The organism is Spirosoma arcticum, from assembly GCF_054779955.1.
The window spans coordinates 1-102,167 of the sequence record NZ_BAAGXG010000019.1; the positions used below are offsets into that span (position 1 = coordinate 1).

The window sequence follows — 102,167 nt, forward strand, 5'->3', positions numbered from 1 at the left end:
AAGGTAATCAGCTCGGCTTCAACAAGATCAATATGCTTTTCTTTGCGGCTCATGCCGCTAAAATAGTTGATCTATTCTAAATTTGCCTAATTACTTAATAGCCTGGTAATTTTTAACCAGGTCTTTAATAAGGTATTTCACTTTTACGCCATTCCGCCGAAAGAGAGCAACGTCCTCGTCGGACACTTCACCCGTGAACACCTTCTTGTCTTCGTAACTGAAATGGTCCACTTCCAAACCGTTATTGAACAGGTGTTCGAGTCGTTCCGGGCTAATCTCAACCCTAACGCGGTGGAAACGGCCCGTCTGAGCCTGACAGACCGATAAGGCCACCAATGCCGTCCATAGTAAGACAAACGCGTATAGTTTTTTCATGGCACAAATAGAATTTATACGTTAGTGAGTAACAATTTATGAAACGAATTAGTTTTTTAGTTAACTTAAATGTAATCTAGTCAATTTTATTTTTTAAAAGATAACTATAAGTTAATTAAATGTAGCCAATACTTAAGATCTGCATAACAGGAAGTAGACGATCTCGTCAGCGTATCGTTTGCTCCAGCGTGTCATTGCGCTGGTAATAGCCATGTTTGCTTGGGCGAAACCTGGTCAGATGGTGCATTTCGCTCATTCTTGCCGTCAAAATTTTGTACCTTTGCACCATAATCTGAAGCAAAAAAATACACCATGATATCGGTACAAAACGTCTCTCTTCGCTACGGAAAGCGGGTGCTGTTTGATGACGTCACCATAAAATTCACGTCCGGCAACTGTTACGGCGTCATTGGCGCTAACGGAGCCGGTAAGTCCACGTTTTTGAAAATTCTGTCGGGGGAAATTGAGCCGCAAACCGGCACCGTTACCATGACCCCCGGCGAACGGATGTCGGCACTAAGTCAGAATCAGTTTGCCTTTGATGAGTTTCCGGTATTGCAGACGGTGATTATGGGCAACAAACGCCTGTATGACATCATGCAGGAGAAAGACATCCTCTACGCTAAGACTGACTTCACCGATGCCGACGGCGAAAAAGCGGCCGAACTCGAATCAGAGTTCGCCGAAATGAACGGCTGGGATGCCGAGTCTGACGCGGCCAGTCTGCTCAGTGGACTGGGCATAAAAGAAGACCTGCACTATGCGATGATGTCAGACGTGAACGGCTCCGAGAAAGTGCGCATCCTGCTTGCTCAGGCACTGTTTGGCAGTCCCGACGTGCTGCTGCTCGATGAGCCGACCAACAACCTTGACGTGGAGTCGGTGCTGTGGCTCGAAAACTTCTTAGCCAATTTCAACAACACCGTCATCGTCGTATCGCACGACCGGCACTTTCTGGACCAGGTATGCTCCCAGATCGTGGACGTTGATTTCAGTAAGGTGAAGCTCTTTGCCGGTAACTATTCGTTCTGGTACGAGTCGAGCCAATTAGCATCGCGTCAGCGGCAGGACCAGAATAAAAAGACGGAGGATAAGCGCAAGGAACTCGAAGAATTTATTCGGCGATTCTCGGCCAATGCGTCTAAATCGAAGCAGGCCACGAGCCGTGCCAAGCTGCTCGAAAAGCTAACCATCGATGATATTCAGCCGTCGTCGCGGAAATATCCGTACGTGAATTTCAAACCTGAGCGCGAACCCGGCGACCAGATTCTGACGGTCGAAAACCTGACCTATACCGCCGAAGACGGTACGAAGTTGTTCGAGAATCTGTCGTTCACCGTCAACAAGCAGGACAAGATATTCCTGTTCAGCCGCGACGGACTGGCTATTTCGGCCCTGCTGGACATTCTGGCTGGAGAGCGCAAAGCGGATTCTGGTACGTTCCGGTGGGGTATTACAATTACGATGTCGTACTTCCCGAACGACACCGAAAAAGATAAGTTTTTTCAGACCGATCTGAACTTGGTCGACTGGCTGCGGCAGTATTCGGTCGAGAAAGACGAGAGCTTTATCCGGGGTTTTCTGGGCCGGATGCTATTTTCGGGCGAGGAGTCGCTCAAGAAAGCAACCGTGCTGAGCGGGGGCGAAAAAGTGCGGTGTATGCTCTCGAAAATGATGCTGTCGGGCGCCAACTGCCTGCTTTTGGATGAGCCGACCAACCACCTCGATCTTGAATCCATCGAATCGCTGAACAACGGCCTGATCGACGTGAAAGCGCCGGTGCTGTTCACCTCCCACGATCACCAGTTTGTGCAGACGGTCGCCAACCGCATCATCGAAATCACTCCGGCAGGCATCCTCGACAAGCTTATGACCTACGACGAATTTCTTTCCGACGCCCGCGTGAAGTCGCAGCGCGAGGAGTTGTACGGAGCGTTGGCATAGTTGCGGATAAACCCCTTATGCAGTTTATGCGATGCGGCAAGCCGATTAGTGAATTTGTCGACCGGTTTGGCTCCAATTGACAGATTGGTGTTTATGTCCGTGAGGGGACGGTTGCGGTTGGTAATTGGATCATGAACTCGGTTCCCTGACCTTCCCGACTTTCCACTGTCAGGCTGCCGCCATGCCTTCTACAAGTTAGCTACTTCTGTCCAGGGGAGTAAGCTCATTCGGTCATTGACCAACTCGTTCGTATTGCCGCCGTGTACGAGCAGACATTGGCTGTTCGGTTGAAGTTTTTGCCAATACTTTAATCCACGAAACGAACCGGGATTGACGGTAGTGCCGGATTTCAGTTCGATAGCTACGGGTTCTGATTCCCGGTCAATTATCAAATCAACTTCATTACCAGCACTATCTCTAAAGTAATACAGACCTTCGTTCAGGCCAGCGTTACTCGTATTCTTTCTTATTTCTGATATAATCCAATTCTCGAAGATGGCCCCGTACGCAGCATGGTTTTGCAAACCCGTTTCACTTTTAATGCCCAACAGGTAGCATAATAAGCCGGTATCATAAAAATAAAGCTTGGGGCTTTTTATCAGTCGCTTATTCATGTTGTTGTACCAGGGTTGCAACTGAAAGGCGATATAGCTATTTTCCAACAAGCCAAGCCAGGCTAAAATAGTCTTGGTATCCACGCCCGTTTTCTGGGCCAGATCATCTCGATTCATGATTTGGCCCGCATAATTGGCGCACAAAAAAATGAATCGATTAAAGGTAGCGAGGTTGGTAATATTTCGTAATAGCCGGACATCCCGTTGCACATACGTTTGCACGTAGCTGTTCATCCAGGTGGTAGCGTTAAGTTTTTCGTGCCATATTTCGGGATATCCCCCCGTCAGGATATGGGTGTTTATGTGGTTACTGGCCAGCTTTGCCTGAAGTAATTCGGCATAGCTCAGTGGCAAGAGTGATAAATAACCAGCCCGGCCAGCCAGCGACTGCGAAACCTGTTCCTGCAACAAAAAATTATTGGACCCGGTCAGAATGAACTGACCCCGTTGCGAATTCGTATCCAGTATTTCCTGTAAATAGCGAAAAACGTGCGGTGTTCGCTGCACTTCATCAAACACAGCCCCATTGGTATACTGCGCTAAAAATGATTGAGGGTTTTGTTCGGCTTCATACTGTACCGACGGATTCTCAAAGTTTACGTAGGGTTTATGCGCAAATAACTTTTTACTCAACGTCGTTTTTCCGCTTTGGCGAGGGCCTGTAATGCACAATGCCCTAAATTTAGTAAGTGCCCGTTGGGCTTCTGGCCAGATTAATCGGTCTATCATACATAATCCATTTTTCACAAATCTATGTAATTATGGATATTGATTCCATTTTTACAAATTTATGTAAAAATGGAATTGCCGGGTATGAATAAACAGAACCTATTTTCCTGTTGTGGTCACGAACAGGGTAGTCTCACCACAAAAGCCGTTCCCTCACCCGCCTGACTTTCCACCGTCAGGCTTCCCCCATGCCCTTTGGTGACAATGTCATAGCTCAATGACAGGCCCAATCCCGTGCCTTCGCCGGTGGGCTTGGTAGTGAAGAAAGGCTGGAAGATTTTGGCCTTTACCGCGTCAGGAATGCCCGTTCCGTTGTCGCTCACCCGGATTTCGGTTCGCCCATTGACTTGAGCGCTGGTAACCGTTACGGTAGGCCGGTAGTCAAGCGGGGCTGTTTTCTGCTTTTGCTGGACGGCGTAAAAGGCGTTATTATAGAGATTCAGCAGCACCCGCCCAATCTCCTGAGGAACCATATCGACGGGGCTTAAGTCTGCCTGAAATTCCGTTACTAATTCAGCATTAAAGTCTTTGTCTTTCGCCCGCAACCCCTGATAAGCAATTTTTAGATACTCATCGGCGAGGGCGTTGAGATTGGTGGGCTGCTTTTCGCCCATGCCGGTGCGGGAGTGTTCGAGCATACCCCTGACGATAGCCGAAGCCCGCCCGCCGTGATGGGTGATCTTTTGGAGATTTTGGGTGAGGTCATCGGCAATGGCTTTGGCCTGGTCGGTGTCGCCCCGGTCCAGTTCTTCTTTCAACTCACTGACCAACTCGGTGCTGACTTCCGAGAAGTTGTTGACGAAGTTGAGCGGGTTCTGAATCTCGTGGGCGATGCCAGCCGTTAGTTCGCCCAGGCTGGCCATCTTCTCTTTCTGGACGAGTTGGGTTTGGGTAGCACGTAGTTCGATCAGGGACTGCTCTAATTGAGCGCTTTTTTGATTGATCTCTTCTTTCTGCCGTTGCAGGATGGTGTTGGCTTTCTGTTTCTGGAAATACCCATACATAATGAAGCCCAGCAGAGCCACCAGCAAACCGACACCGCCCAGCAGATAGGTTCGTTGTTGTTTTTGCTTTTGGAGTTGGATAGCTGAAAGTTGCTGCTCATAGCGGAGGACCGTTTCTTTTTTGTCGAAATCGTACTGAAGCGTGGCAACGGCAATTTGGTTGGTGTTTTGCTGGTTGATGACCAGATCTTTGGTTTTGATGAAGTCTTGATAACTCGCCAAAGCGGCCTGTGGATCGCCCAGCGCGTCCTGAATCTGACTCCGGGTTTGATAGGCTCGATACAGATAGGGTAAATCGCCCCGTTCTTTGGCCAGAACGACGGCACTGTCGGCATAGGCGCTGGCTTTTTTTAACGTATTAGCTTTATCACTCCTTAATAGGGTAGTTAAGAAAGTGGCGTTGCTGTCCGTGGCGATTTTCAAATACAGCTTACTGAGGTTGTTATAACTTCTTACTAATATGATTTTATTTCTGCTTGCTTTACTCAGCTTCAGCCCGTTTTGCAGATAGGCGAGGGCTTTGGGATAATCGGCCAGATTGAGATAACTCTGCCCCACGTTATCGAAGTTTAATTCCTTTTCTGCACCTCGGAACCCCATGGCGTCATTTAGTTTCAGCGATTTTAGCCGATAATCCAGCGCTTTGGCATACTCACCTTGTTGATTGTATACGCCACCAATATTATTCAGCCAAATCACCACTCCGCCTTTATTGCCTAATTCCTCAGCACCTTTCAGTGCTTTTTCATAATTGGCTAAGGCCTGGGAATAATTGGCCAGGTTAACGTAAACTAAACCCACATTGCCTGTTATCCTAGCAATCAGGCTTTTGTCTTTTATTTTTTCGGCTATTTTCAAGCCACTCAAGTAGGCCGTCAGGGCCTGGGGATAATCGGATTTCATGATATATTGGTTTCCCAAACTAGTATAGGATTTTGCCATGCCTTTTTTCCAGGCCAATCGTCGGGCCAGTGCCAAAGCCTGACTGGCATAGCTGATACCTTCATTGGGGTTAATGTAGGAATCGTAATTAGTTATCAGATTCAGTAGATTGACCCGGTTGGTATCGGGCTTGGCCCGGGGTAATTCGACCAGTAGCGAATCCAACTGGGCTTCCCATGCTTTGGGTTGGGCGAAGGCAGGGCCATACGCCAGGGAAAGGAGAAGACTAATCAGGATAAGTCGGAGCATGGTGGGGAGGTCAGGAGGAGAACATGAGCAATGTAGTACAATAAAGTCGGGTTAGGCCTACATAAGGGCTGGTGCCGTTGTGAGCGGCCAGAAACCGGATCGTTCCACTGGTTTAGGTAGCGGGGTGGGTTTCTGTCGGTCAATTAGTCTGTAAACTTTTCCCAGCATGACTACGTTGAATTCACGTAAAGTGTCAGTAACGTTACTGACACTTTGTTGGCACTCCGTATGACGAACGTTCGTAAAAATCAACCGGTTGAGCCGGTCAATAGCCAGCCACCGATGCTGTCTGCTGATACAACGGTTCGTGTACTGCCGGAGCGAACAAGTCCCTTCGAACTTATCACACGCTCCCGCTTAGGCATAGGCTATGGGCAGGTGCGACAGGTAGCCACCTTACTGGAACTGACCATCCGTGAACTATCCGTACTGCTGTCGATGAACGAGCGAACAATGGCCCGGCGGTTAGTGAGTGGTTCCCTGAACAAGGTAGAGTCCGAACGGCTGTTGCTGCTGGAGGCCTTAGCTGCCCATGGCCTGCGGGTGTTTGAAGACCAGGGCAAGTTTAATCGCTGGTTGCGCCGACCCTTGGAGATACTGGACGGCCAGTCGCCTTTACAACTGCTGGATACGGCCACCGGCTTTCAGGTTGTTGATCAGGTTTTGGGCCGCATTGAATACGGGGTCTACAGTTAAGCATGGCCCTGGTTTATCGCATTCAAAAAAGACAGTTTGTCGATTCGGTGTTGACGGGTGAGGGTGCCCGACTCAATGGCGGACGCTGGAATCCGCCCGGAACGCCCCTAATCTACACCTCGACTACGCCTGAACTGGCCCTGCTGGAAACGCTGGTCCATCTGGACGGAACGCCAATCCGGGATTTGCCGCCTTTCGTTCGCATCAGCTTAGAACTGCCCGACGTTATTGAGGAGATCCCGCTATCCGCTTTGCCAACGGGCTAGGACCAACTCAAGTATCCCGATACCTTACCATTCTTTTTGTTGTCCAGGCTGACACCAACCTATCCCGCGCTGGCTTTCCTGATTCCGTCGGTGATCCTGAAAAACTCGCCCTCTCGCAATGTTCTTATCAATCCGTTGCATCCGCTTATCAGCCAGGTAAAAGTCGTAGCCGTAATCCCTCACGAGTTTGATGAACGTTTGCGCAGGTAGCTGGAACATTGTATCATGGTGAGAATTTCCTTCGGTGCGAATTTGTCGCTCAATTCGGGCAATAGTCGGCGGACGGTGGGTTATCTTTACTGATTGACTCACCGACTGATTCACTCACTGACTGTCGGACTGATACCGAATGACGTTTCTTCAACAAGCAGCCCAACGAATTTTCGATACCCACGGCCCCAGTCTGAGCGAGGTTTGGGTGATTCTGCCCACGCGCCGGGCCGTTTCTGTATTTTTAGACGAATTGGCCGCGCTCTCCGACCGGCCCTTTCTGGCTCCCCACGCATTAGCTGTCGATGACTTTATCACGCAGTCGGCGGGGGTGCAGTTGATCGACTCGGTCAGCCTGCTGTTTGAACTCTACGAGGTGTTCCGGGAGATTGACCCATTAGTCGAGTTTGAGCAGTTCATCGGCTGGGCGTCGGTGCTGCTGGCCGACTTCGACCGCATCGACCAGTACCGCGTCAACACCCACGAACTGTTTACCTACCTCACGGCCGCTAAAGCCCTCGAACGCTGGCAGGTCGACAGGCCCGCGTCGGCGAAGCCCATCGTGGAAACGCCCGGCACGTCGCGCTACTTCAAACTATTCGAGAACCTGCACACGGCCTACCACGCGCTGCATCAACGCCTGACCGCTCAGGGATTGGCCTACCGGGGTATGGCCTACCGAATGCTGGCCGATAACGTGGAGTCGCTGATTCGGGATAGCATGGCCTACGAACGGGTGTATTTTGTGGGGTTCAACGCCCTCAGCGCGGCCGAGGAGCACATTATCCGGGTGTTGGTCGATGCGCAGAAAGCCGAACTGATCTGGGATGCTGATCCGTATTACCTCGACGACAAACGGCAGGAAGCGGGCGATTTTCTGCGTCGCTACCGCGATAACGGGTGGCTCCTTTCGAAAGACAACAAACAGCATATCCGGCAGGAGAATAACCTGCTCGGCACCGAAAAAAACATCCGCGTCATCGGCGTTCCTAATGCCAGTATGCAGGCGAAAGTAGCGGGGAAACTATATCAGGAGTGGCAGGCAGGGAACGGAAAAAGGACAGTGGAGAATGGTGCTGACCGCTCCCATTCCTCTCCAAAAACCGCCATCGTGCTGGCCGATGAGACGCTGCTGGTACCGGTGCTGTACGCGCTGGACGAAAACGTGACGGATCTGAACGTGACGATGGGCCTGTCGCTACGGTCGTCGCTGCTGTTCACGCTGGTCGATACGCTGTTCGAGATGCAGCGGACGGTGCACGAGTTCCGAACGAAAGATGGCCGTGATTTGCGCATTCCGAAGTTCCACCACCGCCACGTCGTCAAACTGCTTAATCACCCATTCGTGAAGCAGTATGAGCGCATTCACGGTTGCCAGTCGCTCGGCGAAATTAACGAAAAGGGTGACTTTGTGCCGCCTGAACCCCTGTTTCAGTGGATTGCAAAGACTATTGTGAAGAACCAGCGGGTGTACCTGACCGAAAAGGATCTGCACGAACTGGGACAGAACGATCCGCTGATTCGGGTGCTGTTTGCCCGCTGGCCCAACGAGGAACCAATGAAGGCCATCCGCACCCTCTACGCCCTCATCGACCTGCTGCGCGACGTTTATCGCGACAGTCAGGACGCCATCGAAACCGAATACCTATACCTGTTTTTTTCGCTGCTCCGCCAACTTGAAACAACCCTAAACCGGCAGGTCGATGCCGAAGGCAAGGCTGCGGTGACGGTGCGGAGTTTCCGGCAGTTTCTCTACGAGCTGATCCGGCAGACAAGCATTCCGTTCACGAGCGAAGGGCGGAGTCAGTTGCAGGTGATGGGGATGCTCGAAACACGGGCGCTGGACTTCGACCGGGTCATTATTCTGTCGGTTAATGAGGGAATTTTGCCGCAGTCGCGCAATCTCAACTCGCTGATTCCGTTCGATATAGCGTCTGACCCGAATATAAAGTTGCCTACCTATCGCGAGCAGGAGTCGGTGATGGCGTATCACTTCTACCGGCTGCTCCAGCGGGCGGGTGAAATTGTGCTGCTCTACACCACCTCGACCGACGCCTACGGCAATAGCAAAGGCGAACGAAGCCGCTTCATCCGGCAGATCGAACACGAATTAGTGCCGCGCTCAAAAGGCCTGATCCGTATCAGTCACCCGACGGTGCGCTTCGGTCAGGCGGGCACCGAAAAGATCGCGAACCTCACCGACCTCAGTGTTCCTAAAACGGAAGCGATCCGGGCCGACCTTATTAAACTACTCACCACCAGAGGGTTGTATCCGTCTTACCTGAACCAGTTTGTCAGTTGTTCCATGCGGTTTTATTTCAGCCGACTCGTGAATATCGCTGAGGAAGAGGATATCGAAGAAAAAATGGGCGCGGCCGACTTCGGAAACTGGATGCACTTGGTGCTGGAGCGCTTGGATAAGGAATACCGTCTGAAGAATTTGCCGGTTGACGAAGCTCTGATTGTGCGGCTGCTCGAAGACGAATTTGCCAACACCATGCGGGGCCGCGTTATTGAGTCGGGCATCAACCTGCTCCTCTACGACCTGGCTAAAAAGCTGATGCTCGATTTTCAGCGTCAGCAGAGTGACCTGACGGGCCTGACCGTCATTGGTACCGAGCAAACCTTAGACACGTACATCGACGTACCACTCAATGGGCACTTACCAAACCAACCCACGTTGCGGGTGCGCATCGCCGGAAAAATCGACCGGATTGAGCAGTACGGCGGGCAGATCAGGATTGTGGATTACAAAACCGGCAGTGTTAAATTAGATAGCAAAACACCTAAAGACTTAGCCGACAAACTGCTGAACGATGGCGCAGCGGACAAAATGCGGCAATTGTGGCTGTACCGTTACCTGACCCTCAAGAATATCCGCGACTATGGTGGGTTGCCCCTGAATCGGGATATTGCTGACATTTATCCCGCTGGAAACATGCCCGTAGAAGCCGGGTTTTATTCATTCCGCGACATACCCGGTGGTTTCAAGACGAATCCGGTCCGCTTCGGCGAGGCCGATACTCCCGAACAGTACATTCAGCACTCGGAAGACCTGCTCCGCCAGCTTGTTCAGCGCCTGTTCGACCCCAGCGAGCCGTTCCGCAAAACCGACCAGATCGAAACCTGCCAGTACTGCGATTTTAAAGGCATTTGTGGGCGGTAGGTGAAGGAAACACAAAAAAAGGCTGATCGTAGTGCGACCAGCCTTTCCGGTATTGAATACAACCTGAATTGAAAAAAGTAATGTTTGATACCCCTCCGTTGGAGGAGGTAAGTGGCTCAAAATTGGTAAATAAAAAGATTTAATACAATAATTCGAGTAAATATTGTAAGCTGTAGTTTGATGCGGTATGCCGAACTACCGGAATTTTGGCTTAGTAATCAACTGATTGGACGAAAAAAGACCACTGTTCAGTGGTCTTTAGACTTTTGATCTGGTTGTTAGTTTTGGCGAGATCAACCTTAAACAACAGCAACTTACCCGTGATGCGTTGGTATCAGGTTGAGGCTACATGGAATAATACGCCTGCGGAAGAAGTTTATCCGGCACGGTCTGGAACTCAGTCATTGTCTTGAGGTTGATCTCAATTGTGCGGGCAATGGTTGTCATGGGCGTATCGGTCGGCTTGTTTTCGAACGGGTCCTGCAACTGAATGGCGCTCTTCTCGATCAGCAGGAAAGCCGCCGAAATCAGTGTCACAAGCGGCACATCTAAGTAATACAGATCCGCGTCGAAGCAGAACGGCAGAATGGCCGCAAAGAGATAAATGAACATCTGCATGTTGAAGGTGTAGGTACGCGGGAAAATGGTGTTTTTGATGCGCTCACAGCGGCCCATCGAATCGGTCAGGCTGGTCAGAGTTGTGCTGAGCTGCACCATCTGAAAGTCGGTTAGCCGTCCCTGATCGTAGAGCCGACGGATGGCTAATCCGTGACCCAGTAGCAGGGCATTGGGTTTATTGTCGAACCGCAGCACCTGCCGGGCATCGGTCGGGGACAGAAACTCGTACAGCCGTCCGCTCACGTCGGCCCCCCGCAGGACGTCGCCCAGTACGAAGCACCACGCGCAGTGCCGCTGCACAAACTCGTGAATAATTTCCTGACGCTCCGGCCCGTCGGATAGAAACATCTGAAGCTGACGGATAAAACTGCGGCTGTCGTTAACAATGCCCCCCCACGCAATCCGGGCTTCCCACCAGCGCTCGTAAGACTGATTGGTGCGGAAGGCGAGCAGGAGCGAAATGCAGGTGCCGAGCAGCGAGGGAATAGCAATGGGAATGGTCAGAAACCATAAACCAAAGACCAGCTTGATAATGACGACGATGTTGGCAAAGATGAAAACAAGTAGGACTTCCCGGCGGATTTCGCGGAAAAGAAACGAAAACGGAATTGGTTTTTCTAATAGCATAGTCAGGTCGAAATGGTCCAGAAAGTCCGCGTGGGCGTACTGCCCGCTAATGCGGTTGATGCTGGTCAGATCAGTAAATAAATGGAACTGAAGAGATGATTGAGTAAGATCGGACGAACGAGAGTGGTCGTTTATTCAGTTCGACAACTCATAATCAATGTGCGTACCGACGGTGGCATTACGCCATGTGACGCGGGGGAGGGGCAACGATTTCCACGACGGGCGTGGGAACGTGGGTGGTCTGAAACGGCAGGAGTTTCGTGACTACCAAGGAGTGAGCGGGTGTCGAAAAGGGCGCAAATACAAATGACAGTGTAGCAATGTACTCTTCTTCGAACTCAGTCAATGACGAATTATCGTCCGGTTCGTCGTGTTCGGGCACCGCGTCGGTCATGCCCAGGCATTCTTCCAGCACTAATTCACTCAGGCTTTCCATATCATTCACGGATAGGTCTTCGCGCTGTTCGCCCTGTAGCGCACGCCTTGCATACCCGTCGGGCGCGTCAACGCTCATGTTAATGACGTGTAAGGCCATCAACAGGCAAAATAGCCGGTGCAATACGGTATGGTGCGCTTGTTTAGCCATAAACCCTGTGAACGAGTCAGCGTGTACAACTCAGATTGACGGTGTGCTGTTCCAACTTAGCCGTACAAGAGCCGAATTAGTGGCTTTGGTCTACTTTTTTGTCAATATAATGCCAATGGCCCACGTCTGAACGGGGCCGCCCGTGCGGGCGTGGGCTGATACAGGATGCACACCTTGGCATCAATTTAATAATGCCTGCCTTTAGTGATTCATTGCTATCGGTTACGCTTTGTATCAGCTCACGCCTTTGGCCGTGGGCCACCGATTCATTTCAGCACAAAATTGTACGTTAGCGACAAAATCGGAGCCGCAAAGATCTGGAGTTTGTAGCCCTGCGTTTGCCCGTCTTCGGTGCGGAAGAACACGGAGTAAGCATTTTTGCGGCCGTAGAGATTGTAGACCGTGAAGACCCAGTTGCCCTGCCAGTGCCGGGCACGCATAGTCGGGTTATAAATATTCCACGAAAAATCGAGCCGGTGGTAGTCGGGCAGGCGGGCCTGGTTGCGGTCGTTGTAGTACGGAAATGGCTGGCCCTGGCTGATTACGTAGCCTTCGGGTGCGGTGTAGGGCCGCCCGGTGCTGTAGGCCAGCGTGAACCCGAACGTGTTGTGCTTATCGGCGACGATGCTGATCGACGCGTTGACGCTGTGCGGACGGTCGTAGTTGGCGCGGTACCAGTCGCCCCCGTTGATGCGCTCCCGAATGCCAACGCCGTCGCTGACCTGGTTGAACGTGCGGGCGTAGGTGTAATTGAGCCACCCGGTCAGTTCGCCTTTTTTCTTAGCCAGCATCGTCTCCACGCCGTAGGCCTGGCTGCGGCCCTGCAACAACTGCGTTTCGGGGTAGGCCTGGAGCAGAAAATTAGCCCCCGGTTTGTAGTCAATCACGTTTTGCGTCGCCCGGTAGTACGCTTCGACGGACAATTCGTAGCTGTTCTGCTTTATATTCTGAAAATACCCGACCGATACCAACTGACTAATCTGGGGTTTTATATTCGCATCCGACGTTTTCCAGCGGGCGGTGGGCAGGGGCGTGGTGGTGTTCGTGACGACCTGCAAATACTGCCGCATCAGGTTATAGCCCACTTTTACCGACGAATTCGGACTTAACGCGTAGCGGATGCCGAGCCGGGGTTCAAACCCGCCGTAGGTGTTTGCCACCCGCCCCGGTCCGTAGCGCACGGAGTCGACGACGGAGAAGTCGTCCACCGCTTCGCCGGATGCATACCGGCGCACCAACGACGGCCCCAGCGATAAAAACCGCGAGTAGCGCAGCCCCGCCGAGATGGCCAGATTAGGACTAACCGCAAACTCGTCGTCGGCGTGGAGCGACGCTTCGAGCGCGTTTTCGGTGGGTGTCGTTATGGTGTTTACGCTGGGGCTGGTGCCGGGTAGCAGCGTCCCCGGCTCCACGCGGTAGTGCGTGGCATCGACGCCGAACTCGATTTTGTGGTTGGTCAACTGGTAGTTCAGGTTCGATTTGGCCTGCCGCTGTACGATGCCCGACCGCAGGATGACCTTGTTATCCGAGTTGAGTTCGGGCGACAGAATCCGGGGGACGTAGCGGGCGTAAATAACCGTCGTTTGCAGGTTCAGGCGGGGCGTCAGCACACTCAGCCAGCGGGCCATGCCGTTGATTGTTTTGTGGTCGTACTGGGTAGCCGTGCCGTTGACATTGGGCAGGTTGCCGAGTAGTTCAGTCTGGAAAAAGTCGTAGCTGCCGTAGCCCGTCGCCGTCAGGGTGTTGCGGTCGTTGATCCGCCAGAACGCTTTTATGACGCCATCGCCAAATTTGGCCTTTATATTGTCTAAGCGCTTCGAGGCCAGCGGCAGCAGAAAATCGTTAAACGCCCCGCGCCCGGCCACCAACACCCCCAGTTTTCCCTTCACAATTGGAATTTCGGCCATGAGCCGGTTCGATACCAAGCTCACCCCGCCCGTCAGTTTGAACTGGTCGAGGCCGGGATTTTTGAGCGACACGTCCAGTACCGACGCTACCCGGCCCCCAAACCGGGCTGGTACGTTGCCTTTGTAGAGATCCACGCCGTTCATGGCATCGGGCGGAAATACCGAAAACAGCCCGAACATGTGCGTCGGGTTGAAGATGGGCGTGTCGTCTAACAGAATCAGCGTCTGGTCGGTGGTGCCACCCCGGATGTTAACCCCGTTGGCCGCTTCGCCCACGCTCGTTACGCCCGGCAGCATCTGCAATCCCCGCAGCAAATCGACCTCGCCCAAGGCGGCCGGGAGCCGCTGCAGCGTTGAGACGTTGATCTGGCTGACGCCCAGCAGCGGTTGGCGCACCGTGCGGTCGAAGCCCTTGCTGGTCACGACGACCTCTTCCAACTGGCTCGATACGGTCACCATCAGCCCATCGACAATGGTTTCGTTCTCCACCAGATCCACGTTCTGCCGAAACGGAACGTAACCCACACTGCGAAATACGACGACGTGATTCCCGATGGGCAACCGAATGGAATAGCGTCCGTTAGCGTCGGTGGTGGTGCCAGTGAGGGATCTGCGGAAGTCGACCACGACGGATATACCGGCCAGCGGCTGATTACTGACCGAGTCGCGCACGGTGCCCTTCAGCGTCACGATTACCTGGGCGTGGGCAACGGTGGTCAGGACAAATAAAGAAAATAGTAGTACAAATCGGGTCATTGGAATAGTAGGAATGAGTCAAGCTATAAACGGTTTGTTTCAATTCACTGATTCCAGCCCGGTGGTGTTACGTCGGTGCGGGTTCGACTGGGTATGCACAACGCCGACGGGATGCCGGTCCGGGTGCCGTCAGGGTTGAAAGCTAAGCTGGGAATGCGTCGGTTCAGGGCGTAAAAAAGTCCCTGAAACGAGCCGGTTGTCACGTTCTGGCGGGTGAGTTTGTACGGTTGAGCCGCTACCGACGCGGCCGAGAAGTAGCCCACCACCTTCTCGCGGTCGTCCGTCAGGTTACGCACGTTGCCCGCCAGGGGGGCCGGGGGCGTGTCGGCCAGCGTTCCGGTGTTCTGGGTCTGATCGGCAAACAGCTTGTAGTACCGATAGGCGTTGGGCGACAGCGACAGTTGCTCGATCACCAACGACGCCGGATCGCGCTGGTAGATGGGAATGCTGGCTACCTTCCGGCCCACCTGCAACTGCCCGTTGGCGTACAGATCAGCGAACGTGTTGACGGCGGTGCTGTAAAATATATCCCAGCACACGCCCCGGCAGGGGTAATCGAATACGGTGAACCGGTCCAGCGTCGAGTCCCGGACGCAACCGAGCACATTGATCGGCCCGCTCCCGACGGGGCCAATGTCCACAACTTTGTAACGGCCCTGTTCGCAGGTGGCGCACCACGACTGAGATTCGTAGAGTCGCCAGCGCCACAGGTAAAAATTGGTCTGCCCGGCGGGGTCCTGAAAATCGACGTAGACATCGTTGGTGGGCACGGGACGGCTGTCGGCGGTGGTCCTGATGCCCTGCGCGTTAAACTGATCATAAACTTTCGAAATGGGCGGCACCGACGCCATCGTTTCCACGGACGATTCGTACGGTACGCCTTCTTCGGTGCGAAAACGGAGTTGGTAGGTGTTGCCCACCCGCCCCTGGAAATCGGCGGGAAACTGGTACAGACCGGGTTGCACTTCGCTCAGGCGCAGGGTCGTCGTAGCGTTGACGGTGACCGTGACGGCAGCTCGCTGAATGGGCGTACTGGTGGTGCTGTCGCGGCTGGAACGCGACCGGCTAATACCGATGGTTTGCAGTCCGGGCAGGTCTGTCACGACGCCATCGATCACGAGCAGGTTGGTATTGGGGGTAAAGGTGGGGTCGTAGGTGTTCACGCAGGCGTACAGGACCACCAGCAGACCAATGACGGCGAGAGACGTTCGTTTACGGGTAATATATCTGTTCATATTCTTACTGACCGGCTCCGCTGATGGCCGGATACCGTCCTGCTACCCGGTTCGGCTGGGCCAGCGCGGGGCTGGAGACAATGATACCATCTGTTTTGAATACCCAGCGCTGAATTCCGGTGTGGGCGTCGAGTGCGTAGAAATTAAAGTCGTTGCTCCCGACGTACACTGTTCCGCCCGTCACGAGGGGGGTGGAATAAATGTCATAGTTCGTGCTGAACGCCCAGCGCCGGGCACCCGTGCCCTCATCGAAGGCATAGAGCGAGTGGTCGCGGCTGGCGATGTAGACAAGCCCGTTGGCCACCACCGGACTTGAATAAATGCCCCCATTCGTTTTCGCGGCCCACCGCCGGGTACCCGTCGTGGCGTCAAGCGCGTACAGATTACCATCGTAGCTGCCGATATACACCCGTCCATTGGCGACTACCGGGCTGGAGTCGATCAGGCTGCCGGTTTTGAAGGACCAGCGCCGTTTGCCGGTTAGCGCGTCGACGGCGTAAAGCTGATTGTCCTGACTGCCAACGTACACGATTCCGTCGGCCACCACCGGGCTGGACAGGATGTAATTATTCGTTTTAAATACCCATCGGAGTAAACCCGTAGCGGAATCAACGGCGTACAAATTAGTGTCCTGACCGCCGATATACACCAGTCCATTGGCTACGGTCGGGCTGGAATACAAGCCGAAGTCAGCCCCAAACCGCCAGCGCAGATCACCCGTAACGGCGTCAATGGCGTAGAGTTTACCGTCCTGACAGCCCACGTACACAAGGCCATCGACGACCACCGGGCTGGAATACACGAACGCCCCGGTGAGGAACTCCCACTTCTTCAGGCCCGTCGTCGCATCGATTGCGTACACATTAAAGTCGTTGCTGCCCACGTAAACCACGCCGTTGGCGACCACCGGGCTGGACTGAATCGACGTGTCGGCCCGGAACGCCCACCGCTGAACGCCCGTCGTCGTGTCAATGGCGTACAGGTAATTGTCGAAACTACCCACGTACACCACGGGCAGCGACACCGTGATGGAAGCAGGTGTGGTGACCGTCGCCGAAACGGGGGGCGTGATGGGCGCGGGCGCAGGATCAGATTGCCGACAACCGGTCAGAATGCCGCCCAACAGAAATAGCCAGACGACAGCGACCCAACGCCTGCCAACACGACGGTTGATGGGTACAGTGCCGGAACGGTTCGTTGTCATGATTAAGTCAGTTTTTAAAGCGCCACGACAATCTGGTAAACGTACGTACCCACGGACGGTCGGCCGCTGCCGCTTCAGTCCGTGACCGGCAGCATCTACTATCACGGACTGAAGCGGCAGCGGCCGACCGTCCGTGGGTACGTACGTTTACCGAAATCCCTTCGGCGCGATGGGTGTGCGGTTGCGGCTTTGCACACAAATTGCCGACGGGACGCCCTGCCCGTAAATCGACAGCGTTACCGGGATTGGTCCCGTTACGCGGGGCGGCTCCACGTTCGGCATTCTGCCGGTCTGGTAAAAGAACAGGCCATCGAGCAGACCGCCCTGCGTGTTCCGGCGGTCGAGGTAGTACCGGTTTTCGGAGACGGACGATGCTGAGAAATAACCCACCACATTCTCCCGGTCGTTGGCCACGTTCCGCACATTGCCCGCCGTGGGTGCGGGTGGGCTGTCGGCGAGCGTTCCCGTATTTTGCGTCTGGTCGGCAAACAACCGGTAGTACCGATACGCATCCACCGACAGCGACAACTGCTGCATGACCACGAGTGTCGGGTTAGTCTGCCGGAGCGGAATCTTGGCCACTGGCCGCGCTACCTGTGGACGCCCGTTGGCGAACTGGTCGGCGAAGATGTTGACGTCGGTGCTGTAGAAAATATCCCAGCAATACTGGAAACAGGTGTACTCGAAGCGCTCGAACGTGCCCAGTTTGTTGTCGGGGACGCAGCCGCCCGCCAGTTCATTGCCCAGGTCGGTGAGGTAGTAGCGCCCCTGCCGACACGAGGCACACCAGGTTTGGGGTTCGTACTGCGTCCAGCGCCACAGGTAAAAGTTACGCTCACCGGCGGGGTCCTGAAAATCGACGTAAATGTCGTTGGAGGGGATGTAGCCATCTTTTGTGACCTTCTCGATGCTGCGCTGGTTAAACTGATCGTAAATTTTCTGAATCGGCGGAACACTCGCCATCGGCTCCGTTGTCGACTCGTACCGGGTTCCGTCGGCGGTCGTGAACCGCAGTTGGTAGCGGTCGCCCACCCGTCCCCGGAAGTTATCCGGCAATTGGTAGCTGCCCGGCTCTTTCAAGTTCTCGCGTAGGGCAGTGGCTCCTCCATTCACCAGCACCTCGACGGTTGCTTTGGTAAGGGGCGTACTGACGGTACTGTCTCGGTTGGAGCGGGACCGGCTGATGCGGATAATCTGCGTTTCGGGCAGATCAGTGATAATACCGTCTACCACGAGCAGGTCGGTGTTAGGATTGAGCTTCGGATCGAACTCGTTCACGCAGGCGCTCAGGCTGAGTAATAGGCCGAACAGGAAGACGAAACGGTTAATTTGGTAAAGATAATTGGCCATAGGAAGCCGAATTTTAGTGTGTAGGTGTTTGAGTGTTTAGGTATGTACGTGTTCACACTGGCTAACAAACACTAAAACACCTAAATACCCATTTTATTCTTCCTGCACGGCCATCGGCACAAAATGCTTCTGGTTGAGCGGCAGGTTGGCGGCTGTCCACTCCACATCGCGGATGAACGCCGATGCCCGCACGGGGCAGTTGGCGACGCGGCAGTAGTGGCAGCATTCCTTCATGCAGGGATCGGTATGCACGAAAATTTCAACCTCACCCTGGAAACCGGCCTTCAGCGTATCCTCAAAATGATGCACCTCGTCGTGCACCTGGCTCAATTCCCAGTAGTAAGGCAGCGTTAAGTGGCAGTCGATGTGCAGGTCGGACCCGTACTTCTGCACGCGCAGGTTATGCACGTCGATCCAGTTGCGGTCTTTGTGAACGTTAAGCAGTGTCACTACGCGGTCGAGGGTGGGCGCGTCGGTTTCGTCCATGAGCCGGGCCACCGACTGCCGCGTGATCTGAGAACCGTTGTAGATGATGACCACCGCCAGCACCAGCGATAACGCGCTGTCGATCCAGCGCTGACCCGTCAGCACGACCAGGCCTACTCCCACCATCACGATGACGCTGCTGAAGGTATCGGTGAGCAGGTGCCGTCCGTCGGCGGTGAGGGCGAGCGAATCGGTCTGTTGGCCCGACCGGATGAGCCGCCAGCCCACAAAGCCGTTGGCTGCGGCCGTGACGCCGATCAGCACGAGACCCCAGTCGAGATTGTCGAGTTGTTTCGGGACAAAAAAGCTCAGAATGGCCTGCCAGATGATGACCAATCCCGCCGACAGGATCATGGCACCCTCAAAACCTGACGATAGAAATTCGATCTTACCGTGGCCGTAGGGGTGGTTCTGATCGGGGGGGAGTCCGGCTAAGTAGATGCTGTAGAAGGCAAATCCGCTGGCAATGACGTTGACGATGGACTCGATGGCATCGGTCAGGATGGCCGTTGATGCCGTCAGAAAATAAGCCGTAAATTTAACTACCAGCAGGACAATGCTCAAGCCGAGCGAGATGCCTATCCAGCGATATTTAACCTGTTGCGGTGTAGTCATGGAGTGAAAAAGGCAGAAACCCGGCATCGGCTGTCCGGGTTTCTGCTTTCAAAGTTAGCCATTCGTAGCGTAAAAGTCCGTAGTTTTGGCTGTATGAACGCGACGGAAAACCCCTGGCAAACGCTCAACTCAGCGGTCAGGTATGAGAATCCCTGGCTGACTATCCGCCATGAAGAGGTCGTGACGCCCGCCGGAACACCCGGCATCTATGGTGTCGTTAGCTTTAAGAACAAAGCCGTTGGCGTCATCCCGCTCGACGCTGCCGGGAACACCTACCTCGTGGGTCAGTACCGTTATCCGCTCGATGAGTATTCGTGGGAGATTCCCGAAGGCGGCTCCCCCCTCGGCACCGACCCGCTGGAATCGGCCAAGCGCGAACTCAAAGAGGAGACCGGGCTGGAAGCGGAACAATGGACCAAAATCGCCCGCATTCACACGTCCAACTCAGCCACCGACGAAGAAGGGTTCCTGTACATTGCCGAAGGGCTGGTGCAGGGCGATCACGAACCCGAAGAAACTGAAGACCTGCGCATCTGGAAGCTACCCCTCGCCGAAGCCGTTGACATGGTCATGGCCAGCCGCATCACCGACGCCCTCAGCGTCAGCGGATTGCTGATGGTGGCCCGGCTTAAAGGAGTTTGATATCGGTTTGTAGTTTGTAGTTGGCTGACGCATTCAGATTATGCCTCAGCCAACTACAAACCACAAACTACAAACCACAAACCAACCCCGTGTTCCTCCCCCTCCTGTACGGTTTCTTGATTGGTATCGCGTTGTGTCTGACGTTCGGAACGGTGTTCTTTGCACTGATTCAGAACAGCGTCGACAACGGGTTTCGGTCGGGCATGAAAATCGTGTTCGGGGTAGTTGGCGGTGATCTGTTGTTTGTTCTGGCCGCGCTGCTCGGTACGTCGTTCATTCCGAAAGTGCAGGGATTCGAGCACCTGATGGCTATTGTGGGTGTCCTGTTTCTGACGGCGATGGGACTGGTCAACATCCTGAAAGGAACGCCCCGGTTAGCGTATCCCAAAACCCGGTTCGGCAACGCCGTTTACTACGTCTCGACGGGCTTTTTTCTGAACGCGCTGAACCCCATCAATTTCATTTCGTGGGTAACCATCGTGGCCTACATCCGGTCGCATCTGCACTACACGATGGTCCAGCAATACGGATTCATGGGGGCCAGTCTGCTGGGTGTTCTCGCGACCGAACTGGCGCTGGCTTACTACGCCAACCGGCTCAAACGGCTCTTTACGACCCGCGTGGTCACAATTTTCAACCGCGCAACGGGGGTTGTATTTCTGGCCGTAGCCGCTCAGATCGCCTACACGCGTCTGTACGAACCCATCTCAACGATGATGGAAAACTGGTAGAATTCCTTACTAAATAGGGGAAATCTCCTCTTTTTTGCTGCTGCTCAAAAGTCGTATTTGCCGCCAGTGTTTCTCCCGCTTTAAAAAGACAGGGTGAGGACCGATAACGTCAAACTGCCCATGAGCGCGATAGCTGACCCAATCGAACGAGACGACAACGAAGTCCGCCAACTGCTGGCCGGGATGCTTGAGGTGGGCGACAAATACGTAGCCCAATTAGGTACTGCCCCGACCGTGTCCGACATTTTTGACGAGGAAGGTCACCAGTACGTCAATCTAGTGCAGGAGGGTGGGGGTATGCTCGGCATTGCTCTGCTGGGCTACACCTACGTACTGGAGCGAGTGGGTATCCGGTTTCTAAAACTGGCGGGTACCAGTGCCGGGGCCATCAACGCCATGCTGATGGCGACCGTGCGCCCAACCAAAGCGGGCACCAGTCAGCCGGATACTACCGTATTGAAATCGCCCATCATCATGTACTACTTAGCCCGCCGGAAGCTATTTTCCTTCGTCGATGGCGACCCGCTGGCGAAGTGGCTGATGAAGACGGCCCTTGATTACGAATCCTACGTAACCTGCCTGTTCAACTCGGTTCTGTTCGGACTGGGTGTCAGCCTGAGCATGATTCTGTTCAGCAGCCTGTTGTGGTGGGATGCTACCGGCGTGACCATTGTGGGCGTACTCATTGGCCTGGTAACAGCATTCATACTGGCCCTGGTCCTTTTTGGGCGGGGATTAGTGAGCGACGGGGTCGTTACCGACTACTTGAAAAGCGCCTTCTTTCGCCGACTATTCGGCTTCGTTGTGGGCGTGCTCATCCTCGCATTTCTGGTCGTTCGGTTCGCTACAATGCCCTGGCTTCAGCTTGTCATCGGGTTGGGACCAATTGCCTTTTGCACGGGCTGGGCTTTCTGGCTGGCCCGGCAATCGTACAAAAAGCAGTACCTGCGGTTTATTCAGATTACGGTGGGCATGATTTTAGCCGTTGTGCTGCTGAGTGGTTTGCTAAACAGTTGGCACGGGGTGTGGTCTTTCGCGTGGCCACCGCTCCGCTTCGATCCGTCCAGCAAGCCTTTTCCGTACAAATACCTGTCCATTGCCGGTATCTCGCTGCTGCTCTATCTGTTCTTGCTGATCGGCAGTGTCCTCCTGTTTCTGCTGGCGAAGTTTACGGGCAGTAATTTTGGTATAAATCCGGGTAGCAAATTTCGCGACTGGCTGGTCGACCTCATGGAATTCGGCGACGTTCGGTTTGACGTTCCCTCAACCGATGGCAAGGCAACCCAAACGCTGACCCATTCTCACAATGGAATCAGGACGTTGAGCGATTTAGAAACCAAGTTGAGTCTCATTCCCCCGCTCAATTATAAACCGGACAAGACGTGCTTTGAGTTGATTCCTGAACTTGAGCTAACCGACACGAACGAACTGGCGGGGTTGTACTATAATCCCACCAATGCTGATCCCGGAGAGCCACCGCTGGCACTCATTACCACCGAGATTGCCACCGAGAATATGATTATGTTCCCCAAGATGTGGGAACTGTTTTACGAGAATTCGGCCCGGACGGACGCCGACGAACTGCGGCCCGCCGATTTTGTGCGGGCGTCGATGTCGATTCCCGTCTTCTTCGAGGCTTTTCGGGTGAATCCCATTCCCAAGCAGTCAACCCGGCAAACGGAATGGGACCGATACCTGCGCTTCGACAAGAAAAACGTCACCGACAGCATCACAGAAGCTGTTTTTGTGGATGGTGGGTCGATCTCCAATTTTCCCATCAACGTGTTTAATCCGGCCAAAGCCAGCGTTCCCCGCCTGCCCACGTTTGGTGCCCGGCTCCAGGGCCGGGCACCGGAGGGTTCGCGCGGGGTGAAAAAACTGGCCGACATCGCCGGGTCGATCATCAGTACGATGCGGGCGCACTTCGATAAGGATTTCCTCATTACCCACCCGCAGTATGAACTATCGTTAGCCGAGATTGACGTACAGGGGTTCAACTGGCTGGATTTTGATATGGAACGAGAAAACCAGATCCGGCTTTTTGAACAGGGCGCTAAAGCAGCCGTTGAGTTCCTGCGAGATTTTGACTGGAACCTGTACAAGGCCAAGCAGGTCGCTCTGAACTTAGGCGTAGCCCCCGACAAGGTACGCGTCGCCGACTCGGTGGATAGCGTAGCTCAACTGATTCGGGCGGTAAAAGCCAAGCGTGGGTTGTATGACGTTCAGCCGCAGCCGTAATCCATACACGTGCCTGCCCATGTGTAACTCTCCGTTTCTTTGGCCAATGATTTTTGCCGTACTAACGCTGTTGGTGTCGGTAGTGATGGTTCGTTACAAGCCGACCGTTCAACCCCCAATTCCGGCGAAGCAGCCGATGCTGGACTTTCAGTTTGCCACGTCTGCCGATGCTGTCAACGCCTTGTTCATTGATCCACGAACGGGCAAACCCGTAACGGCCTACGTAGATAAGATGCGCTCATTGAACCAGATCGACTTCCTTTACATCGCCCTCTACACCGCCTTTAGTTTCTCCTTTGCCCAGCAGGCTAACCAGGCCTATCCGTCTGTCTGGGGGCAGATTGCCCTGTTTGTCGCGTTCGTACCCGGCGTTTTCGACGTGCTGGAAAATATCCAGTTGTTGAGCATCCTGAAAAGCGTAGAACAGGGCCCGAATACCAATTACGAACCGGCGTTGACCCGTCTTGCCCGCTTCACCTGGATCAAATGGATAACCATCGGCTGGTTGCCGATTCTCTTACTCCCCTTCTTGTGGCACCAAGGCCTGCCGTCGAAGTTGCTGGGATTGCTGGCGATTGTCGTCGCCACGGCGGGCGTGGTCGCCCTGCTGAATCGTCGGCGAGTACCGGTGCCCGCTGCCTACGTAACGTTGGTATTCGCTGTATCGGCTCTGCTGAGCGTATACGCAATCGTCCGGTGCCTTGTTCTGTATGCCAACCCTCTAACAGCGTGGCTTTAATCACCGCGTCCGATGGTGAGGTGCCCGCTAACGCAACGCTTGTCATCAGCGTATCGCTCAGCGCCATAAATCCTCCGTGATCTCGTCCCAGGAAATATCAAATTTATCGCTGGTGAGGTCGAGGAAATCGAAACGGGTGGATCGGAATAAGACCGCAGCACAGAGCGGGGTCAACAGGGAAATCAGGAACATTTTCATGATAGTTCGTTACTGCGATGGTCCGCCAATGCGATGGTCCGCCAGTGCGGTCGATGGGGGAGTACAGCGTTACGTTGATTTAGTCGAGACGAAACGTAACGAGGAGTTCAACCAAGTGAGAAACCGCCATCCCCGCCCGGTGGGCCGGATACCAGCGGGGCATCAGTGCCACGGCCCGAAGAGCCGCCTGGTCCAGCAGCGGCCCGTGTGATCGCACGACCCGAACCTCGTTCAGTTGACCGTTGGGGAGCACCCGAAACAGCACCCGTACCGCCCCTTCGATCTGGGTCTCCCGAGCCGACAGCGGATAAAGGTCGAGGTCGCTTAGGTAGGTTTCCAGGGCCTGCTTACCTCCGGGAAAAAAGGGCAGGTTGGTAAGGGGCGCAAACTCGTCGGATTGTTGAGCAGATGGCCCCGGCGCCTGAGTATTGGGGGCTATCACGGGCGGCTTGCCGGTAGCTGTCGATGGCGAGCCTGGTAGCTGAGCAAAAACCAGTGTACTCAGTACCGTTAAATAAGCGGTGGTTAATGTAATTCGTTTCAACGCGTGAAGGTGTTAGTTTTAACTTGTGTATGAGATTATTACCGATGCAAAATTCCCGATCTCTCCCGTCAAAAAAATCACCGAAATCCGTGATTTGCCGTCACTGAATTCAGTGATTTTTGGGTTAAACAGGTATTGACACGTACCGACGGAGGGGATTATGACCGTTCACTGTAGCGTATGAGATCGTTTCAAAAAGTAGGGTTGTTGCTCGGCTGGCTGGGCTTGCCCGTCTCGTTGCAGGCTCAGCATTACGATACGCCCCCGTTTAATTTCGACCGAAGTACGGACCAGGTGTATGTGGATAGCCTGTTGCGGGCCACCCGTACCCGCTTGCTGGGTCTCGACCAGCTACGCCCAACGCCGACCGTCGATACGGCTCGTATGGAGTACCTGCATTTTATGGCGTATGTCCACTACAGCGGCATGGCCCACCGCGACAGTGCGCTGCTGGTGGCTAACCACCTCATCCGCATGGCGGAGCGCAAAAAGAACGTCAAGTACCAGATTAAAGGGTTACTGCTGACCGAACGTTACTACCGCTCCCTCCGGACGAACTACCCACAGGCGATCAACCTGAATTACCGGTTGTTGTCGCTGATCGAAACGTCCCCTCAGGTCTACGCCATGTACTACTGGCGGATTTACCGGAACCTCGGTAACGTCAGTATGTCGATTGGCGAGTATGGCGACGCCGTGGCGTATTTGCAGCAGAGTATCGCCTGGTTTGACAAAGACAAAAAAATCGATCCTGTTCATCTCGCCAGTCTCCACCAGTATCTGGCCACTGCCTATAAACAGCAACCGCAATTGGACAAAGCCGAAACGCACTTCCTGCTCGCGTGGAAACTCCTCAACCAGAGCAAGGCGTCAATCTCGAACAAAGCCTACCTAACCAACGACATCGGGCGGTTGTACAACAGGCAGCAAAAACCGGCTCAGGCCGTTCCCTATCTTAGCCAGTCGGTGGCCTACTGGGCGCAGCTCAACGCGCCCATGCCCCAGGCCGTCGCGCTGGCCGATCTGGCCGAGTCGTACCTCGGTCTGGGGCGGTACGCCGAGGCCATTAACACCGCCACGCAGGCATTGGGCCAGAATCAGCAGCTACCTACGCCCATGCTGACCGCTTATTCCGTGCTGATCAACGCCTACGAGCATCAGCAGGACTGGAAAAGCGCGTTCGCGTACCAACGGCTTTACAACGCTAAAAAGCAGGAGCAGCAACGGGCTGTCAATCAGACCGAAAGCCTGCGCAGCAAAGCGAAATTTGACCGAAAACGGATCGAAACCGCCTACCAGCAGGAGCGACTGTTGCAGAATCAGCGGTATCAGACACTGGCTAAACAGGCTGAAATTGATCGGCTTAGCAGCACCTATAGGAACAACGAATTATTCCGAATGGCGCAGACGAACGACCTGAAGCACCAACTCGAAACGCAGCAACTGAGAACCGTGGCAACCCAGAAACAGGCTCGCCAGCAGGCGACCATCAAGCAATTGAAGATCGACCAGTTGCGGCTGGGACTGTCGGCGCAGAAACGCCTGCGCAATCAGTTGTTCATCGGGATGGCTATCATCAGCTTGCTGGGTTTGCTGCTGTTGTATTACAGTCTGAGGCTCCGGCGAACCAATGTGGCGTTACGGAACAAAAACCGGGAGATCGAAATGGCGCTGCTGAAAGGGCAGACCATTGAGCGTAAACGCGTTGCCGTCGAACTTCACGACCGGGTAAGCAGCCTGCTCGGAGCCACCAAAATGACCTTCCAGACCATCGACGCGGCCATTCTGTCGCCCCGCAACAAGGAACTTTACGAAAGTAGTCTTGATCTGCTCGACGATGCGGCAACGCAGGTTCGGCAACTGTCGCATAACCTGATTCCCGACCAATTATTCCAACAGGATCTGCTGGTATCGCTCAAAGGCTTGGTCAAAAAGCTGAATCTAACGGGCAGCACACTGTTCTCACTGATTAGTGAACCCACAGGCAAACTCCCGCTGACGCCCGAAGTCAAGTTCACGCTGTACGTCATCTGCTTAGAACTCTGCACGAACATTCTTCGTCATGCCCAGGCGCAGCACGTTCACATCCGGCTGATTCGGCACGGCAACGATCTGGCCCTGCAGGTAAGTGACGACGGCATCGGTATCCATCACTGGACGGAAGCGGGAATGGGGTTGCACAACATTCGGGAGCGGGCCGAAACGATTGGTGCCCGGTTTCGGCTGGAATCGGGCGAAGAGAACGGGACAAAAGCCAGTATCCTGCTACCCTTTATTGCTTGGTAAGCCCCCGGTTAAGCCAGTATTTCATCAGACCCAGCGCGGTGGTCACGCCCAATTTCTGGTAAATCCGTTTGCGGTGCGTCTCCACGGTATTGAACGAAATGAACAGCCGCCCGGCAATCTGAGTGCTGGACAGCTCATCCAGAATCAGGCGGGCAACTTGGGCTTCCCGTTCCGTCAACGGATTGTCGGCGGGCGAACCGGCCGTTTCGTCTTCCAGCATAAAAATCCGGCTATCCATATACCGGCGACCAGCGGCAACGGCCAGAATTGCGTCGAAGAGTTCGGCTTTGTCGGCGGTTTTGGTCACGTAGCCATCGGCCCCGGCCTGCATGACTTGCCGAATCAACGCGGGATCGACAGACCCCGACAGGACCAGAACGCGCAGGTTCGGATACGCGGCTTTTAGCGTTGGAATCAGTTCTGTTCCGTTCCCGGTGGGCATCAGCAGGTCGGTAACCAGCACGTCGACCGCCCCGTGGTTCGATTGAGCCTGATTCAGAATGGGCAGTAGCGACTGGCTGTCATGGGCCATACCCGCCACCCGGAAACGGTCGGATGTTGCGAGTAGGTTCGCAACGCTTTCGAGCACTACCCGGTGGTCATCCAGCAGGGCAATGGTATACGTCGTCATTGAGGAAGGAACAGGACCAAATTCTGAACAATAGTCGGGTATTTATCGGAAACGACAATTGATGGTTGAGTAAGCGGCATTGCAGTGGTGACGGCGGCTGGTAGGGCAGCCGGAGAAGCTGCGCCAGGCGAACTGGTGTGCGCTGGGGAGTCAAACCTGTTTAGGATTTGATTCCCCAGCGCTTCGGTCAGCCCCAGCTAAAGGCACGTTTTTGTCCTCCCGACCGGACCGGTCGGGAGGACAAAAACGTACTGTGTTACGACCAAACGCTACGCGACTACTTCTCGCCCATCAACCCAGTATTTACGGACCGTTGCCTTCCCCCTGCTCCCGAATCGCCTGCTTAATGAAGGCAAGACTACGCTGCGAACGCAGCAAGTCTGGATGGGTTGGCGGCAGTATACGCTCCCAGATGGAAACCGCTTTCTGCATATACGCAAGCGCCTTTGCTAAATCCCCAACGTAATAATAGGTAATGGCGATGTTGGCGTAAGAAGTGGCCAGGTCAGGATGGGTTGGGGCCAGGGTCTGCTCACGGATGTGCAACGATTTCAGGTCATAGGCTAACTCCTTATCGTGATCACCTAACGCTCCGTAGGTTGCCCCGATGTTGGCGTAAGACATGGCCAGGTCGGGATGGGTTGGGGCCAGAGTCTGTTCGCGGATGTGCAACGATTTTAGATTATATTCTAAGGCCTTTTGGTTATTGCCCAACGCTCCATAGGTAACGGCAATATTGGCATAAGACTTGGCTAGATAAGGATGGGTTGGGGCCAGGGTCTGCTCAAAGGCGCTCAGTACTTTCTGGTTATACTCTAAAGCTTTTTGGTTATCGCCCAACGCTCCATAAGTAACAGCGATATTGCTGTAAGACACGGCCAGATCAGAATGGGTTGGGGCCAGGGTCTGTTCGCGGATGTGCAGCGCTTTCAGATTATATTCTAAGGCTTTTTGGTTATCGCCCAACGCTCCGTAAGTAACAGCGATATTGCTGTAAGACACGGCCAGGTCAGAATGGGTTGGAGCTAGGGTTTGCTCGTGGATGCTCAGGGCTTTCAGGTTGTACTCCAGGGCTTTCTGGTTATCGCCCAACGCCCTATAACTACTGGCGATGTTGTTGTACAAGGTTGTTAACGGACCATTCTGGTCTTCTTGGAAAGTCTTAATCAACTCGTCACCATAAACAAGGTAAGGCTGCGTATCGAGCGGGTTCGACGTTAGCCGGTCGTAAAACAGTTTAGCAGTTCCTTCAAGTAAAACCGCGCAGTTTTCCAGCATGGGCTGCAACCGTTCGCGCACGACCCACTGCACCAGTCCGTGCATGGAGAAATAAGCCCCATCGAGTTGGTCTAACCAGGCCGTATGCGCGAGTTGCCGCAGGTTGGTGCTCAGCGTTTTCCGGTCGGCCTTAGATTCTATTCCCAACAGCGCGGTGACGTGATCAACGGGAATGTCAATTGCGGGCAGCACGGCAAAGTAACGCAGGGGTTGTTTTAGGTCGTCGGCTAAGGGATCGGTGTTGAACAGATCTTTCAAAATCAGGTAAATGGTTTGGGCCTGTTCGTCAATGTCATCGGGGAAATTGAGTTCCTCATCGTCGAACTGCCGTTTCGCCACCATGTCTTTTGCCTCGCCTAAGGACAAGTGAACGTTTCGGCTGATCTGGGTGGCTACAACCTCAATGAGTTTGGCATGATAAAACGCCTTTTCCAGGATGTCGTTAACCAGTTCTGTTTCGGCATCCCGCACCGGTCGTCCCAGCGAGCGTTCGAACAGGGTGCGGGCTTCCCCCGGCGCGAGCGAGCCAAGCTCCATAAGCTGACCTGTCTGCACAAACTCCGCCAAACGAACCCGGCCCGTAATTAGCACGGTGGCGTCCAAGCTTTCCAGCGCGGCTTTCCGCTTTCGCAGGTCGGCGGCAGCGTCCGCGTCCCGGATGTTGTCCAACACCAGCAGCAGGTTCGGGGTGGTCCGCAACGCATTGAGCAGCGCGTCAAACTTCTCGTCGGTTGTGTGGTCCGGGTTAGGCGTGAAGTCCACCGCGTCTGAGTTGCTCAACTCCCGCAGCATACTGTCGGCAATGGAACCGGCAATTTCTACGTAGGCGAGGTGGGTGTAGGCATCGCGGGAGCGGTCGAGGTAAGCTTTGGCGAGGGTCGTTTTGCCGATGCCACCCATGCCCCGCAGCAGCAACATCTTTTGCCGGGCTAAGCGCGTGTCGATGTCGGCCAGTTCGGTCACCCGCCCAATCAGCCGGGCGGAGTCGTAGCGGGCAAAGCGGTTAAGGTATTTGGCGCGTGCCGGGGATTGGGGTTGTAGTTGGCCAAGTACGTCCAGAATTTGAGCGTTACCCGCTTCAACCGTTACCTGCACCCGGTCTATTTTGCCCTCCATGCGAACCAGCACCACCAGCATTTCATCGAGCCGGGTCATCAGCTCGGCAAACTGCTCCACAAACGGCTCCATCGCCCGACCAAGCCGTTCGGTCTGCTGGTCCAGCAGCTTGTCGGACCACTCCACATCCGGGATGCTCGTTTTCAGTTCCAACATCAGAGCTTTCATTTCCAGCAACAGGTTGGTCTCGGTGATGGTACTCAGGCGGCTGTTGGCTTTCAACTCCTCCGCGAAGAAGGCGCATACCAGTTCATACCAATCGACACGCTGGTTCTGGTCCGGTAGCCCGGTCAGGATGGCGGCTTTCAGATCGTCCTCCACGCGCAAACCAGCGGCTGATAGTTCGTTGAGTATATCCGTACGCAGTTGCTGAGTCAGTTCAACCACCCGCTCACCGGCGGTTTCGCCACGCGGCTGGAGCAACAATTCATACTGAGCCGTTGCTGCATTGGCTGGCAGGTCAAATTTGACGTTGGGTAGTTGGTCCAGTTGCTTTTTGAGGTATCTGACAACCCGTGCGATGTCTACGGTCGGGAAGATGAGCAAGCGTTGAACCACATTGGATTCGCGGGCGATGAGTCGTTGGCAAATGACGAGCGTCGCTTTCAGATAAGCACCCCGTACCGCCCGCTGAATATCGTGATTCGTGGGTTCGCTGGGGTTTCTTAATTGATTTTGAACGATATCGTAGGTCTTGCACAGGTAATGATCGCCCCGATTGCCCAGCCAGCCGCCGATGACGCTGGCGACTAAAGTTGGTGGCGCAAAGGCGGCCACAACCGCAGCGGTAATCGTAACAGGGTCCATAGAAATAAAATACGTGTGGTGTGAAGGACAGCCCGAAACTAACGATTTTTCGACGCAATGCACCGGGATACTGCCGATTTAAACGGATGCACAAACGCCTTTTGCTTATACTGACAAGATCGCTACTGGGCAGCATTACATTCCCTGAGCTGTGCGCAGCGCGACGAGACCAGCAGCTATCTTCGGGAGATTCTTATATTGTACATAAATCATAGAAATTAAAGGAGATTATTTGTAATAATTTGTATAGAGTAGAATTTTATTTGGTGTAATTCTTCTTTCGTAAAATTTCATCGACTATACTTGGTTACTAATCTGATTTCTGTCAATTTGATCATGGACAGGTCTAACCCAAAACGGAATGAAAATACGACTACTCTTGCTCTTTGTGTTTTTGCCCGGTTTATTGGTCGCTCAACAGCGGGTTGTCCGGGGTAAAGTTGGTGAGGCCAGCGGTAAAGATGCCCTGCCGGGTACAACGATCACCATCAAAGGCAGTACGGTGGGAACCGTCACCGACGCGCAGGGGACTTACCAGCTAAATGTACCCGGTCCGGCCGCCGTGCTGGTTTTCTCCTCGGTAGGTTTTCAATCCAAAGAGATTGCCGTCGGTGCGCAGTCGACAATCGACATCATGCTGGTGGCCGATACCAAACAACTCAGCGAAGTGGTGGTGACGGCGGCCGGGATTAAGCGCGACAAGAACGCACTGGGTTACTCCGTCAGCACACTGGATGCGAATCAGCTCGCCCAAAAGTCGGAACCCGATCCCCTCCGTGCCCTGACGGGTAAGGTGGCCGGGGTGAACATTCAGGGATCGGGGGGAGCCGCCGGTGGTGCTACTAACATTACCATCCGGGGCAACTCGTCGCTGGGCAACAACAACCAGCCCCTGTTCGTGGTGGATGGGGTGCCCTTCGACAACTCCAGTTTCGGGAGCACCGACGGAGCCGTGGGCGGGGCAACCATCACCAACCGCGCCTTCGACCTCGACCCCAACAACATCCTGACCATGACGGTGCTGAAAGGGGCGGCAGCGGCTGCGCTCTACGGTTCGCGGGCGGCCAACGGAGCCATCATCGTGACCACTAAGGCGGGCAAACGGCAGAGCCGCAAGGGACTGGAAATTACCTACAACACGGGTTACTCGACCGAAACCGTGGCGGGTTTGCCTGACTACCAGACCCGCTACGGTCAGGGTACCAACTTCGACTACCGGAGCGGGGTATTCGGCTCGTGGGGGCCACCGTACGCGGGCATCACCAGCCTGATTCCAACCCGGACCACCATCCCTCACCCGCTAACGACCAACAACCGCTACCCGTCGTCGGTGTTTCCGCAGTTTTACGAAGCCAACGGCACCACGCCCGTTCAGATTCCTTATCAGTCCCACTCGCAGGACAACGCCCGTAATTTCTTCCGGACGGGCAGCGTATTCGAGAACGCTGTTTCGGTGTCGAGTGGCAGCGAAAAAGGGGCCTTCACGGCGGGTTTGTCGCGCACCGGCAATCAGGGCGTCGTTCCGGAAAACCAGATCACCCGAACCGCCATTAACATTGGCGGCAACGCGCAGTTGGACAATAAATTCTACCTCGGTGGCAGTCTGAACTACGTCAATACCAACCAGGTATCGCCTCAATTGACGGCGGCTAACGGGGCAGGCAGTTCCATCATGGACATTCTGATGTTCGTGCCGACGAGCTTCGACCTAACGGGTTTCCCTTATACGAACCCCCTCAACGGCAACAATGTCTACGACCGGGTCGGCACCGACAATCCGTACTGGTCGGTGGCCAACAGCCCTACCACCAGCAAAGTGGACCGCTACTACGGCAACCTGGTGCTGGGCTTCGACCCGCTGCCGTGGCTCAACGTGCAGAACACCGTTGGGTTCAATGCCTACACCGACCGGCGCACGGTGGTGAACGGCAAAGGCGGGGACTACTTCCCGAACGGCAACATCACCAACGACAATATCTACCGGCAGGAACTGGACAATACGCTGCTGCTGACGGCAACCAAACCCCTCAGCGACGACATTGGACTGAAGGTGATTGTGGGAAATAACGTCAACCAACGGCTTACGGAACGGGCGGTGGTGTTCGGCGACGGAATCATCTTCCGGGGTATCAACTCGCTCAACAACACGAGCGTAACCATTCCGCGGGTGCTGCCCAACAACCGTAATAATTTCAAGCAGCGGTTTTTTGCCCTGTTTACCGACATCTCGCTGGACTACCGGAATTTTGCCTTCCTGAACCTGGTAGCCCGCAACGACGTCTCATCAACCCTGCCTGCCAGCAACCGGAGTTACCTCTACGGGGGAGGCAGCGCGTCGCTTATTTTCACCGAAGCGTTCCGGCTGCCCAAGCGCATTCTCTCGTTCGGTAAACTTCGGGCGGGCTACACCCGCGTCGGGAACGAAGCTACGGCCTACCAGACGCAGACGGTCTACATCGCCAACCCGGTGCTGGGCGCGGGAACGGGCACGGGGGGCATTGCCTCGCCGTTTGCCGGGCAAAGCACCCTGACTGAATCCGACCTGCTGGCCAACGCAACGCTGAAACCCGAGTTCATTAACGAGCTTGAATTGGGGACTGAACTCCAGTTTTTCAACAACCGGATCGGGCTGGATATTACGTACTACAACAAGATCAGCACGTCGCAGATCTTCACCGTCAACGCCGTGCCGTCGTCGGGCTATACTCAAAAAGTAATCAACCTGGGTAAATCGTCCAACGAGGGCGTTGAAGTTGGGTTGAACGCGACACCCGTTAAACGGGCCAACGGGTTCACCTGGAACCTGTCGGCGGCTTTTACGCTCAACCGTAACATTGTCCGCGATATTGGTTCGCTCAAGGAACTGCCCTACGGCGGGTTTTCCGACCTCGGCAGCGTCCACATTGCCGGGCAGCCCTACGGTCAACTTCGCGGGTCGACCTACGCCAAAGACGACGAAGGCAACATTCTGGTCAATCCCAACACGGGCAAGCCCATCCTGAGCGGCAAAACGGGACCCATCGGCAATCCCAACCCGGATTTCATTCTGGGCGTCACCAACACGCTGAGCTACGGCGGTCTCACGCTCAGCGCCCTCTTCGACTGGAAACAGGGTGGGGACATGTATTCCTTTACGGCGTATGAACTGCTGAGCCGGGGCGCGACTAAAGACACCGACGAGCGGGAAGCCATCTTAGTAGGACCGGGGGTGCTCGGCGACGTGAACACGCTGAAACCCCTGCTGGATGGTGAGGGTAAGAAAATTCCAAACAACATCGGAATTGGCGTAGCTGACTACTACTTCACGGGTGGTTTTGGGCCGGGTGGGGCAGATGAGGTGAACGTTTTTGACGCGACTGTTTTTCGGCTCCGCGAGGTGTCGCTGGGGTATCAGCTGCCAAAACGCTGGCTGGACAAAACGCCCTTCGGCTCCGCGTTTCTGTCGGTGAGTGGCCGCAACCTGTGGTACATCGCGCCCAACTTCCCAAAGTACCTCAACTTCGACCCGGAGGTTAGTTCACTGGGCGCGGGCAACTCGCAGGGCTTCGACTTCATCGGCATTCCAACCACGCGCCGGATGGGAGTTAATCTCCGGTTTAGTTTTTAAAAATGATGGTACCGCACCGGCGGACCGGCGGATTTTTATGATTTTCAAGAGCGATCATGATTTCTTGGCGAGTCTTGATAAACACCCCGTTTTTCAACAGGAACACGGCAATCGACAATACGTCATTCTACCCGAGATCACAGCAATCATACGGATAAGCGTTGTGTTCGTCAACCCATTAATTATGAAAATCAACTCTCTACTCAAAACCGCTTCCTGGCTGAGTCTGCTATTCGTGGCGGGTTCCTGCAATAAATTTGTCGACATCAACACTGACCCCAATAACCCCACTACGCCGGTGCTCGAACTCCTGCTGCCCGCTACGCAGGTGTCGATGACGGGTAGCTTGCGCGACGTGAATCAGGGGGCATCCATTCTGATGCAGCACCTGTACACGAGCGGCACCAGCCGTAATTTTCAGGACGGGACAACCTACCAGCAGTCGTGGAATGGGTTGTACACCCAGATGCTCAACGACGTGGAGATCCTCATTCGCGAAGGCACCCGCCAGCAGCGATGGGATTACGTGGCCATTGCCAAGCTGGAGAAAGCGTATATCTACAGCCTGATGGTGGACCTCTGGGGCGACATTCCGTACACCGATGCCTCGCAGGGACTCACCGTTTCCGACCCGACGTTCGAGAGCGGAGCCGCCGTTTACGATAAACTCTTTGCGCTGATCGACGAAGCGCTGGCCGATGCCAACAAAGGTACGTTTGCCATTCTGCCCAACACGGCCGACGTTATTTACAAGGGCGATAAGAACGCCTGGATTCGGATGGGTAATTCGCTGAAGCTGAAGTTGTTCAACCAGATTCGACTCGTGCAGCCCGATAAAGCCAAAGCCGGTATTGCTGCGCTGCTCGCGGCCAATACCCCCCTGATTACCACCAACGCTCAGGATTTCTCGTTCCGCTTCGGCACGACCGAAACCCCCGCCAACCGGCACCCGTGGCACCGGGCCGAATACCAGGCCGGTAAAAGCTACTACATGAGTCAGAACTTCATTGAGCGATTGTTCGGTACGGACGACCCCCGGATGCGGTACTACTTTTTCCGGCAAACATCAAACTACACCGTTGGTTTCACGCCCACCGGCAACGGCTACTTCGGGCGGTACACGGGCGATGCCACCGCGTCGCCCAACGACAACGCCCTCAAAGCGACCGTGGGCGTGTATCCGGCCGGTGGTTTGTACGACAGCAGTCCTATCAATAATCTGACGGCCGCACAGGTTTTCATCACCAACACGGGCGCGACGGGTGCGCCCAAAGTCGTGACCAACACCGACGGCAGTGGGGCGGGGGTGTTTCCGTTCATCACCAACGCGATGGTCAAGTTCATTCTGGCCGAGGCCGCCCTGACGATGGGCACGACCGGGGACGCCCGCCAGTTGCTTCAGGAAGGCATCACGGCCAGTCTGGGCAGCATCAGCACCATTGCGACGTCGGGGGGGAATTCGGCTCCGGTGCTGCCCGCTGCCACCATCACCGCCTTCGTTGCCAACCGGACAGCGCAGTATGACGCGGCTGATGCCGCCGGTAAACTGAGCGCCGTGATGACCCAGAAATACGTCGCGGGCTACGGTAACGGCATCGAATCCTACACCGATTATCGCCGGACCGGACTACCCGTGTTGCCCGCGCCCATTGCCCCGCTGAACACGTTTCCGCTGCGGCTGTCCTATTCGGTAACCGAACTGTCCACCAACGTCAACGTATCCGGCAAGGCCGATCAGCTGCAAACCGCCCAGCAAACGACGCCCGTTTTCTGGGATAAATAAACGACCACTCCTGATCCATTACGCATCATGAAAATACGCATTACAAAAACCATCATTGTCTACTGCTCCCTGCTGGGAATTCTCGCGCTGGATGCCTGCAAAACCGAGGATTACGTCTGGGAAAACTGGGCATACACGGCCGTACCTCTTGTGGCGGTCAACACGGCCAAATCGGTTTTGCCGACGACGGCCACCGCCAATACGTCGTTTTTCGCGCTGAACGATGCCGATTTAGCCAATCAGGTATTCGAGTACACCCTGACGTGGGAAGGTTTCGACAAGGCCGAAGTCAATTCGATAGAGGTGTACTTGGGCTTTACTAAGGCGGCTGCAACGGGTAACCCCGCTTACCCAATCATTCTGTCCCAGCCGGGCGGAATTTATCCCAGCGTGACGCAGTTTCCGTTGCCGAGTCGGGTCGGTACCGCCGACAAACTGTACGAAACCGTGACGCAGTTTCCCAAAACGTTCACCGTGACGGCGGGTCAGTTGGCCGCATTCACGGGGACTAACCTGAGCAGCGTCGTTCAGAATGATTATTTTCTGTTTAAGTTTATCCTCAACCTGAAGGACGGACGCCGGATTGCGGGCTTTCAGGAGAACGTTTGTGACGAAGCACGGGGCGAAGTCGGCGATTGCCGGGTTGGTGTCCGCTTCCGCCGACGGTAGTTAGTGCCAACGATTATTTTTACCAGTAAACTGACCCCTGTTTATCATGATTCATTTTGTTCGATTATCAACGTTTTTACTGCTGTTTAGCGGCTTTGTGACCGGAGCGCGGGCGCAGTCGGGCGCGGCCATCCCGTCGCCCAAAGAACATTTTGGGTTCAACATCGGCGACGATTATCAACTCGCCACCTATACCCAGACCGAAGCGTATTTCAAAAAGATTGCGGCTGCCTCCGACCGGGTGAAGCTGGTGGACATCGGCCTGACGGAAGAAGGACGCCACCAGTACATGCTGATCGTGTCGTCGCCGGAGAACCTGAAAAAACTGGACCGCTACAAGGACATCTCGCGGCAACTCGCCCGCGCCGAAGGACTCAACGACGAGCAGGCCCGCGCCCTGGCGCAGGAAGGCAAAGCCGTGGTCTGGATCGACGGGGGTCTGCACGCTACGGAGACCGTGGGGACGCACCAGTTGATTGAAACGATCTGGCAGTTGGTCAGCCGCAAAGACCCCGAAACCATGCGCATCCTGGATCAGGACGTGATTCTGCTCACCCACGCCAACCCCGACGGGCAGGAGATTGTGACCAACTGGTACATGCGCAACCCCAAACCCGACAAGCGGTCGCTGGATAACCTGCCCGTGTTGTACCAGAAGTACATTGGCCACGACAACAACCGCGACTTCTTCATCATGAACATGAAGGAAACCCAGAATATCGGCCGTCAGTTGTTCGTCGAGTGGATTCCGCAGATCATGTACAACCACCACCAGCGCGGTCCGGCCGGGTCGGTGCTGGCCGGACCGCCCTACCGTGACCCGTTTAATTACGTATTCGATCCGCTGATGGTGACGGGCATCGACGCCCTCGGAGCCGCGATGATCAATCGGCTCAATGCCGAAAATAAACCGGGTTATACGCGGCTCGGCGGCTCGGTTTTCTCGACCTGGTACAACGGCGGGCTGCGCACCACCACCCACTTCCACAACATGATTGGGTTGCTGACCGAAATTGTGGGCGGGCCGACCCCCGAAGACATTCCCCTGGTGCCGAGCCGGTTAATTCCCAACGGCAACACGCCGTTCCCGGTTACGCCCCAGAAATGGCACTTCAAACAATCCATCGACTACTCGCTGTCGCTGAACTACGCCGTGCTGGGTTATGCCGCCCGCTACCGCGACGAGATGCTGTTCAACATTTACCGGATGGGCAAAAACTCCATCGAGCGGGGCAGCAAAGATACCTGGGCACTATCGCCCAAGCGGATTGAGGCCATCAACGAAGCGTTCAAAAACGACCCCAAAAAGCCGACGTCTACGTCGGCAACCTCGGCCTCATCCACTTCGGCCAGCGCGGCCCTAGCGCAGTACGGAATGTTGCCGAGGGGCGGGGGAATGCCGGTCAAGTACTATGACACGATCATGAAAGCGCCGGTCCTACGCGACCCGCGCGGGTTCATCATCCCAGCCGGGCAGCCCGATTTCGCCACGGCCGTTAAGTTCGTCAACGCGTTGATTCGCACGGGTATCCAGATTCAGCAGGCCACCGCCGACTTCACCGTTGCCGGTAAGAAATACCCCGAAGGATCATACATTGTGAAGACTGATCAGTCGTTTCGGCCCCACCTGCTGGACATGTTCGAGCCGCAGGATCACCCCAATGATTTTCAGTATCCGGGTGGCCCCCCCGTCCGTCCCTACGACGCGGCTGGCTGGACCCTCGCTTACCTGATGAACGTCAACTTCGACCGGGTGCTGGACGCCTTCGACGGTCCGTTTAAGAAACTGCCGTACGGCGAGCTTCAGTCGCCGGAGGGGCGCATCGCCGGAACAGCAGGCGCGGGCTATCTGCTCAGCGCAAAAGCAAACAACTCATTCATTGCTGTCAATGACCTGCTGGCGTCGGGTGTTGAGGTGTACCGCTTGCCCAACGGGTTAGGAGGTAAGTCATCGGTTGAGGCCGGAGCTTTTTTTGTACCCGCTTCCGCCAAGGCAAAGTCGCTGCTCGATAAGTCGGTCAAAGACCTCGGCCTGGAGGTGACGGGTCTCGCCAAACGGCCCACTACGTCGCTGGTGAAGGTCTCACCGATGCGCATTGCCCTTTGGGACACGTATGGCGGGTCGATGCCGTCGGGTTGGGTGCGCTGGGTGATGGAGCAGTATCATTTTCCGATGAAGGTTATTTACCCATCCGACATCGACGCCGGTGATTTGCGCAAGAAATACGACGTTGTCATCTTCGTGACCCGCGCCATTCCGCCCGTGAGTGGTCAGGACACCGACCCATTCCGCGCCCTCGAACGGGAGCCGAAGGAAGAAGAAACGCCCGCCGAGTACCGCCCGCGCTTAACCAAGATCACCGCTGCCAAGTCGATTCCGCAGTTAAAGGCGTACCTGGAAGCGGGGGGGACGGTCGTCACGATTGGTTCCAGTACCAATTTGGCTTATCACCTGAAGCTCCCCGTGAAAAACGCCCTCACCGAAATGACAAGCAGTGGGCAGGACAAGCCGCTGCCGGGCGAGAAGTACTACATTCCGGGGAGCGTGCTGCGGGTTGGTTTGGATTCGACGCAATCCGCCACCTGGGGTATGCCGGGTCAAACCGACGTTTATTTCGACAACAGTCCAGTGTTCAAGGTGGCTCCCGACGCCATTACCAAAGGGACTGTAGTGCCGCTGGCCTGGTTCGACAGCAGCAAACCGTTGCGCAGCGGCTGGGCCTGGGGGCAGTCGTATTTGCAGGATGGCGTAGCCGCGTTCATGGCGCCGGTTGGGTCCGGCAAGCTGTACGCATTCGGACCGGAAATCACGTTCCGGGCGCAGGCGCAGGGTACCTTTAAGCTCTTGCTCAATCAGTTGTACATGAATGGCTCCGGCAGCCAGCCGACCAGCGTTCAGCTTGGGGAGTGACCCGTGTAATAACCAGGAATCCGAATCGGGCGGTAGGGTAGGGAACTACGCTGCCGCTCGATTCGGCGTTTGTATCAGGCCCAACAGGCGTACGAAGCGCGGTCAGAACACCACCCGGTAGCTCAGCACCGGAATAAGTCCGGTGGAATAGTAGGTTTTGACAGTGCCGCTGGCGGGGTCGAAATAGCGGTTGTAGACGTTCTGGCGGTTCACGGCGTTTTGCACGTCGAGGGACAGCGTACGGGTCGAGCGGGGGCGGTTTTTCTTCCAGCTAAGCCGAACGTCGGGCCGGAAATATGCCGGAAGCTGCTCCGTAAACGACTGACGGTCTACGTAAACCGTCTCGCTTAATCGTTCTGATTCGGCTATGTTGATGGGCGTGGTTCGGTAGCCGCCGTAGTAGCTGAGTTTCAGGTTCAGGCTAAACACGTTCGAGCCGCTGCCCCATTCCTTGCCCACCAGCAGACTCTGCGCGTGACGCCCATTCCAGCGGGTGCTGCGCCAAATTCCGTCCGACGCCCGGTACTCCGAATTGTACAGCGACGACGACAGCAGGAAGTACAGCCCGTTGTGCAGAAACTGCTCCAGCGTCAGTTCAAGCCCGTAATTTCGGCCGCGACCCGTGTTGGTCAATAGCTGATCGGTGAAGCCGTCGAACCGGTTGATGATGGCGAAATCGCGCTGACGGGCACTGACCGGAATGTTGAACAGCCACTGATAGTACGTTTCGACCTTCAGCCGAAGGTGATCCGTCAGCCGTCGGTCGTAGGCGAGTACGTAGTGGTGCGACCGGGTGAATCCCAGATTTCGATTGGATGCTAAGCTGTTATCTGCACCAGCCGAATCAGCGGGCATCACAAAATACGTTGCCGGGTTTTGGATCTGACTGTGCAGTCCGTAGCCAACACTCACCGACTGGTTGAGCGCAAACGCCCACTGCACCGAACCGCGCGGTTCCAGGGCCGACGTGCCGTTGAGCAGCAGGCGCAGGTAATGCAGCCCCGCGTTGATGGTCAGCTTCTCCGACAGCCGGTAATTCCACTGTCCGAAGGCCTGCATGGTGCTGGTCTGGTCATTTACCCGAACGCGGGTGAGTATCCGATTCTGTTCCGGCTCCCACGATTTTTGGGCAAGGTCATAAATAAGCTGCGTGCCAATCAGTCCGGTGCGAATCGTATGCTGCGCGTTGATTTTGTACGTTAAGGTCGAGGATAGAATACGCTTCTGCGTCGTGTAGGCTTCATTTGCCCGTTCCGAAGCGGAGTAGTCATCGGCAGGTTGGAGTACCGTGCTACGGTAGCGATTTCCGTAGCCCGACGCGAGTAACACTGTCTTTAGTAGCATCCGGCGACCAACCGGCAGGGTATGGGTCAGCCCGGCCGCGCCCGTGTTGGCCCGGAAATTTTCGCTGTAGCGGTCGTAGTCGTATACCCATTTGGTCGAGTCGGCTGGGGCGCTGACTTTGCTACTGCTCAGGCCACCGAAGCCAAAAACCGTAAACGCTCCGGCCCGTCGCGTTGGCAGGTACACGTTGAATGAAAGGTCCTGAAACACATTTACGCCCGTGCCGACGTTAAGCCCCAGTTTCGAGAGCAGACCAAGCGTTGAGTAGCGGTAGTTAACCAGAAACGAGCCCTCGTACCCCTTCGCAATCGGTCCTTCGGCGGCTACGTCTAAGCCCAGTACACCCGCCTGCACGGTGTATTCGCGTTTGGCGTTGTTGCCCCGGCGCAGTCTCAAATCGAACACGCCCGACAGCGCGTTACCGTATTCCGCCGGAAATGCCCCCGTCAGAAAATCGGAGTTGGCCAGCAGTTGCGCACTTAAAATAGAGATGCCGCCCCCGGCCGTACCCAGGTCCGAAAAGTGGTTGGGGTTGGGAATTTCGACGCCTTCCATGCGCCACAGCAGTCCATTGGGCGCGTTGCCCCGGATCACGATGCTGTTGCCCCCGTCGTCGGCCCCGACGACCCCGGCGTACGCGGTGGCCATGCGGGCCGGGTCATTAACGGCAGCGGCAAACTTCTGGGTTTCTTCGACCGAGAACGTCCGGGCCGACACAGCCGCCATTTCATTGATAGGTTTGTCTTTTTCAACGGTTGGCTTCACCGTCACTTCAGACAATTGACCAACGGCTTCTTCAAGCGCGATGGTCAGCACCAGTTCCTTACCCGCATCGACTATGATGTTTTGCAGCGTAACGGGTTTGTAGCCCACTACGCTGATTTGCAGCGTCTGGCGACCCACGGGCACCTGCAACAGCCGAAACTGGCCGCTGACGTCGGTGCTCGTGCCTTTGAGCGGAGTGGCACCGAGGACCACGACGGTGGCACCGGGCAGGGGTGTTTGCAGGCTTTGGTCCACCACGGTGCCCCGGATGGTTTGCGTTAAGGATTGCGCGTGGAGCGAAAGCGAGATCAGGCAGGAACCGGTCAGCAGGAGCCGCTGGAAGAACGAGGACATGGGGATGGATGCGTTAGTTCAGCTTCCTGACAACTATGCATCGAACATCCCCTATGCCGGTCGATTATAATTCGTTGTTCAGGCCCTCGCTGTATACACCGGCTGACGCAGCCACAACAGCACGCCCAGTAGCACCAGCAGGACAATGGCTGGTATTCCACCGGCCAGCCCACCGGGAATTTTAGTGGCGTGCATGAACACGGCGCCAATCATAATGATGATAAGGCCCATCGCGGCTAAGCGCGTGAAGCGCGGTATCAACAAGCCAATACCGCCCAGTACCTCGGCCCCGCCGACGACGTAAGCCAGTACACTGGGTAGCCCCATACTACCAAACATGCCTATTGTGGCCGGTAAGTCGCGGAGTTTGTTGAAACCGGATGCAATGAAGGCAAGGCCAAGCAGCACTTGCAGAACCCAGGCGATGATGTTGCGGGTGGAAGCAGACATAGGTGAACACGTTAGAGGTGAGAAAAGAATTTACTGACCAGGTGAGTTGATTAGCCTCAAGCAACGAGCAAATATATAATTCTTAAGGTAAGTTTTCACACCATAAATTCGGCTGTAGTGGACGAACAAAATTAGATGCAAAGGCTTTGTACTTTAGTTCGTTGGTGCAAGTTGAGTGCTTTATTGATCACCGTTAAACTGGACTGACGAAACAGGCAGATACACCGAAAAAACAGCTCCGGCACCGGGCTGACTACGGGCGGTGATGAATCCATTGTGCTGCTCAACAATTTGTTTGCACAGGGCTAAACCGATGCCCGTACCCTCGTACTGGCTACGACCATGCAGGCGTTCAAACAGTTGAAAGATGCGTTCCCGGTGCTGCTCGTCAAAGCCAATGCCGTTATCGACGATGCTTATTTCCCAAAAAAGGGTTTCATCCGATTCCAATGAAGGGGCTAATTCCGGTGGCATTGCCCGGGGGCTGGTCTGGTTTACCGTCACCTCAACAACCGGCCTGGTGCCACTCGCCTGAAATTTAAGCGCATTACCGAGCAAATTCTGGAACAGTTGCCGAAGCTGGGACGCTGCGCCAGTAACGGTGGGCAGCGAGTCCACCCGGATAATGGCTTGCTTTTCCTGAATGGTAAGTTCCAAATCACTGAGTACCTCGCTAACTACGTCGCCCAGGTTGACCAGAGTGGGCGTTGCTGTTTGCGTAGTCAGCCGGGAATAGCCAAGAATATCGCGGATCAAACCCGACATCCGCTCGACGGCCCGTTGCATCCGTCCCAACAAATCAACCCCATCTCTACCTAATTCCTGACTGTATTGCTCAGCCAGCAACTGGCTGAATGCGAAAACTTTACGCAGGGGTTCCTGCAAGTCGTGACTGGCTACTGACGCAAAATGCTGGAGTCTGTCATTCGAGTGTTTCAATCGGGTATTCGCCTGATCCAATTGCCGCGTCCGCTCGACCACCAGTTGCTCCAGCGTTTCAGACTTCCGCCTTTGGTCATCAATATCAGTGCATGTTCCAATCCACTTTATGATCTGTCCACTGCTGTTTTTAATGGGGCAGGCACGACCTAAAAACCACCGATACTCACCCGGCTTTTTGCGATCGACAAACCGGTATTCAATTTCGTACTCTTCCCCCGTCTGCACCGAATTATACCAGGCATCCAAACACAACTGAGCGTCATCTGGGTGAAGAATGGGTAGCCAGCTTTGATCGCCATACCCCTCCTCGAAGCCCGTATAGTCATACCATTGTTTGTTGTAGTAATCTAAATAGCCATCGGGTCGGGCTGTCCAGACGAGTTGGGGTATGAAATCGGCCAGTTGATGAAAACGCACATCGCTTTCTGCATCTGAATCAAGTGGTTGTTGGGGTGTCATAGGGCAAAAGTAGCGGCTTTCTACGTATTTATGCGCTCGGCAGGTAAGCTACCCCCCAAGGATTGGGCCATGTGATTTTGTCAAAAACCGCGTAGGGGTAAACCGGCCGATAGGTGTCATGGCGCTAATACCCGTATGTTCCGCAAAAATGATAGTTTTGCCTCATTCCATCATCCATCCACCCCGCGCAGTGCAACCAACGGAGCAGGACGCTATTGAGGCCATTCGGCAGGGCGACGAACGGGCCTATGAGATCATATTCCGGCAGCATTATGCGCCGTTGTGCCGCTACGCCCGCCAGTTTCTGACCGATGCCGATGAGGCCGAGGAAGAAGTACAGGCGATGTTCCTGGCGCTGTGGGAAAGGCGCGACGGCCTGTTTATTACCACCTCGCTGAAGGGGTATTTATTCCGGGCCGTGCACAACCGCTGTCTGAACCGGATCAAGCATTTTGCCGTGCGCGACGAGTACCAGCAACACGCGCGCTACGTAGCCGAAACGACCGCCGAGTCGCCGATGCAGAGGCTGCTGGGCGATGAACTGTCCGACCGGCTGCGCATGGCCATCCAGAAGTTGCCTGAACAGTGCCGACTGGCGTTTACGCTAAGCCGGTTTGAGGAATTGAGGTACGGAGAAATCGCCGATCAACTGGGCATTTCACCAAAAACGGTCGAGAACCAGATTGGGAAAGCCCTGCGCATCCTGCGTACTGAACTGAGTGATTATTTGCCCCTGCTACTTGTAATAAATAATGTACAATGGCTAATGGATAATGCGCAATGGCTTAACAGTCTGACTCCGTATCTACTCTTGGTTATCATTATGCATTATTCATTATGCATTGTTCATTAATAAAGATATGGCCGACCAACTACCGATAGATGATGCTTTGCTGGGTAAATTCCTGGCGGGCGAAACCGACCCCGGCGAGTCGGCGCGGGTGACGCAGTGGCTGGCTAATCAGCGGTCTGCCCCCGACCCGACTGATTTTGACCGGTTCGAGCGCATCTGGCAAGCCGCCACCCCGCCCGACGCATCGCCCGTTGACACGGATGCGGCCTGGAAAACCGTTCGGCAGAAGATGCACACCCCCGACATGCGCCCCGCGTCCGGACCGGAGCCGGTTATCAAGCCGTTGCCCGTTCGGCAGCACCAAAAACAGCCGAATTGGCGGATACGGGGCCGTGGGTCACTTCTGCCGGTTGCCGCAGTCCTGACGCTGTTTTTGGGTCTGAGCTGGCTGATGCATTGGTATGATGAGCAAAAAACGCCTGCTGATCAATCCCGACAATTTTTGACCATAATCACGACCGATAAACCACTCAATAAAACCCTGCCCGATGGCACCAAAATTCTACTCAACCGACGGTCAGCCCTGCACTACCCAGCCCAGTTTGCCGCTAACCAGCGCGACGTTACGCTAAACGGCGAAGCTTTTTTTGATGTTGTCCCCGATGCCACGCGGCCGTTTCGCATCCGGGCACGCCAAGCTACGGTGCAGGTGCTGGGTACGTCGTTTACGATGCGGGCCTACAATGCCAGCGTCAGCGTGGCCGTCCGGACGGGTAAGGTCCGGTTTGCCAGTGGTCGTAGCGCCGTGATGCTCACCCAAAATCAGCAGGGCGTTTATGTGCCGTCGGCCGACAGCATTCGCCGGTCTCTGCAACTCAATCCGAATGTGTTTGCTTACAAAACCAGGCAGTTGGTTTTTGAGGGGACGCCGTTGCGCGATGTGGTGCAGACGCTCAATGAGCTGTATGAGGCCGACGTGCGGCTCGAAAACGCCCAGCTTGGTAACTGTCGCCTAACTACCCGCTTCGACAATGCTCCGCTGGAGGCTGTCCTTGCCGTCACGGCCGAAACACTGGGTTTGCGCGTCCGGCGCGAGGGCCAGCGGGTGATTCTGGACGGAACCGGATGCCGGTAGGATAGGGGTAACCGTCCAGTCGGCTGTCCTGCTCTAAAAAACACCAGCCCATGATTCCCATTCGCTACGCCTTTTTTCTGCTGTGCCTGCTCCTGACGTCCCGCCTGCTGGGACAGTCTACCCCACCACTCGACCGGCTAATTTCGATTGATATTCGCAACCAGCGGGTCGAAGAAGCGCTGCGTCAGATCAGCCGCGAGGGGCGGTTTGAGTTTTCGTATAACCCAGGTCGCGTCGACCGGAGTGCCCTGGTCAACGTCCGGCTGAGCAATGTTCCCGTCCGTCAGGTACTGAACCAGATATTTGCTACCCGTATGACCTACAAATCGCGCGGTAACCACGTCATCCTGCTCCCCGCTGACCCGCCCGATCCGGCTCCCAAAAACTTTCAGTTAGACGGTTATATTCTGGATGAACTGACCGGGCAGCGCATTGCGCAGGCCAGTATTTTCGAGAAAACAACGCTGGCTTCTACCGTTAGTAACCCGTTCGGGTATTACCGCATTCGCCTGCCTACCAACCTGTCTGCTATCCGGCTGGACGTGCGCAAACAGGCATACGTGGGTGAAACAGTCACCATTCGGGCCAAAACCACGCACTCGGTCAGCATCCGCCTGATGCCCCTGCCCCAAAACACTCCCGTGCAGGCGCTGTCGATTCGGATGAGCGCCGATACGACCCGGCCGACGGTACCCCTGCCACTCGCCACCGTGCCGGTTGAGCCGGTTCAGGTGCTGACAGCCGCCATCGACTCAACCCCGCCGGGACTGGTAGCGTCCGTACTGGAGCGGGGGCGGATGGGTATGACGCGGCTGTTCGTCTCGGCGCAGCAGGCCATTCACGACGTCAACCTGAGCCGCGATACGCTCTATCGCGACTGGCAGGTGTCGTTTTTGCCTTACATTGGCACCAATCTCCGGTTGAGCGGGCGCATCATTAACCGTATCTCCGTCAACGCCTTAGTGGGCTATTCGTTCGGCGTTCGCGCCGTTGAGGTGGGTGGCCTGCTGAACCTCGTTCAGGCCGACGTGCGGGGCGTGCAGGCAGCGGGTCTGGGGAACGTGGTTGGTCGTGAGGTCGATGGCGTGCAGGTGGCTGGCCTGTTCAATATTGACGGGGGCGCGGTGCGGGGCGTTCAGGCGGGCGGCCTGTTCAACCTGAATCAGCAGCAGGCACAGGGCATCCAAATCGGAGGCCTGTTCAATTTCACAAGGGGCGAATTAACTCGTGGGGTTCAAGTGGGTGGTCTGATGAACATCGCCGGGCAATCCGTAAACGGCCTTCAATTGGCGGGTCTGGTCAACTACACCCACCGCGACGTGCGGGGCTGGCAGATTGCCGGAATCGTCAACCGGGCCCGGCGCATCACGGGTGGCCATCAGATTGGATTAATCAACATCGCCGACTCGTCGGGTACGGTGCCGATTGGGTTGCTTAGCCACGTGCAAAAGGGTGGATTCCGGCGGTTTGAACTGTCGGTCAACGAGGTCAATCTACTCAACGTAACCTATCGCACGGGCGTCCGGCGGCTGTATAATATCGTCACGGTCGGCAGCAGTTTCGGGAGGATGGACAGCCCCCAACTGAGCGCTGGATACGGTCTGGGTACGGCATTTGGTCGGTCGCAGCGGACGCTGATTTCGGTTGAAGCGACGGCACATCACCTGTTCTACTTTGACCGGACTGACAGTGCGTTTGGTATAAATGACACCGGCTGGAACCAACAGATTCGGCTGAGTGCGCTGGTGGAAACCAAACTTACCCCACGGGTATCCCTCGCATTTGGGCCATCGGCTAACTGGTATTTCAGCACCGACGGCACCACCCGGCCGCGCACCCAACCCGCCGTTTCGCTCTTCGCCGACCGCGTGACGGATTTCGGCAACACCCGCCACTGGGGTTGGATCGGGTTCCAGGCCGGGCTGCGGTTTGGCAATTCGTAACGCTGACGCTGTTTAGAATTTTTATGTCAAAATTATTTCTCTCTTCGTAGGGGTAATGAACTGATTGACTGTCTGAAAAGCGATAAATCACAAAAATCAAAACCATGAAACGCACCTCACTGTACCACTTCAGTTGTATTGCCCTGCTCATACTGTCACTGAGCGCTTGTATCCGGGAAGACGTTGGCCCCTATCAGGGCGATAAACAAACCTACGCGCTGACCGGCTTCAACCGGCTCGATATGGGTAGCGCCTTTGACATTACTGTACAAGCCGGGCCTGCTTTCGGCATTGTGGCCGAAGGAGACCGGCGGAATCTGGATGATTTGGACGTATATATCCGCAACAGTACGCTATTCGCCAAATACCGGACGAATCGCAATCGGCAGCACCAAACTTCGTTTTCGATCACGATGCCAACGGTGCGGGGTGTTGCCTTTTCGGGAGCCAGCCAATCCAGCATTACCGGCTTCATCAACTTAAGCGAATTGAGTATCGAACTGTCGGGAGCTTCCAAAAGTGAACTTAGTGGGGATGCCGCCCGAACGACGGTAGACTTGTCGGGTGCATCGACGCTGCAACTGAACGGGCGGGGAACGGCACTCTCGGCGGAATTGTCCGGCGCGTCGACGCTGCAAGCTTTTCCATACCCCGTTGGTGAAGCTGCGGTTAATGCATCGGGAGCCAGCAAAGCCACTGTCAGCGTGAGCAATGCGCTGGTGGCCGATGCCAGCGGAGCCAGTACTATCCGCTACCGGGGTGCGCCCACCGTGCGGCAGCGTACGAGCGGAGCCAGCACGGTGCAGAGTGAGTAGGACCCTCACCGCTACCCCTCACCGGAACGCCGGACCGCCCCGGCCCCTCTCCCCATGGGAGAGGGGCCGGGGCGGTCCGGCGTTCCGGTGAGGGGCTACACTGCCGCTAAAAACGCATCCCACTCGGCAATTAATCCTTTCTTCAGCACCCTGGGGAACTTGTGCTGCCCGCCCATCTTGCCTTTCGATGCCATCCACTTGTAGAAGGTGGCGGTGGGAAGCACCGTTACGGTGATCTCTTTAAGCGCGTGTTTCCGTTCAACGGCGTAGTCGTCGTTGAGTTCAACGAGCCGGGCGTCAAGGCGGTTGCGGAGGTCAGTGGCATCCACTGCATCGTCGGTGCCGACGTACCAGTGGTGGGCAAACAGGGTGTCGTGGGTTATCCCGGCAACGGTGAACTCCCGGATGGAAATACTCAGCTCGTCCGATACCATCTCGACCGCTTTGTTCATATTGTCGACCGACAGGTGTTCGCCACACAAACTCAGGAAGTGCTTTGTTCGGCCCGTGATGACGATTTCGGAACGGCTTTTAGAGATAAACCGGATCGTATCGCCAATGAGGTAGCGCCACGCGCCGGAGCAGGTTGACAGGAGCAGGGCGTATTCTTTACCTTCCTCCACGTCGTCGATCATCAGCGTCTGCGGCTTCTCGACTAAGTCGCCATCGGGCGAGAAATTCTGTTCGTTGAAGGGGATAAACTCGAAAAAAAGGCCGTTGTTGAGCACTAACTGCATTCCCTCGGCGTCGGGGTGGGTCTGGTAAGCAATGAATCCCTCCGAGGCCAAATACGTTTCGATGTAGGTGATGGGGTGGGCGAGGAGCTTTTCGAAACCAGCCCGGTACGGCTCGAACGACACGCCCCCGTGGCAGAATACCATCAGGTTGGGCCAGATGTCGTGAATGGTTTTGACCTTGTAATGGGCAATAATCTTCTCCATCAGCAACTGAATCCAAGCCGGAACCCCCACCACGTAGCCAATGTCCCAATTAGCGGCCTGCTCGGTAATTTCGGCCAGCTTTACCGACCAGTCGCGTTCCTGCGCAATGTCTTTGCCGGGTTTGTAAAATCGCTCGAACCAGACCGGAATGCGGCTGGCCGTGATACCGCTGAGGTCACCTTCGTAGTGACCCTGGCGCAGGTTCAGGTCGGTGCTGCCGCCCAACATCAGGCAACCTTTTTCGTAGAGTTGCGGGGGCAGGCTCTGGTATCGGCCGAGCGTCAGAATTTGCCGGACACCCGTCCGCTGAATGGCCTTCGACATGGACTTGGTGACTGGAATGTACTTGGAGGCTGCTTCTGACGTACCCGAACTAAGCGCGAAGTACTTCACCCGCCCCGGCCAGGCGATGTCGCGCTCACCCGCCAGTGACCGTTTCCACCAGCCTTCAAACATTTTATTATAATCGTGGATGGGGACGTATTGAGTAAACTTTTCGTAGAACTCCCGGTCCGTTCCAAACTCGGCCGCGCTGAGCAATTCCTCAAACTGGTAGGTCTTCCCAAATTCGGTGAACCGGGCTTTGCCCACGAGTTTACGAAACGCTTTGCGCTGCTGCCGCCCTGGATTGATTTTGCGTAGCCGAACAACATTCGTCAGTCGGATACCGCTTTTGAGCATACTGCCTAATAGGGCCATTTTCTAATGATGAATTATGAATCGGGGCCGCCCGTGCGGATGAATGATGAACGGGTGCAAAAGCCATCGTTCATCATTAATAATTATAGGTTCCAAGCTCTCAGCGCGTCCATTGCGCTGTATGCCGTCAGGTCATACTGGCAGGGGACAACCGAGGTGTAATTTTGCGATAGGGCGTACTCGTCGGTGTCTTCGGCGTGGGTGTCGAAGTTAACGAATTCGCCTGCCAACCAGAAATAGCGCCGACCATTGGGGTCGCGCCGTTCCTCGAACACTTCCTGCCATTTGGCGTTGGCCTGCCGACAGATGCGGATGCCTTTGAGCGGCTCAGCAGCGCGGGCCGGGAAGTTGACGTTCAGGGCCGTGCCGCGTTCCATACCCCGCTCCAGCACCGTCCGGGCAAGGGTCAGAATATGCTCGTGGGCGTGTGAAAAATCGGGTTGACGCGTGAAATCGCCAAGCGAGAAGCCAATGGCCGGGATGCCTTCGATGGCGGCTTCAATGGCCGCCGACATGGTACCCGAATACAGGACGCTGATGGAGGTATTGCCGCCGTGGTTTATGCCGCTGACGACAAGGTCCGGGGCGCGGTCTTTCAGCACGTGGTGCTTGGCTAACTTAACGCAGTCGGCGGGGGTGCCGGAGCATTCGTAGGATGGCACGTCGCCAAAAATCTCGGATGGATACAGCCGCAGCGGGTCGGCGATGGTAATCGCGTGCCCCATACCCGACTGCGGGCTGTTGGGGGCCACCACGACCACTGAGCCGAGTTGTTGCATGAGTTCGACAAGGGTTCGGATGCCGGGGGCAGTGATGCCGTCGTCGTTAGTTACTAAAATCAGGGGCTTTTTGTCGGCCATGAAAAATCAGTTAGTCGTCAATCGCGCTGTATCGACTGTTTTCGGTAAAATTACGCAAATGCGCCCGAAGGTGTTCCGGAAACTTCGCTCAGCATCGTGAATGCTCAGTTGCCCGACTGGAACAACTGTACCGATGGCTACCTGCCTGGCTTTACAGTCTGGATTGATGAATAAAAGAATGGCATCACTTTTTGAGACCCCCAAATTCGGGGATTGATTACCGCCTGTGCATCACCGTACTTTACCGGAACAATCTAATAAGTCCTTACTCTGATGCGTGTACTTCTCTACGAGGACAATACCGCCATTCGCGACGCCCTCTCGATGCTCCTCGATGGTATGCCTGGCATTGATTTGGCTGGGGCATTCCCCAATCCCCTCAATTGGGACCGGCAGGTTGGCGATATCAGCCCGGATGTTATCATGATGGATATTGAGATGCCTGGTCTCGATGGCATTCAGGCGACGCAGGCCATCCACGCTAAGTACCCGCTCATCAACATCGTGATGCTGACGGTATTTGAAGAGGAAGACAAAATATTCCGGGCTTTATGCGCCGGGGCCGTTGGTTATATCCTGAAAAACTCGACTCCCACCCGCTTGATCGAAGCCGTGCAGGACGCTCATGCCGGGGGCGCTCCGCTCTCGCCCAGCATTGCCCGCAAGGCGGTGCGTTTCTTCGGGCAGGTGATGCCCAACCGCTTTACCCCCTCCGATGCCGATCCGCTGACCCAACGCGAACAGGAAACACTAAAATATTTGGTCGAGGGCCTGAGCTACAAAATGATTGCCGACCGCATGGGCGGGATCAGCTACGAGACGGTTCGCTCCTTCATGAAAAGTATTTACCGCAAACTCCACGTGGCGTCGATGACCGAAGCGGTAGCCAAAGCCCTGAAAGACGGGCTGGTATAGCCTGTCAGCTTACGTCTTCTCGTCAATTTCTTTCCATCGGCATCCTCAAAATCAGGGATCATATATCACCACATTTGGGGATTTACACGCCTTTTTTTATTGCTGAATTTTGATCCGCGACAGGTTACCGTCTGCTTCAAGCAGATGTGCCTGTACCCCGGCCACCTGATGACGACAAACCATTAGGCTGCCGGGTAATGCTACCTATTTCCAACCCTTTAACAACAGCCAACATGATGACTGCCGAATTACCCATTGCCCAATTCCGGGCCAGTTTACAGGGCCTGCTCATCGAGCCCCACGATGCGGATTACCAAACGGCCCGCAGCGTGTACAATGGCATGATTGACAAATGCCCCGCCCTGATTGCCCGCTGCGCCACCGAAACCGACGTAATCGCGTCGGTCAACTTTGCCCGTGAACACGGTCTGCTGGTAGCCGTGAAAGGCGGAGGCCACAACGGAGCTGGTCTGGGCGTGTGTCAGGAAGGGTTAGTGATTGACCTGTCGCCTATGAAGCATATCGAGGTCAACCCCGCCGAGCGAACCGTGCGGGTACAGGGTGGCTGCCTGCTGCGCGAATTAGACGCGGCCACGCACGCCCACGGGCTGGTTGTGCCGACGGGCATCAACGGCACAACTGGGGTGGCCGGGTTAACGCTGGGCGGAGGCTTAGGCTACCTGACCCGGCAGTGCGGCCTGACCATCGATAACCTGCTCGCAGCCGACATGGTGCTGGCCGACGGGCGGTTAGTGAAAGCTTCGGCAACGGAGAATCCTGATTTGTTCTGGGCCATTCGGGGCGGGGGCGGCAATTTCGGCGTGGTTACGTCTTTCCTGTTCCGGGCGTATCCCATCAGTACGGTAGTGGCCGGACCGATGCTCTGGGACATGAACGACGCCCGCGCCATGCTGCGCTGGTACCGAACCTTCATCAAAGAAGCGCCCGATACGCTGAACGGCTGGTTTGCTTTCCTGACTGTGCCACCCGGCCCACCCTTTCCAGAGGCCCTTCACCTGAAAAAGATGTGTGGCATCGTGTGGTGCTACAGTGGACCGGCCGAAGATGCCGAGCAGGTATTCGAGCCGATTCGGCAGTTTAAGCAGCCTGTTTTAGAGATGGTTGGCTCCATGCCCGTACCGGCTATGCAGGGTATGTTCGATGCGCTGTATCCACCAGGGCTGCAATGGTACTGGAAAGGCGACTACGTCAACGAACTGAACGACGAAGCCATCGAGTTGCATCTCAAATACGGCGAAGCCCTGCCTTCCATGCTCTCGACCATGCACCTGTATCCCATCAACGGGGCCGCGTCGCGGGTGAGCAACGGGGCCACCGCCTGGGGCTACCGCGATGCGACCTGGGCGATGGTGATTGCCGGAGTCGACCCCGATCCGGCTAACAAAGACACCATTACCAACTGGGCTCGCGACTACTGGCAGGACCTGCATCCGCACAGCGCCGGCGGGTCGTACATCAATTTCATGATGGAAGAGGGCGAAGACCGGGTGAAGGCCACCTACGGCGACAATTACCCCCGTTTAGCGACCATCAAAGCTAACTACGACCCCGATAACCTCTTCCGGGTCAACCAGAATATCCGGCCCCAGGCTGACTAAGGGCCTGCGCCCGGTTTTCAACCCCACGTTGATCGAAGTAAGAAAGGGCAGCACTACCCCGAATTTGGGGATTGTGCTGCCCTAATCGTTCCGCCAACTTTGAGTCAGTATTCAACGATGCTGAATCAGGTCTTCTAAACGGTTACGGTCATGAAAACTTCGCTACTCACACTCGCCCTCTGCGCTGCTTCGGCAGATTTGTACGCTCAATCGACGGTAAACGGTGAGGCAACTGCGACCGATTCCCTCGGTACGGCCGGCCAAATCAGCCTGACGGGCGGTCTGGGTTGGTACCCACGTTCGGGGAGTTCGCTGCTACTAACGCATCGGCAAAAACGATCGTCGTTTTACGTGGCTTACGAGATGAGAAACGACAAAGCTCCTCAGCAGATTTCCAACGACTGCACCAAGCCAATTGGCGACGGACTCATGCACATGAGCATTACAATGAACCGGGTAGTCAAACAAACGAATCAGAACCTGCGCTTGGGTGCCGATTTTAACGTAGGCCAGAAAACAACGGTTGGGCTGCTGGCATCCGGCTTCGTAAACCAATCTCAAACAGATGCCCGGTATCAGATGCTGCTGGAGCAGCGCACAACCGGGTCTGGCGGTGTCGGTTATAGCTGGAATCGCATCGATGGGCAAATGCTCGAAAACCGCCACTGGAAACAGCAAATGGCTAATGCCCATGTGCAGCATCAGTTCGCGCCCGGCCACAGCCTGTCGTTCGACTTCGACTACCTTACCTACACAGACACCAACCCGAACCAGTACGGGAGCCAGAACGCGGATGAAGTTTCGACCGAAACCGGGCCGACACGCCTGAACGTAGATCGGCAAACGCCCGTCCGCATTCAGGCGGTGAAGGCCGATTACGTTCGGCCCGCAGGTAAGCAAAGCACGCTGGAAGTCGGGGTAAAAGCATCACGACTCTCGCTGCTCAACCGGGTTGATCGCAGTCAACTGACCACAACCGGCTGGCAGTCGGATTTGGCCTTTAACCGGAATGATCAACTGACCGAAACCATCGGGGCTGCTTATGCAAACCTGACTACCCGTTTTTCGGGAAAAACCACGCTGTCCGTTGGGCTTCGGGCGGAGTACACGAACAGTCAGATGCATGATGCACAGGATGTAGCGCTCGTCAGTCGTCAGTACGGTAGTCTACTGCCCAACGTGCTGTTTGCCCACAAACTGGGGGATAGCGAACGGGTTGAGTTAGTCTACCACCGGCAAATCACTCGATCGCCATTCGATGCGGTTGCGTCGTTTAACATGTTTTGGGACCCCATGCTTGCAACGGGCAACTCAACCCTTCGCCCAACGTTTGCCGACCAAGTCCGGGCTTCTTACTCAGCGAACCGCTTCACGCTGGCCCTGGGCTACAGCCACGAACGGAACCCGCTAAGCCGGTTCGCGCCGTTTGTCGATCCGACCAATAACGCCATTGGTTTCGGTCCCGGCAACTTAGACCGCTCCAACGCGGTGACGCTGATACTGACGCTGCCCGTTGCCATCCGCCCCTGGTGGCAGATACAGAACAGTTTGGTAGCGATGCACGGCCAAACTTCGCTGACGCTCCAAAACAAAACCTACCGCATTGGTCAGTTGGGGGGGCAACTCAATACGTCGCACACATTCCGGCTGCCCCACGCGTTCACGGCGGAAGTAACGGCCTGGTACGCTACCCCAACCGTCAATGAATTCGGACGGCTGTTGAGCCGGGGCGACGTAACAGTGAGCGTTCAGAAAAAACTATCAGGCAACCGGGGGACGCTGTCGGCCTCAATAAGCGATTTGTTCTGGACCAATCGAATTCGGTCGGTCACTTCAGTCCCGGAATTGCGCTTAGATAACCGGACAACCTTCGCCCTGAACGAACCCCGGATTGTGCGCGTGGCCTACACGCGGAGTTTTGGCAAGCCCGGGGTAAACGTCAACACCCAACGTACTACGGCTTCTGACGAAGAATGTAAACGGGTGAATTGAGCAGATCATTCTCATTCGGATTGTTTGCTCAATAAACGATACATTAGCTTACTATTCAATTCCTTACCTATGGACACCTTCCTGAAATCATCAGTTTCATGGCGGTGGTTAGCCATCTGGCTGCTGATAAGCGGGCTGGCTGGCCATCCACTGCGGCTTTGGGGGCAATCGACCCGATTCGTTGAAGCGGGCAATTCTACCGTGCCATTCGAACGCCTGACCACCGCACAGGGCCTTTCCACCCACTTTGTCATAATCATCATGCAGGACCGGAAAGGATTCCTGTGGTTTGGCACGGCAACGGGCTTAGACAAGTACGACGGCTACCGATTTACGAATTACAAATTCGATCCCCGCGATACAACGTCGCTGACCAAAAATCAGGTTCTTACGCTTTGGGAAGATCGGGATGGCTTGATCTGGGTGGGAACCAGCGAAGGAACCTGCCGATTTGACCCGCGCACGGAAACGTTCACCCGTTTGGTGAAGAGTGCCGCTAATCCGTATGCCTTTAAGTTTGCCCAGTCATTCGAGGAAGATCGGGAAGGGAACTTGTGGATTGGGGGAAGCTTTGCAGGAGAATTAAGGCAGGTTGACCGGAAAACGGGTCAGTTTTCCACAACGAACTACGCCGATCAGTTGGGTATTGACCCCAGCAGCAACCAGCGGCTTCACCTCACCCTGCGGGATAAATCCGGGACACTTTGGGTGGGCAGTCCAACGGGACTGCACCGGCTCAACCTGACAGCCGCCGGGGCGGGTAAGCCTTCCCGCGTGAGTTTCACGCACTACCGGCATGATCCTGCTAATCCCAACAGCCTGAGCCAGAACTTCGTCACCGGCTTGTACGAAGACCGACGGGGTGTGCTGTGGGTAGTTACTGTCGAGGGCGTACTGCATGCATTTGACCGTCGGTCGGGCCAGTTTACCCATTACCCCCTCGACCCGACCCGTAAACTTCATCTCTATCGAATGTTGAAAACGGGGATTGCCGAAGACGCGGAAGGGAACCTGTGGGTAGGTACGTTCAAAGCTGGGCTGTATAAAGTGAGTAAAGACCGTACTCTCATCACTCATTTTATGCATAATTCGGCTGATCCAGGCAGCATTATCAATAACTCCATTATCTCACTCGTAGTCGACAGGTCGGGGATTCTCTGGGCTGCTACTCATGAAGGAGTGATTAAGTTAGACCCCAACCGCAAACCCTTTCGGCTATACCGCCATAATCCGGTTATTGCTCATTCATTGAGCCAGAATAATATTACTGCTCTTTGCGAAGATCACCAGAACGTACTCTGGGTTGGCACTATACAAAGTGGCCTGAACATGTTGAATAAGGCAACCGGACAGTTTACGCAGTACCGACACAATCCCAGAAAAGGAACCAGTTTACGCAGTGATGCAGCAACAGCGATTCTGGAGACCAGAGACGGAAACCTTTGGGTAGGAAATGGAGACTACCTATCCCGCTTTAACCGCAACGATGCTTCCTTCACCCATTATCCGCTGCATCATCCTTTCATCATGGATAATTCCGGTGCTTCGCCCATTTTCACCATCTGCGAAGATCGGCAGGGAACGCTTTGGCTGGGCACGGATAATGGTTTCCTAAGTTTTGACCGAAGGACGGGCAAGACCGTCAGTTACCCCTACGACCCCGAGCATCCCGAGCGCGTTAGTGACTACTGGGTACAGGCGATTCTGGAAGACCGCCGAGGGAATCTGTGGATTGGGCCGGGCAGCCAGGCTCTTGTCCGGTTTGAGCGCAAGACAGGCGCCTTTAAGCAGTATCGATACGACAGCCGGAAACCGGGTAGCATCAGTTCCATGACCATTTCCAGCATTTATGAAGATTCAAAAGGAAATCTCTGGTTCGGGACGGGTGAAGGCGGTCTGTGCCGGTTCGACCATGCCACTGAAACGTTTACCACCTTCACGGAGCAGGATGGGCTGGCAGGAAACGCGGTCTTTTCTATCCTGGAAGATGATGCGGGTAATCTCTGGCTGGGCACCAACAAGGGCCTTTCCAGGTTCTCATTGGCTACTCGCAAATTCACCAACTACAGTGCTGATGAAGGGCTACAGGGGAGCATGTTTACTGCTATATATACTGAAGGGGCCGCTTGTAAAGGGAAGGACGGCACGCTTTATTTTGGCGGTACCAATGGCTTCAACGCCTTCGATCCGACGAAAATCCAGCCCAATACGCAGGTGCCGCCCATCGTAATTACGGAGTTTAGGCTGTTTGACAAACCCATGCCTGGAAAAAGCGAAGCCAACGAGATTAGCCTCAACCACGACCAGAATTTCTTCTCCTTCGAATTTGCCGCCCTGAACTACACCAACTCGCAAAAGAACCAGTACGCTTATCAGTTAGTGGGCCTGGAAAAAGACTGGGTATACAGCGGTTCCCGGCGCTATGCCAGCTATACCGATTTAGGCCCCGGCACCTACACCTTCCGCGTCAAAGGGACCAACAATGATGGTATCTGGAATGAAAAAGGCACCTCCCTGACGGTCGTGATTAAACCCGCCTGGTGGCAAACCGTCTGGTTCAAAATTCTGGTTGGTCTCGTTTTGGCGGGTTTGCTTTATGCCGCCTACCGCTACCGAATCAACCAACTCCGGCGCGAACAAGCCATCCGCGACCAAATCTCCCGCGATTTGCACGACGACGTAGGCGGCATCCTCTCGGGTATTTCCTTTTATTCCGAAGCGGCCCAAAACCTTCACCAGCAGGGACGACACGCCGACTCCTATCAACTCCTGCTCAAAATTGCCGACAATGCCCGCCAGACTATCAGCCAGATGAGCGACGTAGTCTGGTCAATGCGCTCGGATACGAATAATGCGGGGCAACTGGCTCAGCGATTAGAAAGTGTAGGTCGGGAACTCCTCACGGCGCGGGGCATCGGGCTAAGCGTCGAGGCTGATGCGGAACTGGAACGGCTGACGCTACGACCGGACGTAGTACGAAACCTGTATCTGATTGGCAAAGAAGCCCTGCATAACGCGGCCAAGTACTCGCAGGCGACGGAGGTCGAGTTAGGGATAAAGCAAAATGGCGGGAAGGTGCGGGTAAGCGTTCAGGACAACGGACAAGGCTTCGACCAGCAGCGGGCGCGCACGGGTAACGGTTTAGAAAATATGCACCGACGGGCCGAAGCCATCGGCGCAGGCTATACGTTGACAGCCGAGCCAGGTCATGGAACGGCTGTTACTGTTGAAAAATCCGTGTGAGCGCTGGACTACGAGGTTGCCTACGCCAAATTCGGGCCCCGGTTTCAAGACTACCCCGGCCAGATCGTGAATGTTCCCCTGGCGGCTGAGGGCAAACCCCTGTCGCTTAGCCAGGCCGCCGAGCTGTTCAAGCGCCCGGTGATGGGCGGTATCGACCGCCACGGCGTTCTGTCCACGGGCACACCAGCCGACGTAAAGAAGGCGGTGGAACTGGTGTTGAAAGACGCGCCCGCCCACGTGATCCTGGGGGCCAACTGCACGGTCCGCACCGATATTCCCATCCAGAATTTACAGATCGCTATTAAAACGGCCCATGAGTTTCGGGCGTAAATCTATTCAGCCCGGTGCCGTTTCTTAAACTGGAGTGGATTTTCGCCCGTTACGCGCCGGAAAACTTTATTGAAATACGATAAGCTTTCAAACCCGCAGGCGAAACAGGCTTCCGTTACGTTCTGGTCGAGCAGAAGTAATTTCTGAGCCTGATTGACGCGGAATTGATTAACAAACTGAGTGAATGTCATCCGGGTCATCCGCTTGAAATAGTGGCAAAACGCGCCCGTCGTTAAATGGCTCAGGTTGGCCATTTCGGCAATGTCGATTTTGCGCCCGTAGTTTTCTTCGATGAATTGATAGACCCGCCGGAGCCGCTGCTGTTCATTGAGATTGTACCCATTGGATACGGGTTTCCCGTGCAGGGGCGTCACCTCGTCGCTGGTGGCTAAGCGCTGAAAAATGGTCAGCAGGGCCATCATCCGCGCAAACGGTGGCCGCGCTGCCAGGGCTTCCAACTGCTCGCCGACTGCGCGTTTGGTTTCGCCGTGAAATGACAGTCCCGAGCGGGCTTGCTCAAACAGCCGGGCAACGTCGGCGAACTCCGGTGCCCGCCAGAAGGATTCGCCCAGAAAATTCTCGTTCAATTGAACCACCACTTTGCGGTAGTCCGTCTTGACGCCGTAGTCAAAATTCAGGTGCGGGATGTTCGGACCGATAAACACCAAATCGCTGCCTTCGTAACGCGAAATATGATCGCCTACATGCCGGGTGCCGCTGGCTCCGTCGATATACACAATTTCATATTCGGGATGATAATGCCAGAGGAAAATAGTTTCCAGATGCGGAGTCAGCAAGATATGAAACGAGCTATCCGCATCGGGATTAATTTGTTCTAGTTTAAGCTTCATTTTGCTCCCTACTGATGTAAATTGAGGTAAATTGATAAAACAGGAGCAATATAGTACAAAAAAAGGCCATTGACGTTCTAACTCCAGCGATCATTGATCCACTACTTTTGTCCAAAGCAAACGCTCTAAAACACAAACCGACTATGGAAACGATGCCGCCGACCATGACTCCAACAGGTACGCCTGCCGCCATGATTCCCGACAATGCCCACAAAGACATTCCCGGCAACCCGTCAACCGCCACCAGCAGTACTATCAGTCTCAACGACCGCTCCGGGCCAAACGCGGAAAAACCCCTGCGGGTGCTATCGGAGGCCGACTGGACATTCTGGAAGGAGAACGGCTACATCGTCGTCAAACAGGCGGTGCCGAAAGAACAGGCCGACCGACTGGCCCAACTGCTGTGGGAATTCGAGGAGAAAGATCCGGCCGAACCCGAAACGTGGTACGCCCCGCCCCGTGCCGAGATGAAGATGAAGGAACTGACCAACAGCGGTATGGTCGAACTCTACAATCATCAATTGGAGTGGGACAACCGCCAGTACCCGCGCGTGTACGATGCGTTTGTCGATGTGTGGGGCGTCGAAAACCTGTGGGTCACCATCGACCGCGCTAACCTGAACTTCCCCGTCCGGCCGGGCCACGAATTCAAAGGGTTTATTCACTGGGATTACGACCCCGAAACCAGGCCGCAGAACGTGCAGGGCGTACTGGCGCTGGCCGATCAGACCGACGAGAACATGGGCGGTTTCCAGTGCATTCCTGACCTGTACCGGAACTACGACACCTGGAAACTAACCCAGCCAGCCGACCGCAACCGCTTCCGGCCCGACACGACGGGCTTTGACCTGGTGAAAGTGAAGATGGAAGCGGGCGATCTGCTCATTTTCAACAGTACCCTGGCCCACGGCATTCGGCCTAATCTGACCAACGACAAAGTCCGCATTGCGCAGTATATTTCGATGATGCCCGCTCAGGAAGACAACGAAGCCCTGCGGCAGTGGCGCATCACCTCCTGGCGCGAGCGGCAGGCTCCCGAAGGCTACGCGTTTCCCGGCGACCCGCGCAACTGGGAGAAAACCCGCTACCAAACCGCCGAACTCTCCCCGCTGGGCCGTAAACTGTTGGGGCTGGATCGTTGGGGATGAGTGTTTGGGTGTATGCGTGTTTATGAGCAAAAGATAAGACCTGGATAGACCATTGCAACGCTTTTGGTTCATTGGGGTCTTACTTTCATAGCTGTTAAACAAGCTTTTCCCTGTGAAATCATGAAACCTACTTCTGTACTCTGTTTTTTACTGCTTAGTTTGGGTGGGTGTAAGCAAAATGACGTACTGCCCGGCGCGTATTTAAGGCCATTATATTTAGGAATAGAACCTCTCCGTGATGGAGCCCTGCTAAAATGGACGCCCGTGCGCCACTTTGAGGAACACGGGCCGGACAACTCTGTATCCCCGGCTCGATACGAAATTTACGTGTCGGAAAGCACCGAAAAAGAACTGCGGAGAGTAGCCATTATCGACGGTGCTGTGCGTGAGTATGTAGTGCAAAATCAGCCGGAGGGAAAAATGATTTACGCTCAGGTGAGGGCTATTCATCCGAAGCTTCCGGGCAGCGAATCGAACGTGGTTACGACAAATACGGGCCAGTTGGGTATATCGGAAGTCTTGTTCTCTGTCAACACACCCTATATTTCTTACGGGGCATGGGGCGGTTCGGGTTTGGTTTACGCGGGCGCTGATGGCCTCTCAGTAAGACGATCTGATGGAAGTGTGCGTAAGTTGAAAAGTGCAGGATCGCTGCCTGTGCTTTCGCCCGATGGCCAATACGTCGCTTTTGTGGGGAGCAGAGATTCCGCTACCCGTAATATAACCCAGTTACTGGTTGAAACGGTTGAGTCAGGCGTTGTCCGGCTAATAGACACGCAACGGGATATTTTTTCGGTCGAATGGTCAAACGATGGCCGGAAGCTTGCTTACGTCGCCTTGGGTGAAAAGCAGAGTAGTAGAAGCGTATGGAAGCGGTCATTAACAGAAGATAAGAGCACACTTGTCTACACACCGGCTGGTGGCTCTGATCAGCTTGGGGATGGTCGGATCGACTGGTCACCTGATGACGCATTTATAGTGGTCACCCAAGGAAAACCTGAAACTTCACTGAGTCGATACGTTACTAATTTAATTCGTATTCCAGTTGATGGAAGTTCTCCTCAGACCCTCTTGGCATCCGGCTGGTTCGACGAGCAGCCTGCCTTCTCACCCGATGGGCAACGCCTGGCCTTTGTCAGCAACCGTTCAGGACATCGGGCCATCTGGGTGCTAAAGCTTAGCAATTATACGCTTCAGCAGGTTACGGGAAATGAGGAGGAACTGCAGTATTATTCCTATTATTTTAATCGTCTTGACTGGATGAGTAATACTCAGTTAACTTACTCCGGCCGAGTGTCTCAACCGCCCAATGTTATACTGAAAAAGGTAATCCTACAGTAAACCAATTTTCTCCCTGATTTTATCGGGCGAGTGGCCACTTATTGATTTGTATTGCCCATTTTTCGGGCGAAAATTACTCTTTAATTTATGGCCGCGAAAACGCCCGTTTATCATCCCAACGTAAAAGAAGGGCTTACAACACCCGCTTATTCACCCGGCATCATCTGCGACGGCTGGCTTTTTGTGTCGGGCCAAACCTGCCTGCATTACCCAACGGGTGAAATCAGGCTTGGCACCATTGAGGAAGAAACGCACCGCGTGATGCAGAACATTGGCGAGATTCTGGACGGAGCAGGCTGTTCCTGGGACGATGTCGTCAAAAGCACCGTTCACTTAGCCAACATCGCCGATTTTGCCGCCTACAATGCCGTTTACGCCAGTTACTTCACCGGGATCAAACCCGCCCGGACAACGGTACAGTCGGGTTTGAGAAATGGCATCAAAGTCGAAATTGAGGTGGTGGCGAAAGTGCCACAGGTAGGTGTATAGTGTATGCGTGTTTATGTATTTAGGTTGGGTTAGTAGCCCGCTGTAGCAGAGGACACCTAAAAACTCATGCACACAAACACTCTAAAACCCACCCTTTTTATGCCCTGGTACGAAGTTCAAAACGCCGACACCATTGCGTCTCCGGCCTTATTGGTTTATCCTGACCGGGTTACTGAAAACATTCGGCAAACAATTCAACTGGCGGGTGGGCCAGAACGGTTGCGCCCCCACGTCAAAACGCACAAGATGCGGGCCGTAACGGACCTGCTGCTGGCCGAAGGCATCCGGCAATTCAAGTGCGCCACGGTGAAAGAAGCCCGGATGCTGGCCGAAGCCGGTGCTGACCATGTACTGCTGGCCTACCCGCTCGTTGGCCCGGCTGTAGACCGACTGGCTCAGTTACGGGCCGAATTTCCGGCCATTCAGTTTGCTTGCCTGATTGATGCGTCAACGTCGGCGCAACGCGTGTCCGATACGTTCGCAGCCAACCCGCTCGACGTGTACATCGACCTGAACGTGGGCATGAACCGCACGGGTATTAACCCCGCCGACGCACTGGACCTGTACGCATTCTGCCAGACGCTGCCTGGCGTGGTGGTAGTGGGTCTGCACGGCTACGACGGCCATATCCGCGCTTCTGATCTAACGCTCCGCACCCAGCAGGTCGACGAAACCTTCGCGCTGGCCGACGGGGTCCGGCAAGCCATCGCCGACGCGCACGGCGTCCAATTGCCGCTTGTTATGGGTGGCACGCCAACGTTTGCCATCCACGCCCGGCGTCCCGACGTGACCGTCAGCCCTGGTACGTTCGTGTTCTGGGACGCGGGCTACGGTCAGCAACTGCCCGACCTGCCGTTTGACTGGGCCGCCGTGCTGCTGATGCGGGTAATTTCGGTCATTGATGAGCAGACGCTGTGTCTGGATCTGGGCCATAAATCCGTAGCGGCCGAAAATCCGCTGCCCCGCGTGGTATTCCTCAATGAGCCGGACGCCGTACCCATTGGCCAAAGCGAGGAGCATTTGGTCGTTCGGGTAGCCAATGCGCACCGGCACCCGCCCGGCACAGTCTGGTATGGCGTTCCCGTTCATATTTGCCCCACCGTCAATCTCTACGATAGCGTCAGCGTTATTATTGACAATCAGTCCGTTGCTACGTGGCCCGTCACAGCGCGGGGGCATTGATGAGTAGTTGAGCGTAGTACTTTACTAAGATGCAGGTGCTGTTAAAACAAGATTTTAAATGTTTGTTTAAAAAAACTATTTGAAACGCTTGGACGTTAATTAAGCAGAACTTACTTTTGACCCGTTCAATGAGAAAAGATATGATTTGTCAGCCATCACCGTCAACAGAAGAACGAATCCGGGAAGGAGCCAAACGGGTCTTTCTGGAGAAAGGCTTTGACGGGACCACCACGCGGGATATTGCGGAGGCTGCTGGCATTAACATCGCGTTGACAAACTACTATTTCCGTAGTAAAGAGAAGCTATTTATTAATGTCTTCGAGGAGATGCTTCAGTTGTTCTTCAAGGGCATGGTCGATATTATGAACAAGTCAATTGGTCTGCGCGAGAAGATCGCGGAGTTGATTGAGCATGACTTCCAATTGTGTAAGAGTAACCCGAGTTTGTCAATCTTCATTATGAATGAGATTCATCGAAACCCGGAGCGCATGGCTACGTGCATTGGCGTTATGAAAGCTATTCATCAGTCCATGTTTGATGAGCAACTCCAGCAGGAAATCGAACAGGGAACTGCCCGGCCCATCAAAGCGATGCATCTGATGCCGATGATCTTTGCGAACGTTCAGTTTCTGTTTATTGGAAAAGCGATGCACATGAAGATGTGGCAGATGGACGAAGCTGGCTTTGAGGTTTTTACGGACGATCAGAAACACATTGTTACGGACATGATTACGAGCTATGTGTTCGATTTTAAAAAGGGGTAACCCTTTTTTTGCCGTCAATTTAAACAAACATTTAAATTGATTATTTATATTTTCTGTTTAAAACATCATAAAAACGTCAACTATGAAAACGATTTATTGGTATCTGACAGCGGCCTTTCTGCTAACGACTTCAGTAACGAAGGCGCAGGATCAAACGCTGGAGCAGTTGATCAGCAAGGCCTTGACCAGCAATTACAGTGTTCAATCGTCCCGGTTAGATGAACTCCGAACCGAAACGCAGATTGAGCAGGTCAAAGCCAACGCTCGCCCCCAGGTGAATTTGGTGGGTGATTACAAACGCTACATCAAAATTCCGGGTCAAGTGGTGCCCGCAGCGGCTTTTGGTGGCCCCGAAGGGACCTACTCGGTGCTGGCTTTCGGGCTGCCCTACAACCTGTCGACATCGGTGCAGGCTACCCAGCAAGTGTACAATCCACTCTTGCTGATTGCGCTCAAAACGGCCAAAGTCAACCGGGAGGTATCCGCGTTTCAAACCCAGAAGACTAAAGAGGACGTGGCCTACAACGTGTCGGCGGCTTATTATAACCTCCAGACCATCAGCCAGCAGATTGCGTTCCTGCGCAGTAACCTGACCGCCACCGAACGGCTGATTCGCATCACAGACCTACGGCGGCAGAATCAGTTGGCGCAGGGCATCGACGTAGACCGGCTTCAGTTGAGCAAAACGGCATCGCAAACTCAGATCGAATCGTTGCAGGCGACCTACAACCAGTTGCTCAACACGCTTAAATTCCTGACCGGTACTCCCCAGGCCGATTCGCTTTCTGTGCAGACGGCTATTGACGGAACAAGCCCGGTAACGCCCGCCAACGAATTCACCATCAACCGCACTGATTTACAGTTGCTCGACCGGCAGAAAGCCCTCAACGGCTTAGACCAGCGGACGATCAAAGCAGGCTTTGTACCGACGCTCTCGCTTTACGGAACAGCTAATAGTACGGTCTATGCCATCGGGGGCGACAATTCGTACCTCAAAAACGTGCCGGGTTACTGGGCTGGACTGCAACTGAACTGGAACCTGTTCGACGGGTTTGCCCGCAAAGCCAAACTAAGTCAGAACCGCATCGACAATCAGAAATTAGACGTGCAGCTCCGCCAGACCCAGGAGTCGATTTCGATGGACATTGCCAACGCCCGCAATCAGTTTCTGGTACAGCAACAGAATCTATCGACCAACCGCAGTCAGGTGACGCTGGCCGAAAAAGTATACACCCAAACCCAGCTTCAATTCAAAGAAGGCACCATTGACATTACCGATCTGGTGCAGGCCGAAAACTCGCTACGGGATGCCCAGAACAACTACCTCAACACCTTAGTCAATCTGCGCACGGCCGAACTCGACTGGAAAAAGGCCACCGGCAGCTTAATCAACCGCTAAATCAATCTCAGTTTACAACTTGTAATCGCTAAAAAGACAGTATGAAACGCATCATTATAGTACTCGCATTAATCAGTACCCTGGGCCTGACCGCCTGGACGTTGCTCAGCAACAAGGAGAAAGTAGAGGCCAAGGTCTACAAACCTAACCCCGACCAGAAAGTAGGGGTACGCACCGCCGTTGCCGAACTGCGCAACCTGTCGCAGGAGACCGAGTTTCTGGGTTCGTTCTCGCCGAACCGCGTAGTCGAGGTGCGGCCCCAGGCGGGCGGGCAAATTACCGCCCTGCCGTTTGAGGAAGGCCAGTCGGTGGGGGCGGGCCGGTTAATGGCCAAGATCGACGACGAGCAGCTCCGCTACCAGGTGGAAGCGTTGCAGGTGACGCTGGAAGGCTATCAGAATGATCTCGTCCGCTACGAAAATCTGGTAAAAGGTGACGCGACCCCGGCCGTTAATCTGGAACGCACGCAACTCAGCATCCGCGCTACCCAGGCCCAGATCAAGCAGCTTCGTAAGCAAATCGCCAACACGACCGTAACCGCGCCGTTTTCCGGCATTGTGACCGAGAAACTGGTTGAAAAAGGATCGGTGGTATCGGTAGGGGCACCCATTGCTAAAATCACGGACATCTCGTCGCTGAAGTTAGTAGTCGAGATTCCTGAGAAAGACATCAACCGGTTCCGGGTTGGTCAATCCATCCCCATCGAAACCGATGTTTATCCCGCCGTTCGCTTTACGGGTCGGGTGTCTATGGTGGCGGCCGAAGGTGATGCCGCTCACAAGTACCCCGTCGAAATCAAGGTGCTCAACTCCGGCAGAAATCAGTTGAAAGCCGGTATGTACGGCACCATTGCCAACACTGATAAACTGAAAAGCCAAACGCTGTCCGTACCCCGCCAGGCCATCTTAGGATCGGCGAAGCAACCCCAGATATACGTCGTCGAAAAAGGCAAAGCGGTGCTAAAAACCGTGGAAATCGGGGCCACGACCAACGAGTATTACGAAATCACGAAGGGTCTGAAGGCGGGCGACCAGGTGATCACCAGCGGTCAGATCAACCTGCAAAACGGCACACCGGTTATTGCTCAATAAAAAATAGAACGCTGATTTTTATGATTGTTAGGATCGACTATGATTTTTCAAAAGCATCATAACTAATCTTAGAAATCATAAAAATCAGCCGGTCCGCCGGTGCGGTTCAATCTAATCAAACGCTATGAATTTCGTCGAAACCATCATCAAACGCCCCTCGCTCATCATTGTGCTGTTTGCCGTGTTGAGCCTCGGTGGCCTGTTCAGCTATAACCTGCTGAGTTACGAGTTACTGCCGGAATTTTCGGTGCCAACCATTACCATTACCACGGTTTATCCGGGTGCCGCCCCGAGCGAGGTAGAAACCGAAGTCAGCAAACGAATCGAGGATGCCGTATCGGGTCTCGATAACCTCGACGACGTGAAGTCCAATTCCTTCGAGAATGCCTCCGTCTTAGTTGTTACGTTCAAAGCGGGCACCGATATTGACCTGGCCATGCAGGACGCGCAGCGGGAAATTAACAAAGTGCAGAGCGATTTGCCCGACGATGCCCAAACGCCTTCGCTGGCCAAAATATCGCCCAGCGACCAGCCCATCATGCAGATTCTGGCTACTTCGATCCTACCTAACGAAGTGTTCTACCAGCAGATGGAAGACCGGTACCTGCCTCAGCTTCAGCAAATTGCGGGTGTGGCCGAGATTACGATGGTGGGGGGCGACAAGCGCGAAATCCGCATCAACGTCAACGACGACAAACTGAACTACTACGGGTTGTCGCTGCTCCAGGTGACGCAGGCCATCAATCAGGCGAATCTTGATTTCCCGACGGGCAAAGTGAAAAGCACGACCGAAAACATGACGCTGCGGCTCGCGGGCAAATTCACTTCGTTAGACGATATCCGAAAGTTAGTGATCGTAACCCCTATGAACGGCAGCCCCATCCGCGTGAGCGACGTCGCCAACGTGACCGACGGACTGACCGAGCCGGAAAGCATCAGCCGCTACAACGGCCGGAATGGAATTGGCTTGTTCATCAAAAAACAGTCCGATGCCAACGCGGTAGCCATCAGCGAGTTGGTGCAGGAAAAGCTGGCCGTTATCTCGAAAGAAAACGCCAAAGACCAGGTGAAATTCGCCATTGCCGACGACACCAGCATCACCACCCTCGACGCGGTTGACGCCGTTACGGAGGATTTGCTGCTGGCTGTTTTGCTGGTTGGCGCGGTCATGTTGCTCTTTTTACACAGCTTCCGCAATGCGTTCATTGTGATGGTGTCCGTCCCGGCCTCGCTGATTTCGGCTTTTCTGTTCATGTACGTCATGGGTTATTCGCTCAACCTGATGTCGTTGCTGGCCCTGTCATTAGTGATCGGTATCTTGGTCGATGACTCGATTGTGGTGCTCGAAAACATTCAGCGGCACTTAGAGATGGGTAAAAATCGCTGGCAGGCCACCCTCGACGGCATGAAGGAAATTGGCTTTGCGGCCGTGGCTATTACGCTGGTTATTGTGGTGGTATTTGTGCCGATTACGTTCGTCGATTCGGTGATTGCCGATTTGCTGCGGCAGTTTTCGCTGACGGTTGCCTTCGCCACGATGGTGAGTTTGCTGGCCAGTTTCACGCTGACGCCCTGGATGACTTCGCGGATGGCCCGGTTGGAAACCCTAAATCCTAAAAATCCATTTCAGGCGTTTCTGATCTGGTTTGAGCGGGGGCTAACGGGCCTAACCAACTGGTATCACGGCAGTCTGGAGTGGGTGCTAAGTCATAAATTGGCCTTCACGGGCATTTTGGTCGCCATTTTCGTGGCTACCGGCTGGATCATGAGCCTCGGCATTATCGGCTCGCAGTTTGTGGCGCAGGGCGACCAGGGCAAGTTCCTGCTGACGATGAAAATCGACAAAAGTGCATCGCTGCAACAGAATAACCTAACCGCCCGGCGCATTGAAGACTACCTGCGGAAAAAACCGGAAGTGCTGAGCATCTTCGCCAACGTGGGCGGGGCCAGCACGGGTACCAATAGCACGGGACAGGGTGAAACTAACCGGACCGAGTTGTCGGTGCAGTTGGCAGAAGCCGATCAGCGTCCCGGTAAGCAGCCCACCGAGCAGTACATGATGGCAGTTCGGCGCGAGTTGGAACAGCGGTTTCCGGCCATCGAATTTAATTCGTCGGTAGTGGGGTTGGTCAACTCCGGCGTTGCGCCCATCGAGATTTTCCTGAGTGGTGACAACCTGGAACAGAACCTGGCAGCCGCCGAAAATTTGGCGAACCGCATCCGCAAAACGCCCGGTGCCAACGACGTGAACGTGTCCATCGAATCGGGCAACCCCGAAGTGCGGGTGGAAACCGACCGCGAGAAAATGGCCAAACTGGGATTGGACATCGCCACGGTGGGCGGTACGCTGCAAAACGCCTTTGCCGGTAACGACGACTCCAAATTCCGCGATGGGGGCGAGGACTACGATATTCGCGTGATGCTCGATGCCTTCGACCGGAAGAATCCCGACGACGTCAAAAATATTAACTTCTTCAGTCCGGCGGCTAACCGGCCGGTGCGTCTGGCCGAGTTCGCTACCGTCAGCCTGAGCAATGGCCCGTCGCTGCTGGAACGCAAAAACCGGCGGTCGGCCGTTACGGTCACGGCCAACACGCTGGGAACAGGGTCGGGAACGCTGACGGCCGCCATCCGGGCCGATTTAGTCAAAAATCCGCTGCCCGCCGGGGTTTCGGTGATTTGGGGGGGCGATGCCAAAAATCAGGAAGAAGGTTTTGGTTCGCTGGGGCTGGCCATGCTGGTGGGCATCATGCTGGCGTACTTCATCATGGTGCTGCTCTACGACAGTTTCATTTACCCGTTCGTGGTGATGTTCTCGGTGCCGGTGGCGGTGATCGGTGCCCTGCTGGTGCTGGCCCTGACCTCATCCGACATCGGTATTTTCTCCATGCTGGGCTTCCTGATGCTGATTGGTCTGGTGATTAAAAATGCCATTCTGATTGTGGACTTTGCCAACCAGCAGAAAGCCCAGGGCGTGCCCTACCGACAGGCGATTCTGCACGCGGGTGAAGAGCGGCTGCGCCCGATTCTGATGACGACCCTCGCGATGGTGATCGGGATGATTCCCATTGCCACGGCGAGTGGTGCCGGGGCCGAGTGGAAAAATTCCTTAGCCTGGGTCCTCATTGGCGGCCTGAGCAGTTCGATGATCCTGACCATTTTCTTAGTGCCGATGGTGTACTACCTCGTCGACCGGGCGCAGGAGTGGTTTGCCGGTCGTTTCGGCAAGAAAAAAACAACGCAGCCTGTACCCGAAGCCGCTATGTCTTAATTTAATCATTCCTCATCATGACACGTCATCAGCTAAATGAGCGTCTCCTGACTCTCCTTGTGAGTAAAGGGGCAACCCCAACGGCGCTTACCGATGAAGCCAATTTCAACCGCGACCTCGGACTTGATTCGTTGGATGTAACTGACGTACTGCTGGATGTTGAGAGTAGTTTCAGCATCCGAATTCCGGACGAGGATTGGTGGCTGCTGCAAACGGTTGGCCAGTTGAAAGCTTACCTCGCTAACGAAGTTCTGTTCGACCAGGATCAGCCTGATCGGCTCATTCCATCACACAACGTGTATGGAACAGCGGTAGGGATCAATACGCCATCGTGACCAGCGACGAATGACGGGCGACTCCGCATAACGGTGGGGTCGCCCGTCGTCCGTCGCTGGTCTTTTTCCTCAGTCAGTATCCTTCTGCCCCGCCGAATGACCTGTTTTGCCGACGCGGGCGCGGTTTGTGAGGCCACAGACCAGAAAAGAAGTGAGCTACTGAATTGATACCTTTTTTAAGATGTTCTTCATGAACGCTATGCATCGGCTAACCGACCAATTATATTTACCAGTGGCATACCAGTTTCGGCCTGGCCAAACGCATCGCTTGACCATACCCGTGTCTGCAAATCATTCATTACCATGGCAACAACATTACACACACTTTCCTCAGATACCCTCCCGTTTGAGGTCGGGTTGTCTTTTCGCCCCTTTGTAACTTATCTGAAGTCCCAGCGCGAAAGTGATTCGCGCGACGGGGGCGTCTACGGTTTATATAGCTATTTGATTGATCAGTTTGAGCAGGTACCTGCCTGTGCTGAGTGCCCCGAAGCCGTAATTGGCAAGGCCAGGCTGACCGAGCTTTTTCAACTCGCTTCGGTCGCTGTATTGCCCTTAACGGCTGCTGGTCAGGACGTTCCCTACGCCTTTGGCTTGCCGATGCCGCTAACCCTGTTCTATCAGTCAGATGCCTTTACGCAGTTAATGAGCCAGTTTCCCGGTCTGTTGTCGGAACTGCCTGACCAGCTCTGTCAGGAGGATAAACTTCGGTATATGTACCAGCTCATTCTCAAAAAGTGCTACCATATAGATACGGTCAAAAAAGCTATTCCCTCGTTCCACTTTCAAAAACAGATAAACGGCCTGACGAAGTACTTCAGGATGGATATCAACACCAGCTTTATCGAACCCCGGCTCGGAACGTACCTGCCCCCGTTGCAACCGGCCTGGATTGACTACGCGAATGGCACCGGTCAATTGCCGGACGGTCTTCCTCAACTACCCATGGGGGAGTTTTCGTTCGAGGGCTTTTCGTTTTTCAAAGTTGAGGACATCACCGAAACCGAAACCATCCAGCAGCTACACGAGGTGTTTGCGCACCTTCAGTCCGATACCGAACCCATCATTTATAGTCGGTTTGAAGCCGCCCTGCGGGATTTATGTGGCCAGCCAGACCTGCAAATCAGTATATTGCCCATTCCGAAGATAAATGGACGCTACGTGCATCATCCCGACAGCATGTCCCGCAGCGTTTTTATGAGGCATTCGGACATTGTAGATGATCACAAAGACTCAATGGCTCAGAAGATTGCTGCCGAATTGATGAAAAACCCAACGCCCCACCTGTTTCCCGACTTGCAGGGGTTGCCGGACCGGGAGCAGCAGGTACTCCACCAGCAGGGTATTCGTTCCTTTCTGGTGTATCCGATTGCCGTGGCCAACGAGTTTTTGGGTATGATGGAGATGGGTAGTCCCCGGCCTAATGCCTTCAACGAGGGTGTGCTGGCCACCATTGACCGTATCGTTCCGCTCATTCAAGAACTGCTGCGCTACCAGTTACACCAGTTCAATGACAGCTTAGAGCAGCTTATTAAAAAGCAGTTTACCTCGCTGCAGCCCTCCGTCGAGTGGAAGTTTTACGAAGCCGCCTGGAAATCGATACGCCGGGGGCCAAACTCCTCGCTCGATGGTGGAACAACGCTGGTGACGTTCCCACAGGTGTACCCGCTGTATGGCGCCATCGACGTTCGCGACTCATCCGTAGAGCGCCACAAAGCCGTCCGGCAGGATTTGCTGGATCAATTAGGGGTCATTAATGAACTGCTCGACCAGGTACCAGCCGACTCGGCCCGGCTGGAGTCGCTCAAAACTGGACGTCAGCATTGGCAAACCAGGCTGGACATCGGGCTGAGACCGGACGATGAAGTGGCAATTGCGCAGTTTTTGATCGAGGAGGTAAATCCGTACTTCCAAAGTCTGCTATTGAATTCAGCGGAGAGCCAGCCTTCTGTGCAACTGTATTTTAATCGGACGGACCCTAAAACCGGGCAGTTCGGTCAGGCGCTGAACGCCTACGAACGGAGTTTAAACTGGATCAATGCCACGGTAAACGACTACATCAATCAGGAAGAGAAGCAACTACAAACGATTTATCCTCACTATTTTGAACGCTACCGGACCGATGGTATGGAATACACGATCTACGCCGGTCAGTCGATCTCGCCCGATCAACCGTTTGAGCGGGACTATCGCCGACGGCTCTCCGAATGGCAACTGAATTCCATGGTGGAAATGGCCCAACTAACCCACCGGCTGCTGCCCCAGCTGGCGCTGCCGCTACGGACGACGCAACTCATTTTGGTTCATTCCCACCCGGTCGACATAAGTTTCCGGCAGGATGAGCGCCGGTTCGACGTGGAGGGATCGTACAGCATCCGGTACGAAGTGCTGAAAAAGCGGATCGACAAAGCCTACATCGATGGTACGCAGGAGCGGCTAACGCAACCGGACACCATTGCGCTGGTCTATACCCACAGTACTGAACTGGTGGACTACCTGTCCGCTATTACCCAGTTGCAGCGGCAGGAAAGCCTGCAGCCGGATGTTGAGTATGTCGATCTGGAGCCGTTGCAGGGTGTTTCTAACCTGAAGGCGCTGCGCGTGCGGATCAACTATACCGACGAGGTACGATCATGAACAGGCCGCAAAAGATAAGCGGCTGGATCGTCGGGGTGCTTAGCAGCTTTTATTGGTTCACCGGGTTAGCGCAGTCCGTTCCGCCCGATTCGGTGCGGCACCGGGTCATTCTGATTGGGGATGCGGGTCGGCTGCGAGGGGGCAAAAATCCGGTGGTCGATGCCGTCGAAAGCCGCTATTCATTCAATGATCCACGTACTACACTCGTTTACCTCGGCGACAATGTGTATCCACACGGCCTGTCGGATGAGAACAGTCCCGGTTATAATTTCTACGTAGAGTCGCTCCGGTATCAGGCCCGGCCTGGATTGGCCCGGCCTGGACTGGATGGTTCTGGATTGGGTAAACAATCAAAAGTTCTCTTCATTCCGGGTAATCACGACTGGGCGCAGGGCAAACCCGACGGCTGGGACAATATTCGGCGGCAGGGCCGGTGGCTCGACAGTCTGAACGCGCCGAATATTCAGATGCTGCCCGCCGATGGGTGCCCCGGTCCCGAAGAGATTCTGCTGAGTGATAAGTTGGTTTTGGTCATTCTGGATTCCCAGTGGTGGCTGCATCCCCATGATAAACCCGGTCTTGAGTCGGACTGCGCTTGCAAAACCGAGGCCGACGTAGTGGCCCGGCTGGCGGATATTGCACACCGTCACAAAGACAAAGGTATCATTGTGGCGACCCACCATCCTTTTCGGAGCTACGGCATTCACGGTGGTTATTACACGCTTAAGCAGCACCTATTTCCATTCACCGACTCCAAACCCAACCTCTACCTGCCCCTGCCCGTTATCGGATCACTGTATCCATTGGTTCGGGGGGTGTTCGGCAACATTCAGGACCTGCCCAACCCGACGTATAAAAGCATGGTTCGGGCTGTGGAGAAAGCCGTTGCGCAGGCTCCCAACGTAGTATTCGTATCGGGTCACGACCATGCTCTGCAACACATTGTAGAGGGCTCCCGCCAGTATATTGTCAGTGGTTCGGGTATTAACCGCGAACGGGTGAAGTGGGGCAAACTGGCCAGATTCGTCAGCCCCGAATGGGGATACGTGGTGCTTGATGAGTTGGTGAGTGGAGCGCTGATCGCCACGTTCTACACCGTCGACGAAGCCGCTAACGCCACCAAAACCTATGCTAACTCACTTTTTACGATACTATCTGCCCCAAAGTCGGCGCAAAACGCCCGGCAACGACCCGTCTGGCCCGACAGCGTACAGGTCGCTATTGCTCCGGTTTACGACAGCGTAGGCCGGATACACCGCTGGTTGCTGGGTAGCAACTACCGCACCGAATGGGCCACACCCGTTACGCTGCCCGTTTTTGACCTGACCCGCACCAACGGCGGGTTTACCATTCTTCAGCGGGGGGGCGGGCAACAGACGCAGTCCCTGCGTTTGGAAGACAGCACCGGCCGGGAATGGGTGCTGCGTAGTGTTCAGAAAGATCCAGGGAATGCCCTGCCCGCACAACTCCGCGAAACCATTGCCAAGCACGTATTGCAGGACGAAATATCGGCGGGCTATCCGTTTGCGTCGCTGGTAGTGCCCTCGCTGGCGCAGGCAGCCGGGGTTCCCCACGCCAACCCAGCGCTTGTTTACCTGCCCGACGATCCGGCGCTGGGTATCTATCAGGCCGAGTTTGGAAAGTCGGTTTACTCGCTCGAAGAACGCAATCCGGGTACGGGCAAGTCGGTCAGTACGGCTAAACTGCTCGACGTCCTGACCGATGATAACGACAACCACGTTGACCAGCGGGCGGTGCTGCGGGCCCGGATGCTCGATTTGCTGATGGGCGATTGGGACCGCCACGAAGATCAATGGCGCTGGGGAAGCCGCAAAACGGGCACCGGTACCGAATTTTATCCCATTCCCCGCGACCGCGACCAGGTCTTTTTTCGGGCCAGTGGGTTGCTGCCGTACATTGCCGCGCTGCCCTGGCTGCAACCCAAATTTCAGGGGTTTGGCCCCAAACTCGCCAACGTGAACGGCTCGATGTACAACGCCCGGCACGTTGACCGCCTGTTTCTGCCCGGCCTCGACGCGCAGGAATGGCAGCACGAAATCGCGGAGTTGCAAACCCAGATGACCGACAGCGTCCTGCAAGCCGCTGTTAACCAATTGCCGGACACCATCCGGCGGTTGTCGGGCGGTCGATTGCTGGAAACGCTCAAGATTCGGCGCAACTGGCTGCAAAAAGAAGGACTGACGTATTACCGGTTTCTGGCCAAAACGGTGGACATACCCGGTTCTGACAAGACCGAGTTGTTTCGCATCGAGTATCAGGGTGACAATCAGGTAGCGGTGTCGGTGTTTAAAATCGCCAAAGACGGTTCGGTGAAGCAACGCCTGTACAGCCGCGTGTTCAGGGCGTCGGAAACCAGGGAGATCCGGCTGTACGGTCAGAAAGGGGCGGATCGGTTTGCCGTGAGTGGAAAGCAGTCGGCCAATATTACTGTTCGGCTCATCGGGGGCAAGGGGGATGATGTTTTTACGGTGGAAGGTAACCCTGGCAAACCAATTATCTACGACCTGAGCACCGAAGCCAACGAACTACCGAAGCCGGGCCGGGCCGTTCTCCGCACCTCGACCGACCGGGCGGTGAATCAGTATGATCCGCACGTCTTCAAATACGATCGACTGGCCCCGCTGATTACGGCGGGCTACAACTTAGACGACGGCTTATTGCTGGGCGCGGGGGTTCAGTGGACCAAACAAGGATTTCGCAAAACGCCCTACGCGTCGATGAACCGGCTGGTGGTCCGCCGGGCGTTAGCCACCAACGCCACCTCGATCAAGTACGACGGTATCTTTACTGACCTGATCGGCAAGAATGATTTGTGGATCAACGCGTTTCTGAGAGCGCCGGACAACGTCACCAACTTCTTTGGGCCGGGTAACGAAACGATCTACGAAAAGAGCCGGGGCATTCGGTATTACCGCACCCGCTACAACCTGATCAACGTGGCTGCCTTGCTGAAACGTACCCTGATTGCGCACGTTGACGTGTCGGTGGGGCCGGTGTTTCAGCAATTTACGTTAGATGCGGATGACAACGAAGGCCGGTTCATCGAACGATACATAGCCGGGCAACCCGAGCCGTCGCGTTTTCTACGCCGGGAAAGTTATGGGGGCGCGCAGGCGGTGATTTTGATTGACGGGCGCGATAACGCTATATTACCGTCGCGCGGCATCTACTGGAACACGACCGGGCTGAGGCTTTGGGGCTTCGGTAGTCAGGGTAATCAATTCACGCAGATTCAGTCGGATTTAAGCATTCACACCCGGCTGAGCCGGACGAGTCGATTGGTCATCACCAACCGGCTTGGTGGCGGGCTTACCTCCGGAAATCCAGCCTTTTATCAGTTGCTTTATTTAGGCGGTCAGGACAATCTGCGCGGCTTTCGCACGTACCGCTTTGCGGGCAACCACCTGGTCTACCACAATCTCGAAGCCCGGCTGAAACTGTTCGACTTCCGGTCGTACCTGTTTCCGGCGAGCGTTGGGCTGCTGGCCTTCAACGACGTGGGGCGGGTGTGGCTCCGGGGCGAACGCTCCAACCGCTGGCACGATGGCTACGGGGGCGGTCTGTACGTGACCCCCGCCAGTCTGCTGGTCATCACGGCCTCAGTTGGTTTCTCCGACGAAGGGGCACTGCCTTACGTTTCGCTTGGTTTTAAATTCTGACCTTTACTACCCACCATGACTACTACACTCCTGACCCAAATTGAAACTTACGTCGTTCGATTCTTCGATGAGCATCCCCAGCCCGCGCTGGTGTACCATACGCTGACGCACACGCGGGAGGTGGTGGAGGCCAGCGGGCAACTGGCCCGCCATTATCAATTGTCTGAAGCCGATTTTCTGACGGTTATGGCAGCCGCCTGGTTTCACGATGTGGGCTACCTGACCGGCTCTCCGCAGCAACATGAGGAAACGGGCATCTCCTTAGCCACTGCCTTTCTTCAACAGGCAGCGGTGTCGTCCGCAATCATTGGGGCGGTGCAGGGGTGTATTCGGGCGACAAAAATGCCGCAGTCGCCCACCAATCCGTTAGAAGAAATCCTCTGCGACGCCGATCTGTTCCACTTAGGACAGGACACCTACAGTGATAAGCAGAAGCTGATGCGAAAAGAGCAGGAACAGTTAACCGGAACCGAGATTTCGGGCCGCGACTGGCGGCAGCAAAACATTGCCCTGTTCCAAACCCACCGGTATTTCACGAACTACGCGCAGGTCCTGCTGATGAAAGGAAAAGCCGATAACCTCCGGCGGATGCTGGACAAGCAAGCCGAAAAAGGCGCGAAACGTGAACCGACGCCCGATTACCCAATTACCCAAAACCCCGCGTTGACGGCGGACCCACCAGCCGAAAAAGAAGCAAAGAAAAAAGACAAGGAGAACCGACCCGACCGGGGCATCGAAACCATGTTTCGAACCACCTCCACCAATCACGTGCAATTGAGCGCCATCGCCGACACCAAGGCCAATATTATGATTTCGGTCAATGCCATCATGGTCTCGGTCGTTGTCTCGATTCTGCCGCGCCGGATCGAGGAAAACCCCAGCCTGCTCATTCCGACGGTGCTGTTTCTGACCACCTCCTTGCTGACCATCATTTTTGCCATTCTCGCCACCCGGCCCAATGTTACCCAGGGAAGCCTAAGCCGGGTCGATATTGAGCAAAAAAAAGGTAATCTGCTGTTTTTCGGTAATTTTCACCAAATGAGCGTCACCGATTATGAGTGGGGAATCGGGGAACTTCTGCGGGACAGCCAATACCTTTACGGCACGATGACCCGCGACATTTATTACTTAGGGCGGGTGTTGGGCAAGAAATATAAGCTGTTGCGGGGGGCTTATAACATCTTCATGGTTGGCTTTGTCGTGTCTATTCTGGCTTTCCTAATTGTCTTTCTTTTTTTTAGCAAGCACTAAAACAGGATGCCGTTTCCCCAATTTACCTATTTCAACCGGGACCTGAGCTGGCTCCATTTCAATAAGCGGGTCCTGCGGGAAGCGGCTAATCCGGCCGTTCCGCTCTACGATCGCATCCGGTTCTTGGCAATCTTCTCATCTAATCTGGACGAATTCTTCCGGGTCAGAATGTCGGCACTGCTGGTGATCAGTGATCTCAATGATGGGGCCGCCCTGGACAGGGCCGACGCCTATCTGCTGGCCGACGTACAGGCGATGGTGCAGCGGTGCCAGGAGGAGTTTGGTCGGCTGCTGAGGGACCAGATTCTTCCGCAGTTGGTGCAGCAACGGGTGCATCTGTACTACAACGAACCGCTGTTACCCGCCCATCAGCCCGCCGTCACAGACTATTTCTTCAGCCGGGTCCTCGCTTTTCTGCAACCCGTCTGGCTCGATGAGACCCACAGCGCATCCATCCAGTTGCCGGATAACGCCCTGTGTTTCATCGTGTCACTCGTCTCAATTGCAAATCCGGACCAGACTCGGTACGCCCTGCTGCCCATTCCCCGGCAGAATTTGCCCCGCTTTTTTGAACTGCCTGCTTCCGCCGACGGGCATCATCTGTTGTTTCTCGATGATGTAATCCGGCAGCAGCTACCCACCATCTTTCCCGATTTCACCATTCAGGGATGCTACGGGATAAAGATCAACCGGAACGCCGATGTCAGCATTGCCGATGAGTTTTCGGGCGAGATGGATGCGAACGTTGCCTGGATGGTCGATCAGCGCAGCGCAGGGGTACCGACTCGTTTTCTGTACGACGCCACGATGCCTCCCGACCTGCTGGACTTTCTGACCCGCTATTTTGGGCTGACCCGGCCTGAGTTGATTGCTGGTGGGCGCTACCATTCGCTGAGCGATCTGAGCGACCTGCCGAACCCGGTCGGTCGGTCGTTAACGTATCCGTCCCGCTTACCCATTGCGTACCCGGCACTACAGGGCGATGCTTCTATCTTCACCCAAATCGACCAGCGGGATTACCTGTTGCATTTGCCCTACCACTCGTATAACCCGGTGCTGCGGTTTTTCAACGAAGCGGCCATCGACCCCGACGTGCGCGAAATCTACGTGACGCTCTACCGGGTAGCGTCCGAATCGGCCATCGTCAATGCGCTCATCAGCGCGGCCCACAACGGCAAGCAGGTGACGGTTTTCGTTGAACTAAAAGCCCGCTTCGACGAGACGAACAATCTGAAATGGGGCAAGCGAATGAAGGCGGCCGGGGTACGCTTAATCTACAGTATTCCGGCGTTGAAGGTACACGCCAAAACGGCTTTGGTGAAGCGTCAGCGCGGGTGGCGCAGCGAGCAATATGGCTTACTGGCGACCGGAAATTTCAACGAAGGCACCGCCCGTTTCTACACCGATCACGTCTTGCTGACGAGCCATTCGGGGCTGACGCAGGAACTGGACCTGCTGTTTGCGTACCTGCAAAGCCGCGAACAACCCGCTCAGTACGCGTTCCTGCCGTTCCAGCACCTGTTGGTTGCCCAATTTAACTTAGTGGACCGGTTTCTGGGTTTAATTGACCGTGAAATTGCCAACCACCGCGCCAGGCAACCCGCCCGCATTACCATCAAACTCAATAACTTGCAGGAGAAAACGATGATCGACAAACTCTACGAAGCCAGCCGGGCGGGGGTGCGCGTGGAGTTGATCGTGCGGGCCATTTGTACGCTGGTGCCGGGCGTCCCCCGTCAAAGTGAGCACATCACCGTCCGGCGCATCGTAGATCGGTACCTTGAACATGGCCGGGTATTTATATTCCATAACGGTGGTAATCCTGAAACGTATTTAGGTTCCGCCGACTGGATGAACCGCAACCTTCACCGGCGTATCGAAGTGTGTTTTCCGGTGTATGACGTAGCGTTGCAGACCCAGATCCGGCAGCTTATCGACTTCCAGTTGGCCGATAATACCCAGGCTCAGGTGCTCGGTTCTACGACAGATAAGGCACCCGTAGCGGACGATTCCCCGGCAGAGTTAGAAGCCAGCACTAACCGTAGCCCGGTTCGTTCGCAGGAAGCGATTTATGGCTGGCTCGCCGACCAGGTTATACCCAAGTTCAGTTTATGATGTATGCGTTTGTGGTTGATCATGAGGTTACTAATTTATTGTTTACTGCTCGGAACGACCGTTTCCTTCGGGCAGCCTGATAGGACTGATGTCTCGCCCTATCGGGTGCGTAAAGCGTATGAACTGACCGGCTCGGTGCTGTTTATCGGCGCTTCTTACGTAGGATTCCGTGAGCTGGACCGCGTCGCTACCCTGTCGGTTGATGCGCTGGCTAAACTTTCGCCCGGCCGGATTAACGCTTTCGACCGACCCGCCATTTACGGCGATCCGGCCCGGTTTCCCCTTGCCCAAAAACGATCCGACCGGTTTCTAAACATAGCCATTGCGGCTCCGGTCCTGCTGGCCATCAGCCCGCGTATTCGGAAAGACTGGCTCGATCTGCTGACCCTATACGCGGTGACGCATTCGGTCAATAACCTCGTGTACTTTGCAACGGCCTTCCCCATCCGCCGGGCCAGACCATTGACCTATTCGCCAACGGTACCACTCGACCAGAAAACGGGGCAGGCCAAAACGAATTCGTTCTACAGTGGTCACGTCTCATTCAGTGCGACGGCGACGTTCTTCGGAGCCAAGGTACTCACTGACTATCACCACATCACCGGCTGGAAGCGAGTCCTCATTTTCGCCGTAGCCGCCGTACCGCCCGCCTTGGTAAGTGTGAACCGAATTGAAGCCGGAAAGCATTTTCGGACCGATGTGTTGACTGGATTTATCGTGGGTGGTGCCTGCGGCATAGGGGTGCCCGAACTCCACAAAAGAAACCGGAAGAATGGGCAATTAACGGGACAACCGTATCTTACGCCGTTTGGTCAGGGTGGAATCGTGCTCAATTACCGCTTCTAACACACACTGAAAATCTACCATGTCCCATGTTTATCATCGACACGCACCTCGACATTGCGCTTAATGCCCTCGAATACAACCGCGATTATCGGCTACCGGTATCGACTATCCGGGCGTCGGAGCAGGGCATGACCGACAAAATTGACCGGGGCAACAACGTCGTGTCGCTGCCTGACCTGCGCCGGGGGAACATTGGCCTGGTGGTGGCTACGCAGATTGCCCGTGTCAGCGCCAGTAATGGTAATTTGCCCGGCGCGGGCTGGAACTCACCCGCCCAGGCGTGGGCCACGACGCAGGCGCAGCGAGCCTGGTACGAAGCAATGGCAGCGGACGGTCCGAACGGCGGACCCGACATGGTTCAGATTAACAGCCGGGCTACGCTCGATACGCACGTGACGCGTTGGTTGAATGAAGATGAACCGTCCGAAACGAAGCCCGTTGGCTACGTGCTGAGTCTGGAAGGAGCCGATTCACTCATCGACCTGTCGTACTTGGAATGGGCGTATGCTTACGGATTGCGGGCCATTGGACCGGCACACTACAGCACGGGTCGCTACGCCCCCGGCACGGGACTATCAGGGCCACTGACGCCATTGGGCCGCGATCTGCTCCGCGAAATGGACCGGCTGGGAATGATCCTGGATATCACGCACCTGACCGACGAAGGGTTCGACGAAGCGGTGTTACTCTACAAAGGGCCGATCTGGGCGAGTCATCACAACTGCCGGGCGCTGGTGCCCCATCAGCGGCAACTCACCGACGACCAGATTCGTGCCTTGATTGAGCGGGGAGCGGTCATTGGCGGCTGCTTCGATGCCTGGATGATGCGCCCTGGTTTTACGCAGCGCATCAGCAACCCCGCCGACTTTGGCATCACCATCGCCACGATTGTCGACCATTACGACCACATCTGCCAATTGGCCGGAAACGCGCTCCACTGCGCCATCGGCTCCGACCTCGACGGCACCTACGGCCGCGAACAATCCCCCACCGACCTCGACACCATCGCCGACCTGCAAACGCTCCGGAGTGCCCTGTCCGACCGGGGCTATTCCGAAATCGACATCATGAACATCTTCCACGGCAACGCGTTGCGGTTCTTGCGGGGAGCATTGCCGTGAATCAGCATGATGAACTGTACACTACGTAATGACAGCTATACAGGAAATACTGATCAATTACAGATTAGCCTCCATATCTGATTTTAGCTTTGCAACTATCTCAATAGTCAATTCCGTATCTTCTTCCACTACAGCAACGGACAAGCCACGTTTTAGTAGCTTCCGCGCAATCTCAGTTGAGATCTCGAAAGCCTTGGCGTTTTCGATCTTGGCTATCGTGATTTTTGCTGACTCCTTATTTTTGCTGAGTGCTCTTTCTTGGGGAGTCAGGTTCTCAAAGCTGATTAGATCAGCAGCCCGGCGAATTCCTTCGTTATTCTGATTTATCACCGCCCTTTCCGGATTATGGATAGACTGGTAAATCAAATCTAACCAGTCCCGAATGGGTTGGGGAGTAGCTTCGTCAGAATGGTTTGGATTTAAACAAACAAATTGGTGACCATATAAGTCACGCTCTTCGCCCTTAATCGTTTTGGGATTCAATTTAAGTAACAGGACTTCATCTTTGACAGGTTGGCCGTTCTTCTCACTGATGGTATACGGGGCTGTTAAGACAACGATGACATAGACCGTTTGATTTATACCGTAGTCCTTCGAGCGTTTTTGCTGCTCGGCAATTACCATCAGAAAATAATGTAGGAAGCGGTCAAAATTATGGTCGTACTCTATCCGCTGAATCTCAATAACGATCCGCTTGTCAACCGTCTCAGCGAATATGTCTAACTCAAAATCAATATAGCCGATCTTGGGATCAAATTTTTTTTCGGTTTCTATCTTTTCTACCTCTACATCAATACCCAAAATGTCCCGCACAAACGAGGTGAAAACCACTTTATCTGTGAATGCCTTCTTGAAAATTATCTCGTTATCTAAACTACCTAATGTCATGGCTTGTCTGGTTGGCGACAAAGCTACGTAAAAGCCACTACCCGGTAACTACCACCGTGGCCCGCTGTCCGGCGCGGCTTTTGTAGCCCTGAATGGGCGAGTAGCTTTGGGTGAGTTTGCCGTAATAACCGGTACCGTCGTAGGGGCGGAGAGTAGGGTCGCTCTTACAGGCATCGGCGCAGGTGCCGCCGTGCTCGTGGCCGCAGGCTTCGCACATGACGACGTGGTTGTTGCAGAGTGGGCTGGCGCAGTTAATCATCCGAGTGGCGGGCGTGCCGCAGCGGTAGCAAGCCGATACCACCGTGGGGTCAACGTGGTTCACTGCTACTGTCACGCGGTTGTCGAACACGTAGCATTGCCCGTCGAAACCGTCGCCCCCGGCTTCCATACCGTATTTAATGATGCCGCCGTGGAGTTGGTACACGTTCTCAAAGCCCTGCGACAGCAAATACGCGCTGGCTTTCTCACACTTGATGCCGCCCGTGCAGTACGTAATGATTTTCTTGTCTTTCAGGTGGTCAATTTCGTGGACGTGGTCGGGCAGGTCGCGCAGGTTTTCCATGTCGAACGTGACGGCATTTCTGAACTTGCCCACCGCGTGTTCGTAGTTCGACCGCATATCGACCAGCACCACGTCGGGGTCGTTTTTGAGTTGCCGGAACTGCTCCGGGTTGAGGTGAATGCCCGTTTGCCGGAGTGGATCAACGGGGAGGTCAGAGTGGACAATCTCGTTCTTAACCCGGACGTGCAGTTTCTGAAACGTATGCCCGTCCGCTTCGTCTATTTTAAAATCAATCCCGGCAAAACGCGGGTCGGCGTGGAGCGCGTCCATGTACGCATCGCAGTCGGCCGCCAGTCCCGATACGGTGCCGTTGAGTCCTTCGGCCGCCACGATTACTCGTCCCAGCAAGTTCAATCGCAAGCACAGCAGATGATGCTCCTCGCGGTGCTGATCGGGGTTTTCGATGGGTGAATAGATGTAATAAAGAAGAACGCGGTACGGTTTCATAGTACAAAATTAAACCAAATCAGTGGTAAGTTGGTAAGTCATAATAGTCACAAGTGGCTGGCACGTGAATGTTGGCTGCGCCACCCACTTATGACTATTATGACTTACCTATTCACTCTTCCATGCACATCGCTATAACGGGAAATATTGGGGCGGGCAAAACGACGCTGGCCGAACAGTTAGCCAATCACTACGGTTGGGAGATTCTGTACGAAGCCGTTGAAGGAAACCCGTACCTCGCTGATTTCTATGCCGATATGCCGCGCTGGTCGTTCAACCTGCAGGTGTATTTCCTGAATAGCCGCTTCGCGCAGGTCAAGAAAATCATGGCGGTCCGGCAGGCGAATGAAGCAAACCCCGACCGACCGACCACCGTTGTGCAGGACCGGACCATCTACGAAGACGCGGCCATCTTCGCCCGTAATCTGCAAGAGAGCGACCGCATGACCAGCCGTGATTACGAGACGTACCGGGGTCTGTTCGACAATATGGTCAGTCTCATTCACCCGCCCGACCTAATGATTTACCTCCGCGCCGATCTGCCCAAACTCCGCGAGCAAATCAGGAAGCGCGGTCGGTCGTTTGAGCAATCCATCAGCGACGAGTACCTGAACCGCCTGAACCGGCTCTATGAAGAGTTCGTCGCATCCTATCAGGACGGCGAACTCTTGATTGTGGACGTGAATTTGCTGGATTACGCCGGTCGCCCCGCCGATTTTGCCGAAGTCGTGCGGCAAGTCGATGAGCGGCTGGCGGTGCTGGGCGGCAAGGTGGTTAGTTAGCGAGTCTCAATGATCTCTTTGTCACACTCATACCATTAGCAGCCGCCACACGCCCGAAATGAGGAGCAGAATCAGTCCCATCGGCGTCAATACTTTCCAGCACAGGTGCATCATCTGATCGACCCGGATGCGGGGAAACGTCCAGCGGACCCACATTTGCAGCAGCACCATAAAGTACACCTTGCTCAACAGCCAGAACCCGCCCGTCACGTTACCCCAAATCGTGCCCGGTGCCCCACTCGTCCAGTCGGCGAGTTGCAACGGACCCAGGTTGGGCAGGGGCGTGTTCCAGCTACCCAGAAACAGGACTGCTCCCAGAAACGATACCAACAGCATCATGGCGTATTCGGAGAGGTAGAGCAGGGCAAACCGCATTCCTGAATACTCGGTGTGAAAGCCACCCACAATCTCCGATTCGCCTTCTGGCAGGTCGAACGGAGCACGGTTGCTTTCGGCTAATGTGCAGATGAAAAAGACGACGTACGCCACCAGCAAAAACGGGTTGCGTAGAATGTTCCAGGAAAAAATACCGCCCCAACTTGTCACGTCTACCCCCAGAGCTTTCAGGCCGAACAGGTAATTCGTTTGTGAAGTGTAAATGCCCTGCTGGAAGCTGATTTCCTGCAGATTGAGCGTCTGCCCAATCATGACGACGCACAGAATCGTGAGACCCAGCGGAATTTCGTAGGAGATAATCTGCGCCACCGACCGCATCGCCCCAAATAGTGAATACTTGTTGTTCGAGCCCCAGCCCGCCATCAGAATACCAACCACGTCGAACGAGACAATGGCCATGAGATAGAATACACCCACGGCCGCGCCCGACCCCTGCACGTCGGGCGTGAGGGGCAGCACCGCAAAGCCCGCAAACACCGACGCGAAGATGATGGCCGGGGCCAGCAAAAACAGCCGCCGGTCGGCCGCCGTGGGCACGATGTCTTCTTTTTGGAGCAGTTTCAGCAGATCGGCGAAAAGTTGGAGCAGTCCCCATTTGCCGGTTTCCATTGGCCCCAGCCGGTCCTGCATGAACGCCGACACCTTGCGTTCAGTGTAGACACCAACGATAACGAAGCCGGAGGCAAGAGCGAGAAAGATGGGAAGTGCGAGCACGATGGTAATGATGAATGATGAATGATTTACACCGGCAGGCATTCATCATTCATCATTAGTTTTAGAATTCCGCCTGTTTCGGTGCTCTTGGGAAGGGGATTACGTCGCGGATGTTGCCCATGCCCGTCACGAACAGCACTAACCGCTCGAAGCCCAGACCAAAGCCCGCGTGGGGTGCCGACCCGAACCGGCGCGTGTCCAGATACCACCATAAGGCGTCTGGTTCAATGCCCACTTCCTGCATCCGGGCGGTGAGTTTGTCGAGATCGTCTTCGCGCTGGGAGCCGCCAACGATTTCGCCAATGCCCGGAAACAGCACGTCCATTGCCCGGACCGTCGGGCCGAATACTTCGCCCCGGCTGTTTGTAGCGGGAGCATCGTCCTGCTTCATGTAAAACGCTTTGATGTCGCGGGGGTAGTTGGTTAGGATCACCGGTTTTTTGAAGTGCTTCTCCACTAAGTACCGCTCGTGTTCCGACTGCAAATCGACGCCCCAGCTCACTTCGTACTGGAACTGCCCTTTTTTCGCTGGCTTCGAGTTTATCAGAATATCGACAGCCTCGGTGTAGGTGAGCCGCTCGAACTCATTGCTGATGACGAACTGAAGTTTTTCGAGCAGACTCAGCTCGCTTTGCTCTTCTTTCTTCCGGGTCTTTTCTTCCTCTTTCAGGCGGTTATCCAGAAACGTCAGATCGTCGGCGCAGTGCTGTAGTGCGTACCGGATCACAGTTTTGACGAAGTCCTCGGCCAGATTCATGTTGTCCTCCAGTTCGAAAAACGCCATTTCCGGCTCAATCATCCAGAACTCGGCGAGATGGCGGGTCGTGTTCGAGTTCTCAGCGCGGAAGGTTGGTCCGAAGGTGTAAATTTTGCCTAATGCCAGCGCCCCTAACTCGCCTTCTAACTGCCCCGATACGGTCAGGTTAGTTTCGCGGCCAAAAAAATCCTGGCTGTAATCGACTTTTCCGTCTTCGGTGAGGGGCGGTTTAGTGGCGTCGAGGGTAGTAACGCGAAACATTTCGCCCGCACCCTCGGCGTCGGACGCCGTGATAATAGGCGTGTGGAGGCAGAAAAAGCCGTTGTCGTTGAAGTACTTGTGCACCGCAAACGCCAGCGCGTGGCGGACCCGCAGAATGGCACTGAACGTGTTGGTGCGCGGGCGTAGGTGGGCAATTTCGCGCAGAAACTCCAGCGAGTGCCGCTTGGGTTGGAGTGGGTATTTATCGGGGTCGGCGGAGCCGTAAATGTGGACGCTGCTGATCTTCAGTTCAATCGTCTGCCCGGCCCCCTGCGACGCCACCAACTGACCCGTAATGGCTACGCAGGCCCCGGTGGTGATGAGTTTCAGTGTATCGTCGGACAGTTGACCAGCTTCGGCTACTGCCTGAATCGTGTTTATCGTGGAGCCGTCGTTGAGGGCAATGAATATGGCGTTTTTGCTTTCGCGCTTGGTGCGGACCCAGCCTTTGATCGTGACCGCATCAGGGCCGGGCTGGGCCGTTTTTAGTAAATGCTGAATGGATTGATAACTCATACTGAAACCGCAACGGGATGTGTTTACCCCCGCAAAAGTAGGCATTGCCGCGTGAATCGTTCATAGAGATTTCAGCGATGCCATTAGCTACCACGTCAGATCGGCGGACCAGTGTTCGCGACTCAGGGATTTCACTAAGTAAGCAAATTCGTTGGGGCGGATTTCCAGCCGGGCACGCAGGGGAAAGCTGATGGGCCAGTCCCACCAGTCCGGCACCTGATCGAAACTGAACTCCAGATCAAGATAAATGGTCTGAGCGTCGGGGCCAGTCACCCGCATAATCTGGCGGACATCGCCCGGCAGCGCGAGCGGTTTCGATGCATCACTGTCCGTCAGCCAGGATTGGATGGAAAGAAGTTCGGTTTCGGTAAACAACCGCAGGAAGCGCAGCCGCAGCGGTTCAGGGCGCGGTGGGTGCGAGGGCGGACGGCGGGGCCAAAGGGTACCGCTCAGCGAAACCTGCTCCTTGTCGAAGTGGAGTGCAAACGACAACGTACTACTTTCGCCCTGAAAACGCATGGTGGTTAGCTACAGTGCAATTGCAGCCGTAATTTTATAGCTTGTAAAATTAATTCCTTTCCTGACCATCAACATCAAAATGAATTTTATTGTTGAAGTTATCTTTGACAAACAAAATTTGGTGTCTCCGTTAGCTATCTTCTGACTTTATGCCTGTTACGCTCTATATCGTCCGTCACGCCAAAGCCGAGGATCGGGCCACGTTCATGGCCGACCACGACCGACAGCTTACTTCCGAAGGTATTATAGCCGCGGCCCGCATGGGTCGTTACCTGCGCGACAAAGTCATTAAGCCGGACGCCATTGTGAGCAGCACGGCACCCCGCGCCAAAGACACCGCCCGTGTACTGGCCGAACAACTCGGTCACGACCCGGCGCAGATTCGCTTAGACAGTGCCCTCTTCGACGGTGGACCAAAGGCATATCTGGCCGTTGTTAATGCGCTGCCGAGCGAGGTGCAGTCGGCCATGATTGTGGGGCACAACCCCGACGTGTCGTACTTTGCCGAATTTTTGACCCACCAGTCCATCGGTTCCATGAGCAAGGGGGCAGTCGTGGCCATAACGTTCGACAACCTGAATTGGGCCGACGTGTCCGGCCGAACGGGCAGCATGGTGTTCCAAATTGGCCCTAAACAATTAAACAATGAGCAGTGATCAGCCACAGCTATCTGCCACGGATGAACCTTGGCTGCATACTGTTGGTTGTTGGCTGCTCACCGATCACTGAGATTATGAACCGCAATCGCCGTATTTTCATCGTTGTTTTCGTCGTGTTCACCGCCGTCGTCGCATTGCTGGCTATCGACATGGGCCGTCGGACCACGGCCCCCTGGAACAAACGCCGACAGGCTGAGCGGGCGTTTCCCGCAGGAAAAAACGCCATCGTTATCGACTCGCTCACGGCCGACACGCTGTTGCTACCCTGAACGACATGCTCAAACTCACGGCCGTTCATCACATCGCCATCATCTGCCGGGATTACGAAATCTCGAAACGGTTTTATACCGAAACACTGGGTCTGACCGTAGTGAGGGAGGTGTACCGGGCCGAACGTCAGTCGTATAAGCTCGACCTCGCTCTGGACGGACAGTACGTGATCGAGTTGTTTTCCTTCCCCAATCCGCCCCCGCGCCCATCCCGCCCCGAAGCGCTGGGGCTTCGTCACCTCGCGTTTGCCGTTACTGACTTAGATGCCGCCGTGGCACACCTCAACGAGCAACACGTACCCACCGAACCGATCCGCGTTGATGAGCACACCGGTCGCCGGTTCACCTTCTTCGCCGACCCGGACGGCTTACCGCTGGAGGTGTATGAGAGGTAGAGTCAGTCAGTCGGTTAGTCAGTGAGTAGCTGACGCTCGAGTGTTGCTAACGCCGGTCCGCCGGTGCGGTCAGCTACTCACTGACTAATCGACTGACTGACTAACCAACTTGTTGTTTCAACACCCCAACCAGCGCGTCGACGTCGTTGGGCGTGTTGTAGAGGTGCGGGGCAATGCGCAACACCCGCGCCCGCGCCGATACCGATACGTTTTCGGCTTGCAGCGCCTGCGAAACCGCCATTGGGTCGGCGTGGTCGGGGAGCCACAGCCCAACGAGGTGATGGCTCCGGCCGGTGGGGCCACTGGCTGGTTCGACCCGGCACCCGAGCGATTCCAGCGCGGGCCAGGCGTCGGCCAGCAGGTTTTTGGCGTATTCCTGAATGCGTTCGGGTTGCCAGTCGAGGAGTTGTGTCAGGGCCGTTTCGAGCATCGGCATTTGCAGGAAATGCGTATGCTCCCCTACGTTATACCGATACGCTTTCGGGCGGTAGGCGGGTTGGTAGTCTGTCAGGCGATGAAACTGGTTGCTGTCGAGCCGGTTCATCCACCCTTCTTCAAGCGGAATGCCATCGTCAAAGGCGGGGCCGTAATATGCCAGGCCGAGCGAATACGGACCCATCAGCCATTTGTAGCCCGCGCAGATAACGGTATCGGGCTGGATGGCATCGAGGTCAAACGGCAACGCACCAATGGACTGCGTCCCGTCGACGGCTAACCACGCGCCCACTTCCCGCGCCCGCTGCCCGATGGCTTCCAGATCAAAGCGAATACCGTACATCCAGTGCACCGCTGGCACAACAACCAGCACCGTATCGGGTCCAATGGCGTCCAGCAGCCGTTCGTTCCAGGCCGGGCCTTTCGGAAAACCGGCGGGCATCGCAACGACCGTGACTACCAAGCCCAGTTCGGCGCAAACCCGATCCCAGGCGTAGACGTCGCTCGGAAACTCACCGCCCACCAGCACAATACGCTGCCCCGGCCCAATGCCCGGCTTGCGCGGCAAATTGCGGGCCACCACGCCCATGCCGTAGGATACGGACGGAATAACGGCGATGCGTTCCGCCGTTCCGCCATTCTGGTCAGACGTATTAATGAGTTGGGAAAACAGGGCACGAACGCGGACGGCTCCGCTGAAAAACTCGTCGGGGTGCAGCCCGAATGGATTGGCGTGCCGGGTCAGGGCGTCGTGCCCGGCCTGCTCAACGGCCCGGCTGAAGGGAGAGCGGGTAGCGCAATTGAGGTAGTGAATTGATTCGGGCAACGAAAATTGGTCTTTCTGTACGCTAAGGGGGGCAGATTCGGCAATCATAGCTGGGAAGAATGAGCTTGTAAGATACAGAGAACGGGTGAAATACTGAAAACGGAAATGATGGGTTTGGCACGACGTTTGTAAACAATTCCTTGTAATCTAAACACATTGGTTTGTATGACGACCCTGTTGGGCATTGGTTCCCGCGTTTGCCACCCCGAATTTGGCGATGGCGTTGTGATCAATCTGAAGGCCACTGGCTACACCGTTACGTTTCTGCAACTGGGGGTGAAAGTGCTCAAATTCGATGCGCCCCTGTCGGTGATTGAAGCCATTGAGCCAGACGGCGATCAGGTGAGCCTGTTCGACGTGGAGCAGACGCTGACGCGGGTGCTCCAGCGCTGGGTCGATCAGACCGAACTGGTGCCGCTGGGTGACAAGTGGAAAGGCGGTAAGCTGATTTTGAAACCCGGCCGGGCCGATTTGTCGCAGAAGGAAATGCCGATCGACGCGTTTTTTCACAAGATCGTGATGGTGCGCGACCGCCTGCGGGTACTCGAACAGCGTATCAATGCCAGCGTCCTGGACGATGAAGTGAAAGTTGACATTCAGCAATACATCACCAGAATATACGGCAGTTTGACCTCGTTCAACCTGCTCTTCAAACACCCCCATCAGCAGTTCACCGGCGAGAAAATGACCGTCGACGCCTAAGTTTTTTTCATGTAGTTTTGGGTTAGTTAGAGTCGGGGTTCCCCGCTGCCGGTTCGGTGGCGGGGACTTTTTGTTTAAAGCGTTACTGCCTTATCCAGGTATCCAGCTGGGAACACGGTAAAAATGGGTAAGGTGGCTGCTTTTGCGCTTGTCAAAGCATCGTTTACTGCCTTTCGTTCCGCATGATTCAGATTAACCACGATCTACAACCCGCCGATTTCGCCGAAAAACTCGACCACTTCTGGGTACTATCTGCAAAAAAAATCCGCTTAATCGACGAGCAGTACGACCCGACGAATGGCTCACCCGTTTTCACCGTTCGGGGTCAGTACAGTACGCGCGGCTGGACGGAATGGACCCAGGGCTTTCAGTACGGCTCGGCCATTCTTCAGTACGATGCTACTGGTGATCCTTATTTCTTAGAATTGGGCCGCCGGAAGACGGTCGAACTGATGGCCCCTCACATCAGCCATATTGGCGTTCACGACCACGGGTTCAACAACGTCAGCACCTACGGCAACCTGCTGCGGCTGATGGTGGAAGGCAAAATTCCGTTCGACCAGCAGGAACGTAACTTCTACGAACTCGCCCTGAAAATATCGGGAGCCGTTCAGGCCAGCCGCTGGACAACGACCAAAGCTGGCCGACCGGAAGCCCGTACGCCCGCCGGTGCGGGATTCATTCATTCCTTCAACGGACCGCACTCGCTCTTTGTCGATACGATACGGTCGTGTCGGGCGCTGATGCTCAGTCATAGCTTAGGCCACGTGTTCCAGGGCGAAGGCGACGTAAAAATCAACCTGCTTGAACGGGCTATTCAGCACATGCGGGCCACCGCCGATTATTCCGTCTTCTACGGCGAAGGCCGTGATACGTATGACGTGTGGGGCCGCACCGCCCACGAGAGCGTGTTCAACACGAAAGACGGCAATTTTCGCTGTCCCAATTCGCAGCAGGGGTATTCAGGCTTCACGGCCTGGACGCGCGGATTGGCCTGGGCAATGTGCGGTTTCGCGGAAGAACTGGAATTTCTGGCCACGCTCGACGATAGCGAACTGGAACCCCTCGGTGGGCGCGACGACATCGAGGCCTTTATGGGCAAAGCCGCCCGCGCCACCTGCGATTTTTACATTGACCACACACCCACCGATGGCGTCCCGTACTGGGACACGGGTGCGCCCAACCTGCCCGCCTTGGGCAACTATCTGGACCGCCCGGCCGATCCGTATAACAAACACGAACCGGTCGACAGCTCAGCGGCTGCGATTGGTGCACAGGGCCTGTTGCGATTAGGTAACTATTTGATAAGTAGGGGAGACGCCGAAGCCGGACAGCGCTACTGGCAGGCGGGCCTGACCGTGTTGAACACGCTGCTCAATGAACCCTACCTCAGCACCAACCCGACTCATCAGGGACTGCTGCTGCATTCCATTTACCACCGTCCGAATGGTTGGGACTACGTTCCCGAAGGAAGCAACATTCCATACGGTGAGTCGAGCATGTGGGGCGATTATCACCTTCGGGAGGTGGCCCTGTACGTTCAGCGTATGGGTAATGCTAAGCCGTATTACACTTTCTTTAATTGTCTGTAAAAAGATATAGACCGTAGATTTTTATGATTGTTAGGACTCTTTAAGATCATATTTTATCCTGACAATCATAAAAATCTGCGGTCTATATATGCACATAAATGAGCGCGAAATACAAACCCCAATACCCCCGAATGGCCCAGTTGAAAACGGCAACGGATTTGCACAATTACCTGCAAACCAACGCCATTGGCCTGCCTTTCGACGGCGAACTGCTACCGCCCGCCGACAGCCCTTTCAACCGTGCCATCTCGCTTAAATCGGGCCGAACCATTGGGAATAGCCTGTGTATTTTGCCGATGGAGGGCTGGGACGGCACGCCCGACGGTCGGCCCTCGGCCTTTACCCGGAACCGCTGGACGAAGTTTGCCGTGAGTGGGGCTAAGTTGCTGTTCGGTTGTGAGGCCGTCGCCGTCAGCCACGCGGGTAAGGCCAATCCAAATCAGTTGGTGCTGAACGCCGATACGTTCGCCGACTTCGTTGACCTGCGCCAAGGATTACTCCAGCAGCACACCGAGCAGTTCGGCCGTACCGACGATCTGTTGATTGGTCTGCAACTGACTCATTCGGGGCGGTTCTGCAAACCCAACAACCACAAAACCTTTGAGTCGAAAATCCTGTATGCCCATCCATACCTCAACGGACGGTTCGGCATGGCGGCCGACTACCCCACGCTGACCGACGATGAGATTGACCAGATCATCCAGCAATACGTCGACGCGGCCGTGCTGGCTCAGAAAGCAGGTTTCGATTTTGTGGACATCAAGCACTGCCACGGTTACCTCGGCCACGAGTTTCTGAGCGCGGTGGATCGGCCCGGCCCGTACGGCGGCTCGTTTGAGAACCGTACGCGCTACCTCCGTAACATAGTCGCCGGAATTCGGCAGGCTGCGCCTGGGCTGGACATGGGCGTCCGCCTGAGCGCGTTCGATCTGTTGCCGTTCAAAAAAGGACCCGGCGAGGTGGGCATTCCCGAACCCGCCGACCAGTACCCATTTGCCTTCGGTGGGCGGTCCGACGGGCTGGGTATTGACTTGGCGGAGCCGAAGGCGCTGCTTGCCCTGATCGAGTCGCTGGGGATTCAGTTGGTGTGCATCACGGGCGGAAGTCCCTACTACAACCCCCACCTGATGCGCCCCGCCCTGTTTCCGCCCTCGGATGGCTACCTGCCGCCCGAAGACCCGCTACTGAGCGTGAAGCGGCAACTCGACGTAACGCATGAATTGAAGCGGGCCTTTCCTGAATTAGTCATTATTGGATCGGGATATTCGTATTTGCAGGAGTGGCTGCCCCACGTGGCGCAGTACGTGCTGCGAACGGGCATGGCCGATAGCGTGGGATTTGGGCGGATGGTGCTGTCCTACCCGACTATGCCTGCCGACATGCTCGCGGGCCGGTCGCTGACCCGTAATCTGCTCTGCCGAACGTTCTCGGACTGCACCACGGCCCCCCGCAACGGCCTTATTTCGGGCTGTTATCCGTTGGACCCGCACTACAAAAAGCTACCCGAAGCCGATCAGTTGAAAGCGCTCAAAGAAAGCCTGTGAAACGCGTAGCCTTCATAACGGGTGGTAGCCGGGGGATTGGCTACGGGATTGCCGAACACCTCGCCCGCGCTGGATTCGATCTGGCCATCAATGGAATACGCTCAAAAGAATTGGCGCAGGAAGCATTAGATATGCTTCGGGCGTTGGGGGCGGAGGTGATCTACTGCCCCGGCGACGTGGCGTTGAAAGAGGCACGGATGGAGATGCTGAATAAGGTTCGGGACCATTTTGGGCGGTTGAACGTGCTGGTGAATAACGCGGGTGTAGCCCCAGCGGAACGGCGGGATATTCTGGAAGCAACGGAAGAAAGTTTTCAGCACGTGCTGATGACGAATTTGCAGGGCGCTTATTTCCTGACGCAGGCAGCCGCCAACTGGATGATTCAGCAGCGGGTGGAAGGACCGGAGTTCACGGGCTGCATTGTCAACGTGTCGTCTATTTCGGCGACGGTGGCGTCGGTCAATCGGGGTGAGTATTGCGTGGCGAAGGCGGGGTTGAGTATGGCGACGCAGTTGTTTGCCGCCCGGCTGGGTGAGTATGACATTCCCGTGTACGAAGTCAGGCCGGGCATTATCCGCACCGACATGACGGCGGGGGTAACGGATAAATACGACAAGCTGATTGACGATGGACTTTGCGTTCAGAAGCGCTGGGGCTACCCCGACGATGTGGGCCGGGCGGTGGCTGCGCTGGCTCGTGGCGACTTCCCGTACTCGACCGGGCAGGTTATCCTGGTCGATGGCGGGCTGACCCTGCCGAGGTTGTGAGTAAGAAGGATTCCCCTATGTCTTAATTGCTTGACTATAAACCGACAAGGCTTCAGACGCTTTGTACAGTTGATTTCTAAACCCAATGACCAGTTATGACTAATCAATCAGATTCCCGACGGAAGTTCATCAAAACCGCAGCCACTGGCTCGTTAGCCGTGCTGGGTATGCCAACCCTTATTCCGGCGCATGCCTTTGGGGCGAATGACCGGGTGCGCGTGGCCGTTATCGGCGTGAACGGGCGCGGCACCGACCACATTGCCGGTTTCTCGAAACTGGCCAACGTCGAAGTCGCTACGCTGTGCGACGTGGATAAAAACATACTGGCCAAACGGGCCGGTGAGTTCGAGACGAAGTACAACCGGAAGGTGCAGATGATGGAAGACCTGCGCCAGGTTTACGAAGACAAAAACATCGACGCCGTCAGCATTGCCACGCCCAACCATTGGCATTCGCTGGCGGCTATCTGGGCGTGTCAGGCGGGTAAGGATGTGTACGTGGAAAAACCCGGTTCGCACAACCTCCGCGAAGGCCGGAAATTAGTCGAAGCGGCCGCCAAGTATAAACGCATCGTGCAGCACGGGGTCCAGCTACGCAGTTCGACGGCTATTCAGGAAGTCATCAAACACCTGCGCGACGGACTCATCGGCAAGGTGTACATGGCGCGGGGCATCGTTTATAAATGGCGGCCCGATATTGGTAATCTGGGCAATTCGCCAGTTCCCGACGGCCTCAACTGGGACCTTTGGCAGGGACCTGCGCCCGCCAAGCCGTTCAGCAAAAACTACGTTCACTACAACTGGCACTGGTTCTGGAATTACGGCAACGGCGACATTGGGAATCAGGGCATCCACGAAACAGATCTGTGCATGTGGGGACTGGACGTTGGACTGCCTGAAGAAATTACGTCGGCGGGGGGGAAGTTTCTGTGGAGTGACTGCCGCGAAACGCCCGAAACCCTGACGTCCGTTTATAAATACCCGAAAGAAGGCAAGGTCATTCAGTTTGAGGTTCGTCCCTGGATGACCAACAAAGAAGACGGCGTCGAAATCGGCAACATCTTCTACGGCGACAAAGGGTACATGGTCGTCAACGGCTACAGCGACTACAAAACCTTTCTGGGCAAAGAGCGGGCACCCGGCCCGGCGGGCAACGCCGGTGGCGACCACTACCTGAACTTCATCGAAGCGGTTCGGGCGCGGGATAAAGCCAAACTAAATGGCCCTGTCGAAACGGCTCACCTCTCATCGGGTATTGCGCACCTTGGCAACATCGCGTATCGCTTAGGCCGGACGTTGAAATTCGACCCGAAGAAGGAAGAGTTTCTGAGCGATTCGGAAGCAAATGCCATGCTGACCCGCAAATATAGAGCGCCATACACGGTTCCTCAGCAGGTTTAGTTTTTGTCATAGCTTCGGTGTTTGTCATTCCAACGCAGCCGGGCGGCCGGTGCCGAGGAATCTCAATTTCCATACCTCGAGTAAAGCCCCTTGAGATTCCACCTGCGTCGGAATGACAAAGCAATTTCACCAAACCCCCATTTATGGTCCAACATCCCATAACCAAGCCTCGTAGTCTTGCCCGGCAACTCCTGCAACTTCCGGTGCTGGTAGCCGCGCTGGGTTATTTAGTCGATATGTACGACCTGTTTTTGTTCAGCGTTGTGCGGGTGCCGAGTCTGAAAGCGTTGGGTACGACCCCCGACCAGCTGTTGCCCGATGGCATCATGCTGCTGAACATGCAGATGGCGGGCCTGCTGCTGGGCGGAATTTTCTGGGGGGTGCTGGGCGACAAGCGCGGGCGACTGTCGGTGCTGTTCGGTTCGATTCTTATCTATTCGTTGGCCAACATCGGAAACGGATTCGTTACGACGCTCAACCAATACGCGGTACTGCGGTTTGTGGCGGGGGTTGGGCTGGCGGGTGAGTTGGGAGCGGGCATTACGTTAGTGACCGAAGTGCTGCCGAAGCAGATTCGTGTCTACGGCACCACCATCGTTGCCACAATGGGCGTTCTGGGCGCTATTATGGCTTATTTCGTAGCTGATTTGTTCGCGTGGCGCAATGCGTATTTTATTGGTGGCGGGTTGGGATTGCTGCTGCTCGTTTTGCGGGTGAATGTGTTCGAGTCCCCCATTTTTGAGACACTGAAAGAACGGCAGGTGAAGCGGGGCGACCTGCGGATGCTATTCACGAACAAAACCCGTTTTCTGAAATACCTGCGATGCATTCTGGTTGGTTTGCCGATCTGGTTCGTCGTTGGTATTTTGATTACGTTCTCGCCGGAATTCGGGCAGGCAATGGGCTTGTCGGAGCCGGTGGTGGCGGGCAAAGCGGTTATGCTTTCCTTTGCCGGGCAGGTGTTTGGCGACGTGGCCAGCGGCTTGCTGAGTCAGCGCCTGCGAAGCCGCAAAAAGGCTATTTTCGGCTTCATTCTGCTGTCATTAGTCTTCGTGAGCGTGTATTTGCTGGCCCCATTGCGGGACATCGACGTGTTTTATTTAGTCTGCGTCTTTCTGGGCGTCGCCAACGGCTACTGGGCCTTGTTCGTCACCATTGCCGCTGAGTTATTCGGCACCAACCTCCGCGCCACCGTAGCCACCACGGTTCCTAATTTTGTGCGGGGTGCCGTTATTCCGCTGACATGGCTGTTTGTGCTGGGTAAAGCGCAGGTTGGCGTTTTGTACAGTGCACTGGGCATTGGGTTGCTGACGGGCATCCTGGCGTTGGTCGCGCTGAGCTTCATGGAAGAAACCTTCGGCAAAGACTTGAACTACGTCGAAAAAGATTGAGGGGTAAAGGGTGTTTAGTGTGTAAGTATTTAAGTGTGCGGGTGTCTAAGTTTTTGAACCGCAAACACCTATACACTCATACACTAAACACCCTTCATTACTTTGCTGTGGTCGGACGGGTTGTGAATTCCTGAAACCGGAACACTTCCTGCCGCACGACCTCGAAGGTTCGGTTCATCTGATTCTGAGCGTCGGTTGGTTTCTGGTCGGCGATTCCCGCCAGCACGTTCAGGTTAGCCACGGGCCGGGCCACAGCAAAACTGTACCCTTTCTCGCTGCCGTTGGGAACTACCAGTGCCGAAAAGCCCCATGCCCCCAGCCGGTTTTGTTCCACTTGCCCGGCTCCCGCCCGCTTCATCGGGTCAATCATGGGGCGCCAATTAGCCTGCGGGTCGCGTAGGCGCAGGAAATCGACTACGACGGTTGAGAATTTGTCGGGGCGGAACGAGGGTCCGAACAGGGCGTCCGCATTTTCCCAGACTTCAAACTTTACGACGGGGGCCGTCTGCCGGTCGCGTTTCTGGAGATTAGCCATGCGGGTTTGCACACTGTCGCCGTACAATTTAGTCATGGCTGCGGGCGATGCGCCTTTGATGGCCATTTCGCGGGAGACAATGCAGGTTACGTAGTCGTACTCATTGGCGTTCGGGTTTGAACTCATCTGCTTCACCATCATGTGCCAGCCAATCAATTGGCCCTCGTCAACGGCCGCCTGATTGATAGCCCGCCATTCGCGTTCGACGGACAGGGCATCCTGAATGGTCAGGCCGGGGGTGAGTTTGTGGTAAATCAGGTAGGTGTACGTCTTCGGGGTGGAACCGGACTGCGCCAAAGCAGCGGTGGCGAAGATGGAATGCAACAGGAGTAAGCAGGGGACTAACAGACGTTTCACGGGAAGGGGATTTGATCAGGAAGTAAACCAGTACAGCCCTCATTTTCTACTTATCGACTGATAACGCAGCTACGGCACTTCGCTCTTAACGATTGCCGAATCGTATTTTTTAATTTAACCTGAGTTATGAATAAAGTTGCTGACCGCACCGGCGGTCTGGTCAGCAATACATTGAATGGCAATGCTTTATCGCTCTCACTATCCATAATTCACGTTAATCTATCGCTTTTTACTTCTCGGATGGTACTCTTTCAGCGTCTGCTGCAAATAGTCGCGGTCGAGGTGGGTGTAGATTTCGGTGGTCGTGATGGATTCGTGGCCGAGCATTTGCTGCACGGCCCGCAGGTCGGCCCCGCCCTCAATGAGGTGCGTTGCAAACGAGTGCCGGAAGGTGTGGGGGCTAATCGTTTTTTTGATGCCCACTTCAGCGGCCAGCTTTTTAATGGTCGTGAACACCGTGATGCGCGAAAGCTGAGTGCCGCGCCGGTTCAGGAAAATAGTGTCTTCGTCGCCCTTCTGCACATCCAGCGTGTTACGAATGTGCTCAACGTAAATCCGGGTGTAGTGCATCGCATCCTGACCAATGGGCACCAGCCGCACTTTGTCGCCTTTGCCCAGTACCCGGATAAATCCCTCAGTAAAATAGCAGTTGGTGAGCCGCAGGCCGAGCAGTTCCGACACGCGCAGGCCCGAACTGTAGAGTACTTCGAGAATGGCCCGGTCGCGGGTGCCGCCGGGCGTGGACAGGTCGACGGCGTCGAGGATGGCTTCGATTTCGGGGAAACTGAGCGTGTCGGGCAGTTTGCGGCCGAGTTTGGGGGCTTCGAGCAACTGCGTCGGGTCGTGCTGAATCAGGTTTTCGAGCAGCAGGTACTTGAAAAACGATTTCAACCCCGACAGCATCCGCGCCTGACTATGAGCCGCCAGCCCCAACTCGCCCAGGTACATCAGAAAATTCAGCAACTGCTTCTCCGACACCTGCATCGGCGACAGGGCCGGATCGGTCAGCAGAATATATTCGTGGAGTTTTTCGGCGTCGTGCAGGTAAGCCTCCACCGAGTTTTCGGCCAGCGACCGCTCCAGCTTGAGGTAATTCTTAAAGGCGTTTATATAACTTTGCCACATAGCTATGAAACAGATTCTCATCATCAACGGCCCCAACCTGAACCTGCTGGGTAGGCGCGAACCGGACATTTACGGCAGTCGCTCGTTTGTCGATTACCTGAAAACCATTGAGGAACTGTTTCCTGACGTGCAACTACGCTATTTTCAGTCGAACCACGAAGGCGAACTGCTCGATAAGATTCATGAATTGGGATTCGACGTCGACGGTATCGTTATCAACGCGGGGGCGCTGACCCACACATCAATTGCCTTAGCCGACGCGCTGTCGGCGGTGACGGCCCCGGCCGTGGAGGTGCATATTTCCAACGTTCATGCCCGCGAAACCTTCCGCCACCACAGCTATTTGTCGGCCAAGTGCAAAGGCGTTATTGTCGGTCTGGGTCTGACAGGCTACGAACTGGCCGTTCGGTATCTGATTGCTTTGTAAGTGAGTCGCGTTACAAACCACTGACCAGCCCAACCAATGCCTGAATCACAGACGATGCTTTTCCGGTTTTATAGGCAACTGCCTGATTAATTTCTACCCCTGTAAAGGGTGTACCGTCGGCGTTCACTAAGGCTTTTGACACCACGCCGGGCACTCGGTCGGCGTCGAAAAACGTGGGAACGAACGCAATGCCAATGCCCAGCCCGACCAAAAGCTCAATCGACGTAACCTCCTGAACGATAAACGATTCCCGGCTAAACCCGGCCCGGCGGCACATCTGCTCGATCTCCTCAAAAACTGTATGAACCGATTTGTTAATCTCAATCCACTTCTCCCGCTTCAACTCGTCGAGCGTCAGCGCAGGACGGTCTGCCAAGGGATGGTCTCTGGCTAAAATAACTTTTAAGGTGCCTGTCCGGAACGAGGAGGCTGTTAGTTCGGGGTGTTTGAGTGGCAGCAGTGTTGCGCCCAAATCGACAGTTTCGTCCATAAGGGCCTCCTGCACGGCCAAAAACGTGGGAAACTCAACTATTTTGAGTTCAACTTCGGGAACGTGTACCGCGAAGAGCTTGACGATCTCCACAATCCGATCACGGATCATCATTTTATAGACGCCCAGTTTAATAACGTTTTGCCGGAGACCAATTCGGCGGGCGCTTTCAACGGCTTTAGCACTTAGCTGAAGAATTCGCCGGGCTTCCACCAAAAAAACCGTTCCTGCTTCGGTTAGCTCAACCTTGCGTTGCTGGGTACGCTTGATGCCCACAAATAACTCTACACCAATTTCAACTTCGAGTAGTTTAATCTGCTGACTCAGTGCAGATTGTGAGACAAATAGCTTTTGGGCTGCGTGGCCGAAATGCAACTCGTCCGCTACGCCCACAAAATATTTTTACTGTCGCAGCTCCATCTGTTAGTTGATAAGTAAGTAATCAAGCAGAATTAAGTTTGATATTAGTTTGAGTATTTTTCATGATGAGTTTTGTGAAATTGATGGTGTACGTTGAACCATACTCTTTAAA

General features: G+C 55.1%; 76 protein-coding genes. 48 read left to right on the plus strand and 28 right to left on the minus strand.

What is annotated here, in order from left to right:
- Nucleotides 1-90: 90 nt before the first annotated feature.
- The gene (locus tag ACYVHB_RS27665; RefSeq protein ID WP_461055135.1) at nt 91-375 is read right to left on the minus strand and encodes a hypothetical protein; all 285 of its coding nucleotides are present in this window, start codon (nt 373-375) and stop codon (nt 91-93) included.
- Between the two features lie 312 nt (nt 376-687).
- Between ACYVHB_RS27665 and ACYVHB_RS27670 the strand changes: the two genes are divergently transcribed.
- Nucleotides 688-2,319, plus strand: coding sequence for an ABC-F family ATP-binding cassette domain-containing protein (locus tag ACYVHB_RS27670; protein ID WP_461055136.1), 1,632 nt, complete (start codon nt 688-690; stop codon nt 2,317-2,319).
- Nucleotides 2,320-2,507: 188 nt separating this feature from the next.
- Here ACYVHB_RS27670 and ACYVHB_RS27675 read toward each other — a convergent pair whose 3' ends face one another.
- Both ACYVHB_RS27675 and ACYVHB_RS27680 read right to left on the minus strand, forming a co-directional pair.
- Nucleotides 2,508-3,662: an ATP-binding protein gene (locus ACYVHB_RS27675; protein WP_461055137.1), complete on the minus strand. Its 1,155-nt coding sequence runs from the start codon at nt 3,660-3,662 to the stop codon at nt 2,508-2,510.
- Nucleotides 3,663-3,778: 116 nt separating this feature from the next.
- Nucleotides 3,779-5,857: a tetratricopeptide repeat-containing sensor histidine kinase gene (locus ACYVHB_RS27680; RefSeq protein ID WP_461055138.1), complete on the minus strand. Its 2,079-nt coding sequence runs from the start codon at nt 5,855-5,857 to the stop codon at nt 3,779-3,781.
- Nucleotides 5,858-6,085: 228 nt separating this feature from the next.
- Between ACYVHB_RS27680 and parS the strand changes: the two genes are divergently transcribed.
- The 3 genes from parS to ACYVHB_RS27695 all read left to right on the plus strand — a co-directional run bounded on the left by parS (nt 6,086) and on the right by ACYVHB_RS27695 (nt 10,195).
- Complete coding sequence (gene parS, locus ACYVHB_RS27685) at nt 6,086-6,553, plus strand: type II RES/Xre toxin-antitoxin system antitoxin (protein WP_461055139.1); 468 nt, start codon at nt 6,086-6,088, stop codon at nt 6,551-6,553.
- Between the two features lie 2 nt (nt 6,554-6,555).
- Nucleotides 6,556-6,819, plus strand: a complete 264-nt coding sequence (locus ACYVHB_RS27690) for an RES family NAD+ phosphorylase (protein ID WP_461055140.1) — start codon at nt 6,556-6,558, stop codon at nt 6,817-6,819.
- A gap of 349 nt (nt 6,820-7,168) precedes the next feature.
- On the plus strand, nt 7,169-10,195 hold the full coding sequence (locus ACYVHB_RS27695; RefSeq protein ID WP_461055141.1) for a PD-(D/E)XK nuclease family protein: 3,027 nt from the start codon (nt 7,169-7,171) through the stop codon (nt 10,193-10,195).
- A 345-nt stretch (nt 10,196-10,540) separates the two neighbouring features.
- Here ACYVHB_RS27695 and ACYVHB_RS27700 read toward each other — a convergent pair whose 3' ends face one another.
- From ACYVHB_RS27700 to ACYVHB_RS27730, 7 genes are all read right to left on the minus strand, one after another.
- On the minus strand, nt 10,541-11,440 hold the full coding sequence (locus tag ACYVHB_RS27700; RefSeq protein ID WP_461055142.1) for a bestrophin family protein: 900 nt from the start codon (nt 11,438-11,440) through the stop codon (nt 10,541-10,543).
- Nucleotides 11,441-11,618: 178 nt separating this feature from the next.
- A complete protein-coding gene (locus ACYVHB_RS27705) occupies nt 11,619-12,026 on the minus strand; it encodes a hypothetical protein (protein ID WP_461055143.1) in 408 nt (135 codons plus the stop codon).
- A 266-nt stretch (nt 12,027-12,292) separates the two neighbouring features.
- Nucleotides 12,293-14,689, minus strand: coding sequence for a TonB-dependent receptor (locus ACYVHB_RS27710; protein ID WP_461055144.1), 2,397 nt, complete (start codon nt 14,687-14,689; stop codon nt 12,293-12,295).
- Between the two features lie 44 nt (nt 14,690-14,733).
- Entirely contained in the window at nt 14,734-15,924 is a 1,191-nt protein-coding gene (locus ACYVHB_RS27715; RefSeq protein ID WP_461055145.1) for a DUF4249 domain-containing protein, read from the minus strand.
- 4 nt (nt 15,925-15,928) lie between these two features.
- Nucleotides 15,929-17,128 carry an outer membrane protein assembly factor BamB family protein gene (locus ACYVHB_RS27720; protein WP_461055146.1) on the minus strand — a complete coding sequence of 400 codons (1,200 nt, stop codon included), beginning with the start codon at nt 17,126-17,128 and terminating at the stop codon, nt 15,929-15,931.
- A gap of 147 nt (nt 17,129-17,275) precedes the next feature.
- Complete coding sequence (locus ACYVHB_RS27725; protein WP_461055147.1) at nt 17,276-18,478, minus strand: DUF4249 domain-containing protein; 1,203 nt, start codon at nt 18,476-18,478, stop codon at nt 17,276-17,278.
- Between the two features lie 93 nt (nt 18,479-18,571).
- Nucleotides 18,572-19,579, minus strand: coding sequence for a cation diffusion facilitator family transporter (locus ACYVHB_RS27730; protein ID WP_461055148.1), 1,008 nt, complete (start codon nt 19,577-19,579; stop codon nt 18,572-18,574).
- A gap of 93 nt (nt 19,580-19,672) precedes the next feature.
- Here ACYVHB_RS27730 and ACYVHB_RS27735 point away from each other — a divergent pair, with 93 nt between their 5' ends.
- From ACYVHB_RS27735 to ACYVHB_RS27750, 4 genes are all read left to right on the plus strand, one after another.
- Nucleotides 19,673-20,221, plus strand: a complete 549-nt coding sequence (locus tag ACYVHB_RS27735; protein WP_461055149.1) for an NUDIX domain-containing protein — start codon at nt 19,673-19,675, stop codon at nt 20,219-20,221.
- 89 nt (nt 20,222-20,310) lie between these two features.
- Nucleotides 20,311-20,952 (plus strand): LysE family translocator, encoded by a 642-nt coding sequence (locus tag ACYVHB_RS27740; RefSeq protein WP_461055150.1) that lies wholly within the window; start codon nt 20,311-20,313, stop codon nt 20,950-20,952.
- A 120-nt stretch (nt 20,953-21,072) separates the two neighbouring features.
- Nucleotides 21,073-23,190, plus strand: a complete 2,118-nt coding sequence (locus ACYVHB_RS27745; protein ID WP_461055151.1) for a patatin-like phospholipase family protein — start codon at nt 21,073-21,075, stop codon at nt 23,188-23,190.
- A 46-nt stretch (nt 23,191-23,236) separates the two neighbouring features.
- Nucleotides 23,237-23,929 carry a hypothetical protein gene (locus ACYVHB_RS27750; protein ID WP_461055152.1) on the plus strand — a complete coding sequence of 231 codons (693 nt, stop codon included), beginning with the start codon at nt 23,237-23,239 and terminating at the stop codon, nt 23,927-23,929.
- A 277-nt stretch (nt 23,930-24,206) separates the two neighbouring features.
- Here ACYVHB_RS27750 and ACYVHB_RS27755 read toward each other — a convergent pair whose 3' ends face one another.
- Complete coding sequence (locus ACYVHB_RS27755) at nt 24,207-24,671, minus strand: energy transducer TonB (RefSeq protein WP_461055153.1); 465 nt, start codon at nt 24,669-24,671, stop codon at nt 24,207-24,209.
- A 180-nt stretch (nt 24,672-24,851) separates the two neighbouring features.
- Here ACYVHB_RS27755 and ACYVHB_RS27760 point away from each other — a divergent pair, with 180 nt between their 5' ends.
- Entirely contained in the window at nt 24,852-26,957 is a 2,106-nt protein-coding gene (locus tag ACYVHB_RS27760; RefSeq protein WP_461055154.1) for a tetratricopeptide repeat-containing sensor histidine kinase, read from the plus strand.
- Here the strand turns inward: ACYVHB_RS27760 and ACYVHB_RS27765 are convergent.
- Nucleotides 26,944-27,588 carry a response regulator gene (locus ACYVHB_RS27765; protein WP_461055155.1) on the minus strand — a complete coding sequence of 215 codons (645 nt, stop codon included), beginning with the start codon at nt 27,586-27,588 and terminating at the stop codon, nt 26,944-26,946. The two genes, ACYVHB_RS27760 and ACYVHB_RS27765, sit on opposite strands and share 14 nt — an antisense overlap.
- Before the next feature lie 303 nt (nt 27,589-27,891).
- Nucleotides 27,892-30,789, minus strand: a complete 2,898-nt coding sequence (locus ACYVHB_RS27770; protein WP_461055156.1) for a tetratricopeptide repeat protein — start codon at nt 30,787-30,789, stop codon at nt 27,892-27,894.
- A gap of 361 nt (nt 30,790-31,150) precedes the next feature.
- Here ACYVHB_RS27770 and ACYVHB_RS27775 point away from each other — a divergent pair, with 361 nt between their 5' ends.
- From ACYVHB_RS27775 to ACYVHB_RS27790, 4 genes are all read left to right on the plus strand, one after another.
- Nucleotides 31,151-34,396: a SusC/RagA family TonB-linked outer membrane protein gene (locus ACYVHB_RS27775; RefSeq protein ID WP_461055157.1), complete on the plus strand. Its 3,246-nt coding sequence runs from the start codon at nt 31,151-31,153 to the stop codon at nt 34,394-34,396.
- Between the two features lie 184 nt (nt 34,397-34,580).
- Nucleotides 34,581-36,179 carry a SusD/RagB family nutrient-binding outer membrane lipoprotein gene (locus ACYVHB_RS27780; protein WP_461055158.1) on the plus strand — a complete coding sequence of 533 codons (1,599 nt, stop codon included), beginning with the start codon at nt 34,581-34,583 and terminating at the stop codon, nt 36,177-36,179.
- 27 nt (nt 36,180-36,206) lie between these two features.
- Nucleotides 36,207-36,848 carry a hypothetical protein gene (locus ACYVHB_RS27785; RefSeq protein WP_461055159.1) on the plus strand — a complete coding sequence of 214 codons (642 nt, stop codon included), beginning with the start codon at nt 36,207-36,209 and terminating at the stop codon, nt 36,846-36,848.
- Between the two features lie 46 nt (nt 36,849-36,894).
- On the plus strand, nt 36,895-39,759 hold the full coding sequence (locus tag ACYVHB_RS27790) for a M14 family metallopeptidase (protein WP_461055160.1): 2,865 nt from the start codon (nt 36,895-36,897) through the stop codon (nt 39,757-39,759).
- A 102-nt stretch (nt 39,760-39,861) separates the two neighbouring features.
- On the opposite strand, the gene ACYVHB_RS27795 is transcribed toward ACYVHB_RS27790, so the two are convergent.
- The 3 genes from ACYVHB_RS27795 to ACYVHB_RS27805 all read right to left on the minus strand — a co-directional run bounded on the left by ACYVHB_RS27795 (nt 39,862) and on the right by ACYVHB_RS27805 (nt 44,073).
- Nucleotides 39,862-42,222 (minus strand): TonB-dependent receptor, encoded by a 2,361-nt coding sequence (locus ACYVHB_RS27795; RefSeq protein WP_461055161.1) that lies wholly within the window; start codon nt 42,220-42,222, stop codon nt 39,862-39,864.
- Nucleotides 42,223-42,300: 78 nt separating this feature from the next.
- Entirely contained in the window at nt 42,301-42,672 is a 372-nt protein-coding gene (locus tag ACYVHB_RS27800) for a DoxX family protein (protein ID WP_461055162.1), read from the minus strand.
- 180 nt (nt 42,673-42,852) lie between these two features.
- A complete protein-coding gene (locus ACYVHB_RS27805) occupies nt 42,853-44,073 on the minus strand; it encodes a sensor histidine kinase (protein WP_461055163.1) in 1,221 nt (406 codons plus the stop codon).
- Between the two features lie 190 nt (nt 44,074-44,263).
- Here ACYVHB_RS27805 and ACYVHB_RS27810 point away from each other — a divergent pair, with 190 nt between their 5' ends.
- From ACYVHB_RS27810 to ACYVHB_RS27825, 4 genes are all read left to right on the plus strand, one after another.
- Nucleotides 44,264-44,926 carry an RNA polymerase sigma-70 factor gene (locus tag ACYVHB_RS27810; protein ID WP_461055164.1) on the plus strand — a complete coding sequence of 221 codons (663 nt, stop codon included), beginning with the start codon at nt 44,264-44,266 and terminating at the stop codon, nt 44,924-44,926.
- A gap of 7 nt (nt 44,927-44,933) precedes the next feature.
- Nucleotides 44,934-46,001 (plus strand): FecR family protein, encoded by a 1,068-nt coding sequence (locus tag ACYVHB_RS27815; protein ID WP_461055165.1) that lies wholly within the window; start codon nt 44,934-44,936, stop codon nt 45,999-46,001.
- A 50-nt stretch (nt 46,002-46,051) separates the two neighbouring features.
- Nucleotides 46,052-47,944, plus strand: coding sequence for an STN and carboxypeptidase regulatory-like domain-containing protein (locus ACYVHB_RS27820; RefSeq protein WP_461055166.1), 1,893 nt, complete (start codon nt 46,052-46,054; stop codon nt 47,942-47,944).
- A gap of 104 nt (nt 47,945-48,048) precedes the next feature.
- Complete coding sequence (locus ACYVHB_RS27825; protein ID WP_461055167.1) at nt 48,049-48,759, plus strand: head GIN domain-containing protein; 711 nt, start codon at nt 48,049-48,051, stop codon at nt 48,757-48,759.
- A gap of 95 nt (nt 48,760-48,854) precedes the next feature.
- On the opposite strand, the gene ACYVHB_RS27830 is transcribed toward ACYVHB_RS27825, so the two are convergent.
- Nucleotides 48,855-50,399: a GH3 family acyl-acid amido synthetase gene (locus tag ACYVHB_RS27830; RefSeq protein ID WP_461055168.1), complete on the minus strand. Its 1,545-nt coding sequence runs from the start codon at nt 50,397-50,399 to the stop codon at nt 48,855-48,857.
- An 83-nt stretch (nt 50,400-50,482) separates the two neighbouring features.
- Nucleotides 50,483-51,259: a 5'/3'-nucleotidase SurE gene (gene surE, locus ACYVHB_RS27835; RefSeq protein WP_461055169.1), complete on the minus strand. Its 777-nt coding sequence runs from the start codon at nt 51,257-51,259 to the stop codon at nt 50,483-50,485.
- A 273-nt stretch (nt 51,260-51,532) separates the two neighbouring features.
- On the opposite strand from surE, the gene ACYVHB_RS27840 reads away from it, so the two are divergent.
- The 5 genes from ACYVHB_RS27840 to ACYVHB_RS27860 all read left to right on the plus strand — a co-directional run bounded on the left by ACYVHB_RS27840 (nt 51,533) and on the right by ACYVHB_RS27860 (nt 59,358).
- Nucleotides 51,533-52,174: a response regulator gene (locus ACYVHB_RS27840; RefSeq protein WP_461055170.1), complete on the plus strand. Its 642-nt coding sequence runs from the start codon at nt 51,533-51,535 to the stop codon at nt 52,172-52,174.
- Between the two features lie 233 nt (nt 52,175-52,407).
- Complete coding sequence (locus ACYVHB_RS27845) at nt 52,408-53,793, plus strand: FAD-binding oxidoreductase (protein ID WP_461055171.1); 1,386 nt, start codon at nt 52,408-52,410, stop codon at nt 53,791-53,793.
- Nucleotides 53,794-53,943: 150 nt separating this feature from the next.
- Nucleotides 53,944-55,785: an outer membrane beta-barrel family protein gene (locus ACYVHB_RS27850; protein ID WP_461055172.1), complete on the plus strand. Its 1,842-nt coding sequence runs from the start codon at nt 53,944-53,946 to the stop codon at nt 55,783-55,785.
- 69 nt (nt 55,786-55,854) lie between these two features.
- Nucleotides 55,855-59,028 (plus strand): sensor histidine kinase, encoded by a 3,174-nt coding sequence (locus tag ACYVHB_RS27855; protein ID WP_461055173.1) that lies wholly within the window; start codon nt 55,855-55,857, stop codon nt 59,026-59,028.
- Nucleotides 59,029-59,094: 66 nt separating this feature from the next.
- Nucleotides 59,095-59,358 carry a uroporphyrinogen decarboxylase family protein gene (locus ACYVHB_RS27860; protein WP_461055174.1) on the plus strand — a complete coding sequence of 88 codons (264 nt, stop codon included), beginning with the start codon at nt 59,095-59,097 and terminating at the stop codon, nt 59,356-59,358.
- Between the two features lie 2 nt (nt 59,359-59,360).
- Here the strand turns inward: ACYVHB_RS27860 and ACYVHB_RS27865 are convergent, their stop codons facing one another.
- Entirely contained in the window at nt 59,361-60,209 is an 849-nt protein-coding gene (locus ACYVHB_RS27865) for an AraC family transcriptional regulator (protein WP_461055175.1), read from the minus strand.
- Between the two features lie 143 nt (nt 60,210-60,352).
- Between ACYVHB_RS27865 and ACYVHB_RS27870 the strand changes: the two genes are divergently transcribed.
- The 15 genes from ACYVHB_RS27870 to ACYVHB_RS27940 all read left to right on the plus strand — a co-directional run bounded on the left by ACYVHB_RS27870 (nt 60,353) and on the right by ACYVHB_RS27940 (nt 82,879).
- Nucleotides 60,353-61,357, plus strand: a complete 1,005-nt coding sequence (locus ACYVHB_RS27870) for a phytanoyl-CoA dioxygenase family protein (protein ID WP_461055176.1) — start codon at nt 60,353-60,355, stop codon at nt 61,355-61,357.
- Between the two features lie 120 nt (nt 61,358-61,477).
- Nucleotides 61,478-62,698, plus strand: a complete 1,221-nt coding sequence (locus tag ACYVHB_RS27875) for a TolB family protein (RefSeq protein ID WP_461055177.1) — start codon at nt 61,478-61,480, stop codon at nt 62,696-62,698.
- An 87-nt stretch (nt 62,699-62,785) separates the two neighbouring features.
- Nucleotides 62,786-63,187, plus strand: a complete 402-nt coding sequence (locus ACYVHB_RS27880; RefSeq protein ID WP_461055178.1) for a Rid family hydrolase — start codon at nt 62,786-62,788, stop codon at nt 63,185-63,187.
- A gap of 99 nt (nt 63,188-63,286) precedes the next feature.
- Entirely contained in the window at nt 63,287-64,369 is a 1,083-nt protein-coding gene (locus ACYVHB_RS27885) for a D-TA family PLP-dependent enzyme (RefSeq protein WP_461055179.1), read from the plus strand.
- Between the two features lie 140 nt (nt 64,370-64,509).
- Nucleotides 64,510-65,133, plus strand: a complete 624-nt coding sequence (locus ACYVHB_RS27890; protein ID WP_461055180.1) for a TetR/AcrR family transcriptional regulator — start codon at nt 64,510-64,512, stop codon at nt 65,131-65,133.
- Nucleotides 65,134-65,215: 82 nt separating this feature from the next.
- Complete coding sequence (locus ACYVHB_RS27895) at nt 65,216-66,532, plus strand: TolC family protein (protein ID WP_461055181.1); 1,317 nt, start codon at nt 65,216-65,218, stop codon at nt 66,530-66,532.
- A gap of 41 nt (nt 66,533-66,573) precedes the next feature.
- The gene (locus tag ACYVHB_RS27900; protein ID WP_461055182.1) at nt 66,574-67,623 is read left to right on the plus strand and encodes an efflux RND transporter periplasmic adaptor subunit; all 1,050 of its coding nucleotides are present in this window, start codon (nt 66,574-66,576) and stop codon (nt 67,621-67,623) included.
- A gap of 124 nt (nt 67,624-67,747) precedes the next feature.
- Nucleotides 67,748-70,894: an efflux RND transporter permease subunit gene (locus tag ACYVHB_RS27905; protein WP_461055183.1), complete on the plus strand. Its 3,147-nt coding sequence runs from the start codon at nt 67,748-67,750 to the stop codon at nt 70,892-70,894.
- A gap of 17 nt (nt 70,895-70,911) precedes the next feature.
- Nucleotides 70,912-71,229, plus strand: a complete 318-nt coding sequence (locus ACYVHB_RS27910; protein ID WP_461055184.1) for an acyl carrier protein — start codon at nt 70,912-70,914, stop codon at nt 71,227-71,229.
- Between the two features lie 303 nt (nt 71,230-71,532).
- Nucleotides 71,533-73,866 carry a hypothetical protein gene (locus ACYVHB_RS27915; RefSeq protein ID WP_461055185.1) on the plus strand — a complete coding sequence of 778 codons (2,334 nt, stop codon included), beginning with the start codon at nt 71,533-71,535 and terminating at the stop codon, nt 73,864-73,866.
- Nucleotides 73,863-77,546, plus strand: coding sequence for a BamA/TamA family outer membrane protein (locus ACYVHB_RS27920; protein ID WP_461055186.1), 3,684 nt, complete (start codon nt 73,863-73,865; stop codon nt 77,544-77,546). Before ACYVHB_RS27915 ends, ACYVHB_RS27920 begins: the two co-directional genes overlap by 4 nt.
- A 15-nt stretch (nt 77,547-77,561) precedes the next feature.
- Nucleotides 77,562-78,797, plus strand: coding sequence for a Pycsar system effector family protein (locus ACYVHB_RS27925; RefSeq protein ID WP_461055187.1), 1,236 nt, complete (start codon nt 77,562-77,564; stop codon nt 78,795-78,797).
- 6 nt (nt 78,798-78,803) lie between these two features.
- Entirely contained in the window at nt 78,804-80,912 is a 2,109-nt protein-coding gene (ppk1, locus tag ACYVHB_RS27930) for a polyphosphate kinase 1 (protein ID WP_461055188.1), read from the plus strand.
- 21 nt (nt 80,913-80,933) lie between these two features.
- Nucleotides 80,934-81,758, plus strand: a complete 825-nt coding sequence (locus tag ACYVHB_RS27935) for a phosphatase PAP2 family protein (RefSeq protein ID WP_461055189.1) — start codon at nt 80,934-80,936, stop codon at nt 81,756-81,758.
- Nucleotides 81,759-81,784: 26 nt separating this feature from the next.
- Complete coding sequence (locus ACYVHB_RS27940) at nt 81,785-82,879, plus strand: dipeptidase (RefSeq protein ID WP_461055190.1); 1,095 nt, start codon at nt 81,785-81,787, stop codon at nt 82,877-82,879.
- A 57-nt stretch (nt 82,880-82,936) separates the two neighbouring features.
- On the opposite strand, the gene ACYVHB_RS27945 is transcribed toward ACYVHB_RS27940, so the two are convergent.
- Both ACYVHB_RS27945 and trhO read right to left on the minus strand, forming a co-directional pair.
- Complete coding sequence (locus tag ACYVHB_RS27945; RefSeq protein ID WP_461055191.1) at nt 82,937-83,767, minus strand: PD-(D/E)XK nuclease family transposase; 831 nt, start codon at nt 83,765-83,767, stop codon at nt 82,937-82,939.
- 37 nt (nt 83,768-83,804) lie between these two features.
- Nucleotides 83,805-84,776, minus strand: a complete 972-nt coding sequence (gene trhO / locus ACYVHB_RS27950; RefSeq protein WP_461055192.1) for an oxygen-dependent tRNA uridine(34) hydroxylase TrhO — start codon at nt 84,774-84,776, stop codon at nt 83,805-83,807.
- A gap of 122 nt (nt 84,777-84,898) precedes the next feature.
- On the opposite strand from trhO, the gene ACYVHB_RS27955 reads away from it, so the two are divergent.
- On the plus strand, nt 84,899-85,558 hold the full coding sequence (locus ACYVHB_RS27955) for a deoxynucleoside kinase (protein ID WP_461055193.1): 660 nt from the start codon (nt 84,899-84,901) through the stop codon (nt 85,556-85,558).
- Between the two features lie 27 nt (nt 85,559-85,585).
- Here ACYVHB_RS27955 and nuoH read toward each other — a convergent pair whose 3' ends face one another.
- From nuoH to ACYVHB_RS27970, 3 genes are all read right to left on the minus strand, one after another.
- Nucleotides 85,586-86,710 carry an NADH-quinone oxidoreductase subunit NuoH gene (gene nuoH / locus ACYVHB_RS27960; RefSeq protein WP_461055194.1) on the minus strand — a complete coding sequence of 375 codons (1,125 nt, stop codon included), beginning with the start codon at nt 86,708-86,710 and terminating at the stop codon, nt 85,586-85,588.
- Nucleotides 86,711-86,729: 19 nt separating this feature from the next.
- Entirely contained in the window at nt 86,730-88,202 is a 1,473-nt protein-coding gene (gene asnS, locus ACYVHB_RS27965; RefSeq protein ID WP_461055195.1) for an asparagine--tRNA ligase, read from the minus strand.
- Nucleotides 88,203-88,289: 87 nt separating this feature from the next.
- Complete coding sequence (locus ACYVHB_RS27970; protein WP_461055196.1) at nt 88,290-88,721, minus strand: hypothetical protein; 432 nt, start codon at nt 88,719-88,721, stop codon at nt 88,290-88,292.
- Nucleotides 88,722-88,870: 149 nt separating this feature from the next.
- Between ACYVHB_RS27970 and ACYVHB_RS27975 the strand changes: the two genes are divergently transcribed.
- The 3 genes from ACYVHB_RS27975 (at nt 88,871) to gloA2 (ending at nt 90,044) form a co-directional block, all read left to right on the plus strand.
- Nucleotides 88,871-89,377, plus strand: a complete 507-nt coding sequence (locus ACYVHB_RS27975) for a SixA phosphatase family protein (RefSeq protein ID WP_461055197.1) — start codon at nt 88,871-88,873, stop codon at nt 89,375-89,377.
- A gap of 77 nt (nt 89,378-89,454) precedes the next feature.
- The gene (locus tag ACYVHB_RS27980; protein WP_461055198.1) at nt 89,455-89,649 is read left to right on the plus strand and encodes a hypothetical protein; all 195 of its coding nucleotides are present in this window, start codon (nt 89,455-89,457) and stop codon (nt 89,647-89,649) included.
- A 5-nt stretch (nt 89,650-89,654) separates the two neighbouring features.
- Nucleotides 89,655-90,044, plus strand: a complete 390-nt coding sequence (gloA2, locus tag ACYVHB_RS27985; protein WP_461055199.1) for an SMU1112c/YaeR family gloxylase I-like metalloprotein — start codon at nt 89,655-89,657, stop codon at nt 90,042-90,044.
- A 100-nt stretch (nt 90,045-90,144) separates the two neighbouring features.
- Here the strand turns inward: gloA2 and ACYVHB_RS27990 are convergent, their stop codons facing one another.
- On the minus strand, nt 90,145-91,353 hold the full coding sequence (locus tag ACYVHB_RS27990) for an aminotransferase class V-fold PLP-dependent enzyme (RefSeq protein ID WP_461055200.1): 1,209 nt from the start codon (nt 91,351-91,353) through the stop codon (nt 90,145-90,147).
- Nucleotides 91,354-91,470: 117 nt separating this feature from the next.
- Between ACYVHB_RS27990 and ACYVHB_RS27995 the strand changes: the two genes are divergently transcribed.
- The 6 genes from ACYVHB_RS27995 (at nt 91,471) to ACYVHB_RS28020 (ending at nt 98,701) form a co-directional block, all read left to right on the plus strand.
- Nucleotides 91,471-92,007, plus strand: a complete 537-nt coding sequence (locus ACYVHB_RS27995) for a hypothetical protein (protein ID WP_461055201.1) — start codon at nt 91,471-91,473, stop codon at nt 92,005-92,007.
- A gap of 182 nt (nt 92,008-92,189) precedes the next feature.
- Complete coding sequence (locus ACYVHB_RS28000) at nt 92,190-93,599, plus strand: glycosyl hydrolase (protein ID WP_461055202.1); 1,410 nt, start codon at nt 92,190-92,192, stop codon at nt 93,597-93,599.
- Between the two features lie 98 nt (nt 93,600-93,697).
- Nucleotides 93,698-95,143 carry an oxidoreductase gene (locus ACYVHB_RS28005; RefSeq protein WP_461055203.1) on the plus strand — a complete coding sequence of 482 codons (1,446 nt, stop codon included), beginning with the start codon at nt 93,698-93,700 and terminating at the stop codon, nt 95,141-95,143.
- Nucleotides 95,140-95,910, plus strand: a complete 771-nt coding sequence (locus tag ACYVHB_RS28010) for a 3-ketoacyl-ACP reductase (protein WP_461055204.1) — start codon at nt 95,140-95,142, stop codon at nt 95,908-95,910. The genes ACYVHB_RS28005 and ACYVHB_RS28010 overlap by 4 nt, the downstream gene beginning before the upstream one ends.
- 95 nt (nt 95,911-96,005) lie before the next feature.
- Nucleotides 96,006-97,310 carry a Gfo/Idh/MocA family protein gene (locus ACYVHB_RS28015; protein ID WP_461055205.1) on the plus strand — a complete coding sequence of 435 codons (1,305 nt, stop codon included), beginning with the start codon at nt 96,006-96,008 and terminating at the stop codon, nt 97,308-97,310.
- Nucleotides 97,311-97,453: 143 nt separating this feature from the next.
- A complete protein-coding gene (locus tag ACYVHB_RS28020) occupies nt 97,454-98,701 on the plus strand; it encodes an MFS transporter (protein ID WP_461055206.1) in 1,248 nt (415 codons plus the stop codon).
- A 97-nt stretch (nt 98,702-98,798) separates the two neighbouring features.
- Here ACYVHB_RS28020 and ACYVHB_RS28025 read toward each other — a convergent pair whose 3' ends face one another.
- Nucleotides 98,799-99,593: a hypothetical protein gene (locus ACYVHB_RS28025; protein ID WP_461055207.1), complete on the minus strand. Its 795-nt coding sequence runs from the start codon at nt 99,591-99,593 to the stop codon at nt 98,799-98,801.
- 219 nt (nt 99,594-99,812) lie between these two features.
- Nucleotides 99,813-100,718: a site-specific tyrosine recombinase XerD gene (gene xerD, locus ACYVHB_RS28030; RefSeq protein WP_461055208.1), complete on the minus strand. Its 906-nt coding sequence runs from the start codon at nt 100,716-100,718 to the stop codon at nt 99,813-99,815.
- 4 nt (nt 100,719-100,722) lie between these two features.
- On the opposite strand from xerD, the gene aroQ reads away from it, so the two are divergent.
- Nucleotides 100,723-101,145 (plus strand): type II 3-dehydroquinate dehydratase, encoded by a 423-nt coding sequence (gene aroQ / locus ACYVHB_RS28035; protein WP_461055209.1) that lies wholly within the window; start codon nt 100,723-100,725, stop codon nt 101,143-101,145.
- Between the two features lie 10 nt (nt 101,146-101,155).
- Here aroQ and ACYVHB_RS28040 read toward each other — a convergent pair whose 3' ends face one another.
- The gene (locus ACYVHB_RS28040) at nt 101,156-102,028 is read right to left on the minus strand and encodes a LysR family transcriptional regulator (protein ID WP_461055210.1); all 873 of its coding nucleotides are present in this window, start codon (nt 102,026-102,028) and stop codon (nt 101,156-101,158) included.
- Nucleotides 102,029-102,167: the final 139 nt, after the last annotated feature.

Bases quoted from the DNA above. Each gene is read 5' to 3' on its own strand.
- ACYVHB_RS27665 (WP_461055135.1), bottom strand. From the start codon at position 375: ATGAAAAAACTATACGCGTTTGTCTTACTATGGACGGCATTGGTGGCC.
- ACYVHB_RS27670 (WP_461055136.1), top strand. From the start codon at position 688: ATGATATCGGTACAAAACGTCTCTCTTCGCTACGGAAAGCGGGTGCTG.
- ACYVHB_RS27675 (WP_461055137.1), bottom strand. From the start codon at position 3,662: ATGATAGACCGATTAATCTGGCCAGAAGCCCAACGGGCACTTACTAAA.
- ACYVHB_RS27680 (WP_461055138.1), bottom strand. From the start codon at position 5,857: ATGCTCCGACTTATCCTGATTAGTCTTCTCCTTTCCCTGGCGTATGGC.
- parS (WP_461055139.1), top strand. From the start codon at position 6,086: ATGACGAACGTTCGTAAAAATCAACCGGTTGAGCCGGTCAATAGCCAG.
- ACYVHB_RS27690 (WP_461055140.1), top strand. From the start codon at position 6,556: ATGGCCCTGGTTTATCGCATTCAAAAAAGACAGTTTGTCGATTCGGTG.
- ACYVHB_RS27695 (WP_461055141.1), top strand. From the start codon at position 7,169: ATGACGTTTCTTCAACAAGCAGCCCAACGAATTTTCGATACCCACGGC.
- ACYVHB_RS27700 (WP_461055142.1), bottom strand. From the start codon at position 11,440: ATGCTATTAGAAAAACCAATTCCGTTTTCGTTTCTTTTCCGCGAAATC.
- ACYVHB_RS27705 (WP_461055143.1), bottom strand. From the start codon at position 12,026: ATGGCTAAACAAGCGCACCATACCGTATTGCACCGGCTATTTTGCCTG.
- ACYVHB_RS27710 (WP_461055144.1), bottom strand. From the start codon at position 14,689: ATGACCCGATTTGTACTACTATTTTCTTTATTTGTCCTGACCACCGTT.
- ACYVHB_RS27715 (WP_461055145.1), bottom strand. From the start codon at position 15,924: ATGAACAGATATATTACCCGTAAACGAACGTCTCTCGCCGTCATTGGT.
- ACYVHB_RS27720 (WP_461055146.1), bottom strand. From the start codon at position 17,128: ATGACAACGAACCGTTCCGGCACTGTACCCATCAACCGTCGTGTTGGC.
- ACYVHB_RS27725 (WP_461055147.1), bottom strand. From the start codon at position 18,478: ATGGCCAATTATCTTTACCAAATTAACCGTTTCGTCTTCCTGTTCGGC.
- ACYVHB_RS27730 (WP_461055148.1), bottom strand. From the start codon at position 19,579: ATGACTACACCGCAACAGGTTAAATATCGCTGGATAGGCATCTCGCTC.
- ACYVHB_RS27735 (WP_461055149.1), top strand. From the start codon at position 19,673: ATGAACGCGACGGAAAACCCCTGGCAAACGCTCAACTCAGCGGTCAGG.
- ACYVHB_RS27745 (WP_461055151.1), top strand. From the start codon at position 21,073: ATGAGCGCGATAGCTGACCCAATCGAACGAGACGACAACGAAGTCCGC.
- ACYVHB_RS27750 (WP_461055152.1), top strand. From the start codon at position 23,237: ATGATTTTTGCCGTACTAACGCTGTTGGTGTCGGTAGTGATGGTTCGT.
- ACYVHB_RS27760 (WP_461055154.1), top strand. From the start codon at position 24,852: ATGAGATCGTTTCAAAAAGTAGGGTTGTTGCTCGGCTGGCTGGGCTTG.
- ACYVHB_RS27765 (WP_461055155.1), bottom strand. From the start codon at position 27,588: ATGACGACGTATACCATTGCCCTGCTGGATGACCACCGGGTAGTGCTC.
- ACYVHB_RS27770 (WP_461055156.1), bottom strand. From the start codon at position 30,789: ATGGACCCTGTTACGATTACCGCTGCGGTTGTGGCCGCCTTTGCGCCA.
- ACYVHB_RS27775 (WP_461055157.1), top strand. From the start codon at position 31,151: ATGAAAATACGACTACTCTTGCTCTTTGTGTTTTTGCCCGGTTTATTG.
- ACYVHB_RS27780 (WP_461055158.1), top strand. From the start codon at position 34,581: ATGAAAATCAACTCTCTACTCAAAACCGCTTCCTGGCTGAGTCTGCTA.
- ACYVHB_RS27785 (WP_461055159.1), top strand. From the start codon at position 36,207: ATGAAAATACGCATTACAAAAACCATCATTGTCTACTGCTCCCTGCTG.
- ACYVHB_RS27790 (WP_461055160.1), top strand. From the start codon at position 36,895: ATGATTCATTTTGTTCGATTATCAACGTTTTTACTGCTGTTTAGCGGC.
- ACYVHB_RS27795 (WP_461055161.1), bottom strand. From the start codon at position 42,222: ATGTCCTCGTTCTTCCAGCGGCTCCTGCTGACCGGTTCCTGCCTGATC.
- ACYVHB_RS27800 (WP_461055162.1), bottom strand. From the start codon at position 42,672: ATGTCTGCTTCCACCCGCAACATCATCGCCTGGGTTCTGCAAGTGCTG.
- ACYVHB_RS27805 (WP_461055163.1), bottom strand. From the start codon at position 44,073: ATGACACCCCAACAACCACTTGATTCAGATGCAGAAAGCGATGTGCGT.
- ACYVHB_RS27815 (WP_461055165.1), top strand. From the start codon at position 44,934: ATGGCCGACCAACTACCGATAGATGATGCTTTGCTGGGTAAATTCCTG.
- ACYVHB_RS27820 (WP_461055166.1), top strand. From the start codon at position 46,052: ATGATTCCCATTCGCTACGCCTTTTTTCTGCTGTGCCTGCTCCTGACG.
- ACYVHB_RS27825 (WP_461055167.1), top strand. From the start codon at position 48,049: ATGAAACGCACCTCACTGTACCACTTCAGTTGTATTGCCCTGCTCATA.
- ACYVHB_RS27830 (WP_461055168.1), bottom strand. From the start codon at position 50,399: ATGGCCCTATTAGGCAGTATGCTCAAAAGCGGTATCCGACTGACGAAT.
- surE (WP_461055169.1), bottom strand. From the start codon at position 51,259: ATGGCCGACAAAAAGCCCCTGATTTTAGTAACTAACGACGACGGCATC.
- ACYVHB_RS27840 (WP_461055170.1), top strand. From the start codon at position 51,533: ATGCGTGTACTTCTCTACGAGGACAATACCGCCATTCGCGACGCCCTC.
- ACYVHB_RS27845 (WP_461055171.1), top strand. From the start codon at position 52,408: ATGATGACTGCCGAATTACCCATTGCCCAATTCCGGGCCAGTTTACAG.
- ACYVHB_RS27850 (WP_461055172.1), top strand. From the start codon at position 53,944: ATGAAAACTTCGCTACTCACACTCGCCCTCTGCGCTGCTTCGGCAGAT.
- ACYVHB_RS27855 (WP_461055173.1), top strand. From the start codon at position 55,855: ATGGACACCTTCCTGAAATCATCAGTTTCATGGCGGTGGTTAGCCATC.
- ACYVHB_RS27865 (WP_461055175.1), bottom strand. From the start codon at position 60,209: ATGAAGCTTAAACTAGAACAAATTAATCCCGATGCGGATAGCTCGTTT.
- ACYVHB_RS27870 (WP_461055176.1), top strand. From the start codon at position 60,353: ATGGAAACGATGCCGCCGACCATGACTCCAACAGGTACGCCTGCCGCC.
- ACYVHB_RS27875 (WP_461055177.1), top strand. From the start codon at position 61,478: ATGAAACCTACTTCTGTACTCTGTTTTTTACTGCTTAGTTTGGGTGGG.
- ACYVHB_RS27880 (WP_461055178.1), top strand. From the start codon at position 62,786: ATGGCCGCGAAAACGCCCGTTTATCATCCCAACGTAAAAGAAGGGCTT.
- ACYVHB_RS27885 (WP_461055179.1), top strand. From the start codon at position 63,287: ATGCCCTGGTACGAAGTTCAAAACGCCGACACCATTGCGTCTCCGGCC.
- ACYVHB_RS27890 (WP_461055180.1), top strand. From the start codon at position 64,510: ATGATTTGTCAGCCATCACCGTCAACAGAAGAACGAATCCGGGAAGGA.
- ACYVHB_RS27895 (WP_461055181.1), top strand. From the start codon at position 65,216: ATGAAAACGATTTATTGGTATCTGACAGCGGCCTTTCTGCTAACGACT.
- ACYVHB_RS27900 (WP_461055182.1), top strand. From the start codon at position 66,574: ATGAAACGCATCATTATAGTACTCGCATTAATCAGTACCCTGGGCCTG.
- ACYVHB_RS27905 (WP_461055183.1), top strand. From the start codon at position 67,748: ATGAATTTCGTCGAAACCATCATCAAACGCCCCTCGCTCATCATTGTG.
- ACYVHB_RS27910 (WP_461055184.1), top strand. From the start codon at position 70,912: ATGACACGTCATCAGCTAAATGAGCGTCTCCTGACTCTCCTTGTGAGT.
- ACYVHB_RS27915 (WP_461055185.1), top strand. From the start codon at position 71,533: ATGGCAACAACATTACACACACTTTCCTCAGATACCCTCCCGTTTGAG.
- ACYVHB_RS27920 (WP_461055186.1), top strand. From the start codon at position 73,863: ATGAACAGGCCGCAAAAGATAAGCGGCTGGATCGTCGGGGTGCTTAGC.
- ACYVHB_RS27925 (WP_461055187.1), top strand. From the start codon at position 77,562: ATGACTACTACACTCCTGACCCAAATTGAAACTTACGTCGTTCGATTC.
- ppk1 (WP_461055188.1), top strand. From the start codon at position 78,804: ATGCCGTTTCCCCAATTTACCTATTTCAACCGGGACCTGAGCTGGCTC.
- ACYVHB_RS27935 (WP_461055189.1), top strand. From the start codon at position 80,934: ATGAGGTTACTAATTTATTGTTTACTGCTCGGAACGACCGTTTCCTTC.
- ACYVHB_RS27940 (WP_461055190.1), top strand. From the start codon at position 81,785: ATGTTTATCATCGACACGCACCTCGACATTGCGCTTAATGCCCTCGAA.
- ACYVHB_RS27945 (WP_461055191.1), bottom strand. From the start codon at position 83,767: ATGACATTAGGTAGTTTAGATAACGAGATAATTTTCAAGAAGGCATTC.
- trhO (WP_461055192.1), bottom strand. From the start codon at position 84,776: ATGAAACCGTACCGCGTTCTTCTTTATTACATCTATTCACCCATCGAA.
- ACYVHB_RS27955 (WP_461055193.1), top strand. From the start codon at position 84,899: ATGCACATCGCTATAACGGGAAATATTGGGGCGGGCAAAACGACGCTG.
- nuoH (WP_461055194.1), bottom strand. From the start codon at position 86,710: ATGCCTGCCGGTGTAAATCATTCATCATTCATCATTACCATCGTGCTC.
- asnS (WP_461055195.1), bottom strand. From the start codon at position 88,202: ATGAGTTATCAATCCATTCAGCATTTACTAAAAACGGCCCAGCCCGGC.
- ACYVHB_RS27970 (WP_461055196.1), bottom strand. From the start codon at position 88,721: ATGCGTTTTCAGGGCGAAAGTAGTACGTTGTCGTTTGCACTCCACTTC.
- ACYVHB_RS27975 (WP_461055197.1), top strand. From the start codon at position 88,871: ATGCCTGTTACGCTCTATATCGTCCGTCACGCCAAAGCCGAGGATCGG.
- ACYVHB_RS27980 (WP_461055198.1), top strand. From the start codon at position 89,455: ATGAACCGCAATCGCCGTATTTTCATCGTTGTTTTCGTCGTGTTCACC.
- gloA2 (WP_461055199.1), top strand. From the start codon at position 89,655: ATGCTCAAACTCACGGCCGTTCATCACATCGCCATCATCTGCCGGGAT.
- ACYVHB_RS27990 (WP_461055200.1), bottom strand. From the start codon at position 91,353: ATGATTGCCGAATCTGCCCCCCTTAGCGTACAGAAAGACCAATTTTCG.
- ACYVHB_RS27995 (WP_461055201.1), top strand. From the start codon at position 91,471: ATGACGACCCTGTTGGGCATTGGTTCCCGCGTTTGCCACCCCGAATTT.
- ACYVHB_RS28000 (WP_461055202.1), top strand. From the start codon at position 92,190: ATGATTCAGATTAACCACGATCTACAACCCGCCGATTTCGCCGAAAAA.
- ACYVHB_RS28005 (WP_461055203.1), top strand. From the start codon at position 93,698: ATGAGCGCGAAATACAAACCCCAATACCCCCGAATGGCCCAGTTGAAA.
- ACYVHB_RS28015 (WP_461055205.1), top strand. From the start codon at position 96,006: ATGACTAATCAATCAGATTCCCGACGGAAGTTCATCAAAACCGCAGCC.
- ACYVHB_RS28020 (WP_461055206.1), top strand. From the start codon at position 97,454: ATGGTCCAACATCCCATAACCAAGCCTCGTAGTCTTGCCCGGCAACTC.
- xerD (WP_461055208.1), bottom strand. From the start codon at position 100,718: ATGTGGCAAAGTTATATAAACGCCTTTAAGAATTACCTCAAGCTGGAG.
- aroQ (WP_461055209.1), top strand. From the start codon at position 100,723: ATGAAACAGATTCTCATCATCAACGGCCCCAACCTGAACCTGCTGGGT.